The 111,342-nt window shown below is 39.0% G+C and carries 79 protein-coding genes and 7 pseudogenes; 34 read left to right on the top strand and 52 right to left on the bottom strand.

Translation table 11 applies throughout. The annotated features are described in order from the left end of the window. From ACFIM6_RS04110 to ACFIM6_RS04070, 9 genes and pseudogenes are all read right to left on the bottom strand, one after another. Positions 1 to 568, bottom strand: a pseudogene (locus tag ACFIM6_RS04110) (cell envelope biogenesis protein TolA); the annotation flags it as partial. A 107-nt stretch (positions 569 to 675) separates the two neighbouring features. After that, positions 676 to 1,128 (bottom strand): protein TolR, encoded by a 453-nt coding sequence (tolR, locus tag ACFIM6_RS04105; RefSeq protein WP_375611761.1) that lies wholly within the window; start codon positions 1,126 to 1,128, stop codon positions 676 to 678. A 15-nt stretch (positions 1,129 to 1,143) separates the two neighbouring features. Then, on the bottom strand, positions 1,144 to 1,857 hold the full coding sequence (gene tolQ / locus ACFIM6_RS04100) for a protein TolQ (RefSeq protein ID WP_375611760.1): 714 nt from the start codon (positions 1,855 to 1,857) through the stop codon (positions 1,144 to 1,146). A gap of 1,710 nt (positions 1,858 to 3,567) precedes the next feature. Then, entirely contained in the window at positions 3,568 to 4,008 is a 441-nt protein-coding gene (gene ybgC, locus ACFIM6_RS04095; protein ID WP_375611759.1) for a tol-pal system-associated acyl-CoA thioesterase, read from the bottom strand. A 217-nt stretch (positions 4,009 to 4,225) separates the two neighbouring features. After that, complete coding sequence (ruvB, locus tag ACFIM6_RS04090) at positions 4,226 to 5,320, bottom strand: Holliday junction branch migration DNA helicase RuvB (protein ID WP_375611758.1); 1,095 nt, start codon at positions 5,318 to 5,320, stop codon at positions 4,226 to 4,228. Between the two features lie 13 nt (positions 5,321 to 5,333). Next, entirely contained in the window at positions 5,334 to 5,948 is a 615-nt protein-coding gene (gene ruvA / locus ACFIM6_RS04085; protein WP_375611757.1) for a Holliday junction branch migration protein RuvA, read from the bottom strand. Between the two features lie 13 nt (positions 5,949 to 5,961). Then, positions 5,962 to 6,477: a crossover junction endodeoxyribonuclease RuvC gene (gene ruvC / locus ACFIM6_RS04080; RefSeq protein WP_375611756.1), complete on the bottom strand. Its 516-nt coding sequence runs from the start codon at positions 6,475 to 6,477 to the stop codon at positions 5,962 to 5,964. 1,574 nt (positions 6,478 to 8,051) lie between these two features. Beyond that, the gene (locus ACFIM6_RS04075) at positions 8,052 to 8,570 is read right to left on the bottom strand and encodes a DUF1465 family protein (protein ID WP_375611755.1); all 519 of its coding nucleotides are present in this window, start codon (positions 8,568 to 8,570) and stop codon (positions 8,052 to 8,054) included. Positions 8,571 to 8,750: 180 nt separating this feature from the next. Next, the gene (locus ACFIM6_RS04070; protein WP_375611754.1) at positions 8,751 to 9,893 is read right to left on the bottom strand and encodes an OpgC family protein; all 1,143 of its coding nucleotides are present in this window, start codon (positions 9,891 to 9,893) and stop codon (positions 8,751 to 8,753) included. Positions 9,894 to 10,258: 365 nt separating this feature from the next. On the opposite strand from ACFIM6_RS04070, the gene ACFIM6_RS04065 reads away from it, so the two are divergent. Both ACFIM6_RS04065 and ACFIM6_RS04060 read left to right on the top strand, forming a co-directional pair. Further along, the gene (locus ACFIM6_RS04065) at positions 10,259 to 10,921 is read left to right on the top strand and encodes a thiamine phosphate synthase (RefSeq protein WP_375611753.1); all 663 of its coding nucleotides are present in this window, start codon (positions 10,259 to 10,261) and stop codon (positions 10,919 to 10,921) included. 311 nt (positions 10,922 to 11,232) lie between these two features. Further along, positions 11,233 to 11,973, top strand: a complete 741-nt coding sequence (locus tag ACFIM6_RS04060) for a TIR domain-containing protein (protein WP_375611752.1) — start codon at positions 11,233 to 11,235, stop codon at positions 11,971 to 11,973. A gap of 276 nt (positions 11,974 to 12,249) precedes the next feature. On the opposite strand, the gene ACFIM6_RS04055 is transcribed toward ACFIM6_RS04060, so the two are convergent. Both ACFIM6_RS04055 and ACFIM6_RS04050 read right to left on the bottom strand, forming a co-directional pair. Continuing rightward, a complete protein-coding gene (locus ACFIM6_RS04055; RefSeq protein ID WP_375611751.1) occupies positions 12,250 to 12,558 on the bottom strand; it encodes a type II toxin-antitoxin system RelE/ParE family toxin in 309 nt (102 codons plus the stop codon). Next, a complete protein-coding gene (locus ACFIM6_RS04050; protein WP_375611750.1) occupies positions 12,536 to 12,724 on the bottom strand; it encodes an antitoxin in 189 nt (62 codons plus the stop codon). Before ACFIM6_RS04050 ends, ACFIM6_RS04055 begins: the two co-directional genes overlap by 23 nt. A 496-nt stretch (positions 12,725 to 13,220) precedes the next feature. Here ACFIM6_RS04050 and ACFIM6_RS04045 point away from each other — a divergent pair, with 496 nt between their 5' ends. The 8 genes and pseudogenes from ACFIM6_RS04045 to ACFIM6_RS04010 form a co-directional block, all read left to right on the top strand. Continuing rightward, positions 13,221 to 13,586, top strand: a complete 366-nt coding sequence (locus ACFIM6_RS04045) for a helix-turn-helix domain-containing protein (RefSeq protein WP_375611749.1) — start codon at positions 13,221 to 13,223, stop codon at positions 13,584 to 13,586. Between the two features lie 364 nt (positions 13,587 to 13,950). Then, a complete protein-coding gene (locus tag ACFIM6_RS04040) occupies positions 13,951 to 14,994 on the top strand; it encodes a tetratricopeptide repeat protein (protein ID WP_375611748.1) in 1,044 nt (347 codons plus the stop codon). Positions 14,995 to 15,159: 165 nt separating this feature from the next. Next, positions 15,160 to 15,528 (top strand): annotated as a pseudogene (locus ACFIM6_RS04035) (helix-turn-helix domain-containing protein). Between the two features lie 632 nt (positions 15,529 to 16,160). Then, positions 16,161 to 16,559, top strand: coding sequence for a hypothetical protein (locus ACFIM6_RS04030; protein ID WP_375611747.1), 399 nt, complete (start codon positions 16,161 to 16,163; stop codon positions 16,557 to 16,559). 339 nt (positions 16,560 to 16,898) lie between these two features. Beyond that, on the top strand, positions 16,899 to 17,297 hold the full coding sequence (locus ACFIM6_RS04025; protein ID WP_375611779.1) for a helix-turn-helix domain-containing protein: 399 nt from the start codon (positions 16,899 to 16,901) through the stop codon (positions 17,295 to 17,297). Positions 17,298 to 17,727: 430 nt separating this feature from the next. Further along, positions 17,728 to 18,303 (top strand): elongation factor P, encoded by a 576-nt coding sequence (gene efp / locus ACFIM6_RS04020; RefSeq protein WP_375611746.1) that lies wholly within the window; start codon positions 17,728 to 17,730, stop codon positions 18,301 to 18,303. A gap of 11 nt (positions 18,304 to 18,314) precedes the next feature. Further along, positions 18,315 to 19,106, top strand: a complete 792-nt coding sequence (locus tag ACFIM6_RS04015) for an inositol monophosphatase family protein (RefSeq protein ID WP_375611745.1) — start codon at positions 18,315 to 18,317, stop codon at positions 19,104 to 19,106. An 8-nt stretch (positions 19,107 to 19,114) separates the two neighbouring features. Beyond that, positions 19,115 to 19,793: pseudogene (locus ACFIM6_RS04010) on the top strand (inositol monophosphatase family protein); the annotation flags it as partial. A 495-nt stretch (positions 19,794 to 20,288) separates the two neighbouring features. Here ACFIM6_RS04010 and ACFIM6_RS04005 read toward each other — a convergent pair. The 4 genes and pseudogenes from ACFIM6_RS04005 to rpmE form a co-directional block, all read right to left on the bottom strand. Continuing rightward, positions 20,289 to 21,569 (bottom strand): hypothetical protein, encoded by a 1,281-nt coding sequence (locus tag ACFIM6_RS04005; RefSeq protein ID WP_375611744.1) that lies wholly within the window; start codon positions 21,567 to 21,569, stop codon positions 20,289 to 20,291. 855 nt (positions 21,570 to 22,424) lie between these two features. Further along, positions 22,425 to 22,671, bottom strand: a pseudogene (locus ACFIM6_RS04000) (ABC transporter); the annotation flags it as partial. Between the two features lie 273 nt (positions 22,672 to 22,944). Then, positions 22,945 to 23,067 (bottom strand): hypothetical protein, encoded by a 123-nt coding sequence (locus tag ACFIM6_RS03995; RefSeq protein WP_375611743.1) that lies wholly within the window; start codon positions 23,065 to 23,067, stop codon positions 22,945 to 22,947. Between the two features lie 286 nt (positions 23,068 to 23,353). Beyond that, positions 23,354 to 23,575, bottom strand: a complete 222-nt coding sequence (gene rpmE, locus ACFIM6_RS03990) for a 50S ribosomal protein L31 (RefSeq protein WP_005774581.1) — start codon at positions 23,573 to 23,575, stop codon at positions 23,354 to 23,356. A 187-nt stretch (positions 23,576 to 23,762) separates the two neighbouring features. Here rpmE and ACFIM6_RS03985 point away from each other — a divergent pair, with 187 nt between their 5' ends. Next, positions 23,763 to 25,553, top strand: coding sequence for an ABC transporter transmembrane domain-containing protein (locus ACFIM6_RS03985; protein ID WP_375611742.1), 1,791 nt, complete (start codon positions 23,763 to 23,765; stop codon positions 25,551 to 25,553). Between the two features lie 2,000 nt (positions 25,554 to 27,553). Here the strand turns inward: ACFIM6_RS03985 and ACFIM6_RS03980 are convergent. From ACFIM6_RS03980 to tkt, 5 genes are all read right to left on the bottom strand, one after another. Beyond that, positions 27,554 to 27,991, bottom strand: a complete 438-nt coding sequence (locus ACFIM6_RS03980; protein WP_375611741.1) for a hypothetical protein — start codon at positions 27,989 to 27,991, stop codon at positions 27,554 to 27,556. 659 nt (positions 27,992 to 28,650) lie between these two features. Then, on the bottom strand, positions 28,651 to 29,682 hold the full coding sequence (locus tag ACFIM6_RS03975) for a class I fructose-bisphosphate aldolase (protein WP_375611740.1): 1,032 nt from the start codon (positions 29,680 to 29,682) through the stop codon (positions 28,651 to 28,653). A 110-nt stretch (positions 29,683 to 29,792) separates the two neighbouring features. Next, positions 29,793 to 30,986: a phosphoglycerate kinase gene (locus ACFIM6_RS03970; RefSeq protein WP_375611778.1), complete on the bottom strand. Its 1,194-nt coding sequence runs from the start codon at positions 30,984 to 30,986 to the stop codon at positions 29,793 to 29,795. Between the two features lie 514 nt (positions 30,987 to 31,500). Further along, a complete protein-coding gene (gap, locus tag ACFIM6_RS03965; RefSeq protein WP_375611739.1) occupies positions 31,501 to 32,508 on the bottom strand; it encodes a type I glyceraldehyde-3-phosphate dehydrogenase in 1,008 nt (335 codons plus the stop codon). 203 nt (positions 32,509 to 32,711) lie between these two features. Next, positions 32,712 to 34,718 (bottom strand): transketolase, encoded by a 2,007-nt coding sequence (tkt, locus tag ACFIM6_RS03960; protein ID WP_375611738.1) that lies wholly within the window; start codon positions 34,716 to 34,718, stop codon positions 32,712 to 32,714. Positions 34,719 to 35,052: 334 nt separating this feature from the next. On the opposite strand from tkt, the gene ACFIM6_RS03955 reads away from it, so the two are divergent. Together ACFIM6_RS03955 and ACFIM6_RS03950 are read left to right on the top strand one after the other, a co-directional pair. Then, positions 35,053 to 35,328 carry a DUF4164 domain-containing protein gene (locus ACFIM6_RS03955; RefSeq protein WP_005774573.1) on the top strand — a complete coding sequence of 92 codons (276 nt, stop codon included), beginning with the start codon at positions 35,053 to 35,055 and terminating at the stop codon, positions 35,326 to 35,328. A gap of 12 nt (positions 35,329 to 35,340) precedes the next feature. Further along, positions 35,341 to 35,724 carry a cell division protein ZapA gene (locus tag ACFIM6_RS03950; RefSeq protein WP_375611737.1) on the top strand — a complete coding sequence of 128 codons (384 nt, stop codon included), beginning with the start codon at positions 35,341 to 35,343 and terminating at the stop codon, positions 35,722 to 35,724. Between the two features lie 1,482 nt (positions 35,725 to 37,206). Here ACFIM6_RS03950 and pyk read toward each other — a convergent pair. Both pyk and ACFIM6_RS03940 read right to left on the bottom strand, forming a co-directional pair. Next, positions 37,207 to 38,643, bottom strand: coding sequence for a pyruvate kinase (gene pyk / locus ACFIM6_RS03945; protein WP_375611736.1), 1,437 nt, complete (start codon positions 38,641 to 38,643; stop codon positions 37,207 to 37,209). Next, positions 38,640 to 39,128 carry a DUF1036 domain-containing protein gene (locus ACFIM6_RS03940; RefSeq protein ID WP_273790491.1) on the bottom strand — a complete coding sequence of 163 codons (489 nt, stop codon included), beginning with the start codon at positions 39,126 to 39,128 and terminating at the stop codon, positions 38,640 to 38,642. The genes pyk and ACFIM6_RS03940 overlap by 4 nt, the downstream gene beginning before the upstream one ends. Positions 39,129 to 39,390: 262 nt before the next feature. On the opposite strand from ACFIM6_RS03940, the gene ACFIM6_RS03935 reads away from it, so the two are divergent. Beyond that, on the top strand, positions 39,391 to 39,651 hold the full coding sequence (locus ACFIM6_RS03935) for a DUF2312 domain-containing protein (RefSeq protein ID WP_005774567.1): 261 nt from the start codon (positions 39,391 to 39,393) through the stop codon (positions 39,649 to 39,651). 537 nt (positions 39,652 to 40,188) lie between these two features. Here the strand turns inward: ACFIM6_RS03935 and rimJ are convergent. The 4 genes from rimJ to ACFIM6_RS03915 all read right to left on the bottom strand — a co-directional run bounded on the left by rimJ (position 40,189) and on the right by ACFIM6_RS03915 (position 44,299). Further along, a complete protein-coding gene (rimJ, locus tag ACFIM6_RS03930; protein ID WP_375611777.1) occupies positions 40,189 to 40,752 on the bottom strand; it encodes a ribosomal protein S5-alanine N-acetyltransferase in 564 nt (187 codons plus the stop codon). A gap of 562 nt (positions 40,753 to 41,314) precedes the next feature. Next, positions 41,315 to 43,177, bottom strand: a complete 1,863-nt coding sequence (locus ACFIM6_RS03925) for an ABC-F family ATP-binding cassette domain-containing protein (protein ID WP_375611776.1) — start codon at positions 43,175 to 43,177, stop codon at positions 41,315 to 41,317. After that, on the bottom strand, positions 43,177 to 43,563 hold the full coding sequence (locus ACFIM6_RS03920) for a hypothetical protein (RefSeq protein WP_375611735.1): 387 nt from the start codon (positions 43,561 to 43,563) through the stop codon (positions 43,177 to 43,179). Before ACFIM6_RS03920 ends, ACFIM6_RS03925 begins: the two co-directional genes overlap by 1 nt. 100 nt (positions 43,564 to 43,663) lie before the next feature. After that, the gene (locus ACFIM6_RS03915; RefSeq protein ID WP_375611734.1) at positions 43,664 to 44,299 is read right to left on the bottom strand and encodes a thiamine diphosphokinase; all 636 of its coding nucleotides are present in this window, start codon (positions 44,297 to 44,299) and stop codon (positions 43,664 to 43,666) included. A gap of 147 nt (positions 44,300 to 44,446) precedes the next feature. Between ACFIM6_RS03915 and ACFIM6_RS03910 the strand changes: the two genes are divergently transcribed. After that, on the top strand, positions 44,447 to 46,009 hold the full coding sequence (locus tag ACFIM6_RS03910; protein WP_375611733.1) for a M48 family metalloprotease: 1,563 nt from the start codon (positions 44,447 to 44,449) through the stop codon (positions 46,007 to 46,009). Between the two features lie 309 nt (positions 46,010 to 46,318). Here ACFIM6_RS03910 and ACFIM6_RS03905 read toward each other — a convergent pair whose 3' ends face one another. Then, positions 46,319 to 47,230 (bottom strand): RNA polymerase factor sigma-32, encoded by a 912-nt coding sequence (locus tag ACFIM6_RS03905; RefSeq protein ID WP_015856975.1) that lies wholly within the window; start codon positions 47,228 to 47,230, stop codon positions 46,319 to 46,321. A gap of 576 nt (positions 47,231 to 47,806) precedes the next feature. Here ACFIM6_RS03905 and ACFIM6_RS03900 point away from each other — a divergent pair. The 3 genes from ACFIM6_RS03900 (at position 47,807) to ACFIM6_RS03890 (ending at position 50,638) form a co-directional block, all read left to right on the top strand. Continuing rightward, positions 47,807 to 49,387: a hypothetical protein gene (locus ACFIM6_RS03900; RefSeq protein WP_375611732.1), complete on the top strand. Its 1,581-nt coding sequence runs from the start codon at positions 47,807 to 47,809 to the stop codon at positions 49,385 to 49,387. Between the two features lie 21 nt (positions 49,388 to 49,408). Continuing rightward, entirely contained in the window at positions 49,409 to 49,750 is a 342-nt protein-coding gene (fdxA, locus tag ACFIM6_RS03895) for a ferredoxin FdxA (RefSeq protein ID WP_015856977.1), read from the top strand. A gap of 303 nt (positions 49,751 to 50,053) precedes the next feature. Further along, positions 50,054 to 50,638: a CarD family transcriptional regulator gene (locus ACFIM6_RS03890; RefSeq protein WP_273790499.1), complete on the top strand. Its 585-nt coding sequence runs from the start codon at positions 50,054 to 50,056 to the stop codon at positions 50,636 to 50,638. A 907-nt stretch (positions 50,639 to 51,545) separates the two neighbouring features. On the opposite strand, the pseudogene ACFIM6_RS03885 reads toward ACFIM6_RS03890, so the two are convergent. Both ACFIM6_RS03885 and rpmF read right to left on the bottom strand, forming a co-directional pair. Further along, positions 51,546 to 52,264, bottom strand: a pseudogene (locus ACFIM6_RS03885) (tyrosine-type recombinase/integrase); the annotation flags it as partial. A gap of 1,478 nt (positions 52,265 to 53,742) precedes the next feature. After that, positions 53,743 to 53,922 (bottom strand): 50S ribosomal protein L32, encoded by a 180-nt coding sequence (gene rpmF / locus ACFIM6_RS03880; RefSeq protein WP_005774555.1) that lies wholly within the window; start codon positions 53,920 to 53,922, stop codon positions 53,743 to 53,745. Between the two features lie 424 nt (positions 53,923 to 54,346). On the opposite strand from rpmF, the gene ACFIM6_RS03875 reads away from it, so the two are divergent. Then, positions 54,347 to 55,249 (top strand): polyprenyl synthetase family protein, encoded by a 903-nt coding sequence (locus ACFIM6_RS03875; RefSeq protein ID WP_375611731.1) that lies wholly within the window; start codon positions 54,347 to 54,349, stop codon positions 55,247 to 55,249. A 1,731-nt stretch (positions 55,250 to 56,980) separates the two neighbouring features. On the opposite strand, the gene ACFIM6_RS03870 is transcribed toward ACFIM6_RS03875, so the two are convergent. The 3 genes from ACFIM6_RS03870 to ispG form a co-directional block, all read right to left on the bottom strand. Next, the gene (locus ACFIM6_RS03870; protein WP_375611730.1) at positions 56,981 to 57,304 is read right to left on the bottom strand and encodes a hypothetical protein; all 324 of its coding nucleotides are present in this window, start codon (positions 57,302 to 57,304) and stop codon (positions 56,981 to 56,983) included. A gap of 1,077 nt (positions 57,305 to 58,381) precedes the next feature. After that, positions 58,382 to 59,458, bottom strand: a complete 1,077-nt coding sequence (locus tag ACFIM6_RS03865) for an MFS transporter (protein ID WP_375611775.1) — start codon at positions 59,456 to 59,458, stop codon at positions 58,382 to 58,384. 577 nt (positions 59,459 to 60,035) lie between these two features. Further along, positions 60,036 to 61,277 (bottom strand): flavodoxin-dependent (E)-4-hydroxy-3-methylbut-2-enyl-diphosphate synthase, encoded by a 1,242-nt coding sequence (ispG, locus tag ACFIM6_RS03860; protein ID WP_375611729.1) that lies wholly within the window; start codon positions 61,275 to 61,277, stop codon positions 60,036 to 60,038. Positions 61,278 to 62,127: 850 nt separating this feature from the next. Between ispG and ACFIM6_RS03855 the strand changes: the two genes are divergently transcribed. Beyond that, positions 62,128 to 62,412 carry a hypothetical protein gene (locus ACFIM6_RS03855; RefSeq protein ID WP_375611728.1) on the top strand — a complete coding sequence of 95 codons (285 nt, stop codon included), beginning with the start codon at positions 62,128 to 62,130 and terminating at the stop codon, positions 62,410 to 62,412. A gap of 469 nt (positions 62,413 to 62,881) precedes the next feature. On the opposite strand, the gene ACFIM6_RS03850 is transcribed toward ACFIM6_RS03855, so the two are convergent. From ACFIM6_RS03850 to ACFIM6_RS03815, 8 genes are all read right to left on the bottom strand, one after another. Continuing rightward, positions 62,882 to 63,889, bottom strand: a complete 1,008-nt coding sequence (locus tag ACFIM6_RS03850; RefSeq protein WP_375611727.1) for an HlyD family secretion protein — start codon at positions 63,887 to 63,889, stop codon at positions 62,882 to 62,884. Positions 63,890 to 63,919: 30 nt separating this feature from the next. Beyond that, positions 63,920 to 65,548: an MFS transporter gene (locus tag ACFIM6_RS03845; protein WP_375611726.1), complete on the bottom strand. Its 1,629-nt coding sequence runs from the start codon at positions 65,546 to 65,548 to the stop codon at positions 63,920 to 63,922. 23 nt (positions 65,549 to 65,571) lie between these two features. After that, positions 65,572 to 65,988: an ATP synthase F1 subunit epsilon gene (atpC, locus tag ACFIM6_RS03840; protein WP_375611725.1), complete on the bottom strand. Its 417-nt coding sequence runs from the start codon at positions 65,986 to 65,988 to the stop codon at positions 65,572 to 65,574. 108 nt (positions 65,989 to 66,096) lie between these two features. Further along, on the bottom strand, positions 66,097 to 67,722 hold the full coding sequence (gene atpD / locus ACFIM6_RS03835; RefSeq protein WP_375611724.1) for a F0F1 ATP synthase subunit beta: 1,626 nt from the start codon (positions 67,720 to 67,722) through the stop codon (positions 66,097 to 66,099). A 19-nt stretch (positions 67,723 to 67,741) separates the two neighbouring features. Next, positions 67,742 to 68,653, bottom strand: a complete 912-nt coding sequence (locus tag ACFIM6_RS03830; RefSeq protein WP_375611723.1) for a F0F1 ATP synthase subunit gamma — start codon at positions 68,651 to 68,653, stop codon at positions 67,742 to 67,744. Positions 68,654 to 68,673: 20 nt separating this feature from the next. Next, positions 68,674 to 70,209, bottom strand: coding sequence for a F0F1 ATP synthase subunit alpha (gene atpA, locus ACFIM6_RS03825; protein ID WP_375611722.1), 1,536 nt, complete (start codon positions 70,207 to 70,209; stop codon positions 68,674 to 68,676). Continuing rightward, entirely contained in the window at positions 70,209 to 70,790 is a 582-nt protein-coding gene (atpH, locus tag ACFIM6_RS03820; RefSeq protein ID WP_375611721.1) for an ATP synthase F1 subunit delta, read from the bottom strand. Before atpH ends, atpA begins: the two co-directional genes overlap by 1 nt. A gap of 1,018 nt (positions 70,791 to 71,808) precedes the next feature. After that, the gene (locus ACFIM6_RS03815) at positions 71,809 to 74,004 is read right to left on the bottom strand and encodes a primosomal protein N' (RefSeq protein WP_375611720.1); all 2,196 of its coding nucleotides are present in this window, start codon (positions 74,002 to 74,004) and stop codon (positions 71,809 to 71,811) included. Positions 74,005 to 75,155: 1,151 nt separating this feature from the next. Between ACFIM6_RS03815 and fsa the strand changes: the two genes are divergently transcribed. After that, complete coding sequence (fsa, locus tag ACFIM6_RS03810; RefSeq protein WP_375611719.1) at positions 75,156 to 75,809, top strand: fructose-6-phosphate aldolase; 654 nt, start codon at positions 75,156 to 75,158, stop codon at positions 75,807 to 75,809. Here the strand turns inward: fsa and lptE are convergent. Together lptE and leuS are read right to left on the bottom strand one after the other, a co-directional pair. Further along, positions 75,806 to 76,414: an LPS assembly lipoprotein LptE gene (lptE, locus tag ACFIM6_RS03805; protein ID WP_375611718.1), complete on the bottom strand. Its 609-nt coding sequence runs from the start codon at positions 76,412 to 76,414 to the stop codon at positions 75,806 to 75,808. The two genes, fsa and lptE, sit on opposite strands and share 4 nt — an antisense overlap. Beyond that, on the bottom strand, positions 76,401 to 79,043 hold the full coding sequence (gene leuS / locus ACFIM6_RS03800; protein WP_375611774.1) for a leucine--tRNA ligase: 2,643 nt from the start codon (positions 79,041 to 79,043) through the stop codon (positions 76,401 to 76,403). Before leuS ends, lptE begins: the two co-directional genes overlap by 14 nt. Before the next feature lie 165 nt (positions 79,044 to 79,208). Here leuS and ACFIM6_RS03795 point away from each other — a divergent pair, with 165 nt between their 5' ends. From ACFIM6_RS03795 to ACFIM6_RS03775, 5 genes are all read left to right on the top strand, one after another. Continuing rightward, positions 79,209 to 79,898: a YggS family pyridoxal phosphate-dependent enzyme gene (locus ACFIM6_RS03795; protein ID WP_375611717.1), complete on the top strand. Its 690-nt coding sequence runs from the start codon at positions 79,209 to 79,211 to the stop codon at positions 79,896 to 79,898. A gap of 1,780 nt (positions 79,899 to 81,678) precedes the next feature. Beyond that, entirely contained in the window at positions 81,679 to 83,622 is a 1,944-nt protein-coding gene (acs, locus tag ACFIM6_RS03790; RefSeq protein ID WP_375611716.1) for an acetate--CoA ligase, read from the top strand. Positions 83,623 to 84,155: 533 nt separating this feature from the next. Continuing rightward, positions 84,156 to 84,815: a cell division ATP-binding protein FtsE gene (ftsE, locus tag ACFIM6_RS03785; protein WP_273723097.1), complete on the top strand. Its 660-nt coding sequence runs from the start codon at positions 84,156 to 84,158 to the stop codon at positions 84,813 to 84,815. Next, positions 84,808 to 85,761 (top strand): cell division protein FtsX, encoded by a 954-nt coding sequence (locus ACFIM6_RS03780; protein WP_375611715.1) that lies wholly within the window; start codon positions 84,808 to 84,810, stop codon positions 85,759 to 85,761. Before ftsE ends, ACFIM6_RS03780 begins: the two co-directional genes overlap by 8 nt. Before the next feature lie 4 nt (positions 85,762 to 85,765). Beyond that, positions 85,766 to 86,434, top strand: coding sequence for a YdcF family protein (locus tag ACFIM6_RS03775; RefSeq protein WP_375611714.1), 669 nt, complete (start codon positions 85,766 to 85,768; stop codon positions 86,432 to 86,434). 19 nt (positions 86,435 to 86,453) lie between these two features. On the opposite strand, the gene ACFIM6_RS03770 is transcribed toward ACFIM6_RS03775, so the two are convergent. Further along, positions 86,454 to 86,588 carry a hypothetical protein gene (locus tag ACFIM6_RS03770; protein ID WP_375611713.1) on the bottom strand — a complete coding sequence of 45 codons (135 nt, stop codon included), beginning with the start codon at positions 86,586 to 86,588 and terminating at the stop codon, positions 86,454 to 86,456. A gap of 1,188 nt (positions 86,589 to 87,776) precedes the next feature. Then, a complete protein-coding gene (locus ACFIM6_RS03765; protein ID WP_375611712.1) occupies positions 87,777 to 92,729 on the bottom strand; it encodes a DEAD/DEAH box helicase in 4,953 nt (1,650 codons plus the stop codon). 731 nt (positions 92,730 to 93,460) lie between these two features. Between ACFIM6_RS03765 and ACFIM6_RS03760 the strand changes: the two are divergent. Both ACFIM6_RS03760 and ACFIM6_RS03755 read left to right on the top strand, forming a co-directional pair. Further along, positions 93,461 to 93,647 (top strand): annotated as a pseudogene (locus ACFIM6_RS03760) (integrase); the annotation flags it as partial. A gap of 2 nt (positions 93,648 to 93,649) precedes the next feature. Further along, a complete protein-coding gene (locus ACFIM6_RS03755) occupies positions 93,650 to 93,835 on the top strand; it encodes a hypothetical protein (RefSeq protein ID WP_375611711.1) in 186 nt (61 codons plus the stop codon). A 986-nt stretch (positions 93,836 to 94,821) separates the two neighbouring features. Here the strand turns inward: ACFIM6_RS03755 and ACFIM6_RS03750 are convergent. From ACFIM6_RS03750 to ACFIM6_RS03720, 7 genes and pseudogenes are all read right to left on the bottom strand, one after another. After that, complete coding sequence (locus ACFIM6_RS03750; protein WP_375611710.1) at positions 94,822 to 96,810, bottom strand: MacB family efflux pump subunit; 1,989 nt, start codon at positions 96,808 to 96,810, stop codon at positions 94,822 to 94,824. Between the two features lie 3 nt (positions 96,811 to 96,813). Continuing rightward, entirely contained in the window at positions 96,814 to 98,040 is a 1,227-nt protein-coding gene (locus ACFIM6_RS03745) for an efflux RND transporter periplasmic adaptor subunit (RefSeq protein WP_375611709.1), read from the bottom strand. Then, the gene (locus tag ACFIM6_RS03740; RefSeq protein ID WP_375611708.1) at positions 98,037 to 99,518 is read right to left on the bottom strand and encodes an efflux transporter outer membrane subunit; all 1,482 of its coding nucleotides are present in this window, start codon (positions 99,516 to 99,518) and stop codon (positions 98,037 to 98,039) included. Before ACFIM6_RS03740 ends, ACFIM6_RS03745 begins: the two co-directional genes overlap by 4 nt. Positions 99,519 to 99,579: 61 nt before the next feature. Continuing rightward, positions 99,580 to 100,395 carry an exodeoxyribonuclease III gene (locus ACFIM6_RS03735; RefSeq protein WP_375611707.1) on the bottom strand — a complete coding sequence of 272 codons (816 nt, stop codon included), beginning with the start codon at positions 100,393 to 100,395 and terminating at the stop codon, positions 99,580 to 99,582. Positions 100,396 to 100,428: 33 nt separating this feature from the next. Next, positions 100,429 to 101,037, bottom strand: coding sequence for an outer membrane lipoprotein carrier protein LolA (locus ACFIM6_RS03730; RefSeq protein WP_375611706.1), 609 nt, complete (start codon positions 101,035 to 101,037; stop codon positions 100,429 to 100,431). Between the two features lie 121 nt (positions 101,038 to 101,158). Beyond that, positions 101,159 to 101,422, bottom strand: a pseudogene (locus ACFIM6_RS03725) (DNA translocase FtsK); the annotation flags it as partial. 711 nt (positions 101,423 to 102,133) lie between these two features. Continuing rightward, complete coding sequence (locus tag ACFIM6_RS03720; RefSeq protein ID WP_375611705.1) at positions 102,134 to 104,575, bottom strand: DNA translocase FtsK 4TM domain-containing protein; 2,442 nt, start codon at positions 104,573 to 104,575, stop codon at positions 102,134 to 102,136. Positions 104,576 to 105,318: 743 nt separating this feature from the next. Between ACFIM6_RS03720 and ACFIM6_RS03715 the strand changes: the two genes are divergently transcribed. Next, the gene (locus ACFIM6_RS03715; protein WP_375611704.1) at positions 105,319 to 106,596 is read left to right on the top strand and encodes a ubiquinone biosynthesis hydroxylase; all 1,278 of its coding nucleotides are present in this window, start codon (positions 105,319 to 105,321) and stop codon (positions 106,594 to 106,596) included. 1,576 nt (positions 106,597 to 108,172) lie between these two features. Here ACFIM6_RS03715 and ACFIM6_RS03710 read toward each other — a convergent pair. Continuing rightward, positions 108,173 to 108,460 carry an H-NS family nucleoid-associated regulatory protein gene (locus ACFIM6_RS03710; protein ID WP_015857007.1) on the bottom strand — a complete coding sequence of 96 codons (288 nt, stop codon included), beginning with the start codon at positions 108,458 to 108,460 and terminating at the stop codon, positions 108,173 to 108,175. 742 nt (positions 108,461 to 109,202) lie between these two features. Here ACFIM6_RS03710 and ACFIM6_RS03705 point away from each other — a divergent pair. From ACFIM6_RS03705 to ACFIM6_RS03685, 5 genes are all read left to right on the top strand, one after another. Beyond that, entirely contained in the window at positions 109,203 to 109,829 is a 627-nt protein-coding gene (locus ACFIM6_RS03705) for a TrwN protein (protein WP_375611703.1), read from the top strand. 129 nt (positions 109,830 to 109,958) lie between these two features. Then, positions 109,959 to 110,258: a KorA family transcriptional regulator gene (gene korA, locus ACFIM6_RS03700; RefSeq protein WP_015857010.1), complete on the top strand. Its 300-nt coding sequence runs from the start codon at positions 109,959 to 109,961 to the stop codon at positions 110,256 to 110,258. After that, entirely contained in the window at positions 110,221 to 110,538 is a 318-nt protein-coding gene (trwL, locus tag ACFIM6_RS03695) for a VirB2 family type IV secretion system major pilin TrwL (protein ID WP_375611702.1), read from the top strand. Before korA ends, trwL (ACFIM6_RS03695) begins: the two co-directional genes overlap by 38 nt. 144 nt (positions 110,539 to 110,682) lie before the next feature. Beyond that, positions 110,683 to 111,000 (top strand): VirB2 family type IV secretion system major pilin TrwL, encoded by a 318-nt coding sequence (gene trwL, locus ACFIM6_RS03690; RefSeq protein WP_375611701.1) that lies wholly within the window; start codon positions 110,683 to 110,685, stop codon positions 110,998 to 111,000. Positions 111,001 to 111,136: 136 nt separating this feature from the next. Beyond that, on the top strand, positions 111,137 to 111,342 hold a 206-nt coding region (locus ACFIM6_RS03685; RefSeq protein WP_375611700.1), incomplete at its 3' end, for a TrbC/VirB2 family protein.

The following is a 111,342-nucleotide window of genomic DNA, read 5'->3' as shown; positions in this document are numbered from 1 at the left end:
CCTTGGGCGCATCCTCCGGTGGTGCCTCCAAAGGCATCTCAGGTGCAGCCTTGGGCGCATCCTCCGGTGGTGCCTCCAAAGGCATCTCAGGTGCAGCCTTGGGCGCATCCTCCGGTGGTGCCTCCAAAGGCATCTCAGGCGCAACCTTGGGTGCATCCTCTGTTTTTGCTTCTAATAATTCTGGTTTTGTAAGTTCGGGTGCAAATGTTTCTGACGTGTTCTCGCTTGATGGTGGCGATGCTGTTTCAACGGGACGCGGCTTTTCCTTTGGTTGAAATGGTGCAAGACTATCTATTTGTCCCTCTCCAATATGGCGTGCATCTTCTTTCTCTTGTGGCTGCATAGTTGGTTTGACGGCAGGGATTGCACGGATAGGAGCCCTCACGGCTCCTTGTTGAGAGGAAAACTCGTCCACCAAAGGAGCAAGAGTGATGGGAATTGCTTCCAACGGTTGTGGTAAAGAGACAGAGTTTGTAAACTGAACGGCTCCCCAACTGAGAAAAATGACATGGACCACAAGGGATAAAGCCAAGCCTCGTTTCATACTATGATAGGAGTCTTTGTTCATTCTTTATGCCTTACTTATGCCTTACATTTTTTCATTTTTAATCACTCTATGCTCTTTTAAAAACATCTTAAAAACAACCGGTTATGCACAATTTTATTACTTATTATTTATTGTGCTAAACTTGCTAACGCGACTTGAGAAAACCCCGCTTTTTGAATATCTGCCAGCAGTTTTAATACTTGCTGATATTCAACAGTTTTAGCAACCCGTACAAAAACCCGTTGATCTTTTTGTGTAGCATCTGCTTCCAGAAGAGTTTTCAGGTGTGCAATCAGGGACTGTGACGTTTCATAATAATCTTGATTAATGGCAAAGCGCCCTTGCGCGTCAAGTGAAACCGTAAGAGGTGTTTTTTGAGCTCGTACGGGACCCGCTTGACTACGAGGCAAATCTAGAGGAACACCGTTCACTAAAAGGGGGGCAGAAACCATAAAAATAATCAACAAGACCAGCATGACATCCACAAAAGGAGTGACATTGATCTCACTCATCAGTTGGCTTCGTGAATGATGCCGCCTACGTGTATTTTTGCGAGAAGAAGAAGCAACAGAAAAGCCCATGGGATAAGATCCTTTTTATAAAGAGGAAGGTGCTGTGCGTGTTTCATCAATACGCCGCGATACAATTGTTGAAAATTCATCGGCAAAATTTTCTATTTGTGCAATGATGCGCGCACTTTCATGAGTCAACTTGTTATAAGCAATAACAGCTGGAATTGCTGCAAACAAACCAATAGCGGTTGCCAAAAGCGCTTCTGCAATCCCTGGCGCGACAATGGCAAGTGATGTATTTTGAGAAGCTGAAATAGAAAGAAAAGACTCCATAATACCAATAACTGTTCCAAAAAGTCCGATAAAAGGTCCCGCAGATCCCAGTGTCGCAAGAAAACTTAATTTTGATTCTATTTTTTCACTTTCACGTCCCAGCGTCAAATCCATAGCCTTATCAATTCTGCTCTGCAAACTTTTCGATGTATGGGTCCCTTTTTCAAGAGATTTTTTCCATTCAACCATTGCTGCCATAAAAACTGCGGATATACTATTGGTACGTTGACTTTTGCATGATGCATAAAGATCTTCTAGCGCTTTGCCAGACCAAAATGTGCGTTCAAACTGCTTTATTTCACGCCGTATTCTCCGATACGTAAAAATTTTATCAAAAATAATTGCCCAACTCCAGATAGAAGCGAGCAGCAACCCGATCATAACACCTTTCACGATCCAACTCGCTTGCATAAACAAATGCAACATTCCAATTGTTTCTGGATTCGTTAGTTCTAAATGCGGCATAATTTTTGTCCCTCTAAATGAAAGATGCATTTTTAAAATTTATAAAACAGATTATTTTATAGTTTCTAAATTTAAGTAAAGACTCTAGTCTCACATAAATCCATGCGCTAAAACAAGACTTGTTTCTTAAATTTCCTTAAAAAGTGATGACGAGAGACATCCCTCAATGCACGCCCCTCTCATTTCACAACAGCATTTATGAAAAATATAACGATCAGGATTTCTCCATAAATGCTATAAAAATAAAAGATATAAAAATGCATGATATAAAATCTATTATGCACCACCATCTTTACGCTTATGAAAAGAACGCTAAATCATCATACGCGTTTCTAGCTTAAAATGCTGCAATAAGTCTTAGCACTTGAAAAGATTCATAAGAGGCATTTATTCCTTTCTTAAGTGTTTTTGTACCCACTCACCAACTCCGCTTGTGACATGTAAGAAAATGTTTTTGATTAATTCGCGGCAATAGAGCTTGAAAAGAAAAAGTTTTACAAGTTTCAGAATTATCTGAAAGTGACAACGCAATGAATTATCATTGTAAATAAATATGTTATCATCATAAAAGATGACGCTTTGCCTCAGGCTATTGTTTCTCTCATTCTTTAATAAGATCACACCATCGGGCACAAAAAACGACACTAAACCACCCTAAAACGCCTCACAACAATGCACCTCACCCAGGCCCCCTATAAGTCCTATATAATCTAGTGTAAGTCTCATGTAATCTCATTGTGTTGTGAATTAGCCCCTTTCAATGCCTATCATCTCTCTGGTACCATGGTATAACGTACAAGCTTCTGTGACATGAAAAAAGCCTTTTCATATCTTTACTTCATGAAAACCGGCTTCTTCGCTCTCTTTGCTCACTTGCGATATTTGATCATTATTGCATTGAGAATGATCCATAAGGAACATTTTTACAATTTTTTCAATGGCTTATATTGTTCTCTTATGATGTATAAGCAAATGATTTTAATTGTTTCAACATGAACAGATTTGAAATGAAAGTATTTTATTCTATTCCTCTATTGGGGTTTGTGCCCGTGAGAAGTGATAATATATCTTTTTAAGTCAATATATTATATAGAATAATATGCTTTTGAAACTTTAAATGCAAGAATGCATTTCTGCTTTGTATACATTGATCTCTCACTCATTCACTACGTTTAGAAGCGCACATAAATCGCGCATTATAGCACATAAAGTGATGCATGATGGATAGAAATGGATGAGAGACGCGCTCTTGTGAGACCAAATGACAATCCAGTAAAAAAACAAATCAAATTGCTTAAAAACACCCTTTGGGTGTTTTGAGACAATTTTCGACCTAATAGCTTATTATCACTTTATTGCAATATGTTGCTGGGTATATACATTTTTATTTCTTTTTATATTTTGTACTTTTTCGCTGCTTTCCGATGCCAACAAACCTTTCTTCAAAAGAAAGAAAATATCTTGAGTTTATAGAAGAAAATGGATGATATGACATTGTTTTTGAATCATAACATGGATAGGGCGTGTTTAATTTTGTGGGATATCATCTTCAATTTATTGTAGTTATTGTAGCAGAGGTGCTTTCTTTTGCTGTATCGTGTAACCTTGTTAGAAAACATCTAGGCTATGATAAATGTATAGTCTTAGATTATAGATTACTTTATATCTGCTGATCTCTCCTGAAACTCGCTAATTCAATGAATCACACTTTTAACCAAGCATTTTTGCAAAAAGTTCTTTGGGTAAACGTCGCGGTTTTGCCTCCTCATTAATCAGAGCAATTTCAACTTTGGCTGTTACCAACGTGGTCATCTCATGCAAAATAGATTGCTCCATAAAAAAGCGGGCCCCTTGGATATGAGTAACACGTGTTTTAACGACTAAAAGATGATCAATTTTAGCGGGTCTTGAAAAATTAATTTCCATATGACGAACAACAAAAAACAGTTTTTCCCCCTCACCCCCTGCTGCTAACATCTTATTATTAAAACCGGTATCGCGTAAAAACTCTGAACGTCCTCGTTCAAAAAACTCAAGATAACGCGCATGATAAACTACACCGGAAAAATCTGTATCCGCAACATAAACGCGGACCTGAAAATTATGAAAAGCGTTTGTATGATTGCTCTTAAAAGGTGTTATTTCTGTCATCGACTTCATATCCCATAAAATCATCTAATATAGCAAATTATCTATCAATCAAAAGATTGAACACATTTTTGTGTTGAAGTTGTGAAAAGCAAAAGCAAAAAATCTTTAATAGTGCCAAACCTTTTTAGCCAGAATATGCTAAAAGAAGGCACGTCTCTTGTATTTTATGACCTTGCTATAAAATATTCACATAGTTTCTTTTAACAAAGAGAATGCCTTAGTCATCTTCCCCATCCCATAAAGATGTCTGAAGTGATGAATTGTCTTGAGCATCAGAAAGTTGAGAACGCCTTTGTATAGACGTTGTAGAGGCTGGAGCAGAAAGCCCTAAATGGCTCCAAGCCTTTTCAGTTAGAATGCGTCCACGAGCGGTTCTTTGAATAAAACCTTGTTGAAGCAAATACGGTTCAACAATATCTTCAATGGCATCGCGTGGTTCTGATAAAGCAGCAGCAATTGTTTCAATCCCCACCGGCCCCCCTAAAAAAGTTTCCGCAATCAGGAGCAAGTAGCGGCGGTCAAGCGGATCAAGCCCAAGATGATCAACCTCAAGGCGCGAAAGGGCTTCATCGGCGATTTTTTGGTCAATTTGTTTTGCTTGTTTAACCAAAGCAAAATCACAAACGCGCCGTAAAAGCCGTCCGGCAATACGAGGGGTTCCCCGTGCTCGGCGTGCAATTTCATGAGCACCATCATCACTGATCTTGACGGAAAAAAGTCGTGCATTACGCTGCACAATATATTCCAATTCTTCTATCGTATAAAAATTGAGACGAATTGGGATGCCAAAACGGTCTCGTAGAGGTGTGGTTAAAAGCCCCAAACGTGTGGTTGCCGCTACCAAAGTAAATTTAGCCAGATCAATTTTCACCGAGCGTGCGGCCGGCCCCTCCCCAATGATCAAATCAAGTTGATAATCTTCCATTGCTGGGTACAGAATTTCTTCAATCGCCGGATTTAAGCGATGAATTTCATCAATAAACAAGACATCACGTTCTTCGAGATTGGTCAAGAGAGCGGCTAAATCTCCTGCTTTAGCGATGACCGGCCCTGAAGTAGAGCGAAAATTAACGCCTAATTCTTTTGCCATAATCTGTGAAAGCGTTGTTTTTCCCAACCCCGGTGGCCCTACAAACAAAACGTGATCCAGCGCTTCTTGCCGCGTTTTTGCTGCTTCAATAAATATTTTTAAATTAGCCCGCGCCGCTTCTTGACCAATAAAGTCATCGAGAACTTGTGGCCTCAAGGAACGATCTGGATCGTTAGGAAGGGGGGCGGAACCCAGAAGGCGTTTATCTTCATCTTTATGCATTGTTACCTTGATTTTAAGTAGGAGAAGAAAGCAATTTGAGACTATGGCGGATCAGCAGGGCAGAAGAAACAGTTTCCCCCTCAAGAGCGTTCATCGCAAGAGCAAGAGCACGAGATGCATGCTCCCGTTCAAACCCTAGCTTCATCAACGCGGAAAGCGCATCATGCGCAGGTTGATTGGTCATCTCACGCTGAGAAACCGAAACAGTCTTGACAGCTTGTTCAAAGGGGAGTGTTTTACTTTTCAGTTCACCCACAATTCTTTCACTGACTTTTTTACCAACGCCCGGCGCTCGACTAATCATCGCAACATCGTTTAAAGCAATAGCCTGTGCAAGTTCATCTGGCGATAAAGTACCCAAGATTGCCAAAGCAACCTTTGCCCCTACTCCAGGAACATTTTGTAGAAGACAAAACCACTCCTGTTCAGCTCTTGTAGCAAAACCAAAAAGGCGGATTGCGTCTTCCCGAACATGCGTTTCAATAAAAAGGCTTAACGCCTCCCCAACAGAGGGTAAAGAAGGACGCAGCCGATTTGACACAAAAACAACATACCCCACACCGTGAACATCAAGAAGGATATGATCATCAAAGATATGTTCAAGAGTGCCCTTTAATTTGCCAATCATGTTGCCACCCCACTCATATCGCTATCCTTGCCTGATAAGATCGGTCAATACTGTTACGGTGCATACTATGACAAAGAGCAAGAGCAAGAGCATCAGCCGCATCACTGCTATCAAATTCAGCCCGTGGGAGGAGAACTTTGACCATCATATGGATTTGTTCTTTAGCCCCATGTCCAACCCCAATAACTGATTTTTTCACTTTGTTGGGCGCATATTCAAAAACAGGAAGATTTGCTTGCGCAGGAACCAGTAGTGCAATTGCACGCGCTTGGCCAAGTTTTAAAGTTGCTGTAGCATCTTTGTTGACAAATACATGTTCTACAGCGGCTTCATGGGGCATAAATTGATGCACAACCTCTGAAAGACCTTTGTGGATCTGACATAGTCTGGAAGCCAGCTCACACTGTACATCAGAAGAAACCGTCCCTGCTGCAATAAACTGAAGACGATTACCCGCAACATCGATAACGCCCCACCCTGTACGCCGTAATCCGGGATCAATGCCTATAATACGAATCGTCTCTGCCATAAACTACAGTCTATACACTTTTCCCCCCTGTGAATAAAGATGTGAATAAAGACAAGACCACAAAGAAACCAGCAACCCAAGACAAAACCAGTAAAAAGATAATCATATCCCCCAAATTTATACAATTATAACACACAACGAACAGCATCTTTATGGAATACACTTTATGAAGCATAACTGAAATCAATCAAAACCATTCACACATCACAAGCAAGCACCTTATCAAGCACCCTCTAAAGCATAAAAATTCCCTTTCTGTATCATTTCCAATGCCATAATGGTTAAACATCGCAAACGAGAAAATAGATCAGTGCTGGATTGCACATTCATAAGTATAAAGAGGCTATGCAATGAATAGTATACACTTTACGGAAACTTTTTACATTATAGCATGACGCTACCACAATAACTCAACACATTGATTTACAAAGATAATTAATTATTTTGTATGTTGCATAAGAATCCCGAACATCCTAAGATTTTCTCATTACAAATCTGTTTATATTGAAGCAATCAAAACCATTCTCTTACATATGAAACGTGGGATTGCCGTATAGAGTGAAACTGTACAAGACAGGACTAAAAATGCCTCTAATGAATTGTCTCAAGTTCCAAAAGCTGTTGCAACATTGGGGACTGGCAAAGATGATGATAGTGCCGGCTTTCTCCTTTGCAAACGTAAAGATGAGGAGAGCTCAACGGATATGAATAAGAACTGAGAGGTGTTTTTGAATATACCCATCACACCACAATGACATTGCATATAGAGGGACATTGCATGGGGGCACAGGGAACCCATGGGGCATTCATTATATGGCACTTTATTTTGGATATTTTACTTTACGCGAGGAAAAATAACTTCCATTCAAAACAAAAGAAGCCCCAAAACTGCAACAATGTGTATCATCCTCATTAACACACACTTTACAGCAGCTTTATAGGCATAAATTATAGAGCATAAATAAATTGATGTACAAGCCCCTGCTCTATCTCAGAGCCAAAACAAAATCACACGATAGATCAACAGAAAGTGTTCCAGCTGCAATCAACCAAAGTCGATTTCCATAAGACCAACCATACTCCATCCCATGCCATATTCGAAATCAATACTTATACACCCCCTCTAAGCTATAAGCTCAAGATATTTCTACGCCAAATAGAAATTAGGCAGAAAAAAACACTCTAGATTAGTTTTAATTGTGAAATTTCGGTTGTAAAAAAAATGGGTATACTGCTCTAAATATCGCAAGAAAGAAGCAAGGAGCTATTATTCTCAGCACGCCCAAAGACTGTTTTGAGCAATTCGATTTGTTTTCCCACTAGATTATCATCGTTCAAGATAAAGCCGCCCCTTATTGACCAAAGCGCTTAAACTACAGCAGCATCTCTAAATGAAAAAAATGCGCGCTTCTAAACGTAATGAACGAGAACAAATTGACGGAAAGTTTCTGGCAATTCATGCCAATGAGGGGTTTCAAGTTCCAATGTCGGTGTATGAAGTGACACTTTTACAATTTCTTTTTTTTATTTGTTCTGATGATATTTCTCCTTCGCACAAAGCAAGGGGAGTCCCTCTAAGAACGCCCAAAGACTGTTTTGAGCAATTCGATTTGTTTTCCTACTGGATTATCATCTTCTAGAGCAGAGGAGGCCGCAGTTTCCCACCCAGCACGCATATAGGTTATGCGCGCTTCTAAACGCAATGAATGAGAAACAAATTGGCGAAAAGTTTCTGGCAGTTCTTGCCAATGAGGGGTTTCAAGTTCCAATGTCGGTGTATGAAGAGATACTTTTACAATTTCTTTTTTTATTTGTTCTGATGACATTTCCCCTTCACGCTCTGCGCGAAGAAGAAGGAGTTGAGAAGCGATTTGCATAAGTCGTGTACTTAAATACATAGCCTCTTTCGCATAAACTGCAGAAACCTCTGCCGAAAGAGAGCGTGCTACTAATTTCCCTTCTGAGTCAATATACGCTGCGGTTTTTTCAATCAGCGCCATTGTTTCTTCATAGAGACGATTAAAAGCATTTTCAAAAGCATTATGCTCAATCATGATAATAGGTTCATCATATGGACGTTTATGTACACTCACGCTTTTATACTCCAAGTATCAGCACAAAATCATACCCCTTAACGAATAGAGTATTAAAAAGTTTCTTTTGTTGCTGTATAGAACGCTTTTTTTTAAAACTGCTACCTCTTTTAATTTTTTTGCGCAACGCACTTTTTATACTAAGGTTAACGTGCCCAACAAACACTACAGGAATATTTTTTATAAACGGATCATTTTCCTTGAAAAGGACCACTGCCAAGATTGCCGTTTTTCACAATAATAAGCGACTCCAAATTGCAAAGCAATACCCGTTATTATTAAGAGGGTATCGGAAAAAAACGTTTCTGTCATCACTGTTTTTATAATTTGTCCAAACATCGCAAAAATGGTTCCCGTTACAAAGACCGGTAAACTATGTTTTCCTAAAATTGCTAAAGGATGTTTTGGAGAGACATAAAACCATTTATTGATGCGCGGCAAAGAAAGAATGAGAAAGGCTAATGCAAGAACATGGAGTAAACGTGGCAAGCTTAAAAAGGTTTTATTAAAGTTCAACAATGGGGAAGACCAGCCAAGCCACCCCAAAATGCCCCACCAGTTTAAGCGAACCCATAACAGCGCCAACAAGAGATACGCTGCCGCACAAACAATCCAAAAAGACTGAAAAGCGATTTTTTTTCCTTGTTTAAGCGCTAAAGTACTGGTCAATCCTATGACAAATAAGAATTGCCAAGACAAAGGATTTAAAAACCACTTTCCCTTTAAAGGATAAGAAGGAGGAGCAATTTTATAAAATCCGCAGATAAGATACAGTGTAAAGGAGCCCAAAAGCAGCCATTTTGTCTGCTTACAACTCAAATAAAGGATAAAAGGCGCAAAAAACATCAAAACGATATAAAGAGGAAGAATATTATTATATCCCAATTGATGCCCAAAGCTTAAGGTACTCAAAAATGCGATACTAGGCTCTTTAAAAAAGAGTCCCACATTGTTCATCGATAAAAGTTTTTCTGTTCGCCATAATAAAAAGGCAGCAAAAAAAAGACTTAACGTGACAAAAGTAGTAAAAAGATATGCACCATAGAGCTGCAGAGCTCTGTACCAAAGTTTTCGGATAATAAAAGCAAAGGATTTTTGCTGTAATCGTCCATGAAAGCTTAACCCAAGAGCAATCCCTGAAAGCAAAACAAACACTTCTGCACAATCAGAAAAACCGAAGTTTCTATGAGTAAAAGACTCATAGATCGTTCTGGGAATATGGTTGATGAAAATCGTCAATAAGGCCAAAGAACGAAAAACATCAATGCGTGTATCACGATGAGAAGGTTGAGTATTATGCTCAAGAATACCTTGGTATTTCATCAGTGGACTCCCACACGTTGCACCCCCCTTGAAGTCCCATAAAAATGGTGCTTACCCTTATTGCCAACAAGCATGAACAGGATGAAATTTTAATTTTTAAGAGTCAAGTTTCATTTTAAGCGTTTATTTTTTTAAAAGCAAAAGTTTTTTAAAGGCAAAAGAACGAAAAGCGTCCATACGTGTATCACAGCGAAAAGGTAACATATTATGCTTAAAAACACTCTCATTTCTCATAAACAGGCTTCCACACACCCACAAATCCTTTAAATTACGTGAAAATGGTGGTCACTTTCATTGCAAATAAGCATAATAGAATGAAACTTTAATTTTTAAGCGTTATTTTTTCTAAGAAACAGGGATTTGACATGACACAACAAAAAAATAAACCAATTGATCCACCTCTTTTCCCTCAGTTGATTTTAACACTTGATGTTCGGCGCAACACCCCACACACATTTTTGCAGCAAATTTTACAAACAAAGTCTTTTGCATGCGTCATCCTCTATGATTCTGAAAAATTGAAAGATGATAGCTCTTTTTTACAACAACAAGCGCAAACTTACGCAGAAGATATTCAACATCATGACGCAGCCCTTCTCATTGCTGATGACAGCCGCATTGCTGGGCGCATAAAGGCTGATGGATTGCACATAGAAAATGATCTTAACGCTCTTGAAAGCTTCAAAAATCAGCAAAAGGAACAAAAAATTATAGGCTTTGGCAATTTACGCAATCGCCATAGTGCTATGCTTGCAGCAGAAACAGGTGTTGATTACCTTCTGTTTGGAAAACTCGGTGCTGATAAAAAACCCCAAGCGCACCCCCGCAATCTCCAGTTAGCAACATGGTGGGCAGAAATTATGCAAACCCCCGCCATTATCCAAGCAGGAAGCGATTTTTCAACCTTTGATGAAGTCTTAAAGACTGGATGTGAATTCATTGCTGTAGAAGAAGTGATTTTTGGGAACAACAACCCCTTAATACTGCTTAAAACAATGCAAGAAAAATGTGAGAAAACCCCCTTGTAATATAGGAGGAGAATTTATAAATAAAGCGTTAACTTTCGTGTTTCTTATATAGAGAACATAATGGAATATATAAATAGGAGAAAAATTCGTTTCGTTCATTCACAATTCAATCAGATCGCTTCATCACGCAGTAAAATTTCCCATCATTTAGTCAAGTTTTCCCACGTTTCAATCAATTGAATGGAAGGTGACCGTCTCTTTTTGTGCATTGTATAAGAAAATGAAATCATAAAGCTATTTAAATTCAAATAGTTATAAAAATAAATCAACATTTTATATTAATAACCAGCGATATTGAAAGAATATAAACAGTGAAATATAGCGGCACCTTCGAAGACCTTAAAGATATAGTTAAAACAGCTGGATATAAAATCATAGAAACTAAGTTTCTATCACTTAATTCTTCTAAAGGATATCAGATCAAAACCTCCGAAGGAGGCGTTATTAATTGGTATGAAAGCACAGGAACAATCAACGTTCAAGGCAAAGAAAACATAAAACAAAAGTTAATAGAAGATTTAGCAAAGCATATAGAAGAAACATCAACGATTCCTTCCTCAAAAACTGCCTCCAATCCTTCAAATAAAAAAATTTTTATCGTTCATGGTCATGATTGTTATGCCTTAACGGAGCTTGAAAATGTTCTTCTCAAGCTTGGTCTCGAACCATATATCTTACAAAACACGAGTGGTAATGGTTTACCCATCATTCAAACTTTGAAAAAAGAAATTTGTGACAGTTCTATAAGTTTTGGTATTGTACTCCTCACGCATGATGACATGGGTTATGCTATATCTCAAGGTGCAGAAAAAATTCAACCCCGTGCACGACAAAACGTTATTTTCGAAATGGGCATGTTAATCGCTGCACTTTCTCGCAAAAATGTCGCTATTCTAAAAAAACAAGACCTTGAACTCCCTTCAGATATTAATGGAATTATATACCTTCCTTTTAAAGAACACGTAAAAGAAACACTTAAAGATCTTTCTCATCGACTATGTGAAGCCGGCTTCAATTTAGATGCGAAGAAAGTTACTACAGCATCACGTTAAATTTGAATAATGCTTATGTTTATTTTTTTAAGTGCACGCCCAAAAACACGTAGCACCCCACCACATGCCACAGACACACCCATTCTATAGGCTCAAAGAAACGATTCCCCTCACCCTTTTTCAAACAGCAAGCAATTGTGCAAATTTAAATGAAGGGACAGCAATTCACTACCGTGGAAGAAATCATTTTAATCCCTTTGATAAACACGGAGGCTGTTGTCATGATTTTGACAATCATTCCAGAGAGATTTAAGAAGCAGATAACCTCTCATTAGATTAAAGAAAAATAGGAAATTCACGTCGGGCATGTACTACAGCTACAATTTCGATTTTATGTGCAGCTACTCGATACAATATAAGGTAATTTGGATGCGCTACAATTTCTCGTAATCCTAATACCTTCTCACTCTGTCTGTATAAATATGGATGTTCAGCCAATGGCAATACAGATGCTTCCAAAAACCTTTTCATTCGGCGCGCAGCAGATGGTTTCTCGCGAGCAATATAGGTAACATCTGACGCAAATTGTCGCGCGCCGAAGACAACCAAACAACCGGAAGCATCACTTGTCCTGTTCAGCTTCAAGCTGACTGATTATAACTTCCATTTCAGCCATAACCTCATCATGCGGAATAGGAGGATATGGATTTGCAAGACTGCTCGCTACCTTATCGCGCAGCCATGCAGTGTAGCTGCTTTCCTGTTCAACGGTTTCGAACTCTGAAATTAGCGGAGAAAGGGTGGTCTTCATAATATATGTCCTTTCTATTCCTGAATATTGGAGATAATTACTCTTGTCTATGTTGTCAATATTAGCGAATTGAAAATGTTTAACTTTTAAGCGTCCAAAGTTCTTTTGATCTTAAAACTTAAGGCTTTTTAACCCTCTCAAAAAACACGGGGGCTAATGTCATGATTTTGACAATCATTCCAGAGAGATTTAAGAAGCGGATAGCCTCTCATAAAAAACAAATTTTGTAAGTAAAAAACTATTTTTATTGTAAATTTCCTGAAATTACTTTATGAATTAAAAGATGTTTTGGTCGCATACGCAACGACCAAAAGGGAACTGAAAACCCTAGATCCGAGCGTAAAAATAAACCCACTCCTGTGGGTATCCCGGAATTCCGGGAGATTTTGCTATGTCCAGGTGCTTCTCAGCACTAAAAGCAAAATGCTGACTCGGATTCAGTGTTTTCAGACTCCCGGAATACTCATGCGAGGGCGCTCGCAACCGGCGGGGAAACATGCAATCTCAAAATCTTAATATTGATCTTTTTATTGGCAAAAAAATTCGTTTGAGACGAAAAATGCTAAAAATGTCTCAAACAACTTTAGGGCACGCTTTAGGCGTAAGCTTCCAACAAATTCAAAAATATGAAAACGGCTTAAATCGTGTCAGCGCAGGGCGTTTAATGGAAATTTCTGATATTTTGAATGTTCCCATTGCCTTTTTTTACGCGGATATCATTACAAAACACCAGCCCCCGTATCATCATGATGAAATCGCATCAAGCACAGAGGAATACCTGCTGCTCAAAAGATTTAGAGTTCTAACAACGGTAAAAAAGAAAGCCTTTTTACAGCTGATCTCTGATGAGAATGCAAGCTAACATCACACGGATAGCGTGCGCTATTCATAAGCATTCATACGTATTTTAAAAAGCAACCTCCATTGTAAGCATTTTTTCATTTTATGGGGATAAGCCATTGATATAATAGAAGATAAGCATCTTTACATACGATAACCCCTCATCATTATTATTTTTAACAGGACTGTATTATTTTTAACAGAACTGTTTTAAACAGTCTGTCTCTCGTCGACATTTATGCTACTTTTTTAACTTACCCAACCCTACCTTGAACCAAGACGAAAAACTGAGAGATAAAAAGTAATATAGAAATGAAATTCTTATACGGCTTGTAATGATGAAAAAAAAATGTGAAAATTCTGATCGGTAATGAGGAGAAAACACCATGATCAAGAGAAGCGTGAAGCTGCTCATCTTAGGCGTGATTGGGCTTGCAAGTTCTGCTGTAAGTTCAGCGGGAAACACTGAAGAAATCTCAAATTCTGAAAGCTCTTTCAATACGATTCAAGAAGCTTCAAACACTCAAGAACCCTTTCAGCCCTTAAAAGCTGGAGACTATGACCAAGCCTATGACTATTACATCCAAGGTTATTATTTAAAAGCTTTTCGTGAAGCACTCCGACGTGCTGAAAAAAATGATCCTTTTGCACAAACTCTTCTTGCCCGAATTTATATGGAAGGATGTGCTGTTCCTATTGACGGTGCGCGTGCTGCTTTATGGTTTGAACGCGCTGCAAAACAGGGGGAACCCCAAGCACAACTACGCTATGGACTTATGTTGTTTGATGGTAACTTTATAAAACAAAATCAAGAACTTGGTGCGCAATTCATTCAAAAAGCTGTCAAAGCAGGCGTCAAGGAAGCCTATTTTTATTATGGACAACTGCTTCTTTATAAGGCCTCACAGGAAAAACAAGCTCTCCCTGGTGTTTCTTCCCAAAGTCGTGAAAATGAAGCAATAGAGCAAGCCTTAAAATGGTACTTAAAAGGTGCTGCTCTTGGGGATGCTGAAGCGGCTTTTTCTGCTGCAAAAATTCTTTCCTTAGGCACATTAAAGCGACCAAAGGATGATCGCAATGCCCGCAAGCTCATGGAGGTAGCGGCTCAAAACAACCACTTAAAAGCTCAACTTCATTTAGCACAATGGCTTGTACAGGGGCGTGGAGGAGAAACAGATTTTCAGCGTGCTTTTCATTTACTTCAAAGAAATGCTATCAACATGGTAGCACCAGCACAGATTTCCCTTGCAAGGCTTTATCGAGATGGCACAGGAACAAAAGGCGATATAATAATGGCAGCGGCATGGTATATGCTCGCAAAGGAGGCAAAAATGCAAGCTCCTGATCTTGAAATAATGCTCCAAGGCATGGATAAGGCACAACTAGAAAAAGCGCACAAAGAAGCAATAAAGCTCCTTCCTGTTTTTTAAAATACTCCTCTCTGCATCAAAAAGATAAAATTTATAGAAATTCCGGGAGATTTTGCTATGTCCAGGTGCTTTAAGCACTAAAAGCAAAATGCTGATTCGAGGTCAGTGTTTTTAGACTCCCGGAATACCAACGCGAGGGCGCTCGCAACCGGCGGGGGCTTTAAAATGCGAGCCAAAAATCTTGATAACGACATTTTCATTGGCAAAAAAATTCGTTTGAGACGAAAAATGCTAAAAATGTCTCAAAAAACATTAGGTTAACATTTAGGTGTTACTTTCCAACAAATCCAGAAATATGAAAACGGCTTAAATCGTGTCAGCGCAGGGCGTTTAAAAGAAATTGCCGATATCTTAAATGTTCCACTTGTCTTTTTCTATGCGGACACCTCAGCAAAACAACAGCCCCCATACCCTCATGATGAAATCGCATCAAGTACAGAAGAATACCTACTGCTCAAAAGATTTAGAGTTCTAACCTCGATAAAACAAAGAGCCATTTTACAATTACTCTCTGATCAAAATGAAAGCTTTTAACATCATAATATAGGGCGCTACACTCTCTGTTCTTGACTTGCCTCCCACCCCTCAAAGGACAGAAGCCCCTTCCCTATCCGGTTGGGAAACAATCCGTCTTCTCAGAACAGAACTCTTTTAGCTTCCCATTTTATGTGGTTCATTTCACAAAATTATCCGGACAAGCTCTCCCTCAAATATTCACCACACACTCTCATAAAAACATCACATGTGCAAAGTTTTATGTCTTATAGCACCACACCTCAAACGACAGTATTTTACAGCAAACAGAATAAGCATTCATACGTATTTAAAAAAAGACAGCCCTCAAAAAGCAATGCTTGAAAATTTTTTTGGTCGATCTGGAACAGAACCTAACGCATCATTTTATAATGGTGATAGAGGACATGATCTTAACATGCAAACGCAAAAAATTGCTTTTTTATCATAATCACTAAAAGCAGCTGTTTATTAAAATATACGCCACCAGAAGCACTTCAAGCAGCCTTTACAGCTGAAACCATTATTCATTGATTAATTAACCGATTGATTAGATACCGATATGTTGTTAATGTGCTATAAGTAAAGTTGCTCTTATTTCTGGAAGAGGAGCTTCGCAAATAAAGAGCAACAATAAGTAAGGGGAATTAAAGATGTTAAAATATTTATTGCTGTCACCGGTTGTGTTGGTGGCTGGTTGCGCATCTGTAGGCAATTATTCATCAAATTATGTTGATCAAAGTCTTACAAAGCGTCAGGCACAATTAGTTGCTAACAAATTTATTAGCGGTAACAAAGGGTTTTTACCACCAGCTACAACCACACTTCTTATAAAGAAAAATAATACAGCAGACAGCTTTACTCCTTTATTTATCAATCTGTTGCGACGGAATGGATATAATGTGATCTATACAGATCAACCTCAAAAGCAACAAAACATGGGTGTGAATTTGAGTTATAGAATAAGATTAAATAGTAGCACTATAGTGTCTCTTTTTCAGTATAACGTGAACGGAGAGCCGCGTTCTTATATAAATACTCAGCCCAGATGAACCCGCTATTTAATGTAAACATACTCTATATTTTACACGTAAAGACTTAAAAGCTCTTGCGAAAGGCAAAGAGATTTGCACCTCAATAAAAAACCTCATTTTTAGCCAGAGTGGATAAATTTTATTATAGATTGTGACAATACAAAATAGTGTAAATTATAGCTTTGAGATTTAAGAAAAGAAGAATACTAAAAATAATGAAAATGCCCCACACCCTAGTGAATTGTTACACGAAGATGTAAATGCAAAACTTGGACTATCTGTGATTGAAGCAGCTGAAGAGTTTTCTATATCCCGTGTAGCATTTTCTAGGGTTTTGGTAAAAATCCTTATAACGACATTTTCAGCGGCAAATTCATTGGCAAAAAAATTCGTTTGAGACGAAAAATGTTGAAGATGTCTCAAAAAACATTAGGTCAACATTTAGGTGTTACTTTCCAACAAATCCAGAAATATGAAAACGGCTTAAATCGTGTCAGCGCAGAGCGTTTAAAAGAAATAGCCGATATCCTAAATGCTCCACTTGTCTTTTTCTATGCTGATATCTTAACAAAACAACAGCCCCCGTACTCTCATGATGAAATCGCATCAAGTACAGAAAAATACCTGCTTTTAAAAAAATTTAGAGTCCTGACCTCGATAAAACAGAAAGCCTTTTTACAGCTGATCTCTGATAAGAATACAAACGAACACCCCGCGATAACACACACCACGCTCTATCCCATGAGACACTCATAATAAACTCCGTATTCACATATTCTTAATTAAAAACACCTCATGGTTTTAGGGAACTTATATCATTACCATCAATTATATCATTGCCATCAATGATGATATTTTACGACACAACGGGATAAATTTCCCCAAAAATTCTAAAAAATTTTTGTGCAAATTTTTAAAAAGCTTGCGTCTGAGCGCTTTTTATGGTCTTGCAAAGAACTGAAAAGCAAAAATACATAAAGGTCCTTTTTTACTTAAGCTTTTCTCTTTGCAAAAAGCAGGAGAAAGCCCATAAAGAGCACACAGGACCATGAGAGAGCCGCAAGGTTAATCAAAGGGATTTTAGCCCGAAAATAACAAAAGAGCTTGACTGTTAAAGGCAGCAAAGAAAAGCGCCATAAAAACAACAAGAGAGTTCTTTTTGCAAGAATAGAATTGGATAGAAACGATGAAAATTAATGGCAATGAAATTCGCCCTGGTAATGTGATCGAACATCAAGGAAGCTTATGGGTTGCTGTTAAATGTAACGCTGTAAAACCAGGAAAAGGTGGTGCATTTAACCAAGTTGAAATGAAAAATTTGATTGATGGTACAAAACTTAATGAACGCTTTCGTGCTGCTGAGACAGTTGAACGCGTGCGCCTTGAACAAAAGGATTTCACATTTCTTTATCAACAAGGGGATGCTTTGGTCTTTATGGATTCAGAATCTTATGAACAACTTGAACTTCAAAAGGATTTTGTTGGTGAACGTGCTGCGTTTCTCCAAGATGGGATGACTGTTACAGTTGAACTTTATCAAGAAAAGCCTATCGGCATCTCACTTCCTGATCAGGTTGCTGTCACGATTGCTGAAGCCGATCCTGCACTTAAAGGACAAACAGTTACCTCCTCTTATAAACCCGCCATTCTTGAAAACGGGATTCGTATTCTTGTTCCCCCCTTTATGAATGCTGGTGAACGTATCATTGTAGACACCAATGAGTTGATTTATTTGCGTCGCGCAAATGAAAAAGATAAATAAAGGAATAAAAAATGGCCCATTCTGCAGTCATGAATGTCATGGTGCAAGCTGCAATGAAAGCAGGACGCTCGTTGGTACGTGATTACGGTGAAGTGCAAAATTTGCAAGTGTCTTTGAAAGGACCAGCAGATTATGTCAGCCAAGCAGATCGCAAAGCGGAAAAAATTATTTTCAATGAACTAAGCAAGGCGCGCCCCAAATTTGGTTTTCTGATGGAAGAGTCAGAAGAAATCATTGGAGAAGATTCACAACACCGTTTTATTGTTGACCCTTTAGATGGCACCACAAATTTTCTCCATGGCATTCCTTTTTTTGCTGTTTCCATTGCTTTAGAAAGCCAAGGAAAAATCGTTGCTGGTGTCATTTACAATCCCGTGAATGATGAACTCTTCACAGCAGAACGTGGGTGTGGTGCTTTTTTTAACGACCGGCGCTGTCGCGTTTCTGCTCGACGCAGACTAGAAGATTGTGTCATTGCCACAGGCATGCCTCATTTTGGTCGCCCAAATCATGGAACCTACCTTATTGAATTACGTAATGTGATGGCAGAGGTTGCCGGACTTCGCCGTTTTGGTGCAGCTTCTCTTGATTTAGCTTATGTTGCTTCTGGCCGAACCGATGGCTTTTGGGAAGATAACTTGCAAATTTGGGATATGGCTGCTGGAATACTGATGGTTCGTGAAGCCGGTGGTTTTGTCACCGATAAAGAAGGCGGCAACAATATATTTCGCAAAAAAAATATCATTGCCGGCAATGAACACATTCGCCTAAAATTAGAAAAAACCCTCAAAAAAGGCATTTAAACCTCAGAAAAGATCTAGCAGATTACGTCAGCCAAGCAGATCGCAAAGCGGAAAAAATTATTTTCAATGAATTAAGCAAAGCGCGCCTCAAATTTGGTTTTCTGATGGAAGAGTCAGAAGAAATCATTGGCGAAGATTCACAACACCGTTTTATTGTTGACCCTTTGAGATGGCACCACAAATTTTCTCCATGGCATTCCCTTTTTTGCTGTTTCCATTGCCTTAGAAAGCCAAGGGAAAATCGTTGCTGGTGTCATTTACAATCCCGTGAATGATGAACTCTTCACCGCAGAACGCGGGTATGGTGCTTTTTTCAATAACCGACGCTGTCGCGTTTCTGCTCGACGCAGACTGGAAGATTGTGTCATTGCCACGGGAATGCCTCATTTTGGTCGCCCAAATCATGGAACCTATCTTATTGAATTACGCAATATAATGATGGAAGTTACTGGATTGCGCCGTTTTGGCGCTGCTCTTGAGTTTATCTTATGTCGCCGCAGAAAAAACCGATGGTTTTTGGGGAGATAACCTGCACATTTTTGATAAAACTACCAGCATACTGATGCTTCGCGAAGCCGGTGGTTTTGTCACCGATAAAGAAGGCGGTAGCGATATATTCCGCAAAAAAAATATCATTGCCGGCAATGAACACATTCGCATCAAACTATAAAAAAAACTTCAAAAAAGCATTTAATTCTTACAGTTTTTTACAAAACCCTTAGAACCTTAAACAAACACATGAAGAAAGAGTTTTTAATTTTCTTTCAAATAACGATAGGAAATAACTGATTAGATAGTGACAAAAAACATCACCACGAACAAAAAATGTACTTGCTATAAGCCCCCACAAAAGCAATCCCCAATAGCTTACCTTATTGACGTTTCTGTTATTCAAATTCCCCTGCAAACAAGCTGCAAAAGGCAATAAACACAAATCCCATCATAACCAAACGCCACAAGAAACAATTATCGCACCTGAGGCAAAAACCTCTCCTACTTCTCTTGAGAGATCACTCTTACACTGCGCGCAAAAACTTGACTCTAGAAGAGCCCACTCTCTCCTTTTTGGTAAGAGCTGCGGCATATACCTCTATTCTCTTTTCACAAAAATACGCAATTATGCCAATTTCCATTAATATATTAATTCATACAATTGTTATCAGCTTCTCCTTCTTTTCAGCATTATTCTAAAGTATGTATCAAATAGGCATGGGATTTATAAAAATGCACATTTTTGTTCTCGAGAATTGCTTCTTGAAATTCGCTCACGAACTGTTCTTGATCTTTTTTGATAGCCTCTTCCAGTGCATTTACCTTTTCATCACCAAAAATGATTTTTAATTTTTCTTTTGAATTTCCTATTTTGACAAGCATTTTCCAAAAGATCCATTGATTATCACATTTCTTACTTGACCACTTCATCCATTCTATGACTCCTAATTTATAGGCTTTTTCATATGTTGGAGTCTCTTTAGCAATACGCAACCCCTTTTTCTTTTCTTTATCTTTCTCTCTACAAACATCAATGTCATTTCTAACCGTGGAGTAACGACAATCCTTATCAAAGGCCATATATCCTTCTTTTACCGTATCAATAAGCTGCTTATAGTAAATAAAAGTTTTTCTTGCCGCTTTATAAGCACTGGAAATATCATACAATAATGCTAGAAGCTCTCTTTTACAAATGCATAGTAATTCAGCATCTCTAGGCAGACTAAGATACCAACAAGACAGTATCTCTTCTAGCGTTTCATATTCTGTATATTTAGGTATATCTTCATAATAAATTTCCAAAGACTTTAACTCTTCATAGTATCCTGAAGCCTTGTCTTGTAGTTGCTGTTCATATTCAGCCGTAATCATATCATCAATCATATATAACCACCAATGAAACAACAGCATTGTAGGCTTATAGCGCTTTTTTTTCGTCAAAGGGTCCACAAACTTTCGTAATGTGACACCATTCTGTCTCATGAATCGCACAACTTTAGGATAAGTTTCTTTAAAAATTGGACGCATCATTAATTCATTTATTTTTTTGATATGTTCATCAGTCAGTTCTTTTGTCAGCGCCTTTTCATACAAAAACCACGCTTCTCCATATCCTTGCATACAAATATCTTTTACCATCAAAGGCCATTGTCCGCTCGATTCAGAAGATAGCCAATGTTCAGGATTTTTTATCTCCAGTAAATCTCTTTCCCAATGCTTTGCTTCTTCATCCCATTGTTTAATCCATTTTGGCGATATTTTTTGAGTTTTTTTAACAAGCCTTTGTTCCCATTGTGCAATAATATCGTGGTATATCGCGCACTCTCGATCTTTTAGCTGCAGTAATTTCTCATATTGCTCAAGTTGTTCACTTAATTGCTTTTTCTGATAATTTGCTAACCAAAGACTATAGATTATGCTCCCTATTATAACTATTCCTACTATAACTATGAAAGTATCGTGATCACTCATTCTTGCTTTCTTCTATCCTCACCAACATTTAACGCAGCTCTTTTATCGACTTCTCGATATTGCATCATTATGTGTATATCTGATTTGAAAATCACTACATATTCTATTTTAATAAAAACAATACACAAAATATAGATGTTTTTATTGGTAAAATAAAACAATTTGTATTTAATTGTACTGCTCTAATGATTTATGCACTTTTAAGAAGAGCTTTATAATTCTTAAAATGCACTCCCACAATATTGGTTCAAAGTACTCAAAAGCCTAACACAGCAAAACATGGCTGCGTGCTCACCTTGTTTTATAAAATTGATAAAAAGCGTCTTTTTACTCATTTATCGGCTCTTTTTTAGTAAAGCGACATCATCATACACTTTCCTAATCCCCTCAATATTACTACAGCCCCTAAAACTTGAGACGATTCATAAAGAGGACTTATTCTTTCTAAAGTGTTTTATTCACGCGAGCTCTCTCTGCTTGCCACATACAAGAGACATGGTTTTGATTGATTTAATATAACTACATTTGGCATGAGAAAATCCTATGTTTTTCATGATCTTTCATGAAAAACAATGAATTATCCTTATAAATCAACGTGACAGTGCTGTTATGAAGAGAACTCCTTGCTCATCTTAATAGTCCATAGCGATTTAACTGGGTATTATTTTATATTCTGTACACAGAAGTGTCTTTATAAAAATACTTCATCTCAGGCAAAAAAAGAACAGCCCGTTAAAAAAGAAAAACACCTCAATGCTTGCCTTTCTTTTTTCCATGAGAGTTTCAAATTGATAAGCCTGTCTGAAAAGAGTGCTGTTTATGCCCTTAAAAATACTGCTTTTGTATCAAGATCACTTACTCAGATGAAAATTGCAGTTGAGCCAAATGCGCATAAACATTATTTTTTATAATGAGTTGTGTGTTCCTTCTTCCACAAGGGCGCCTTTATCCATCACAAGAATGCGATCTGCTTTTAAAATTGTTGCCAAACGATGTGCAATGACTAGGATTTAGGATTTTGCATCAATCCTTCTAAGGTATCTTGCACTAACTTTTCACTGTTTGCATCTAAAGAAAATGTTGCTTCATCAAGCAGCAACATTTTGATTTATAATAATAATTCATTATTTTATAGGTTGAATGAGAATCCCGAATACCGTAAGATTCTCTCATTTCAAACCTGTTCCATGGTGAACCAACCAAAACCATGTCTTTTGCACGTACCAAGCGGAGAGAGCCCGCGTGAATAAAAAACTATTAAGAAAGAACTTAAAATGCCTATAATAAATTATCTCAAGTGCCAAGGGCTGTAGCAACATCCACGAGTTGGCAAATATAATGACGGTGCCAGCTTGCAACAAGAGGGCTGCATTTCTTAAAAAATGCGTTGTTTTTGCCCCCCAGAAAGCATAGTACCACGTTCTTCTACTTGCGTATCCAAGCCATCTGGTAAAGCTTGAATAAATTCAAATGCATTGGCAGCTTTAGAAGTGGCCAAAATTTCCTCTCCATGGGTATGTTCAGTTCCAAAAAAAGAAGAAAAGTTTACAATTATTTTATTTCAAGTCTTTATACTCTAGGGAAGAAAGGATTTATGCATATATTCAAAATGATTTTTGAATTTAAAAACGCAACCACAATGATTTATAAGTGTTTAAGACCCATCTGTTTATGTCGGATGCGTTTTTGAATTAATATTTAAAGTGCACTCTTTGATAGGATAAAAAACTCATCGTTTGCAATCGATTTGTTTAAAACCCTTGTTCCCCATAAAAAGGAGGCTTTTACATGCCAATATTACCAAAACGATTTTTGAATTTAGAAAGACGACCACCACGATCTACGAGTGTTTGGGAGCCACCTGTCCATGCCGGATGCGTTCTTGGATCAATATCTAGATTAAGAGTATCGCCTTCTTTTCCCCAAGTAGAGCGCGTCGTATATTGGGTTCCATCCGTCATAACAACGGTAATTTTATGATAGTTGGGGTGAATATTCGCTTTCATGCGTCAAACCTTTTGCGTTTATAGAATGAAATAGCACTTGCTTGTTTTTTTAAGTGCACTTCCTTTGTCTTTTTGATACATTGATTTAAAGTATTTATTCCTATAACTGAGCACGCATCAAAAAACAAGTGTTCAAGATACATCATTGTATCAAGTGTTACAAATCCAATACAGTGAGCAAAATTTTATGACATTACGTTCTCGTTCAGAAAAATCGACAAAGTCTTCCCCTAAAAAATCTTCATTCTCTTCGCTTGCAATTTTTGTTCCTTATCTTTTGCGCTATCGTTGGTTGTTTATCTTTGCTTTTCTAGCGTTATCTGTTGCTGCTCTAGTCACATTAGCTTTGCCTGTGGCTATCCGCCAAATGTTTGATCATGGGTTTTCTACTTCAAGCCATGGACATATCAATTTTTACTTTGGAATTTTGTTTATCTTAGCCTTGTTTCTCGCATTTGCTTCAGCAGCCCGTTATTACTGTGTTATCACCTTAGGAGAACGGATTGTTGCCGATTTACGGCGTGATGTGTTTGTCCATATTATGAAACTTTCTCCTGCTTTTTTTGATCGATCACATTCAGGAGAGATTGTTTCAAGGCTTCTAACAGATACCACACAAATAAAATTAGCTGTGGGCTCTACCGCCTCTACCGCATTGCGTCAGCTGATTATCGTGATCGGAGCCGTCGTAATGATGGTGATCACCAATGCTAAATTGTCTTTGTTGGTTTTAGCAGCTATTCCTGTTGTGGCCATTCCCTTGGTAGTCTTTGGACGTAAAGTTCGCTCTCGTACCCGCGCGGCGCAAGATCGTCTCGCAGATGCCAATGCTGTTGCTACAGAGCAGGTAAGTGCTATTCGCACTGTGCAAGCTTTTACCGCTGAAAAACGCGTTACAATACGTTTTTCACAATTGATAGAACGTGCTTTTCAAACAGCACGTGCTTCTGTAATCTTGCGCTCCTTTTTTACGGGGTTTGCAATTTTTTTGGTTTTTAGCAGTGTGGTTGCTGTTTTATGGATCGGATCGCGCGATGTTTTGAATGGAACGATGACAGGAGGGACATTAGGGCAATTTGTCCTTTATGCGGTTTTTGGAGCTTCTACTTTTGCGCAATTATCGGAATTGGGAGCAGAATTAATCCAAGCAGCAGGTGCTGCTGAGCGGCTTGCCGAATTGTTACAAGAACAACCTACTATTGTAGCACCTAAAAATCCTTTATCATTGGCGCAACCTGTTCGAGGTGAACTTGTTTTTGATCAAGTTGATTTTACCTATCCTTCTAGACCACAAGAGAAGGTTTTACGCTCGCTTTCATTTTCTGTAAAAGCAGGCGAAACGGTTGCTTTTGTTGGGGCTTCTGGAGCAGGAAAAAGCAGCATTTTTTCTTTGATCCTTCGTTTTTATGATCCGACAAATGGAACAATTCGGTTGGATGGCATGGAAATTAATCGCCTTTCTTTACAAGATTTACGCAGTGCAATTTCCTATGTTCCACAAGATGTTGCCATTTTTGATGGAACATTGCGTGATAATATTATTTTTGGAACTGAAAATACCCATGAAGAGGAAATCCTTGCTGCCGCTAAAGCGGCTAATGCACTTGAATTTATTCAAGCTTTACCAGATGGCTTGGATACGCAAGTAGGAGAACGCGGTACCATGCTTTCTGGGGGACAAAAACAACGCATTGGTATTGCGCGGGCAATTTTAAGAAATGCACCCCTGTTGCTGCTTGATGAAGCAACATCTGCTTTAGATGCAAACAGTGAAAAGTTGGTGCAAGACGCCTTAGAAGGGTTGATGCAAAACCGCACAACCTTGGTCATTGCACATCGTTTGGCAACAATTTTAAAAGCAGATCGCATTCTTGTGATGGATAAAGGCGCCCTTGTGGAAGAAGGAACCCATGCCGAACTTGTGGCAAAAAATGGCGTTTATGCTTACCTCGCAAAATTGCAATTTTCACCCGAATAAGTAATCTTGATACAAGAGCAATATCTTTAAGGGCATAAACAGCACTTTTTTCAGACAGGCTTATCAATTTAAATCTCTCATGGAAAAAAGAAAAGCAAGCATTGAGATGTTTTTCTTTTTTAACGGGCTGTTCTTTTTTCTGCGCAAGATGGAGTATTTTTATAAAGACACTTCTGTGTACAGAATATAAAATAATACCCAGTTAAATCTCTATGGGCTATTAAGATGTGCAAGGAGTTCTCTTCATAACAGCACTGTCACGTTGGTTTATAAGGACAATTCATTGTTTTTCATGAAAGATCATGAATACCATAGGATTTTCTCATGTCAAACCCTCATAGTGAGTCAAACAAAATCTCTTGGCTTGCTCATCACAAGCAGAGTTGGCGTGTGGAGTGAAACGGTACAAGAAAGGAATAAAATACCTCTCTTGCCCCTTTACGTTCTAAGGGCTGTCAAAACATTGGGGCGCTGACAAAAGAGTATACGCTGGCAAAGAGTATAATGGTGCTCGCTTGCTGAAACCCTTATGCGGCTCACTTGATAGGCTCTAGGGACACAAGCACTACCCTAAAGACTGACCACACTCTTTAAAAAAACTGAATATGAAAATTTTTTCATGCCCTCTCTCACCGCTCTAAACAATAGTGCTTACCGAAAATCATGACAAATTGTAATTCACAAATACGCTTCTCTCTATTGCAAGAATATCCTTTTATTCTCTTTCAAACACACGAACACTTTTTGAATATTGTTTGCAGATTCATATTATTGAAAAAGAGCAAAGACTTTTTTAGCACTTTTGGGCTTCTTATAACTTTGTGAGAGCACATGAGCAACAGCTTTTATAATAAACCGGCTTTTGGCAAAATTGTAAAATTTTATCAAATTTATTGTTTGTAAATATCACCACGATCACTGTTCTGCTCTTGCAGACACCGCAACCTCAAAACACCGTTCTCTTTGCTCATAAATTGTCTCTCCAGCCCTCTCTTTCAGGCATAGCCCATAAAAATAAGGATAGAGTACTTCGATTGAACACCGTCTTCTTACCCCCTCCAAGCCCCATATATTTTACAGCCCTCAACTTTATAGCACCCCCTATCATGCTTTAAGAAGGCACATTAACGATGATAAGAACATATACAAAGAGGATATATCTTTAGGGTCTTTATGTTTTAAAGCTTGCACGAAATCATAATTTTTTGTATAGCGAGCTAAGCGTATGCAGAACGGACACCCTAACCATTTCAAACCATTCAGCTGTTTCAGGAACAGATAAGCCAAGTTTTACGATTATATCTTCAACCACGAATTCACCGAAGTACGGAGGATTTTCATCATTTTTTAGCGCTCCCTCTTCAGTGATCCTCTCGATAATTAACTCATTCAGCATCTATACCAGCAAAGCGAAATATTACGTGCTAATTTTCCTTTACATTCATTAGCCAAGCCCCCTCAAAATGACCTTTTAGTGAATAGAGCTAAAAGGATAAGTCTTCAAAACCATTTGGTGAGATAGCTATATCAAGAGCACCTAAAATACGCCTTAGTTTCTAAGATAGGCAACTTCCCCCCTTTATCGTATCAGTCTTGTAGAACTTTAAACCCTTTATCTTCAAATCAAAAAATCATAATTGGATTATATTGCATAAAGATGCTTTTTCTCATTTTTCCATTTAACACACGATAAGTTACCATTTAGGCACGATGAGAAGCTTTCCCCTTATATCATGATTTCAGAACCGCATGAGAAGAATAAAAGATGATGTGGCTTAATAAGAGAGTTTGTTCATAAGCCGTTTTGCTGTCTTAAGGTTAAGGATGCCGTTAGGCGCACCGCCCTTGTAAAGGGTTGCCTTGAGGCTTAAGGACCCAAGGCTTGTTAGTCCCTTCATTAAAAGCGGGTTTGATGTTATGATTTTGGAGAGCGATTATTAAGAATTTGAGAGGCAGACAGCCTCTCATTTTTATTTGTATGCAAACGAATTGCACTCTATTTATTCAGGGAGAATAAGAACATACCCAGGAGGTGCTAAACGGAACAAGAGAGCGTCGTAACCCCACATAGCATACATGCAGCAAATAGAAAAAACGCCTTCACCAATTGCTAAGATTAATGTGAGCGATATACCGGCTTCATCTGCTGTTGCTTCGCGGCGTTGTAAGTAGTATCCGACAAAAAAGAAAAAGCACGCTAATCCACTCGCACCCGAAAAGAAGCTTAGTATGGCATGAACCGGTCCACGTATGTTGAACAGGATAAGAAAAATTGTGAAAGTAAATACTGCAAAGATCCCTTCGAATACCCCACGCACCATATTGCACAATTTTCGCATCATAATTGCAGAAAAGCTCTGTTCTGCGTATCGATTTTTTCTTTTGATGCTTGTATTCTTAGAAGATATACTGTTATTTTTAGAAGATATACCGTCCACAACTCCCCCGTTTTAAGCCAAGATGCTATGAAGTTAGACATTTGTAATTATATCATCAAAAAATACAAGAAAAATTTATCCATTTTAACGAAAAAATAGGTGTTTTATTGAGGTGCAAATCTATTTTCTTTCGCAAGAGTTATTCAATTCGTTCGCCAATAGAAAAACTACCCCCATTGAAGAGGAAGCTATCCTGACGCAGAAAAGCTTCATAAGCTGTATTCCAATCCGCTCAGAAATCGCAACTCTCTAATCTACCCGCTTAATCCACCTTTGAAACTGCAATCAAATAAATTCTGCTGATGACAAGTAATGATAACATGAAAAAGAAAAAATATCATAATATCAAACTCTTCAATACAGTATGAGCTTTATGATTTTCACTCAAAAAGCAAGTGCCCACCCATGAACGACACCATACTAAAGTGCTGTGCACTCACAAATTTCCTAGCATTATCTCCCCTTCTCGAAATTGCACCTCTCCCGCAATCTTATCTCTCGATAGCACCCATTAAAGACTTTTAAAAGGTCCAAGGAAAAAACTCTCTGAGAAAGCTTTCAAGCCTAAAATGCCCCCGCCATTCTTATCATGATGAGGGCACCTAAAATCACGCAGAAATATGAAAAATCTCTCCGCATTTAAGAACAGAGCTTGTGCTTCAATCGCACGCTTTTTCTTGTTCTTTTGTCCATTGTCCCAAAGCCGCAAGATGGTTCATCCGAGCGCGATGACGAAATGCCTTCTGTGCAACAGCAATATTTTCATCTTTTCCTGCCCATGCTTTTAAGGCAGCTGCTTGCAATGCGCGTCCATAGGAAAAGGTCAATTTCCAAGGCAATACGCCCAAAGAATTCATAGCAGATAAATGCGCCGTTGCTTCCTGATCAGACTGCCCTCCAGAAAGAAAAGCAATTCCGGGAACAGCGGCAGGAACAGTCTGTTTAAGCACTTGGACGGTCTTTTCAGCAACTTCTTCAACAGAAGCCTTGCGAGCATCCTTTCCATCAATCACCATATTGGGCTTTAAAATCATCCCCTCCAAAAGAACACGAGCTTCAAACAATTCTTTAAAGACAGCTTGCAAAACAGTGCGTGTCACCTCAAAGCAGCGTGTGATTGAATGCCCACACGATGATCCATCCATCAACACTTCCGGCTCAACAATGGGCACAATATTGAACTCCTGACATAAGGCAGCATAGCGTGCAAGAGCTTGTGCATTTTGTCTTATGGCGCCTCTTGTTGGCAAAGTGTGTTCATCAATAGCAATTACCGCACGCCATTTAGCAAAACGTGCTCCCAAAGCATAATAATCTTTTAGCCGCTCACGAAGACCATCCAACCCTTCGGTAATTGTCTCTTGGGGAAAAGCCGCCAAGGGTTTTGCACCGGTATCAACTTTAATGCCTGGCAAAGCGCCTGAATCCCGAATAAGATCCGTCAACATTTTCCCAGTTGATGCTTTTTGCCGAATGGTTTCATCAAATAAAATAACCCCAGAGATGGCGTTTTCCATCGCTTCTTTTGTACTAAAAAGCATTTCACGATAAGCACGGCGCTTATCTTCATTGGATTCAACACCAATGCTTTCAAAACGCTTTCCAATGGTCGCCGTACTTTCATCTGCCGCCAAAATACCTTTACCCGCATGCACCAAAGCAAGTGCAATATCTTCAAGCCGTTCATTCATAAAAAAATTCCTCTTTATTTTGTCTTAATTTCTAAAAATGCGCAACACTATCAAAAACACTCTACACGACTGTATAATTTTTCTTTAACCTTCCCCTCCAAAGAAGCCCTTTAAGCCTGCATGAGGGCAAGAATACCAGGAAGAGTCTTTCCTTCCATCCATTCCAAAAAAGCTCCTCCAGCAGTTGAGAGATAAGTAAAATCATTGGCAACACCGGCATGATTAAGGGCAAAAACCGTATCGCCCCCTCCGGCAATTGAAACCAATTTTCCTTTTTGACTACGTTCTGCTGCATGGCGTGCCACGGCAATCGTTCCTTTATCAAAGGGAGGCATCTCAAAAACACCAAGGGGTCCATTCCACACGAGGGTAGCAGCTTCATCAATTGCAGTATTGATATGCGCAATAGAGCGCGTCCCAATATCCAATATCATGCCATCTTGTGGAATATCTTCAATGTCATAAAGACGATGCGGTGCATCTTTTTCAAAACGAAATCCAACGACAGCATCCTGAGGGAGCAGAAGCGTACAGTGACACTCTTGCGCTTTTTTAATAATTTTTTTTATCGTTTCCATCAATGCATGTTCACACAGAGACTTTCCTACATGGATACCTTGCGCAGCTAAAAAACTGTTAGCCATCCCCCCACCAATAATTAAGGAGTCAACTTTTTCCACCAAATGATTGAGCACAAAAAGCTTACTAGAAACCTTTGCTCCTCCCACAAGGGCAACCACAGGACGTGCTGGATTGCCAAGTCCTTTTTCTAATGCCTGCAATTCACCTTGCAAAGAGCGTCCTGCATAAGAAGGCAACAAATGCGTTATTCCCTCCACCGAAGCATGGGCACGATGAGAAACTGAAAAAGCATCATTAACATAGAGATCTCCATTATGAGCCAAAGCTTCTGCAAAAGAACAATCATTCTTTTCTTCACCAGCATAAAAACGAACATTTTCAAGCAGTAAAACACCACCATTTTGTAATGACTCAACTGCAACCTGCACCGCCGAACCGATACAGTCAGGAGCAAAAGCAACCGGCTGATTAATGATCTTTTCCAGCACTTGCACAACAGGACGGAGTGAAAACTCTTGCTCTACCTTTCCTTTGGGGCGACCACAATGAGAAAGCAGAATAAGTTTAGCACCACGCTTTTGCAGCTCAACGAGTGTCTCTTTATGTCGTACAAGACGCGTCTCATCGCATACCTTACCTTGCGCCATAGGAACATTAAAATCTACGCGCACCAGAACACGTTTACCCAAAACATCAACATCATCAAGTGTACGAAACCCCATCACTGCTTCCTCTTCACTTTCCATTGTTTCAAATAAAAACGCATCCAACAACCCTGCCCACTTTTCTTTCCACTTATCCCCCCCTCTTTGCTTTTACAAGAGATCCACGACAGCCCATCTCTCACCCTCTGTTTGAAAAGCCAAAGCTTTTATCGTCAAATGTACAAAAGCCCACCATTGCTCTTAATCTTCATATTCCATTGTGGCAAACAAATGCATTGGCTCAACTTGATCTCTATTAAAGCTTCCTTTTACTTCTAGGAAAAAGAGTTTACATCTCCTGTTTTCTAACGTTTTCTCAAAGGGTATCTCGTTCAGATCTTACTTTTTAAAGTTTACTCTTTCATTCATCTTTTAAAAGCACGTATTGACACAGTATTAAAACAAAATACATCATCAATGTTTCAATAGCCTCTTCTCTCTAGCCGCATGAGAACAACAGCCTCTATCTGTTTTTCTCAAAATTGCACAAAAATGAGACTTTTCCCTATAAAAAGAGGACCCTGAGGTCCTCTTATATTGTCTTAGCAAAAGCCACAGCCGTATCACTCATACGGTTAGAAAAGCCCCATTCATTATCATACCAAACCAGAACGCGACAGAGCTTACCATCAATCACTTTGGTTTGATCATTGTGGAAAATAGCTGAATGAGGATTATGATTAAAATCACAACTCACGAGTTTCTCTTCTGTAGTGTCCAAAACACCCTTCAAAGAACCTTGTGCAGCAGTAGCAATAGCTGTATTAATTTCTTCGATTGTTGTGGAACGCTTAGCGATAAATGTCAAATCAACCACAGAAACATTAGGGGTCGGAACACGAATCGATACACCATCAAGCAATCCCTTTAATTCTGGCAAGACCAATCCCACAGCTTTTGCCGCTCCTGTTGAGGTAGGAATCATAGAAAGAGCTGCCGCACGTGCACGATAAAGGTCCCGATGCATTGTATCCAACACAGGTTGATCACCCGTATAAGAATGGATTGTTGTCATAAAGCCCTTTTCAATGCCCACCGTGTTGTGTAAAACTTGTGCAACAGGCGCCAAACAATTGGTTGTACAAGAAGCATTTGAAACAACGCGATGCTCGCTGCTTAAAGATTGATGATTAACCCCATAGACGACCGTAAGATCTGCTCCTTCAGAAGGCGCAGAAATAAGAACACGCTTTGCCCCCGCATCTAAATGAGCACTTGCTTTATCACGCGCAGTAAAAATACCCGTACATTCCAAAGCAATATCGATATCCAAATCTTTCCAAGGCAATTGAGCAGGATCACGCTCTGCGCATACCTTTATTAAACCACCTCCCACATCAATAGCATCCCCTACCACCTTAACGATCCCAGGAAAACGCCCATGAACTGAATCATAGCGTAATAAATGGGCATTTGTTTCCACCGATCCCAAATCATTAATTGCAACCACTTCAACATCTTGTCGTCCACTTTCCACAAGTGCACGTAAAATATTGCGACCAATACGACCAAACCCATTAATTGCAACACGAACTGTCATTTCACATGTTTCCTCATCAATTTTTAAAAGCACAACATTTAAAACACAATAAATGGGTATTTCACCAATCCAAAATCATTAATTCCCACAATGTCAATATCTTGATCACTCACTCACTTATCCACAATAATGCACAAGATCATCCACAACACTGCACAGAATATGATGCCCTAAAACCACCCCATTCATGACAACACAAGCTGTCACTTTGTCTTTTCCTCTTTGATCTTTTCAAGCTCTTTTTCAACGGTGGCAACAACATTTTCCCAAGTAATACCAAAATGCGCATAAAGGGCATCAATTGTTCCACTTGCCCCAAAGCCCTCCATACCAATAAACACACCATCACAGCCAATAAAACGATCCCATCCTTGGGCGACAGCAGCTTCAATGGCAATTTTAATCGGTGCATCTCCAATGAGAGCACGCTGATAGGAGAGAGATTGTTGAGAAAAAAGTTCAAAACAAGGCACAGAAACCACACGCGTTGGGATGCCTTTTTCTTCTAACACCGCATGTGCCTCCACTGCAATTTGCAATTCTGAACCAGAAGCAAACAGCGTCACTTGTGCATCATCGCTAGCTGTTAGGAATTCATAAGCACCAAGCATACAGAGATTTTCTTCTTCATACTCTTGACGCAAAAGCGGTAGATTTTGTCGACTTAAAGCCAAGGTAGAAGGCGTCCCGCATGCTTTCAAAGCCAATTGCCAACACTCAACTGTCTCCATAGCATCGGCAGGACGGAACACAAAATGATTAGGCATTGCACGCAGGCAAGCCAAATGCTCTACGGGTTGATGGGTCGGACCATCTTCACCAAGACCAATAGAATCATGAGTCATGACATAAATCACCCGCAACCCCATGAGAGAAGACAAACGCATAGCAGGACGCATATAGTCAGAAAAGCATAAAAAGGTTCCCCCATAAGGAATAAAGCCGCCATAAAGGGCAAGACCATTCATCACAGCTCCCATTGCATGTTCGCGAATTCCATAATGCAGATAGCGCCCTGAAAAATCTTCAGCAGAGATACTTTTCATCTGGCTGCTTTTTGTATTATTAGATCCGGTTAAATCAGCCGAACCACCAATAGTCTCAACAACGACTTCATTGATCACTTCAAGAGCCATTTCCGAAGCTTTACGCGTAGCAACAACGGGGCGCTCTTCAACCAATTTCTGTTTATAAGTATCAATAGCGCCATCAAATCCGCCCACGAGATCGCCCCGCATCAATCTTTCAAACTCCACACGCTCTGAGACAGGAAGATCAGCAAATTTTTCTTCCCATTTTTGGCGTTTTTTAGCAGCATTGAGACTAGCCAAGCGCCAATTATCGAGAATATCGGCTGGAATAACGAAAGGCTCAGCATCCCACCCTAACGCGATACGGGTTTCAGTGATTTCTCGTGCGCCCAAAGGGGCTCCGTGAACTTTATTGGTACCCGCTTTATTGGGTGCTCCAAAGCCAATTGTTGTTTTACAAGCGATCAAAGTTGGTTTATCGGAATTTTGTGCCGCCTCAATAGCCCGCGCAATTGCTGCTTGATCATGCCCATTGACTTTATGTGTCTCCCAACCAGATGCCTTAAAACGCGCAATCTGATCTGTACTGTCAGCAAGGGAAATCTCTCCATCGATAGAAATATTATTATCGTCCCACAACACAATAAGCTTATTGAGTTTCAAATGACCGGCAAGGGAAAGTGCTTCTTGAGATATCCCTTCCATAAGGCATCCATCGCCTACCAACGCATAAGTGTAATGGTTGATAAGATCACCAAAACGGGCATTTTGCAAACGCTCTCCAAGAGCCATCCCCACAGCATTAGCCAACCCTTGTCCGAGAGGACCAGTCGTTGTTTCGATTCCTGCCACATGCCCATATTCTGGATGCCCAGCAAGCTTTGCTCCTAATTGGCGAAAATTTTTGAGATCTTCAATGCCAATATCTTCATAACCAGAAAGATACAAGAGAGCATAAAGCAACATAGACCCATGTCCTGCTGATAACACAAAACGATCACGGTTAGGCCAGCGAGGTTTTTTGGGGTCATGAGCAAGGAATCTTGTATAAAGAACCGTAGCAATATCGGCGGCTCCCATTGGCAAGCCTGGATGACCAGAATTTGCTTTTTCAATCGCATCAATAGCAAGAAAACGGATAGCATTGGCCATCTGATTCTGTTGGTGGGTGTTTGTCATGAATAATCGACCATTTCGTTAAATACGTTATTCTGTTGCTTTTTCCGTATTCTCTTAAAGTTCTCAAGAAATACTATTTTCTAATCCTTAGCGTGAGACTTTTTGCCACCACTTCAATAATATTAATAACATTCCCCTCACGCGTTCTGTATATCCATGTCATTTATGCCAATACGCGCAAAAAATCCAGCTTTTAATTTATATCTATCCCCTGCTTTGCTTGCTAAAATATCCTATATCCTTAAAAATAAAATGCACACAATACAAGAGTGAAAGTGATTCGTTTTTGCATAACACATTGATAAAGGATACAATTACCCAAAGGATAAAGGCAATGAACCAAGAGACTACAGTTCTACAAGATGCTTTAGAGCACCTAGAAAAGGCACTTAGAACTTTAGAGATCACCATAATAAACCGCAATGCCGTTATTGATAAAAATAACGAATGGGAAGAAGAAATCCAACGAATGAATGCTGACCGCAGCCATCTTGCCCAAGCGCTTGACAAAGCTGAAGCCCAAATTGAACGCTTAGAGTCCGTAAACAAAGAAGTTTCCAAACGTCTTATTAAAGCAATGGAAACAATTCGTGTTGTCATTGATAGATAAAGGTTTGAATGTATGGAAACTGTTTCCGTTACCATTGATGGTAAAGTTTATCGCATGGCTTGTGACAAAGGACAAGAACGTCGTCTTATTGCGCTTGCTGCTCAATTGGATCAATATATCACACATTTAAAGAACAATTTTGGTGAAATTGGCGACCATCGTTTATCGGTTATGGCTGGCATAATGATTATTGATGAAATGGAAGAAATAAAACGAGAAAATAAAAAATTACAAGAAGACTACAATACTCTTTTACGACTCCACAACGAAAGAGACCGCACCATGGGGAAAATTATGCGTGACACCACACAACGCATTGAAAATCTCACCAACCAATTGCTCAAAGATGATCAAAACTGCACAAACCTTCAAGAACAAGAACAGGAAGATTTCTAAAAATTACATCAGCGCGTAATAAACCAGAGATTTGACTTGTCCGCCACATCTCACAGGATAAAAATTCTTAAACCCACGCCAGTCTGTAAACAGTCTGGTTTCTTATAGGAAGGATTCCAGCTACTCACGACTTATAGGATTAACTTAAACCTCAACAAGAAAGCCCTACCCTGAATATTTCACCTCCGCACAAACGCTTCCTATATCAAGGAGACTGCCTTATATCACCACATTTCAAATGAGATGTCTTTTAACCGCGCAATAAGATAACAAAATCAACATCATTGTAAAAAAATCATATAAATGACAACAGCAACAAACAAATAAAGCACCCTTCGAAAAAAAGAGCTATATTCATGTTCCCTATGAATGCATGCCCAAAAATCCTTGCCCCTTAGATAATATCAAGCAGATTCAATATATATTAAAAAATAACCTTATCTATTATACCGTAAAACACCGCTATTTGATACTATAAGCACCATGGAGTCTTTGCACCTGAGATGTCCATCCGATGAAACCCACCGAAAAGAACCGTATCATTTATAAACCAGCGTGAATTAAGTATTTTCATCCTTTAGAGCAAGAAAAAAGTCAAAACCGAAGAGTATGTTAATCTCATACAACCTCAAACATCATAAACAACAATAATAGCTCTTGAAAACATCCTCTACCGCTATTTTTATCCTTATAACAAATAATCCATATTTCTCTCCCCACCCCTCAAAATCTCCAAGCTTAATAAAAGAAAGAGCAAGTCGGCATCATCATTATAGTCAGCCCTCAATATTGCGATAGCCCCCTTGGCTCGTAAAACGATTCATAAGAGGGACGCCTTTCTTGTACAGCTTTTTCCCATAAAACCCACCGGCTTGTGATGTACAAACAAAGAGTTATGATTAACAAAACATAAATAAATTGAAGAGAATTTTACGGAATTCGGGGTTCTAATTCAAGTTTAATAACGATAAATTATCATTATAAATCAATATGTTGCAAATGCTTCGACAAAGCATATTTTAAAAACACATTCACCCATCACTTTTTCTCATAACATACCAGTACGATTTTTTAGGCACATAATTTTAATTTTATTCAATTCTGTTTGCAAAAGTTTAAAATGGGAAAAATTTCAAGGCTCTCATTCAAAAAGAAAAAGAATAAATTCTCATTATCAATGAACATCTGGCTCGTATAAACATCAATAAAGCAATCCCCAATATGCCTTAATGAAATAAAAGGGGGGCTCCCATTAAATGCCCTACCGTAAAAGCAGCTTCCTCAAAACTAAAACAAAATCAACAGACAACATCACCGCATCTGCTCCCATCCCCAAACTGGACAACCTAACGCAATACCTTGCTATCTTACGATAAGAGATAAAAGAATAATGGGTTCTATGGAGGCATTCACAAGAAGCGCACACCCGTTGTTTTTAAAGCCTGTTCAAAGGCGCATGAAAAAACACCATACGTAAACGGCTCAAATCCCTTTCGTTCCATCTTGAGAGACAGAAGCAATACGCAAGAGATTTGTCGCACCGGGCGTTCCAAGAGGAACACCGGCTGTTACAAGGAAACGATCCCCTCCTTGGCAAAAGCCTTCCTGAAATGCAATGGCTGCTGCTCGATCAACCATATCTTCTAAATTGCGAGCATCTTGCGTGACCACACAATGAAGCCCCCAAACGAGAGCCAAACGCCTTGCTGTTTCCACAATGGGCGATAAAGCAATAATCGGTCTATTAGGGCGTTCACGAGAGGCGCGCACCCCCGTTGTTCCTGAAGCCGTATAGGCAACGATAGCGGATAGAGCAAGTGTTTCAGCAATCTGACGCGCAGCAAGAGAAATCGCATCCGTTCCTGTTGATTCTGGTGCTGGATGTTGTGCTCCAACCTGAGCGGCATAAGTGTGATCCTGTTCGATTTGTCGCGCGATTCGGTCCATCATAAGCACAGCTTCTTCAGGATAGCGACCAGAAGCAGATTCAGCAGACAACATCACCGCATCTGTTCCTGCATAAACTGCTGTAGCAACATCCGACACTTCTGCGCGTGTCGGAACAGGAGATGTAATCATTGATTCAAGCATCTGTGTTGCCACCACAACAGGCTTTCCTGCTAAACGACAAGCTTTTATGAGCTCCATCTGAAGTGCAGGGACCTTTTCCAAAGGCATTTCCACTCCGAGATCACCCCGTGCAATCATAATACCATCGGATACCTCAATAATTTTCTCTATATGCTCCAAGGCTTGAGGCTTTTCGATTTTAGCCATCAAAGACACTTTACTTTTCGTCAACTGACGCACCGCCATAATATCTTCTGGACGTTGAATAAAAGAAAGAGCAACCCAATCAACAGGCTGCTGTAAAAGAGCCTGAAGATCCTCCTTATCTTTTGACGTCATCGAATCAAAAGGCAAAATTGTATCGGGAAAACTGACACCCTTTCGATCAGAAATACGGGTACCAGCAACCACGCGACACTGTACAAAGTGATCATCACAAACTTGCGCACGCAGTTCCACCCTTCCATCATCAATCAACAACCGGTCCCCTGGTTTAACAGCCGAAAATACATCCTCATGAGGGAAAAAAACACGCTGTGCATCACCAAGAACATCGCGATTATCTAACGTAAAGCTTTGCCCAACACGCAAATCTTCTTGCCCCTTAGCAAAACGCCCCACACGCAGTTTTGGCCCCTGAAGATCCACCAAAATACCAATGGGGCGTCGAACTGTTTTTTCAACTTCTCGTATAGATTTGACCAAATCACACAGCATATCACGATCAGTATGGCTCATATTAAGACGAAAAACGTCTGCCCCTGCCCTAAAAAGCTTTTCAATCATCAAACGAGAAAAAGAAGAAGGACCAAGAGTCGCAATAATTTTTACTTTACGTGCACGTTTCACGGTGGAGAATTTCCTGAAAGAGAAGGTATAACTGAATTGTTTAACAAAGACTCATCCGTCAACTGTACCATCCAACTGGTTTGATTTCCGGTATCGATCTCTTTAAATTCAGCCTTTTGATATCCTCGAGGGAAACAATCATGAACCCCTTGAATGGTAAATTGGCTATCTTGTACACACATGGTCACAGAGCCTGCCCAGTTCCCTTTTTTTTGTGCCCCTTCCGCATAAAAATAATAAAACCGTGAAGCAAGAGGCCCCTCAATTAAAGTTTTACATTCCGTCACTGGTACCGTCCACCAGCCTTCGCTCACCCACCCTGAAAATGTACGATATCCAAGAGCAACCCCTACAGACTGTTGGGTTGTATTACAAACTCTAAAGTCAGCTTTTGCAAAAACAACAAGGGGAAACAAGAGCAAAATGCTCAAGAGAAAAACTTTTAATCCTTTCTGAAACACCCAATATCGCTTTTTTAAAATCACAAAACTTCCTCTATAATGCCAAATTCTCAAAACAAATTACACATTTCTTTTTTTAAAGCTTTTCAAATCTAAAACGTATATTTTTATATTTTTCTTTTTATAGCCCTTTTATCAATGCATATATCTTAAAAATTTTACAAAATATTTAAAGTCAATTTGTAAAAAAGCTGTGTAGCTTGATTTACTTTTTGTTTTCAAGCTTTTTTAACATAAATTCGTCGTCGAAAAACAACTTAAAATATATAACTTGGAGAAAAATACAATGAACGATACAGTAACCGATCAAACACACGCTATATCCGTAAACCAATTACGCTCTTTTATCGAACGTATTGAACGACTAGAAGAAGAGAAAAAAACCATTTCTGATGATATTAAAGACGTTTACACTGAACTTAAAGGCTCTGGTTTTGATAGTAAAGCTGTTCGAAGCATTATACGGCTGCGTAAAAAAGAAGAGCATGAAAGAATGGAAGAAGAAGCAATCATTGAACTTTATAAAAATGCGCTTGGTATGAATTAAAACCATTGATAACATTGGAAATTTTCTTAAGAAAAGAAAATACAAAAAACAAATGGCAAAAAATAAATGAATGTATAAAAATTTCACCCAACAATAAGCCGTTTGTGTAACTTGTAACGAGACTATCGGTCACAGAATACACAATATTGCAACAGCCCTCACATTTAAAAGGATTTATACAGAGAATTTTTATTCTTATTCTTCAATCATTGTTTATCCACATAAACCCTCACTTGTATGCCAACCCAGTTTGTGATGTGCAAGAGAGGTGTTTTTTATGATTAAACATCTATAAATTTGAAGTGAGAAAGTCTTCCGATATTGAGGACTCTCTTCAAATTGAAAAAAATGAATTATGATGATAAATCAATTTATTATCTACGAAAAGAAACATATGAAAGCGGTCAGCAGTTGAAACCCGCTAAACGAGAGTCTGAACCGTTTACAAAAGAAGAGGTGGTTAAGGATCTTCGTCTTTTAGGATAGGGAAAAGTGCAGCATATTTACACATTTGATAAAAAGACCCTTAACAAAACTTTATTGGAATCTATTAACGGACTCATAAAGATCATTGATTCGAGAGGTTAGAATGTGATCTCTCCATTTTCCAGAAATCATCAAATAGTCTTTGGCATAGCCCTCTTTTTCAAAATGAAGGCGTTTTAATAAACGTTCGCTTTTTATGTTCTCAGGTCTATAATTTGCCATCACTCTATGCAGATGATAAACATGAAAGATATGGCGTATTAGAGCCGATAAACTCTCAAACATGAGACCTTTGCCTTGTTGTTTTTCATCAAGAGAAAAACCAAGATGACAGGCTTGAAAAACACCCCGAACCACATTTGTAAAATTCACAACACCGATGACTGTGTTTTCATTTTTTAATCGTACAGCATATCGGTATGCTTGTCCCTGTGCGCTTTCATAAGCAAATGCATTGGCTCGTGTTTCCCAAGCTGTTAGGCTGTGGTAACCATCAGATCTAACAGGTTCAAAAGGACGCAGATGATTCGCATTACGGAGGAAATAAGAAGACAGTTCAGCTGCATCTTCTAAACCGATCAATGTGGAAATTGTTCGCTTTGTTTTAATTGCCATCATTTTCTCCTCCTAGACAATGTCACAATAACACGTTGATTTATCTTAACAAATCATCATTTTTAAACTCAAATCATAATGTCGAATACAGTAAGCTTTTCTCATCACAACACTTCTTACGTTAGAATCAATGAGGATCTTTTGCTTTTCCGTCATAAGTGGGGGTGGTATGTTTAAAGCATAAGGTAAAGACAGGGGAATATTTCTTATGAATGCTCTCAAGTTCTAAGGGGCGCTGTAGCAACATTGGGGACTGGCAAAGTATGCAAGGGAATTGGCGTACTTCCATATACGAAATTTTGAAAAAACTTACGGCAAAGATAGTTTTGTTTCTTTGCCTTGTAAGCTCAGAGCATGCTTGTTTTGCGCTACCATATCACTGCTCCCCCGTATACAAATCCCAATGACCATCGCCTTGAGATGCTATATGTTACAGTGCAATCTAAAAAGTCTCTGCCATAACTCGTCAACAACACTGTTCCCGCTAAATCAGCGACAAACTCTTGTAACAAATTAAAGAAAAGCGATGATGCAATACAAATCTTTTAAAGTTTTTTAGATATTATCGTGAACACGATTCCATTTCTTCGCGTAAAATTTCAAGTTCTAACCATTCTTCTTCTTTTTGTGTGCAAGTATTTTTCTTTTTTTCCAACGTTGTTGATAAACGCTCAAAACGCTCTTTATCACTGCGATAAAGGGCTGGATCAGAGAGTTCTTGCTCAATTTTTTTGATTTCGTCCTGTAAAACAGCAATTTCTTCAGGCAATTTTTCCAATGCATAAACCTGCTTATAAGACAATTTACTTCGTGTTTTTTTCTCTCGCCCTATCAAGCTATGATCTATTGATGTATCCTGTTTTGAAAGCTCTCCCACATGAGATTTTGAAGGTGTTTTACGTTGCGATAATTCTGTTTTTTTGCGTTGTAAACGAAGAGCATGCTGGTTTTGCGCCATCATATCACTATAGCCGCCCGCATACAAAATCCAATGACCATCACCTTGAGGTGCCAACATATGCGTTACAGTACGATCTAAAAAGTCTCTGTCATGGCTGACCAACAATACTGTCCCCGCAAAATCAGCAATAAATTCTTGCAACAAATCCAAAGTTTCCATATCCAAATCATTGGTCGGTTCATCAAGAATCAAAAAGTTTGCAGGACGAGAAAGAAGTCGTGCAAGCATGAGGCGTGCTCTTTCTCCCCCTGAAAATTCTTTAAGGGGAGTGCGAGCTTGTTCCGGTAAAAATAAAAAGTCTTTCATATAAGAAACGACATGCCGCTCCAGCCCATTGATCACAAGAGTATCACCTCTTCCTCCCGTTAAATAATGCGCTAAAGTTTCTTCTTCATTTAAAATACGTTGCTGATCAAGCAATGCCATAGAGAGGTTATAGCCATGCCTCACCGTTCCACTATCCACGGCTTCTTGCCCAATTAATGCAGAAAGGAGCGTTGTCTTTCCGATTCCATTGGGTCCTACCAAACCGATTCGATCACCCCGCTGAATGCGCAAAGAGAAATCTTTCACGATAATGCGATCACCATAGGATTTTGAAATTTTCTTTGCTTCAAGCACCAATTGCCCAGAATCATGACTTTTTGCTGCTGTCAAAAGTGCATTTCCTGGCTGCCCTTTATAGGTTTGATGACGCTGTCTTAAGTCTTTTAATTCGCCTAAGCGCCGTACATTACGCTTACGCCGTGCGCTCACGCCATAACGCAACCATTGCTCTTCACGAGCAATTTGGCGCCCCAATTTATGCTGTTCGATGGCTTCTTCTTCCAGTGCTTTATCACGCCAATTTTCAAACTCGGAAAAACGCTTTTCCAGTCTTTTGGTTGTGCCACGATCAAGCCATACCGTTGACCGTGTAACATTTTCTAAAAATCGTCGATCATGGGAAATCACCACAATCGCTGAACGCAAAGAAGCCAAAACAGCTTCCAGCCATTCAATAGTTGGTAAATCAAGATGATTGGTTGGTTCATCTAAGAACAAAATATCGGGTTTTGCAGCAATGGCCCGTAACAATGAAACACGCCGCTTTTCGCCTCCCGAAAGCGTTTCCAATTTTTCCGTCCCAGAAAACCCTAAATTTGTGCGAAGCGTATTAATCCACTGAACATCAGATATATCATCCAGCCCCGCTTCCATATAAGCGTTAATATCTTCAAATCCTGAACAATCCGGATTTTGTGAGACATAACGGAGCGTTACTCGCGGGTGGCGAAAAATTTCGCCACCATGAGGTTCTAATATTCCTGCGGCAATTTTTAATAAGGTCGACTTTCCACAACCATTACGGCCAACCAACGCAATACGCGCCCCCTGCTCAACCGATAAAGAAGCTTGATTGAGCAAAGGCGTTTTTCCAAAATTTAAGAAAATGCGGTCAAGCCGCAAAAGCGGCACCGCCATTAACGAACGCGGCGCGGACAAGGTGCTTTATACATCACCCCTCTTGCATCACGGTAAGCACACAATTGCCGTACAGGAACTCTCTGTCCACAAGGTGCTTGGTAAACATGCCCTCTACGACCACGATACGTGCACAATTGTGATACCTGTCTTTGTTGTTTTCTTTGATTTGCAGCTGCACCTGTTACTGTTCCAGCCAAAGCACCAAATGCTGCACCGGTAAGTGCTGCTCCAGGCGTACTTCCACCAATAGCAGTTCCAGCCAAAGCACCGATCGCCGCTCCTCCTACGCCGTAACGTGCAACGCGTTCATCGTTTGTAGTACAAGCGACTGAACTGAAACCAATGGCTGAAACAACGGCCACTTTAAAAATTGATTTTAACATATCAAAACCTTTCCTTCTCAAGATCAATACATATATCGTTTATGTCGGCACTTCATCACTAGGCCCCCCCCTGCCTTATTCAAAATATATTGGAAGAGCTTTATGGAATAGGTACAGACGCTAACAATATAGCTTTTCCAGAACCTAAATAGCAAGAAAAGGTTCCACAAATACGGTTAGAAAGTGTTAAAGAAGAGCCAAATGACACATTTTTGTCACAAATTGGCCATTTTACCCCTTTAAGAGTCAAGCCTTTTAAATCAGAAAAGCCGATAATACTAAACAAACATCCCTTAGGCAAATCATACGAACAAGGTTTTGACAAAACCGGCCAACCTTCTTCCGAACCGCTTGTCAACAACACTGAAATACCCCTTTCAGCCATCATCAACGCTTGCGTCATATGAGAAAGGCTATGATCACTTCGCTCCCCTCCCAAAGCACCGCACAAAATAAGCTTTTTAGCGCCATTTTGCAGCGCTCTTTCACATGCCAGAGCACTATCTGTCATATCTTTATCAGAGGGAAAAACTTCACGCGGAACATGACTATATTGACGTATTAAGTTCTCATCTGATGAATCAAAGTCCCCTAACCACAACTCAGGCGTCACATTAAGCGCTGCCGCATGACGCATACCACCATCAGCAGCAATTACCCGACTGTTTTGAATTTTATTAAGCAAACGATCAGTGATATGAACATCCCCATTTAATAATATCGTAAATGTTGTCATGCCATACTTTGCCTTTCACAAAATCTTCTTTACAGTGCATCTTTTTATAAGTGAGAGTCATTTTTTATAAACAAAAAGCGTGATATAGCCAAACGAATCCTTATTCTTAATGCCTTTCTTAAAGAAACATACGATACAAAGATACAAATGCAATTTGCCAAATTACTCCGCAGAAATAATGTGCACCATGGTCCAACGCACCCCATTTTTCACCGCAATTTTCTTTTTCGCTCTTGCCTGTATAAAGCCACTCTCATAAGTTTAACGTTTCTCCTTTCAGCTTGTCATACACCCTTTTCTCAAAATGATAGGCTTTCTTCCACTTCTTCTAAAACGATCAAACGTACCAACAACCACAATATCTATGTCACATTAAGCGCTCTGCAACACCCACGTATTTTGCAAATGTATGGTGGCGCTTATCATGATGCAAAACTTGAACACCTTTTAGCAAAGATTGTCCGTAAACTAGCAGTTGCATCCCATAGTTCTCATCAAAACTATTCTGTAACAATTTTAAACTCAGAAACTATCAATGCTTTTGCGCTCCCCAACGGCTCGATCTACATCACTCGTGGTATGCTGGCATTAGCCAATGATTCTTCAGAAGTTGCAGCCATTTTAGCCCATGAGATAGCACATATCAGAGCCAATCATGGCATTTTACGCCTGCAAAAAGAAGCCCAATTAAAGATGACCAATCACATGTCTTCACGTCTTCTTTCTTCTATTGGCAAAAAACTTCATAACCCTATGCAAAACAAGCAACAACTCGCGCAATTTTCCCGCAATCAAGAGCTGGAAGCTGACTCCCTTGCGCTCGAAATGCTCCAACAATCAGGATATGATCCTTTTGCTTCACCGCGCTTTCTTCAAACAATGGAAGCCTATAGTGCTTTTCGTAATATTTCTGGCACCCAAAATGCCTCTCTAGATTTTTTAGCCTCCCACCCAACTACCCCTCAACGCATTCGGCTTGCGATAGAAAAAGCGCGTAAAATCAGTAAAGGGAATAGTAAAATATCCGATCATGATTCTTTTCTCAAAAGCATTGATGGCATAATTTTTGGAGGAGGCTTTTATACAGGTTTTGTACGAGGCAACCAATTTATTCACCCACAATTGCGCATAGCTTTTTCTGTTCCAAACAATTTTACAATAGAACATTCAGCACACACTGTTTGGGCCAGTGGACCAGATAAAATTGCGATTCGTTTTGACGCCATCCCACATCCTGCTGAAATATCTGCGAGTGATTATTTGAAAAGCGGCTGGATTATCGGTCTAGACCAATCATCTATCCGCCCCATCACAATTCAAGGACTTACAAGTCAAGGTTTTCAAAGCCAAAGTTTACTTGGAGCGCGGGCCCATGCTACCAATGATCAATGGCAATTTGATGTGGTTGTCATTCCATTCAACAACCACATCTTTCGTTTTTTGACGGCCGCTCCACATAATTCTCGAAATTTTGCAGAGGTTGCCCAAAAAACGCTACAAAGCTTTCATTCTCTTTCATCTTCACAGTTAAAAAAATTGCAGCCCTTAAAAATCCGTGTTGTCCGTGTTAAACAAGGAGAAACCGTTGCCAATCTTGCAGATAAAATGCAATACACACCCTATAAAGAAAAACTCTTTCGCATCCTCAACGCCCTCTCACCAACGCAAACTTTACCTGCAGGTACAAAAGTGAAAATTATTACAGAATAAGCCTTTCTTCTCATCCGTTACAGTTTTGATTCTTTTCTGTCTGTATCACGCCCTCCCCCTTAAAGCATATTCGAAAATAAAGAGGAACACTTTAAAATCCAACTTCATCATGCTTTTATAGGCCTCCGTTTGATATATATATTTCCTCCAACTAACAGCCCCCTATCTTCCTCTGTTTATCAGTAGCGCCCCCAAGGAGGCATATTCCTAAACAAATATGAACACCCCCTAAAACTGACTTTATCATATTCTCATATGCCCCCACTTAATACATTCTCTTTCCTCCCCCCCCCCAAAGCCTTTCACTGCTTATATATCGTAAGCGTCTTCTGAATGAACCGTAAGGAGAGCAGAACGCAATTTTTGCAAAGCCCTAGCTTCAATTTGACGCACGCGCTCTTTCGAGATTCCTAACTTTTCACCTAAAACTTCGAGAGTCGCCCCCTCTTCATTTAAGCGACGAAAGCGAATAATTTCCAACTCCCGTTCGTTGAGAATTTGCAACGCATCGTAAAGCCATTGTGTACGCCGTTGACCATCAATGACTTGCTCAATTAAAGCATCAGGAAGAGGACTATCATCCACCAAAACATCCATCTTAGCAATGGGATTATCACTGTTCTCAGAAACAGAAACACTCAAGGAATTATCAGAACTGGAAAAACGAAAATCCATCGTTTCAACATCGCGCACGGAAACACCGAGTTTTTCAGCGATTGTGCGAAAAATATCCTGTTTTGACAAAGCACTATCATCTTGTATCAGTTTTGCACGCAAACGCCGAAGATTAAAGAAAAGTGCTTTTTGCGAAGAACTCGTTCCCCCTCGAACGATTGACCAATTTCGCAAAATATAATCTTGAATAGAAGCGCGTATCCACCACGTTGCATATGTTGAAAAACGCACTTCCCGATCAGGTTCAAAACGTGCAGCTGCTTCCAATAGTCCCACATACCCTTCTTGTACCAAATCCCCCAATGGCATTTTGAAACGTTTAAACCGATTAGCAATAGCAATCACTAAACGCATATGAGCCGCTGCAATTTGATGCATGGCATCATCATCACGTTTGTCTTTCCACCGCAGAGCCAAATCATGCTCTTTTTGTCGTTCAAGATAAGGTGCTTGCATAGCAGAACGCATCATATTACGTCCTAAGCTTTTGTCTGCATCGCTATAATTTTTGCTGCTTTTATAAACAGCATTTGAAAGATTACCCATAATAACCCCTTGCGATTAAAATTATCAAAATTGATTTGGCAACGACATCATTGTTCTTCGCTTAAAAAGAACGCAAAAGTTGTTAACTTCTGTGACCACTACTTTAACGTGTAATTTTATAATCGCAATTGTTTTTTTTACTGTCATGGTAAAACTTCTTGTCATAAGACACAATTTCACCTGCAAAATGCCTTTACAATATGCCTTTTAGCCTATGAAATATTTGAAAAAACTTTCTCTTCACTTTTCATGACAAAACAGCAAAAAAATAAAGTGATCATGCAAAAGAAATGCCGTTTTTTGATAACCGGTTCCGTTTCCTTTTAAATTGAAGAATTTATTTATGCTTTTAGCTTTACAATACAACTAATAAGTGTAATTTGCAAATATAAAGCATCCAAACTGAATGAAAACTGAATGAAAAAAGAATCATTCAAGTTTTAAAGGCGCAAAGAAACAGCAAAAAATGACAAGAGTGATTGAAGCAAACGCAACAAACGTGTTAAAGAAAGAGCACCATTATGAAATTGTCGCAAAAAGCTTTTGACCAGTGTCACACTGAGAAAGAAAATGATCATGGATAGCAAGATTGTTCAACAGAATGAGATTCTTCAAGATGATATTCTCATTGAAAAACACGGAAGGGGTAAATTTGAAGGTTTTCGTTTTTATGCCAACAAAAACAGTACCGATCAAATAGCTGAGAAGCAAATTTCAACAGAGAATGAGAGTTTGATTCTTGCTTTTTCCAAACGCGCGACACGTTTTTGTGCTTCTGCAAATGGAGATTTTACCCTCAGTTCTGATGGAATTGTGCGCTGGATTGGTCAACCCGTAGGACAACTTGTAGCAACAGAAGATTTTTTCAAACCAAAACTGATTGTTTTAGCAGATGAACAACTCACGGGAGAATCCCGCAATAACGTTGTGAAACGATTAGAACGCTTTGTCACCTTTCATTTTGAAACGACTTTAAAACCCCTGTTTGATTTGCGTAATGCTGATAATTTAACGGATTCAACAAACAGTCTTGCTTTACAACTTTTTAACTCTTTAGGGATTTTACCACGCCGCGAAGTCTTAGACATTGTCAAAAACCTTGCGCAAGAATCACGTGCCGTTCTTCGGCGTCTAGGCGTGCGTTTTGGCGCTTTTCATATCTATGTTGCCGGAATGCTTAAACCTGCTCCGGTTCAAGCCATTACTCTCCTGTGGAATCTTCAAAATGCGGGACAAGATCAAACTGGTTTGGGTGAAGTTTTTTCAGCATTATCTGCTGGTCGAACCTCTTTAATTGTTGACCCTAACTATAACCGCCAATTTTATCAATTAGCCGGCTACCGAATCTTAGGACAACGTGCTGTACGGATTGATATTTTAGAACGTCTTGCCAATCTCATCCGTCCCGCACTTCATTGGAAACAAGGAAGTGATCCCAGACCCGATGGAGCCTATGATGGCAAAAGTTTTTTTGTTACACCAGCCATGATGTCCATTCTTGGGGCCAACGGAAACGATATGGAAGAAATCCTCAAAGGACTTGGTTATCAATCGTACAGCATAAGCAATACTGTTTTTGAACAAAATCTCTTTGCACACCAAGCCTCTTCCCCTGTCAATAGGGCAATGCAAGATGTTCCTGCAGCAGAATGCGTTGGAAGTCAATGGCAAACAATAAGCGATTTAGAAACAACACGAGAAGAAAAAAATACCTCATTCCCAAACACTTCATCCTCTGGTATTGAAAAACATCTCCATAAAACCAATCGTTTACCAGCAGCTGAACCTGTTGGGAATTTCGCCAAATCCCCTCGCTCTACAGAAGAAGATAAAGTTATTTTGTTATGGCATTATAAGCATCAATTTCCCCACCATGCACAAAAAAAACGTGATAAATTAGGAAATAAGTGGCAAAATAAATCGAAGAACGCTGTAAAAAAAGCGGAATACAAAAATGAAAATTCCCCTCAAGAAGCACCATCACAAGCAAAACGCTCTCATAAGTTCCACAAATCCCAAGGAAAACATGCAAATCATAAGCCCTTTCAAAAAGAAAAGCGCCTTAATCCTGATTCACCTTTTGCGAAACTAGCTGTACTACGCGATCAACTCACCAATCATAAAAACACGCACACACTTTCCTCTAAAGAGAATTAAAGTAACAAATGGAGTTTGATCTTGACCCACGTAGTAACCGACAACTGCATTCACTGCAAATATACGGATTGCGTTGAAGTCTGCCCAGTTGATTGTTTTTATGAAGGGGAAAATATGCTTGTTATTCACCCCGATGAATGCATCGATTGTGGTGTTTGCGTGCCAGAATGCCCAGCAGAAGCGATTTTACCTGATACAGAACCAGGATTAGAAAAGTGGTTAGAACTCAATCTTCATTATGCAAACAAATGGCCTAATCTAACCACCAAAAAAGATCCTCTTCCTCAAGCAAAAGAAATGGATGGTGTTCCAAATAAATTAGAAAAGTATTTTTCAGAAAATCCAGGAAGTGGCGAAGAGTAATGATAAAGTGTACACTCTCCTCCTTCAACGATTGAAAGACTTCTCTTGTAAAAATAAAAAATCCTTAAGCGAAATGATTGATTCTTTTAAATTTTGATGTTAGTGTTATTTTAACATGATCATCTTTCTAAGTATTTTTCTTTGCTTGTTATAGTAAAGCGGTGTATTTTTTTTTGATTTAAAAGTACTCGGCTTTTATGCTCACTTAATTGGTACAATATACTTGGTTAAAGAAAACTCAACCCTCAGGTTTATAACCTGTTTTCCGATACATTTGTTGATCATAAGGGAGTAAACTAAAATATGGCATCCCAACATGGAACGTCTTCCAAGACCAAAGAATTTGCAACCTCTGAATATATCGTCTACCCTACGCATGGAGTAGGACAAATTATAGCGATTGAAGATCAAGAAGTTGCAGGACATAAATTAAAACTTTTTGTCATTCATTTCGCGAAAGATAAGATGGATGTCAAAGTCCCCATTGCAAAAGCCCTTTCCGTTGGAATGCGTAAATTATCTGCTAGTGATTCTGTCGAACGTGCCTTAAAAGTTTTACGTGGAAAAGCACGCGTTAAACGGACCATGTGGTCACGTCGTGCACAAGAATATGATGCTAAAATCAACTCAGGAGATCTTATTTGTATCGCCGAAGTGGTCCGTGATCTTTTCCGCTCTAATCTACAGCCTGAACAATCTTACTCTGAGCGCCAACTTTATACAGCTGCTCTTGAAAGAATGGCCCGCGAAATTGCGGTTATTAATAGTCTTTCTGAAACAGAAGCTATCAATCTCATAGAGATGCATCTCTCCAACAAGCCGGAACGCGAGTTTAAAACTGAGAGAGAAGAAACAGATGAAAACAGTAAAGCTGTCTACGCTGCATAATACACTCTTTCATCATAATGATGATATTTCGATAAAACCAGCGAAAAGCTGGTTTTATTTTTTAACATCCTCTCTGCCCTTAAGGACAAAGTTTCTTAACCAGCGCCAATCTATAAACAATCTAACTTTTCGACAAATTCCTCTTCCTCATTTTCTTTCTTCATAGATAACAAACTGATTAATCATCATAATCTAGCATTATTCATATTAAATTAGAATCTTGAATATGGTAAGATTACTCATTTCAAATTTCTCTCATGTTGAAGCAATCAAATCACTTGCTTGTCAATCACAAGTGGAGCTGATCTGTGGGTAAAAACTGTACAAAAAGAGCGAGACACTGTCTCAAGCACCAAAGGATATACCAACATTGGAATCTGGCAAGATGTGTAAGGCTGCAGGCTTGCTTTTTTATTAAGCGTAAAGATCATAGTGCCGTTTATACACTACACCGAAACTTTACCATTTACCCCCTTCTACAAAACCATTGGAACATTCAAAAACACCGTCATAAAATGGATGCCACAAATATTGAAAAATATTCCTTTTAAAAAAAGCGTGACAGTACAACATAAGCATATTTTGTCTTGGGCACTCTATTTTGCATGAGAAGCATTCCCCCCATTAAAAAACGCGATAAAAAAAGCATGAACTAAAACCATCATCTCCATTCTGTAAAAGGCATTCCAAATACTTTTGAAAGCTGTAAAATTAACTTAAAAAATAACAATAAAAATGAACGTTAGCATTGCCCCTTTCAATTTCATATTTTTCCAAAATGAGGTTTCTTATTTCAGAGATTACGAAATATATGCAATATTCTTACTCCAATCGGACACAAAAAATCTAGAACGATTCATAGAACTCTTAAAAGTCTCAATCTCTATTTTAAACAGACCGCTAAAGATTGGATATTCTCAGCAGGAATTGTCCAGTTATCATCTTCAATCTGATCTTCACGAATATGACGCAAAGGATTAGTACGAACGCCTGTCAGGATAAGCAAACGCAAAGCCAGTCGTGTTATGTTTTGTGTTTTACAGAGTAACTGATAAAAGGCAGGAACATCTTTCCAATCCATGGCTAGTCTATTAATAGTTTTATAGCGTTGCTTACCTTAAGAGTGCGCGTGCTTTTTTTTGCTTGTAAATCAACATCCAAACCCAAAGCAACCGCATGCTTAAGACAACGATTAAGACGCTTCAGTGCTTTATCTGCTGTTGCAGCTTTTGCATGCCAAATAGAGGCAAGGGTATTGCGTATCTCTGTTTGCGTAATCTCTGAAACGGGTAGACAGCCTAATTTGGGGAGAATATGGAGGCGTAAATGTAAAAACCAATTACAAGCTTCACCATCATTTTTTAATTCAGCTTTACGGCTTTCAAAAGCATCTAGAGCAATGTTTTTTAAATAATGGAGATTACGCATTGCCTCACACTTTTGTTTATCGCGTTCTTTAATGGGGTCACGCCCCTCACGTAAAACAGCACCCCACCCAATTGCCAATTCACGGACTTGTTTAAAGAAACATCTCGCAACGCTCCCAAGCCCATTTCGCGGCCCCCGTGAAAGGTATAACGGTAAATCCATTGACCACCCCCATCTCTTACGTTTGTGAAGAAGCAAGCCGGTACCATCATTATATTTTCCAGCTCGTGGGTGTTACGACAGCCCTTGGCTCTTAAGACGATTCATAAGAACCATTTCTAGTCCTTTCTTATACAAATTTTATCCACACACTCATCCCACTTGTGACGTGCAAACGAGTGGTTTTGATTGATTCTAGATAGAGAGATTTGAAATGAGTGAATCTTACGTTATTCGGGGTTCTAATTCAATATGAAAAACAATGAATTATATATATAAATCAATATGTTGTCTAGTGATGAACAGATAACAAAAAAATCATAAACTTAGGTAAGAAACACTATAAAATCATTCATAAACCAGCTATGAACTGGAGAATCGTACCGGCTTTGATAAAATACTTTGCTCACCCCCACACATAACATATCTGGTTTTAAGTTTACTTATTTTTACAAGCTGTTCGCAACAAATCCCTTATATTCACAAAAATACGAAAAATATATGGACAATTCTTAGTTCAAAAATATGAAAAGACAGCGTGATATTCATAGAAAAGTCTCATATACCTTTATCATAAAAAGCACTAAAGGTTATTGAATGTGTACACCTTCTGTCTTGTAACGGTTTTCTCTTTTCTGCTCATAAGAAAGCACGCTGGCATCAGCATACACTTAACCCCAATGTTACAACAATTCTTACATTTGAAAATATTCATTATAAACATTTTTCCTTTTTATAGAGTTTTCACCCACATGCCAGCCCCACTTGTGACCGAAAAGCAAGTGATTGTCATTGATTCAACATAGGGAAAAATTTGAAATGAGAAAATCCTACGATAGACCTTCCATTCAAGGCGCAAAACAACAAATGATCTTTATAAATCAATGTGATGTCGATCTCTATTTTTTTAAGGAGAATCACATGTCACAATATAAGCCTATAGACAAACCATTGCCTTAAATATTCTCATAAAAAATACCGGTATGCTTAAAGCCTTACATAGATCAACCGCCTTAAACGATGATATTTTACGGTCTAATAGGATTCTCTCTATAGTCAATAAAGATTAAGTGCGATACAAAATGATTCTATTACTGAGCTAACTTATATCAATACCCAAGCTCTTAACGAAGTCATCATAAAAGAAGTTCACCACTGGAAAAGAAAGAAAACGCTAAAGTTTTATAACCTCTAAAACAGAACGCCCACGATACATTCCCTGTTTCACATCGATAGAAGACGATGCAAGGGAACCTCAACATTCATCTTAAAGCGAAAATGCACGCCCCAAGCGTGCATTGATCGATGAAATAAAAGAAGTTGACCTCTGGAAAAGAAAGAAAACGCTAAAGTTTTAACCACTAAAACAGAACGCCCACGATATATTCCTTGTTCCACATCGATAGAAGACGATGCAAGGGAACCTCAACATTCATCTTAAAGCGAAAATGCACGCCCCAAGCGTGTATTGATCGATGCAATAAAAGAAGTTCACCTCTGGAAAAGAAAGAAAACGCTCAGTCTTTAACCACTAAAACGGAACGCCCACGATACATTCCCGTTTTCAAATCAATGTGATGAGGACGACGTAATTCACCAGAATTTTTATCTTCGATATAAGTCGGCGCCTTCAGAGCATCAGCCGAACGGCGCATGCCCCTCTTCGCTGGAGAGGTTTTTCGTTTAGGTACAGCCATAAAAAGACACTCCAAATCCATTAAAACAGAAAAAGCAATGTCAAAAATGACAATGCTTCATTTAAAACACCATAAAATTCGAGGATATTATACACTGATAAAAAAGAAGAGGCAATGTCAAAATGATCCTCCTCTTACCAAAAATGACCTTCCTGTTATCAAAAATGGTGTCACAATAATCAAATGAATATCAAAAACACTGCAAAATTTAAGAATTTTATACACCAATGAAAGCTTTTTTATAAGCCCTTCATTCAATTTTTATTTGGTTTAAAAAGGGATTTGCGCATACAGTAGAGATACGGATAAAAAGAGAAGTTGATTTTTAATAAAAAACGACGCCAATTTATGAAAACAAGAAAAAGCGACAACCTTTCTCTTTAAACTTCATAATTTCATTTTTGTAAAAACAAAGGAAGCAAGAATGCACGAATTTACCACCCTTCTTGCAAAACATAGAGACACCGTTGAAAAACGGCTTGATACCCTGTTAAGTGATCAAATCCAAAATGGTGAAATTTCACGCCCTAAAAACTTAATCAAAGCCATGCGCTATGGTGTGCTGAACGGTGGAAAACGCTTGCGTCCTTTTCTTGTAATTCAAAGTGCTGCACTTTTTGACGTCCCTGTAGAACATTCTCTTGATGTTGCATGTGCCTTAGAATGTATCCATTGTTATTCGCTCATTCATGATGATCTTCCCGCTATGGATAACGATATACTCCGGCGTGGAAAACCCACCGTCCATATAGCATTTGATGAAGCAACAGCAATTCTAGCAGGCAATGCCCTCTTAACATTTGCCTTTGAAATTATTGCTCATAAAGCTAGTATTTTATCTACAGATATTAGAATCAAGCTGATCACGTCTCTTGCACAATCGGCAGGACTTGGCGGTATGTTAGGTGGACAAATGCTGGACCTTGAAGCTGAAAAAAGACCGCAAGAAAGTACTGACATCATCACTCTACAACACATGAAAACAGCAGCCCTGATAAGCTTTGCTTGCCAAGCAGGTGCCATCATTGGCAATGCATCTAAAGAATTAACTGAAAAACTTACTGATTTTGGTACCTATCTTGGTTTAGCTTTTCAATTAACCGATGACCTTCTTGATGTCACCGCCAACACGCAAACCCTAGGAAAAACGGCTGGGAAAGATGAAACGGCACAAAAAGCCACTTTTGTTCATCTTTACGGCATTAAAGAAACCCAAAAAAAGCGAGATACACTCATCAGTAAAGCAGAAGCATTCTTACATCCTTTTGGCGCTAAAGCACTCCCCCTCCAACAAGCAGCACACTTTAGTGCAATACGCCAAAATTAAACTTCATCCACCTATTGTACATAGTGTACACCGTCATATTTATTGAATGCATAATAGACTTTTCCAAGAAACATTACCATTAATCTCCATTATAGTCCTTATCATGAAATGGGTGCGACAAATCTTAAGAGGAATTTCATTAAAACAAGCCGCGTAAATTTATAACACAAATGCATTCTAGGTATCCTATTTTGCATGAAAAATGCCTTTCATTAAAGACTAAAAGAAACAAAATGTAAAACAATGCGTAATCACCATGTTTTAAAAGATATTACAGTGGGTAGTGGGTGCTTTAAAGCCGAATAAAAAACAACCGGAAAGAGAAAAACTCGTTTTCTCCTTTATGTCTTTAATCTTCTAACGATAAGGCAAAAAATAAACAGAATAAGTAATAAAACAAGGCATTTTATAAACCCGCAAAAAACAATAAAAATGCCGATTGGCTTTGTAGCCTTATCAAAGTCATCTGTTGTTTATTGCCAACCCTAGGAGTACACTGCCCTCAGTAAAGAGTCGTAATTTTTATGCCTTTCCACGCTATCTTGTTGTAAAAGATCAAATATGGTCACATTCTGTAAATTCACTCGTGTATTACTTGCTCTCTAAAAACACTTTTACAAAAGTGCTCGTTGTTTAGTTTAGGCATCATTTTTTTGAAGCTCGTATTTAAAATATCAGAAAAAAATGAATATAATGGCTATTTTGATTTTTATGCCACCCTCAAAGAACAAAGTCTTTTAATCCAATCTGCTCTGTAAACAGTCTAGTGTCCTACCGAGTAGGTTTCTCTCGTTTTCCACGCATGCGATTCACTTAAACTAAAGACGCAATAAACAAGACTTAAGAATATTCACCATACACTTCTTAAAATACTTAATGTATCAAACAAGATACCTTCACCACCCCTCAAATGACAGTATGTTACGGCATAACAGGATAAATAAAGCCATTAATTTCAATAGAACGAAAGACCAAAAAAATATTATTACCGATCTCTCTTTTCTTAGCAAGAAATATATAATACATTGATTTATAATGATAATTTGCGGTTTTTAACTTGAATAAGAACCCTGAATACCGTAAGATTCTCTCATTTCAAATCTGTGTATGTTAAATCAATCAAAATCACTTGCTTGCACGTCACAAGCGGGAAAAGCCGTGTGGGGCAAAACATCAAAGAAAAGACTAAAAACTGCCTCTTATGAACGTCTTAAAAGCCAAGGGCTGTCCGCAACATTAGGGGCTAGCAAAGTGAATAATTGTGTCGGCATGCTCCTTCAAAAGAAGAAACATTTTTATTTACAAAAGTGTGTAATAACTTCAATTGAATAATAATCATGATCACTGTACAACTTTAATTCATCACGCTCTTTATCTCGTTTATTCAATTCATCACATAAAAAGAGAATTGATAAGATAAACAGAGAATGATCATTGCAACAGAAAGATAAAAAAGTCCTTATTATTATATATAATAGCGCAATCTAATTTGTGATAAGTAGTTTTTTCAATCCAAGTGCAAATTTCCTCCTTTAAGTGCAATTTTCTTATTAAGATGAAAAGCATCATTGTAAGTGAACCTATGCCTGTTGTAAAAGCTGGAAAATATGTCCACCTTTTGAAGCCATAATAAAAAAACATGCAACATGGCCAAGAAAATGCCGCAATTATCAAGAGTATTATAGCCATTGAATATCCTTCGAGAGAATTTTTCTCATTATCCATTCAATGTCATTTGTAAATTCTTCTTGGTTTCATCATGTCATATATCGTGTTTAGCTCTATGCAAAAACGCGCTATTTGTTTAACATTTTCATCATCACCGGTCCTCATACTCGACACGAGATCAATCATTTGTGTTTTGAAACTCATGCCATTTTCACTTGAAGAATTAAGAAACTTTTTCGCGTAATCAATCATGGGGTCGGTAGAATTCATAGACATATTATAAGCCCAGATAAAATCGCTTTCTCTCCAATTATAGTCATAACGCAAACTGCTTATGACATTGAGTAACATATCTGCTGATATCCATTCATTATAATCACCACGCAATAAATTAACAAAACGTCCACATAAAACAATCAGTATGTGACGATGCCGTATAATGTCAAACTTTGGTACGATATTCTGATAGCCACGGCTATAGACGAAATTTCTTGCTTGTTCTTGCTTTTGAAAATGTTCAAAAGCCTCGTATTTTTCACTTATATATTCTTCGTAAAGTTTATTATACTACTCTAGACTATCTACGCGCGTACATCCCAACAACACAGATACAAAAAAAGAGTTATAAATGTTACAACACGCGTTATGGATAACGATTTCATCGCTTTACCTTTTAATGACCATAATTTGTACGGCTTAACAGATTCCTATCAAATATATCAATATATGCTGTTTTCTTGTGGCTTATTTATAGCAAATTGTACTCAACAATATTTCTGTACTTGGTTTTATTCCCTCTCAACGAGGGGAGATATCATTCAAAGTTTCCATAGATAAGTTTATTATCTGGATAAGAGTATTTTCTAACATCAGAAAATACAGAGCTAACGCCACAATCAAAGAGAAAATACTCAAAAATGAGAATGTACAACGTAAAAAAATTATCTCAACAAGATGATTGATATTTTAAAGGAGGCAATGGTAAAATCCGCTAAATATACCAACAATAAAATAGATCATCAAAATATCAAAATCGATCATACGGGAATTCTTATGAGGACAGGCTATAAATTGTCCGACTGCTTAAATTAGCTCTAATGAGATAAAGGGTTACCAGCAAGGAACCAATGAAAATGGGAAAACTGCTCTATCACCATTCCTTAATAAGCATATAATCTGGCACAATCATTTTCTTTATCAGCGTCCACTCTTGTCAGCAACTCTTTGTGCAATATTCATGAGCAGCATTTTCATTTCTTTTGTAATGATTGTTATGCCACGCCCACTTATAACGTACAAGCAGGTGACTTTGATTGCTTCAACATACATAGATTTTAAATAAGAATAACTGAGACTATTCAGCTTTCTCATTCAACATGCAAAAACAACGATGCGCCTTAATAAATAAAAGCCTTGCCCCACTATGAAACCCTATAAAATACGTATCGTAATAAGTTAATATTTTCACTGAACTTTTTTGAGAGTTCCTTCTAAAAAAAATACCGCCAACAAGTAAATCAATAAATAAATAGCAAAAATATAAACGAGTGAGAAAAAGCCAAATATATTGACCATATACGCACTCATGTAAAAAAATACCAATAAGCTAAATCTCCCAACGGTTGACAAGAAAGATTCATATGTAGCCCTGAAATGATCACTAATACTATCGTGCAAGATAACTTCTACACGAAGATATGTATACTTAATGAGATAAAAAATCATACAGACTAAAATGACAGCCATTTCTTTTCTTGGTTCAAAGAAAGCGACTGTAGAAATCAGTAAAGCCGAAAGAAACAACAGTAAAATAAAATTCACTCTTTCACTTAGTTTTGTAAAGAGAAAACTAGCCAAGAGCTGAGAGAGCAATATCAATGAAAATGTCACACCAAGATCAAAATAAGTGATATTAATATTATGATCTTTAAATATCCACTGCCAATACTGCGAGAATATATTGAAAAAAATCAATGAAAAATAAAAGCATAAAGAGATATAAGGAACTTTAATAAAAATAGATAACATCTCCTTAGCTTCACAAATGAGAGAATTCGCTTTATTTGGTTTTTTCTCCCCCTTCAAGTCATCAAGAAAAAACAAACCAAATAGTGTCGTCATCAACATTAAAAACGCCGCGATATACCATATATATTGGCTAGAATAATCAGCAAAATATGCCCCGATTAAACTGAATATAAACATGCCGATGTAATTATATTGAGAGCTGGAACCAAGCACTTTTTTAGTGGATGTCAATTTTTCTTTTGCATATTGAACAAGTAAAGCATTATAGGCTCCAGCAATTAATGTCAGCGATAAGGCATTAAAAGTTTCTGCCAAAAGAAAACCATAAAAGCTTGTAGAAAATCCCATGAGAAAGAGCCATGTGGCAGCAAAAGCCGCTGCCAAAACGATCGATATTTTATAACTTTTTCGATCAGCAAAATATCCCAGAGGAATATCGGTAACCATCATAATAAAAGCCTGAAACGACTTAATGACACCTATATCAATAAGCGTTAAGCCTTTTTCAAGCATATAAAAGACAATAAAGGCGCCAGTTAAAATCCTTATACCGTTAAATAAAAAGCCAAACGCTAATATACTTGTCATGCACTCCCCCAATAACGCCAAAAAAGGCACCCGTATACATCATTTTATATCAATATAAAAGCTTACATTTTACGACAAATAGGACTATAATCGCTATAAGGATTTCCAATCCTATCAATTTGATACCCCAAAAAATGCTGGGAAAATGCCTGAAAAATCAATAAACAATGTTCTTTCTATAATTTGATATTTGAAGAATCCGTTAAATATTTTACTGTCTCAAGAGCAGCCAAAAAACCAGCAACAACATTTACGGATCCATTTAAAGTATTCATATCGTTTTGCTTAATAGTCTTAACACACTCAAACTCATTAATATCCTTCATAAGCTTCTGATTCTAAAACAGGCATATCATCTGGTTTTACCTAAAATAATAAGCAACCAACAACAGTATTGACCATAGCTAAAGCAGCATACAACAGCACCCTCTTCACATTGAAGACAGCTTGTTTTAAAAAAAACGACACACCCTTTTTACTTCAACCTTATGCGATTTTTACCTCAACCTTGCCCAAAGCGTGTATGAATATAATCACTCAAAAGCGCTTCAAATTCTTCAGCAATGTGATCACCCCGTAAAATTTTTACCTTTTGTCCCTCAATAAAAACAGGTGCCGCAGGACTTTCCCCCACTCCAGGCAAAGAGATTCCAATATCCGCATGCTTTGACTCCCCCGGTCCATTGACGATACATCCCATCACAGCAACCTTCAAGCTTTCAACGCCAGGGTATTTTTCACGCCAAACAGGCATATTTTTGTATAAATCTGCTTCAATTTTTTGTGCCAATTGTTGAAAGACCGTTGAGGTTGTGCGCCCACAACCAGGACAAGCCGCAACAACAGGCAAAAATTGCCGAAACCCCATCACTTGCAAAAGTTCTTGCCCCACCTTTACTTCTCGTGTCCGATCACCACCAGGTTTTGGTGTTAAGGAAATTCGTATCGTATCACCAATCCCTTGCTGTAATAAAATACCCAAAGCCACCGAAGAAGCAACAATGCCCTTTGTTCCCATCCCAGCTTCCGTTAATCCCAAATGAAGAGCATAATCACAACGCGCCGCCAAGGTGGTATAAACAGCAATAAGATCTTGGACATCACTCACTTTAGCAGAAAGAATAATTTTATCACGCCCCAATCCTAACTCTTCTGCTAAAGCAGCCGAAAGCAAAGCCGACTGAACAACAGTTTCCCGCATCACTTCAGCAACCGATAAAGGATTTTCTTGCTGTGCATTTTCATTCATAAGCCGTGTTAACAACGCATTATCAAGAGAGCCCCAATTCACGCCAATGCGAATAGGTTTATGATACCGACAAGCAATCTCTATAATTTCTGCAAATTGACGATCTTTTTTTGCGCCAAAACCAACATTTCCAGGATTGATGCGATATTTTGCAAGCGCCTCAGCACACGCAGGATGCTCAGATAAAAGCTTATGACCAATATAATGAAAATCCCCCACCAATGGGATAAAAAATCCTAACCTCTCCAATCGCTCCCGTATTTTTGGTACAGCCGCCGCCGCTTCATCGCGATCAACAGTAATTCGAACCAATTGTGAACCAGCTTGCCAAAGAGCAGCTACTTGAGAAACAGTTGCATCAACATCAGCGGTATCTGTATTAGTCATTGACTGTACAACTATCGGGCTCTGCCCCCCAATAATCACATCACCAACAACAACACCAACAGATCGACGACGCTCAAGTGGTTTAGATAAAAAATAGGTCGTACTCATCAAGTCCTCAAATTTTTAAAACCTGCGCTATCAATCATTATTTACATTGACTTCCTCCGCGCTTCAAAGGACGAAAATTACACCGCCCACCAATCTTAACAGATTGCTCTCAAAAGGTTCTACCTACTAACACTGATGCAATACAATTCATAGGTAGATTCATTCTATAGACGCACCGGATAAGTTCTACTACTTCTGTTCAAGTTTATACTTCTACACTTGGTTGCTTCAAAAAGAAACTGAAACAAAACAGAGACAATACTGTATTTTTAAGTTGCATGCCGATACCTTAATCAACGTCACCACAAAACAATGTTTTACAACACAACAGATAACGCCTATCAAAGCGCAATTTTTAAAAATGCATGAAAGACATCGCCAAATTAATCCAACATATTGATTTATAATAATCTATTTTTTACAAATTTGAATAGCAACCCCAAATATCGTAAGATTTCCTCATTTTAAATCTTCTTAATTGAATCAATCAATACCACTCCCTACAGCCACAAGAGAATAGATAGATAAAAACTCCTTATAAACTATTTCAAGTGCCAAAAGCTATCCCAACACTTTAAACAAACAAAAAAATGAAGACATCGCCCACCATCTTTATGAATGAATCTTACACCATTTTGTAAAAATTTTTACCTTACATCCTTAACAAACACCATCACGAAATGAACTCAAGTACATTAAGAAATGCCTCATTAAACCCAAACTTTTAATTCTCATCTCACCCACGCGCGGCATTATCAATGCAACCTTTCAATGTTCAAGCCGTTATAGCAAAACCCCAAACACCATCCCAACTGTCACACAACAATTTAACACATGAAGGAGTCAATAAATGTGTCTATTTTCACCCCATAGAAAAAATGCTAAAATTAAAAAACGTATAGCACAATTAAAAAGAGAGCTGGTCCCCGTAAATCATTGGAGTTTTCAAAATGATAGCTTTGAAAATATTTCTGAGCTGTTTAACACATGGAAACAAAAAGGCCGTCACGCACTTTATCACCTCAACGAACATGCTACAGAATTAAAGAAAAAAGCGAAAGAAAATCCTAAAAAAACCCTCGCATTAGCAGCAGGAGTCGTTTTAGTAAGCTTCTTACTGATCCGTAAAAATTAATAACACAACCAATAACCTTCCCTTTTAATGCCCGCCTTAAAACGGGCATTTTTATGGTTTACAAAATATAAACTTTACGTCTTCCTCCTAACTTTACGCCCTCACCCAAAAGGATAAGTTTCCCATCCGACCCAGTCTATAATCCAGTTTTTTATCTGGCATCCCCCTACCCCCATCTTCCAAACATGCGGTGACACCACACCTCAAAGGACAGTGTTGTGCAAAACCACAAGCAAAGCTTCCAATACTCCACCCCCCCTACTGAGTTAGTTCAAAAGAAATGGAAGTGAGTAAAGATGCATGCGCTTTAATATTCTAAGGAACATTATTTTACATCATGACATAAAAGTATAAGAAGCCTAAGAGCTTTAAAACATGTAGTATAGCAAACCAAACGAAATCTTCCAATGTAAACAACCACTTGCTATAAGTAAATGACGCAAAAATTAAACTGAAAAAACCCAAAATTTCATCCTCCAGAATCGACTCGCTGCGAAGTATCTACATAGGTAACCACGGACATGCCAGGAATGAGTTTTTCAATCCCTTCCTGCCCAGGATCTAAAGCAATCCGTACTGAAATACGTTGCGCAATTTTGATAAAATTACCAATTGTCGTATCCGTTTTTAACAATGAAAACTCTGAGCCTGTAGCAGGTGCAAAACGAACCACACGCCCTGTTAACTTTTTGTTGTTCAATGCATCAACAGAAAAAACAACCGGTTGTCCCACACGCATCTGAGAAAGTTGCGTTTCCTTATAATTAGCAATAATCCAAATATCATCAGAAATAACAGAGACCAATTGTGTCCCCGGCATAACATATTGCCCTACCCGCGCTCCAACTAATCCAATATAGCCTGTTCGAGGAGATAAAATCTTTGTGTGATCGAGATTAAGTTTTGCCAACTCAACACTCACCTTCGCTCCCGCAATTTCTGACTGTAAACTTTGCCGTTCAAGATCCAATTGTTTTTGCAATTGGCGTTTTGTTTCGAGAGCTGTCAAGAGTTGTGAAAGAGGACGAGAAACAGAACTTGCCGCATCACCAAAACCTAACTTTTTACTATCTGGAACAACATTGGAAAATGCTCGTGAACGCGCCAATTCCACCTCTGCTGTATTAATTTCGCCCTGCAAAAGCTGTGCTTGTAATTCAATACTTGCCAGTTTTGCATTTTTTGAATCGAGAACAGCCTGTGCCCGTGCAAGCTGCTGCCGAAAAAGAGAATCATCGAGCTCAAAAAGCAGCATTCCCTTTTCAACACGTTGATAATCTTGCACATAAATCCGTGCAATCACCCCAGAGATCTGTGAACTAACCAGAGTAACATTGCCCTTAATAGAAGCATTATCCGTTATTTGAATGTTACTCACAAAAGGAGGAAGCCTCCAAGCCCACAAAATCAGCAAAACACCCGTAATGCCCGATAGGAATGCAACAATCGTAGCTTTTGACCGTAATTTTTTTATCATTTTTTGCACCCCTCTTTCTATGACATTACTCTACTTTTCTAATGCACGCAAAGAGCATGACTTAACAATCATTGTGACAAGAAAAATAACGAATACAACCATTGAAATATAAAAATAAAGCCGAAAAACGTCATCATAAGCAAAAATATTTGCTGTTAACTTAAATTTCTCTATCAACATAGAAGTACCCTGCTCACTTCTCAAGCCATTGGGAACAGAAACACCATAAGAAGGCGAAAATAAAGTATTCATCTCACCAGAAATAAGCGGATCAGTAATAATAATATTTTGTGTTAAGGACTCAAAGTTCTTATGGGCAAAATAAAACTGAAGGCTGCCAAAAAAAGCCGACCCCATCAATCCCCCTGTCACTTGCGTTAGCAAAAAAACAGCAATAAAACTTAAAACGTAACGCGGTCCTCGCTCACCAGCGATCACAAACCCTTTGAAAAGAGCAGGAGGCAAAAAAAGTGCATAACTAAAACTCACCAACCCTTGGCTCAACATCATATCTTGTGGGCGCGTTAAATGGTTTACATGACTATCTAAATAAGCTCCTAACGCCAAACAACCCAAAGACAACAAATAAAAATAATCCTCACGCCCCGCCCGTAAAAAAAAGACACAAATAGCCCCCCCTAACAGAATCCCTAATGTCACCGCAAGATACATGGGCGCCATCTCACGATTGAGCAAACCAAAAAGATTAAAAAACCCCACGGGCAAATTTGACCGCTCCAATAAAAAAACATGAAAAATAAATAAAATAAAAACAGATTGGACCATTTCTTTACTGAAAATCCAACGGAGATCAATCAACGGTTTTTCTCTATTAAGCTCAATAATAATAGCAATAGCCAACGAGAAAATAGCAAGTGCGAGCCCCCAACCAATCCATGGTGCTTCATACCACCAATACAATATGCCAACAGACATGATCACAGCATTTAATCCAAGACCAAGAGCAATCAAACCATAGCTTATCCAATCTAATTTTTGAATAACCTTACTACGCACAACAGGAGTAAGAGGCAAAGTATAGATACAGACCAAGCTGATAAGAACCAACCCCATTTCCAGAGCGGAAAGACTGGAAAAACCACCATTTTCCAGCAAATCAGGAGAAATCAAACGTGATAAAGGTGCCGCTAAAGCCGCATTCATATAATTCAAACTAAGACCAACAGTAAACTTCTTTGCTGGAGCAAAAGCCTCCATCATATAAAGCAGCGCAAGCGAAGCCAAAGGAGCAGCAGCAATCCCAGCAAAAAAGCGAATAATCAATGCAGAACGCAAATCCGTAACAAAGAGCTGCAACACGCAAACCAAAACAAAGCCAAGAATTGATAATTCAGCAAAAGCGCGCAGCCCAAATTGATAGCGGATTTTGATCAACATAATCGCTACACTCACATTTGGCGCCATATAAGCCGCTACCAGCCATGTCGTCTCGGCCAAAGTTGCATGAAAATCACCCGTAAGATGGACAATGTTAGACTGAACAATATTAGCCCCTAAACCATAAGCCCATTGCAAAATAAGAGAAGCAAAAATATAAACAAAGCACTTTGGCAAAGGTCCCGCAAAGACACGACCAGGATGAGGAAAAGGTTTTGCACTCCTTTTAGCAGACACAACCGTACTCTTTTTTCCGCTCATGTCATCTTTTCCTGTATACTCTGCTACGCTTCTATCAACACAGCACCATCAGCTGACAACTGCTGGAAAAAAGCCTCTATTTTATGATTGTCCTCATCACTTGTCCCTCCTTCTAACGTCGCTTGAATCTGCAAAATCTGCTGTTCTAATACATCAAAAGAAAGATTCTCTACAGCCACAACGTGCTCTACCAATAAAGAGCAGCCTGAAAAGGTAATATTTGCAACGCCCCCGCATACAACAAATAATTTTTCACCCACAGAGGTGCGAACACGAACACTGCCCAACACAATACTTGCCACCAATGGCGCATGATGCGCCATAACTGTCAGATAACCTGAGGCTGAAGGAAGAACAACAGACACGACCTGCTCTGAAAACACAATTTTTTCAGGCGATACAAGCTCAAATAAAAAATGCTCTTCTCTATTGTTTTCCACAAAAGTCTCCACAATACCCGATATAAGGACTCTCCGTTTTCTCCAACGACTCGTCCTTTTTAACGAAAAATACCCATGACAGTTTTCTCTTGAATAAGAAGCTTCTTACTAAGAAGCCTCTGCCATGAGACGCTTTCCTTTTTCAAGTGCTTCATCAATCGAACCAACCATATAAAAAGCAGCTTCTGGCAAATCATCATAATCGCCAGCACAAAGCCCCTTAAAGCCTTTGATTGTCTCTTCCAAAGGAACGAGTTTCCCCGGTGAACCAGTAAAGGCTTCCGCAACATGGAAAGGTTGCGAAAGGAAACGTTCAATTTTACGCGCCCGCCCCACCAGCAATTTGTCATCTTCAGAAAGTTCATCCATTCCAAGAATAGCAATAATATCCTGAAGCGCTCTATAACGTTGTAAAATGGTTTGCACTTGACAAGCAACAGTGTAATGCTCTTCCCCCACAATCAATGGATCCAACATACGCGAGAAAGAGTCAAGCGGATCAACCGCTGGATAAATCCCCTTTTCCGCAATAGAGCGCGAAAGAACAGTTGTTGCATCCAAATGAGCAAAAGACGCTGCCGGCGCCGGATCCGTCAAGTCATCTGCCGGAACATAAATTGCCTGAACGGAAGTAATAGAGCCTGTTTTTGTACTAGTAATACGTTCTTGCAACGCCCCCATATCTGTTGCCAAAGTTGGCTGATACCCCACAGCAGAAGGAATACGCCCTAAAAGAGCAGACACCTCAGCTCCTGCTTGCGTGAAACGGAAAATATTATCCACAAAGAAGAGAACATCTTGTCCTTCATCACGGAAACTTTCTGCAATTGTCAATCCTGAAAGAGCCACACGCGCACGCGCTCCTGGTGGTTCATTCATTTGCCCGTAAACAAGGGCACACTTTGACCCTTCCGTTGAACCATTATTCTCTTTTGGATTCACATTCACGCGGCTTTCGATCATTTCATAATAAAGATCATTTCCTTCACGTGTACGTTCTCCCACACCAGCAAATACAGAATAGCCACCATGTGCCTTTGCAATATTGTTTATAAGCTCCATAATGAGAACGGTTTTTCCAACACCAGCACCACCAAACAAGCCAATTTTACCTCCTTTAGAATAAGGGGCTAACAAATCCACGACTTTAATACCGGTGACAAGAATTTCCGAAACAGTCGATTGTTCAACATATTCAGGTGCCTCTTGGTGAATAGAACGTGTTTTGGTTGAAGCGATTGGTCCCACATTATCCACCGGTTCCCCAATCACATTCATAATACGTCCCAACGTTGCTTCTCCTACAGGAACGCTAATTTGTGTGCCTGTATCCACAACCTTTTGGCCCCGCATCAAACCATCAGTCGTATCCATAGCAATCGTACGCACAGTATTTTCACCCAAATGCTGCGCAACTTCTAATACTAAGCGATTACCTAAATTCTCTGTTTCCAAAGCGTTGAGAATATTTGGCAATTCACCTTCAAATTGCACATCAACGACAGCACCAATAATCTGCTTGATTTCACCAACAGCGCCTTTTGCACGCTCTTCTTTTTTTGCGGATGTATCTTTTTTTACAGGTGTATCTTTAGCTGCATCACGCGCAGGTACAGAGGAAGCCTTTACATCCACTTGAGATTTCGAAGCGGCTTTTTTCACGCTGGAACGAGCAGCTGGTTTCTTTTTTTCACCTTTTTCTGTTCCTTTGCTTGAGGTTACTGCTTTTACCATCAATCCTTACCTTCTCCATTTAAAGCGCTTCAGCGCCCGCAATAATTTCGATCAATTCTGTCGTAATCTGTGCTTGACGTTGACGATTATAAGCCACCGTCAATTTACTAATCATTTCACCCGCATTGCGCGATGCATTATCCATAGCTGTCATCTTGGCGCCCATTTCACCAGCAACATTTTCTAGCAAAGCCCGAAAGATTTGCACCGAAAGATTACGTGGTACAAGGGCCTCTAAAAGAGACGCAGCATCAGGTTCATATTCATAAACAATCGATTGTGAACCTTTGTTATGATCGGTTTGCTCCACAATATCTATTGCCCTAACAGTTGCTTTTGGAGCAACCATTGGAATCAAATCCAAAGCTGTTGGACGCTGATTAATTACGGAAACAAATTCAGAATAAAACAGCGTACAAACATCGAAAGCGCCTTCATTGAATAAATCAACAATCCGTTGACTAATCATCACTGCCTCTGCAAAACCAATTCGCTTTACAGCATGCAAATCGATATGGTCAATTATCAAACCTTTGTAATCACGCGATAAAATATCCGCGCCCTTTTTACCCACAGTGATAATTTTTACTATTTTATCAGCCGCCAACAATGCCTTAATCTGTTCACGTGCACGACGAGCAATTTGCACATTAAAAGCACCACACAAACCGCGCTCAGCAGTACACACCACCAAAAGATGCACATCATCGCGCCCCGTACCACGCATAAGAGTAGGCGCATCAACACCATCTACATCAGCAGCAACACTGGTCAAAATATCAGCCATTCTCTTCGCATAAGGGCGTGCAGACTGCGCTGCCTCTTGAGCACGATGCAACCTTGCCGCTGCAACCATTTGCATAGCTTTGGTAATCTTTTGTGTTGCTTTAACCGAAGCGATACGGTCTCTAAGATCTTTTAGTGAAGCCATTCAAGCATTCCATCAATTCATCACGAGAAATTTTTCGCATAAGTATCAAGAACAGTTATCAACTTATCTTTCAGCTCATCTGTTATTTGCTTTTGCTCAGCAATTGCCTTTAAGAGATCTTGATAATCACTACGCAACAGCACTAAAAGTCCCTGCTCAAACCGCGCAACATCAGAAACCGCCAAAGCATCAAGATAGCCATTCACACCCGCAAAAATAACCACCACCTGTTCTTCTGTTTTGAGTGGAGAAAATTGCGGCTGCTTCAACAGCTCTGTCAAACGCGCACCCCGATTTAACAGACGCTGGGTTGACGCATCCAAATCAGAGCCAAACTGCGCAAAAGCTGCCATTTCACGATATTGCGCCAATTCACCTTTAATCGAGCCAGCAACTTGCTTCATTGCCTTAATTTGTGCAGCAGAACCAACACGTGATACAGAAAGACCAACATTTACAGCAGGACGAATTCCTTGATAAAACAAATTAGTCTCTAGAAAAATTTGCCCATCAGTAATCGAAATCACATTTGTAGGAATATAGGCAGAAACATCATTTGCTTGCGTTTCAATAACTGGCAAAGCTGTCAACGACCCAGATCCATTTTCCGCATTCAACTTCGCAGCCCGCTCTAAAAGACGCGAATGCAGATAGAAAACATCTCCCGGATAAGCTTCACGACCTGGAGGACGACGCAATAAAAGAGACATTTGACGATACGCCACCGCCTGTTTTGATAAGTCATCATAACCAATCAAAGCATGTTGCCCATTATCACGGAAATACTCACCCATAGCACACCCAGCAAGAGGTGCAATAAATTGCAGTGGTGCTGGATCAGAAGCGGTCGCTGCAACAATAATAGAATATTCCAGCGCTCCACGTTCTTCTAAAACTTTAACGAATTGTGCCACCGTCGAACGTTTTTGACCGATAGCCACATAAATACAATAAACTTTGTCTTGCTCTCGTCCAGCCCCTGTCTCATGAAAAGGTTTTTGGTTTAAAAATGTATCGAGCAAAATTGCTGTTTTTCCTGTTTGGCGATCACCAATCACCAATTCACGCTGCCCCCGTCCAATAGGGATGAGTGCGTCAATCGCTTTCAATCCGGTCGACATCGGTTCATGGACAGACTGACGCGGAATAATTCCAGGAGCCTTAACATCGACACGACGACGCTCTGTTGCTTTAATGGGCCCCTTCCCATCGATAGGGTTTCCCAACGCATCAACCACACGCCCAAGCAAAGCGGGACCCACAGGAACATCGACGATAGCGCCTAGCCGCTTTACACAATCACCTTCACGAATATCACGATCTGAGCCAAAAATGACCACACCAACATTATCAACTTCCAAATTGAGTGCCATACCACGCACACCGTTTGGAAAGGCGACCATTTCCCCTGCTTGGACATTATCCAAACCATAAACGCGAGCAATACCATCCCCTACAGAGAGAACCCAACCAATTTCTGAAACCTCAGCCTTTTGGTCAAAGTTTTTGATTTGCTCTTTTAGAATTTTTGAAATTTCAGATGGTCTAATATCCATCAGCTGACCTCTTTTTTCAATGCAAGCTTAAGTGAAGACAATTTTGTGAGAAGAGACGTATCAATTTGAGACGATCCCACACGAACGATTAATCCACCAAGAATTGTTGGATCCACAATGATGTGCAGCAAGACTTTTCCTCCAACAACACCTTGCAAAGCCTCACACAACTCTTGTCTTTGTTGAGAACTTAAAGGGCATGCAGAAACAATTTGCGCAGTAACCTGCCTACGAGCGCGTGCAACACAATGCTGGAAAGCACGTAAAATACCAAATACGGCACTAAGCCTACGGTTTGTTGCAATAACGCGTAAAAAATTACCAATGACCTGCCCTGCGTTTTTATCAGCAAATTTGATGTTTGCACAAACAGATTGCATCACCTTAATTTGCTCTTTAACTGAAAAGAATGGACTAAGCACAAAGCGTTTTAAATCCTTATGCTCCAAAACAAGTAAAAGATCCTCTACTGCCTTTTCAACCTTTTCAACGTTTCCGGCTTCTTGAACGCAATCAAAAAGCGCTTGCGCATAGCGTTGATCTACCAACGGCAGCGGTATGAGAGAAAATGAATCCGACACGAAATACCGCCTCTTTCCCTTGAGCGACTCTCTGATAGTTATCAGATGAAATGAAACAGACATTCTCAATCTTAAGAATCTTTTTCTTAAAACCTAGAACAAAAATCACTTGGTTTCTAGCATAGACATAGCCGACTCGCAACACCACAAATCGCTGCTTTTTAAAAATTTTAATAAAATATTCAAAATATTTTTGAAAAGCATTTTTTTTAGATATACAGGATGGCATCACAGTTTTTTTATGCCTCTTTTTGACATTCTCTGAGCGATTTTTTCACTCTCTTTGATTTTTCTTCAAATGCCCTTGCCACCAAACGCTCTTGTCACCATAAAAAAACACTCCCTTTATCACCACAAGACCTTTAATGAGATGCAGCTGCGATTGAAAAAGTCTATTATTTCAAACTGATAAGAAAGAAAAAACAATGAATATCCTCCTAAAAATTAAAGAAAACATTGATCTTTTTTCTTCAAATACCCACTCCTTTTAAAAAATTTCACCAAGTAATATTTTCTTGTAAGCACACTCTTTAAATATACAAAACATTGATTTATAATGATAATATATCATTTTTCATACCGGATAAGCTTCAAATATCGACAAATTCTCTCTTTTCAAATTTTTTTATCAAAATCACGCCCTTCATTAAGCCCGCGTAGCTTCACTTTATATGGCACTATATTGCACTGATTTTAGAAGAAACATAGATCAATATCAATTTGAACGCGAATAGAATTGGGTATTTTGGGTGTACAACTAAGCATTTTCAGCCCTTATAATCCGCCTATCAAAAGAATACTGTCCCTCATACAAAAAAGAAGTAAAAGCCGAAATGATAGTGCCCTCGAAGAAGAGAGGCGCTTCTGCTGGTTCTATAACAAAGATATTTTTTCCCGTGGCTCTACTTAATGCAATACATGTATCATATTTTGCTGCTTGGATGCTTATTCTGAATAATATAAGAGTTCAAGTAAAGCACCTTAAGCAAAGAGACCTTCACTTTATGCGATACTGGTTTTAGAAAAAACTTTGCGGATCAATATCAATTTGAACCCGAACGGAACTGGGCATTTTGGGTGTACCGCTAAGCATTGCACGTATAAACCCTTGTATATCAAAAGAACGCTGTCCTTGCAGCAAAAGCCGAAAACGATAACGCCCCCGAACCAAAGCCAAAGGCGCTTCTGCTGGTCCCATAACCAAGATATTTTTTTCCCGTGGCGCTGCCTGACGCAATGCGCGCGCATAATGTTCTGCTGCTTGGCGCTGTTGTGCAGACACGATCAAAGAGGCAAGCCGCCCATAGGGAGGCAAATGATAATGCTGACGTGCTGCAATCTCACGTGTGTAAAAATCTTCTGGCTGGCATGCAAGTAAGGCTTTGATGACCGGATGATCTGGTTGATAAGTTTGCAATAATCCTAAACTTTTCAATCCCACACGCCCTGCTCTTCCGGTAACTTGAGAAAGCAGCTGATAGGTACGTTCACTTGCGCGTAAATCGCCATTGGCAAGACCAAGATCAGCATCAATAACGCCAACCAGAGAGAGCTTGGGAAAATGATGTCCTTTAGCGACCAACTGTGTTCCAATAATAATGTCCACATCGCCATTTGCAATGGCTTGTAATTCGCTTCGCAACTTCCCAATCCCTCCTTTGAGATCTGTTGAAAGGATCAATGATCGCGCTTGAGGAAAAAGCATTTGTGTTTCTTCGGCAATTCTTTCCACACCCGGTCCACAAGCCACGAGATGATCTAAGGTTCCGCATTCAGGACAGGCTTCAGGAAGTGGTTCATGATATCCACAATGATGACATTTCAGTTGCCCTTGCGCACGATGTTCTACCAACCAACTTGAACAATCGGTACAATGAAAACGATGTCCGCAAATTCGGCATAAAGTCAAAGGTGCATAACCACGACGATTAAGAAAAAGAAGAGCTTGTTCGCCCTTATCAAGCGTTTGTTTTAAAGCCCTTTCAAGAGCAAAGGAAATAAAGCGCCCCTTTTGCACCCCTCCTTGGCGCATATCAACCACCCGCAACTGTGGAAGTGCAGCTTCTTTAAAACGGGAAGGTAAATGCACCTTTTGATAACGCCCTTTTAAAACATTGGCTTGGCTTTCAATCGACGGTGTGGCTGAAGATAAAATAACAGGAAAATGCTCAAAAGAGCCCCGTGCAACAGCCATATCACGCGCATGATAAAAAATGCGCTCTTCTTGTTTATAAGCGCTATCGTGCTCTTCATCGACAACAATCAAGCCAAGCTCATGAAAGGGAAGAAAAAGTGCTGAACGAGCCCCCGCAACGACACGCACCCGCCCTTCTGCAACTTGCCGCCAGACGCGTTCTCTACGACGTGGCGTCAGATCAGAATGCCATTCTGCTGCCGCAGCGCCAAAGCGTGCATAAAAACGATCTAAAAACTGCTGCGTTAAAGCAATTTCCGGCAATAAAATTAAAACCTGCTTACCTCCTCTGAAGGCTTGAGCGACCGCTTCAAAATAAACTTCCGTCTTTCCTGATCCGGTAACACCATCAAGCAAAAAAACTTGAAACTGAGAAGATAAAACACCTTCCCGCAATAATGTTGCTGCTTCATTTTGCGCTCCCTGCAACTGAGGGGGACAAAAATCAGGATCAGGCATTGCCACAAGATCAGGAGCAGGAACCTTAACATCTTCAAAAATTCCTAGCGCTTTTAAACCTTCAACAACAGAAACCGAAGTTCCAGCCGCATGTGCCAGACCAGAACGTGTCCATATCTTCTCATTACGCACCAATTCCAAAATCCGTGATCGCGCTGGTGTGAGACGTTCTACATTTCCACCACAATATCGCAAACCCAGCATCTGCGCTTCCGGCTCTAAAGCAGCCGGTACCGACAAAACCAATCGTGCTACAAGACCAAAAGGTGCCATTGTATAGCGACTAACAAAACGCAAAAATGTGATCATTTCTGCCTTTAATGGGGGACAATCAAAAACATGAAGCAGAGAGCGTAATTTTTCACGCGCCACAGGAGCAGACTTTTGCCCATCGGCTGTCTGCTCTCCAACGTCCACAACAAAACCGCAAAGCTCACGCCCCATCAACGGAACCCGAACAAAGGAACCAACGTTCACCTCCATAGAAGATGGAACTTTATAACTATAAGCGTGAGCAACAGGAAGAGGAACCAATACGGATACAATCTTTTCCTCTATCATGTTTGAATTCATCTTTTAAACCAATCTACGACCTATTGAACACCAACAGGCCTAAACCTTAATCTTTAAACACTCTTATAAAATTCATTGCAGGATTCAATCCCCCCGATTACAACACTTTTCTAACAAAAATTCTTTTTAATACTCATTTCATCACCAAAGTGCCAATAAAAGAACCAATCTCATCGTCTATAATAAAAAACTCTATAGCAAAAAAAAAACAGCGCCATTCTTCTGTGCAAATAAAGCGCATCACTATTAAGCATTCAACATGCTATCGGTTAAGTGCATCCTTCAACAAAGCGATCCCATAATATGACTTCTTCCCAACGCACACTTTTATTTTTTTACCGCCTCATATCTCAATTTATCTTCAACAAACTGATTTATAAAGATATAATCATCATTTTACCTATTGTAATAAAACCCTCAATACGATGAATTTTTCTCATTTCAACCCCATCGAGGAACATTTGTAAATCCTTATTGATGAAAGAGTATCCCATGATTTTAATTATAGGGAGAATAATATTGCAAATGGAGCCGTTACAATATTCACCTTGGCTTTGTGCCAAAACGTGAAAACACATGTATACATCTTTCAGCTTGATTGAGAATCAAGCAACAATACAAGCAGCACAAAAGCGTATTGTTGAAGAATGGAGAACACAGAATAAATCAATGTAATTGACCATAAAAAACCCTTCATGCGTAAAATTTTACAGGCGTTCTTCAACAGTGTTTTACGACAAAATAAATCCATCCGCTTTCATCAAAAACAAAGTTAAACATACCCCCTAAAAAAGGAAGGTATCTTATGATGCACTCTCAAATATCAAGAGCAATCGCAAATAGGAAATGAGCAAAGTGTTTGATAATGCTAGCTTATTTCCATAAATATAAAAACACCGCTACGCAAAGATGCCAATACGCAAAAATATTGGTACGCAATGAATTCTATGCCTTATCACGAGTAACACTATGAAATGGGTGTGGAAACGATAAATCATATTTCTTTACCGAAAACGGGTACATGATTAACACCATAGCATTCTTGTTCTTTACACAGATATTAATTCTTTCTCTTGCTTTTGCAGTCAACAATAGCGCATAACAAAAAATAGGATAAAGCTAAAAAGAAGAGGTTAGAGATGAAATTTTTTGTGGATAGCGCCGATATTGAAGAAATTCAAGAGTTACAGAATTTAAGCCTTGTTGATGGTGTTACCACCAATCCCTCTCTTATCCTAAAATCAGGACGCAATATTCTTGATGTTACAAAAGAAATTTGTGCTCTCGTTAGCGGACCTGTTTCTGCTGAAGTTGCAGCAACGGAATTTGAAAGCATCATGAAAGAAGCAGCTGTTTTAGCAAAGATTGCCGACAATATTTGTATCAAGCTTCCTTTAACACTCGATGGATTAAAAGCCTGTAAAGCCCTCACAGCAGCAGGACTAAAAACAAATCTCACACTTTGTTTTTCTGCCAATCAAGCCTTACTTGCCGCCAAAGCAGGCGCAACATTCGTTTCACCTTTTATTGGTAGACTTGATGATTGTGGAAATAATGGAAGTGAACTGCTTCATGAAATTCGCACAATTTATGATAACTATAACTTTGAAACACAAATCTTGGCCGCTTCAATCCGCACCGTTAATCATGTCAAAGAAGCAGCACTCAGTGGTGCTGACATTGCAACAGTTCCACCAGCAATCTTAAAAGCACTGGTCAAACACCCTCTCACCGACAAAGGGTTGCAAATATTCCTCGACGACTGGAAAAAAACAGGACAAAATATTGCTTAATATCTAGAATTTTTATTGGAAAGATCTTTTGAAAGTAACAAAAAGATCTGTTCAGCCAACTCTTCCGCAACACGTTTTTTTGCATCTTCTTCTGCTTGCAGCGTTGCATATTCTTGACGAAGTCGCTCAAAAGATGCATTCATCATTGCTGTTCCTTTTGCAACAAGAGTATTTTTCATATCCTGCAAAGTGTAAGAAGCTCTGCTCATAACAGTTCCAACAGAAGGTCGTCCCTTTCTCTTTTTCTCGAAATCAACCTCTATCTGCATAGATTCTCTTGTAAAGACGGATATCTGTAATGCCAATTGATAAGCAGGTAGAGAAGGTTTAGCACCATTTCCATACAAAAGAAAAAGCAGATGGTTGCGCACCATTTGTCCAAAACGATCCGAAGGTTCTTCCACAACAATAGAAGCAAGCTTTTGCGCTAATCCCAAAGAAGCTTGTCCAGAAGGGTATCCAGAAGCAGGATTCCCATAAGAAGCAGAATCCATTGTCATTGCACTCTGCAACTCTTGACGGTAAAGCGGTTCAACTTTGCATCCACACAACAGTGTGAATACACCAGCTAAAATGACAAGAATAAAACTTTTAAAAAACGACATTCACAATCCTTTGTGGAACAACAATGATTTTTTTCACAGGCTTTTCAATTAGCTGCGCCTTTACAAAATCCAACGCCAAAACCGCTTCTTTAATCATCACCTCATCAGCAGTTGCTGCAACGCTCACCTCACCACGTTTTTTACCATTAATTTGTACTGGCAAAGTATAGCATTCCGCAACGGTTAACGTGGGATCATAAATAGGCCAAGCAAGCGCAGATATTAAATTTTTTCCCCCTAAAGCAGCATGACATTCTTCTGCTAAATGGGGCATCATGGGTGCAATCATAGCAAGAAAAAAATCCATAGCTTGACGTAAAGAAGCTTTCATTTCATCGTCAACACTTTCTATCCTATTTAACAACGGCGCCATAATATTCAAGAATTCATAAAGGCGTGCAATAGCCCGATTAAAAGCGAATTTTTCCAAATCATCTTCTACAGCGTGGAGCGTGCGATGTGCGACCTTTGAGAGTTCCAAAGCCGCTCCCTGATGCCCTGCACAAGGCGCCACATCCTTTAAAATAGAAGCACTCACAGCCACATGGCGCCAAACACGCTGTACAAAGCGATGTGCACCTTCAACACCAGATTCTGTCCAAATGACATCTCGCTCGGGAGGAGAATCTGACAACACAAACCAACGCACAGTATCAGCGCCATAAGATGCAATAATATCATCAGGATCAACGACATTCTTTTTTGATTTTGACATTTTCTCAATCAAACCAATCGTCACTTCACTTTGATCGGTTAATTTATAAGCACACCGCTTTCCATCTTTTTCAACAATCGAAATTTCTGCTGGAGAAACCCACCCTTGATCATCTCGATAGGTTTCATGCACCACCATCCCTTGGGTAAAAAGCCCCTTAAAAGGCTCATCTACCGTCACATGACCGACCAATTTCATGGCACGCATAAAAAAGCGCGCATAAAGAAGATGCAAAATGGCATGCTCAATTCCACCAATATATTGTTGCACAGGCAACCATTCAGCTGTTGCTTGTTTGTCAACAGGTTCCTGCGCAAAAGGAGCCGTAAAGCGTGCATAATACCAAGAAGAGTCAACAAATGTGTCCATGGTATCGGTTTCGCGTTTGGCAGGTTGACCACAGGAAGGACAAGTAACATTCTGCCATGTTTCATGTCGTGCAAGAGGATTTCCTGGTTGATCAAAAGTAACATCATCAGGCAACACAACCGGTAAATTGGCACGTGGAACAGGAACAACCCCACAAGTTGTACAATGGATCATCGGAATGGGGCACCCCCAATAACGTTGACGCGAAATCCCCCAATCACGCAAACGAAATTGCACTGTTTTCTTCCCTTGCGGTTGCCCATTGAGCATTTGTTTTTCAAGCTTTTTAGCAGCTTCTTCAAAAGCTTGTCGGGGTGTCAAACCATCCAAAAAACTGGAATTGATCATCACCCCATCACCCGTATAAGGTGTTTCAGTAATAACAAAATCTTCTGCTTGCTCTCCTTTTGGTAAAACCACCGGTTTTATTGGAAGATCATATTTACGCGCAAAATCGAAATCTCTCTGATCATGAGCTGGACAACCAAAAACAACCCCTGTTCCATAGTCCATAAGCACAAAATTCGCGATATAAACGGGAATATGTACTGTTGAATCGAAAGGATGAACAGCCAAAAGGGGCGTGAGAAACCCTTGTTTTTCAGCTGTTTCAAGTGCTGCCGTTGTCGTTCCACCACACCGACAATTTTCAATAAAAGCACTCAACGCTTTGTCTTTTTTTGCCAAAGCTTGTGCAATAGGATGATCAACAGACAGAGCCAAAAAGGAAGCACCAAAAAGTGTATCAGGGCGCGTTGAATAACAAACAACCTCATCAAATTTTTCACAAACATCATCAGCATCACCTGTCGACTTTAAAGCCCAACGAATCAGCAAACCTTGTGATTTTCCAATCCAATTTTTTTGCATGGTGCGAACTTTTTCAGGCCATTGGTTCAGCTCTTCAAGCCCAGCCAAGAGATCTTCACTAAAGTCGCTAATTTTGAAAAACCACTGGGTCAACTCACGTTGTTCCACCAACGCACCAGAACGCCATCCCCGCCCATCAACAACCTGCTCATTTGCCAAAACGGTGTGGTCAACAGGATCCCAATTCACCTTAGCCACTTTACGCGCAACCAAACCCTTTTGATAGAAATCAAGGAACAACATTTGTTGACGATGGTAATATTCCACATCACAAGTCGCAAATTCACGCGCCCAATCGAGTGAGAGCCCTAATTGTTTTAATTGCCCGCGCATGACCGCAATATTTTGATAGGTCCAAGTTTTAGGATGCACTTTATTTTGCATAGCGGCATTTTCAGCCGGCATCCCAAAAGCATCCCACCCCATGGGATGAAGCACATTAAACCCCTTGGCGCGTTTATAGCGTGCAACCACATCCCCCATGGCATAATTGCGCACATGCCCCATGTGAATGCGCCCAGAAGGATAAGGAAACATTTCTAAAACATAATATTTTTCACGAGCATCTTCTTGAAGAGTCTGAAAAATTTTCTTTTCATCCCAAATTTCTTGCCATTTTTTTTCTCTCGCACGTGGATTATAGCGTTCGCCTATATTATAATGTCCAATTGTCATTCCCATTATACTCTTTTAATAAAACAGAACCAAAAACTTGTTTTATTATGCTTGACCATGGATTAACCTCATCGTCAACATTTTCGTGAAATATTTCCCTAAGTATTTTATAAAACTTTAAAAAAAACGACCAACTCTTGAACAAAAAAGGTAAAGCACAAAAACATGAATACACAAACGCCCCTCGATGCCCCTTCCGTTGAAGCATGGCAAAACCTTCAAAAAGACATTGCTGAAACATGCCAAGAGTTACAACGCCCTGTAGAAGAAATTGAACTTATCGCTGTTTCAAAAACTGTTTCTGCTATTGATATACGACCCCTTTTGCAAGCAGGCCAATCTTTGTTTGCAGAAAACCGCGTACAAGAAGCAGCACAAAAATGGCCTGCTTTACGTCAACAATTTGAAAATATTAAACTTCATCTCATTGGTCCCCTACAATCAAATAAAACAGCAGAGGCGATCAAACTTTTTGATGTTATTCAAACGGTTGACCGTGAAAAAATAGCCAAAAGCTTAGCTGAAGAAATGGAAAAACAAAAAAAGCATCTCCCCTGCTATGTTCAAGTTAACATTGGCTTAGAACCGCAAAAAAGTGGTATAGCACCACAAGAAGCTACATCTTTTGTCAACCAATGCAAAAACAATTATGGACTTGATATCATCGGACTTATGGGCATCCCCCCTGTCGACGAAAACCCCGGTCCCTATTTCGCTCTTCTAGCAAAATTAGCAAAACAAGCAGGTCTTCCAAAGCTTTCCATGGGTATGTCCAGTGATTTCAAAACCGCTCTACAGTTTGGCTCTAATGTCCTTCGCATTGGCTCCGCTTTATTTGGAAAACGCGCTGTGTAAAGCAATTTCCCCTCATATAAATCTATTCCCCCTTCAATAAATTCCCATTGAAGATTCTACGAACAAGCCAAAAACAGCAGAAATGAGAAAAATATTTCCTTCAATCTCAATAAAGGAGCAATTCTAGCAAAAAAGATTCCAGTCCCTCTTTCATCCTGTTAGCAAAATAAGCAAAAAAGCTGGTCTTCTCAAATTTCTCACCGGCACATCCACAACACGTACAATAGCTTCAAAATAGCATTACAATTTGGCTCTCATATTCTCGCATATTGGCTCTACTTTACTCCCCTCTGAACGCCTCTCCAGCAAAAGCAACATAAAAAATAAATCCTTATATAAAAGCAAAATGATAAGAGGGGCGTTGAGCATGAATGAAAAAACTGTCGCAAAATCACTAATAGCAAAAGAATATTGAATACGATTATCGCAATGATTTTCATTGAAAATTACGCATTCTCTTAACTTCTCCAACATGCGTAAACAATTTCCCCGCATGCCAATGGCGTAAAGCAGGCAAAAGAGGCTTATGGCTGCATAATACAATAACAAAACTCTTTCATGTAAGTCACTTGAGCAAAATAAACATCTCAAATACCCAATAGAGCACCAAGAGCCGCGCTAAACAACATGCTAGCAATCTATAAGATCAACGATAGCATAGAGGCTTTCTATGCTCTACAAAGCGTAAATACAGTCAATATCCGCCTGAAAAATAAAAGAACTAATCCCAAGCATATGCGCATAATACATGCAGGCAAAACAATGGCAATGAGACCGATTTCAATAACGATATTTCTTTATCTTTCTCGTAAACAAAGAGAAAAACTTCAACTTTTCATATGCGCAATTTTTCTGATTTTAAACTTTAATTAAGAAAAACCATGGGGTATTTCTTATATTTTAAAATATTGTAAATAATATTATTATCTTTTTAAGAAAAATATTAATATATACATAACATATATATGATTTATATAGTATTTTTATTTCCATTTTTAAAATTTATCTTTGACAATGATCTAAAATACGTAATAACCATTTGAAATGTATCATTGTGATACTACTTTTAATGTGGATAATTAAGGAGAATTAATATTTTTGGTTCATTCAACACATTCGGTCATATGGCGACAAAGATATCTCTGAAGTTAAATAATTTTGTAAGTATATTTGTAAGAATATACCAAAATTAAATATCTACATCTGTGCATAAAATAATTTTCAGAGATATCTATTGTGGATCACATCTTATAATCAGGATTTTTTTATAATGAATATTTGTTATGAAATTGTAAGAATGTTTTGTATTCTCATTGTCTTTATCCCTATATATGCTATTGGTTTTTAAAAGTGGTAGTTACAGTTGGAAAGTAACTATAAAATAAACTTTATATACAGTAATTCTTTTCATTATTTTTGATATTTTGGTTTAATTAATTATTAATAAACTTATTCTTTTTTTAATAAGGGAATACAAAATAAAAAACATTTAAAGCGATAATCAATAAAGCACCTTCATCTCCCTTTTTATATGATATTTTTTAGTGCCTTTGTGCGTTTATAAAAAGCTCTATACCGCAATAGTCTTTGCCATATTTGAATATCCTAAAAGCATAAAATACCTTTTTAAGAAAAACGTATCAGATTTAAAAATTGACTATTCTAATCTTTGTCATTTAGTCTAACCTCACAATGAAAAGCTTTTGGGAAAACTCTGCCACAAATATCACCATACAAAAATACAGAGGCAGATTTTTCCAAACAATAAAAAGAGGGAAACATGACTGAAAAAATTTATCCAATATCAGAAGAGATCAAAAAAAATACTTTACTCGATGAGGAAACTTATCAACAGTGGTATCGAGAAAGCATCGATGATCCAGAAAGCTTCTGGGCAAAACATGGTCAACGCATTGAATGGTTTAAACCTTTTACAAAAGTAAAAAACACTTCTTTTAACGGAGATGTCTCCATTCAATGGTACGAAGATGGGATAACAAATGTTACCTATAATTGCATTGATCGCCACCTGAAAACCCATGGAGACAAAATCGCGCTCATTTGGGAAGGAGATAATCCTTATCATGATAAAAAAATAACCTATAACGAGCTTTATGAACATGTTTGTCGTTTTGCTAATCTTTTGAAAAGTCGTGGCATTAAGAAAGGCGATAAAGTAACCATTTATCTTCCTATGATTCCCGAAGCAGCCTATGCCATGCTTGCTTGTGCTCGCATTGGAGCTATTCATTCGGTTATTTTTGCTGGCTTTTCTGCTGAAGCAATAGCAGGACGCCTTGTCGATTGTGAATCAACCTTCATTATTACCGCTGATCAAGGCTTGCGTGGCAGCAAACGGATCAACTTAAAAGACAATGTTGATCATGCTATTGAGATAGCAGCGCGCCAAAACGTGCAGGTGGACCAAGTCATGGTTATACGGCGGACTTGTGGACCCATTCAATGGATAAAGGGGCGTGATTTTTGGTACCACGAAGAGATAGCTCATACCAAAACAGCTTGTCCACCAGAACCAATGAATGCTGAAGATCCACTTTTTATTCTTTATACTTCAGGCTCAACAGGCAAACCCAAAGGTGTTTTGCATACCACAGCAGGCTATCTTGTTTTTGCCTCGATGACTCACCAATATGTTTTTGATTACCACCCCAATGAAGTTTACTGGTGCACAGCTGATATTGGGTGGATAACCGGCCATTCTTACTTGGTTTATGGACCTTTATGTAATGGTGCGACCACTTTAATGTTTGAAGGCACACCAACCTTTCCTGACAAAGGAAGATTTTGGGAAATTGTCGACAAGCATCAAGTCAATACACTCTACACCGCACCAACAGCTATCCGCGCCTTAATGGGAGCAGGAAATTCGTTTGTTGAACACTCAGACAGAACATCGTTGCGTCTTTTAGGCACAGTAGGAGAACCTATTAACCCAGAAGCATGGGAATGGTTTTATCATATAATTGGAAATGACCGTTGTCCGATTCTCGATACATGGTGGCAAACGGAAACAGGAGGGCATATGATCACACCCTTGCCCGGTGCAACCCCCCTCAAAGCAGGATCGGCCACACGTCCTTTCTTTGGTGTTCAACCCCAAATTGTTGATGCCCAAGGCAATGTTTTAGAAGGTGAAGCAGAAGGCACTCTTTGTATCAGTGATTCATGGCCCGGACAAATGCGCACACTTTATAAGGATCATGAACGCTTTATTCAAACTTATTTTTCCTCCTATAAAGGAAAATATTTTTCAGGCGATAGCTGTAGGCGCGATAGCGACGGTTATTATTGGATCACAGGACGAGTTGATGACATTCTCAATGTCTCGGGGCACAGATTAGGAACCGCTGAAATTGAATCAGCTCTTGTTTCTCATCCCTCTGTATCAGAAGCAGCTATTGTGGGTTACCCGCATCCCATTAAAGGACAAGGAATTTATAGTTTTGTGACCCTCATGGAAGGAACAGCGCCAAGTGAAGAATTGCAAAAAGACCTTATCAAGCATGTGAGACAAGAAATAGGCTCTATTGCCATATTGGATAAAATTCAGTTTGCTCCGCAGCTTCCCAAAACGCGATCAGGGAAAATTATGAGACGTATTTTACGAAAAATCGCTGAAAACGATTTTGATACTCTCGGAGATATTTCAACTCTTGCCGAACCACAAGTTGTTGAAGATCTGATTGCCAACCGACAAAACTAAAAAACACGACGAAATACAACATACGGTGGTTTTTGTTTTTTGCTAAAATTATCTCAGCATTATTACGAAAACCACCGAGGAGAATAAAAAATAAAACAATTCACGAGAAGCTCAATCATTCTAACAACAAACGCTTTTTTTCATAACAGGTAAGAAATAATTTAAGCAAAAACCTCAGGATTGGGATGCGAACAAGAATAAGAAAGTAAGATAAAAAGAGCAACATAGCTTTTTAAAATCACCCAATGTCCACTCAGTGCAAAAAAAGCCTCTGAGTAAGAAGGAAAAATAGTTCTGATGTTTATGCTAGAATCCCTTTGAAATTCCTGCTAAAATCATAAATAAGGCTAAAAAAAGAAAGTATAAGTGATAATATTCTTGAGCAAAAATATTTATCTATAACGAGGGTGTATAAAAAATATTGAAAACCATGAAATCTAAAATAAACAAGCTTACAACAAAAATCTAAAGCAATGAAAGTAAGAGTTTTTAGAATAAATGATGCAATATAAAATCAGGAGTAATAATAAAAAGTGATTCATTTTGAAAATGTCGGCCTACGCTATGGAATGGGCCCTGAGGTCCTTCGTGATATTAGCTTTCATATTCCTCCTGGATCATTTCAATTTCTCACAGGTGCCTCTGGAGCAGGGAAAACGTCGCTGATGCGTCTTATGTTTTTGGCACTCAAACCCACCCGCGGTCATATTGATCTCTTTGGAACAGACACAGCATTACTCAAACGACAAGAGCTCCCTGCGCTGCGACAACGTATTGGGGTGGTTTTTCAAGATTTTCGTTTACTCGACCACATGACCACTTATGAAAATGTCTCCTTACCTTTACGCATTAAAGGACAAGAAGAAGCAACCTATCGCAGTGAAGTGGAAGATCTTCTCTGTTGGGTAGGTCTTGGAGATCATATTCATGTTTTACCACCGGTTCTTTCCGGTGGGGAAAAACAAAGGGTAGCCATTGCACGCGCACTCATTGATCAACCTGAAATTCTACTTGCCGATGAACCCACCGGAAATGTCGATCCGCCCTTGGCAAAACGCCTCCTCCGTTTGTTTATTGAATTAAACCGTTTTGGAACGGCTGTTATCATTGCCACCCATGATATTGCCTTAATGGAACAAGTTGCAGCACGGCGTATGCTTCTCCATAACGGACGGATGACGATTCATGAATAAGTCTTTCCCCATTTTTACAAGCAATAAAAAAAATACAACAGCGATTATTCCCAGTGGTAATATTTCTGGAAAAGCATTAGTTGCCGTGATTGCTATTATGACATTTCTTTCAAGCCTCACCTTAATCGGTGTTGATTTGGTCCAACGTGCCGCCCAAAATTGGAGTAATCAGATTAGCTATGAAGCAACAATACAAATACGCCCCATTGACAATGTTGATATCAACAAAGCACTCCGTGATGCCGTACAATTGGTTAAAACATTTTCTGGTGTACAAGATGCAAAAATTGTTGACCAAAAAGCTACAGAAAAGTTACTGGAGCCATGGCTTGGAACAGGCTTCAATGTCAATGAACTACCCCTTCCCCGCCTCATCATTGTGACCCTGAAGAGAGATGAAAAAATCAATTTTGCAGCCATTAATCACGCCATTAAAACCCAAATTCCAGGAGGTCAATTTGATGATCACCGTGTTTGGGTTCATCGTTTTGCGACCATGGCACACACCACTGTTTTCATTGGTTTTTCAATTTTAGCATTGGTTTTAGGCTCTCTTATCCTCACCATCATTTTTGCCACCCGCAATGCATTGGCAGAAAATACACATATTATCAATGTCTTATATTTCCTTGGTACTGAAACTCTTTTCATTGCGCGCCAATTTGACTGGCATTTTTTTAAAACTGCGCTGCGTGGTGCTTTATATGGTGGTCTCACAAGCATATTTCTATTTTCAGCCTTTTGTCTCTGGACGAATTATAACTTGGGAAGAGTAGAAGCTAGCCAAGTAACAGCTTTGTTTGGACATCTTTCCATAAGTTCCATCCCCTACGGAAAAATCATTTTTCTTATTATTTTCGTTTCTTTTCTTACCACCCTTACAAACCGCATGACTATTTTAGCGCAACTGAAAAAAATCGATCAATGTGAAAACGGTTTATTTTAATTTTATGACTCACAACACTTTCAACTCATTGACGCAAAACAATTTAGAACGTCCTCTTCCAAAACGGCCCCACTATAATAGTTGGTCTCCCTGCTTTTTATTTCGCTATTTTCCACCGACAACCCTTACTCTTGCAATCACTGTTTTCATTTTCTGGGGCGGTTTTATTATTTTTTCTGAAAAAACCGAACGACTTTCTCCCCCAACACCTCTCCCCAAAGCGGATGCCATTATCGTGCTTACAGGCGGAGAAAACCGAATAGAGACAGGACTTAATCTCTTACAAAGGGGGTTTGGTTCACGTCTCCTCATCAGTGGCGTAAACACCACAACCAATCTGAAAAGTCTCATGCACAACATGCATATTACCCCACGGCTTATCTCCTGTTGTATTGACATTGGGCATCAAGCGATTAACACCAGAGGAAACGCCGAAGAAAGCGCCGCTTGGATCAAAAAACACCACTATAGAACTCTTTATATCGTCACCCATGATTACCATGTGTGGCGCTCAATGCGAGAACTTAAATATTTAATGCCTGATATCCATTTCATTGCCTATCCTGTTAAAAAGAACAATGCTGAAAGCGCAATACAACAGATCAATCAAATCCGCATTCTTATATTCCAATATATTAAAACGCTCCAAGTCTATATCAGAACCGCATTCTAATCTTTATCCTTCTGACTTTTTAAAAACCTTGCCACCCACGAACCGCTTCATACCCTTCCACACGAGTTGCCTCTATAAAAGCTCGACAGAGCTTACCCTCATACAACGCAGAACATCCCAATGCACGTGTCACTGTATTTGCACGTTCACCCAAAACATCTCTTACATCCCAAACATATCTCACAGCGCGGATCTGTACATACCATCCCAATATATAAGCTCTTGTAAATAGAGCCCCCAGACAGCCATAAGATCTCCAGACTTGTCATAAAAATCTATTTATACCACTGTCTTACCCTTCATAAAAAATGCAAACCGCCTCACCCTATATTTTGCCACCCCCCAAGTATTACGATAGCTCTTAAATCTCTTGGGATGATTGGTAAGAGGCATGCATTACCCCTTTCTTAAACACGAACATACCAACCTTGTATGACATGCAACGAAGTAATTTTAATAGATTTAAAATGAGAAAATTTATAATACTTAGATTTCTCATTCAACAGAGAGAAGGTTAAACTATCATTATAAATCAATATATTAGAAACAATCTCTTCATTATACAAAGCGTCTTCATAAGAGCATTTTAGATCACAGATAGGAATAAGCTCAAAACGCACACCGCGACAAATACCCTACGTTTTTTATCGCAATCTTTTTTGAAATCATTTCGCTCTCTAAGATCACCTTTTGTCTGGTTTCATCCCCAAAAAGAACGAAAATTTTTAAACTCTATTGATCTGTAAACAATAATAACTCAGCTTCTTGTCTAACGCGTTCCACCTGCTCACTTCAATATCAGAACACCTCAAAAGACAGATTTCATGAGAATTTTCATTTCCTCTCAACATCTCAAAAGGCGACGATTCTTATTAGCAACGATTTGTAAACAATCCACTTTCTCTGGACAGGTTCCACTCAGCTTCCCCATTTATATGGTTTACTCACATAAAGCTAGACAAGAAAACCCTGCCTGAGAATATTCATCACTACCGCTAAAGCTCATGCGTCATAATTTTAGCGACCTCACTGCCTAAGGTGCTGTATCACATACAATATATTGATTTATAATGAAAATTTATTACGCTACAACTTGAATGAGAGCTCTCAATATCATCAGATTCTCTCATTTCAAATCTGCTCTCTATTGAATCAATCAAAACCATTTTCTTGCACATCACATAGGACTTGCACATCACAAAGGAAGAGAGCCTGCGCAGCGTAAAACTGTACAAGAAAGACATGCCTCTTATGGACTTGTCTCAAGTGCCAAGGGCTGTCGCAATACCCACGAGCTGGCAAGGTGTATGATAGTGCCAGTTTGTTACGACTCAACACTTTTTTACCGCACAATGGATAATTTAACCTTTTCAGTTTCTCTCACTTCCAATTTTGGCAGGTTGCGCACAATTTTCATTGTTTCCAAGCTTACAGTAATAACCCGCTGAAACAATTCCAATGGATAAGCTGGATTACCCACCGTTTCAACAGCATAGCGATTGGCATCATTCACAATCCCACTCGCTTTATCCGTTTTGACAACCTGCCGCTCCATAACCCATTCAAGAGCAGGCCTGCCATTGATCACATACTCATAAGCTTCAAGAGGAATATTCTGCATCGTGATATTCGCATTATAAACCACGGTGCTTTTGTCAATAGCACCACGCTTACCAGCAAATTTCATTGCTTCAACACGATAAAAACTCTTCTCATCAGAAATCACCCAAGTTCTTGGATCACCCTGTTTATAGGTAACGGGATAGGGTTCAACCTCTTCATAATTCATATGCAAATCACCAAGCTTTCGCCCCGCTGTAACAAAAGCCCAAAAATCCTCTACCTTTTTAACTGTTGGAATACGCGGCAATTGTTTAGACAGATTATGCGCATAACGAGCACGATAATCTTCAGAATGCAAAATCCCATAAACATAATAAAACAAATCATCCTTTGTTATCATTTCGCCAGGATAAGCTGCCTTAAAATAAGCCAACCCTTCGTCCGTAAGAGCATCACGCCGCTCTAAACCAGTTTCTTTGCTTTCCTCTGCAAAATTTGCAAACAAATGAACCTGATCCCCCTCCTTATTTTTCAAGGACACAGTATCTTCATAAACATACCGTGGAAAACATTGACCAGTATCCATTGCATGAAGATTAGATAAATTCTTAGTCATCAGAACAGAAAATCCACTGCTTGCTCCAATTCCCGTAACTTGTATCACCTTATTTTCAGCCGCTTGTTCCAGAGGAAAAATACGTGGCATTTGTAAAACTCTATGGTTAAAAACACGATTGTAATAGAGCCACTGTTGTGTAAAAGGACGATAAAGGCTCTGGGTAATATACGTATCTTTAAATTTAAAAGCTTTCCCCCTTATTAATTCTTCTTTAAGGCTACTACTCCAACTAATCTTTCTAGAATCTGTATTGACAAAATCGTTCACAGCATTTGCACGTGCTTTGCGATCAGAATGTAGATACGCAGCATTAAAACGCTCTACTTCACTGTTATAAAAAGCAATCATATTGCTCATATTCTTTGCTAAAGCTTCACGACTTGAGTTATATGTCCAAGCATCACGACTAGTTTGTATACCGCCAGAAAAATTTTCAAAGAGCCTTTTATCACTGCCTTTCTTGTCACCTAAGGCTAGAAATTTTTCAAAATCATTATTGCGCTGATTCAGCCAATCGCCATGCTCATCAGGTGTAATCATCTGCCAGCTGTGTTCACGTGTGATACCACCAATACTCCCCAACCTCTGAAGTTCACGGAGCTTTTCTTTTGCTGTGAGATAATCTCCAATATCACGAAAATATATTTTCCCATGCTGTTGTGCATCCGGATTTTTAACCAAAATGGAAATCGCAATAGGTGCGCGAGACCCAGAACCAAAAATCTTTCCCCCCTCCTTTCGAGAGAGTTCTCCAGAAGTTCGTTGATTCCCCCGCAAATGGAAAATATAAAGGCTGCTAAATTCCTCGATTAAACATTTTCGTAAACCATCCGTAGAGTAACTACTAATAAAACCTGCATTTGTCACAAAACCAATAACACCACAGTCTTTTATACGGTCACTTGCCCAACGAATGGCACGAATATAACTGTCATAAAGTCCATTAACATTGCTTGCTTTAGATTGAGCGGCATAGGTTTCACGAATGCGACGATCCAATTTAGGATAGCCAATATTCTGCGCATTGTCGTTTTCACTTTTTTGTCCAGAAGAATAAGGGGGGTTGCCAACAATAACACGAATATCCAGTTCCTTCTGGTGCGCCCGACGTGTACTGTTATCCACCAGCAAATCACTGATCAGGTCTTTTTCTTGCTCATAAAGCTGGAATGTATCGGTCAAACAAATTCCCTCAAACGGAACATAACCTCCCCCCATCAGACCATGATAGGTCGTCTCAATATTAATGGCTGCAATATAATAGGCTAAAAGCACGATTTCATTGGCATGAATTTCACGACAAAATTTGTGTTTCATCTCCTCTGGTTTTATCAGACCCGATTGTAAAAGCCGCGTGATAAAAGTACCCGTTCCAGTAAAAGGATCCATGATGTGCACACCCGATGAGCCAAGCGTTTGCCCAAATTCTTGCTCTAAGACATCATTGACAGAGTGCAAAATAAAATCCACAACCTCGACGGGGGTATAAACAATGCCTAGTTTTTCTACAGTGCGTGGAAAAGCATAACGAAAAAACTTATCATAAAGCTCTACAATCAACCTCTGTTTTGCTTTTGGATCCGTAATGCCACTGGCTCGTAATTTTACACTTGCGTAAAATTTTTCCAGATCTTTGGATTCCTTATCAAGATTTGCCTCATCAAGCACATCAAGCATACGCTGCATAGCACGCGAGACAGGATTCTCACGTGTGAACTGATAGCCTTCAAACAACACCTGAAAAACAGGACGCGTGATAATATGCTGTGCCAACATCTCAATCGCATCAGCTTCTGTAACAGCATCATTTAAATCATCACGCAGTTCTGCCACAAACCTGTCAAAGGCTTGACGCGCCTCAGTATCTGGCTTTGCCAGAATACCTGTTAAGCGTGCAATATGATTCTTAGCAATTTCCGCAATATTGCTCGCCCAATCCTCCCAATAATCTCGTGTCCCACACTTTTTGACAATCTTTGCCATGATGGCACGCGAAATCTCATCCACAGGGAAAGCAAGCTCCCCTTGTTCATCTGTAAAAAGGACATCACGCTCCGCTGTACCAATACCCAATCGTGCTGGTTGTGCGCGTAGTGGAAGATTGTCTACAATAGCCGTAATAGCCTTTAATTCAGTGCTCTGTGTGACACCAATAATCTCAATCACATTGCTAATATCTTGCCCGAGGGATGCCTTATTAATCGTTGCATCAAAACGATCATCATGTGCACGCAAAGCATTTAAAATTTGCCAGATAACCCGATATTTATCATTGTTGTTCAAAGCCTGTTCCGCTGGAGTATCAAGAGGAATACCAATTGGCAAAATGACATATCCCATCTTTTTACCCTCAGAGCGACGCATCACCCGCCCAACCGCTTGCACAACATCAATCTGGCTCTTGCGTGGATTTAAAAACATGATCGCATCAAGAGCCGGAACATCCACCCCCTCAGACAAACACCTTGCATTGGTTAAAATACGACAAACATCATCCCCACTATCAGCTTTCAGCCAATCAAGTAATGCACCACGATCCTTTGCATTGAAAGCGCCATCAACATGCTCAATTTCACACTTCAGAAAATGTTCATTTTCTGTATCCTCTTTCGTATAATCAAGATATTCTCTAACAACCGCAGAAAACTCATCACGAACGAGTTTAGAACTTTGAATAGTTTTACAAAACGCTAAAGCACGATGCATAGGATATGAATCCGTACCAACATCAGCCTTCATATTTTGTTTTGTCAAAGCCTTATAACAGCCAATAATCTTCGTTGCATCATCAAGAATAAGCTCAGAATCGCTATCACTAAGGCGCTTCTGAACAGCGGAACTGACCAATTTTTCGTCCATTGCTAAGACAATAACCTTATAATCTGTTAAAAGATCATTTTGTACTGCCCATGAAAAACCCCGATAAAAAAGTGTTTTACCAAAAAGCTTTTCATCATCCATCGAAGCAAGAACAGCATTAACTTCATTCGCGCGACTTTTTGCGTTATCACCAAAAATACGTGGTGTCGCTGTCATATAAAGGCGCTTCTTGGCGCGAATAACATCATTGGAATGCACCTTAACAAAATTGGATTCATCCTCTCCCACCAGCGTTGCCCCTGTTGTACGGTGCGCTTCATCACAAATGATAAGATCAAATGTTGGCAAACCATAGTTTTTCTGAGCATCAGCAATCACCTGAATGGATTGATAGGTTGCAAACACAACGGTCATCTTATCTGCAACACTCTTCCCCACCTGATCTGCAAGTTTAGCCGCATTAGTTGTCGCCGGAAAAGCAAGATCAAACACATCAATTTCAGCAACATCATCACTATTTTTACGACGCTTTCCCACTTGTGTATCAGAACAGACAGCAAAGGATCTCAATCCAATTCCTGCATCCGTTGTCCATTCACGCACCGTCTGTGACATCAGCGCCAAAGAAGGAACAAGAAACAAAACAAACTTGCCTTCACCTGCCAAATCCTCAGCAATTTTAAGACTGGTAAATGTCTTACCAGTCCCACAAGCCATAATGAGCTTACCCCGATCTGCTTGAGCAAGCCCAGCACGCACATCACGCAATGCCTCCAGCTGATGTGGACGCAGCTTCTTTTTATCCTCCAAAACAACTTTGCCCTGGGCTGCAAAAATTTCCCAACGGATCGGACTTTGTTGTATATCGGAAAGATTAATCCGTATAACAGGAATATCTTGCCCCCGTATCATTATTTCAGCGTTATCACTCCAAGCACGTTCAGTACTATCTATAATAACACGCCGCTTGAATGGAGCTTTCCCTGATGCCGAAATAAAACTATCAATATCTGCTTTTCTAATCCGATAGGCTGCATCATAAAATTTACATTGGATTGCCGCAAAACCCCCTCCATCACGAAGCTTTGCCACAAGATCGATACCAGTATCATGACCATCCCAATCATTTTCATGAGCCCAATCTTTAAAGGTTTGAATCTTCTCATAACACCCAGACTGAAGAGGATCATGTATCAGATAAGCAAGAGCAAAACGCTCAAAATATGTACCTTTATCTCGTTCGGTACGCGCTTCATCACGATAGCTCTGTAAAAGCGATTGCAGCGTCGTCATGCTTTTCTCTCTATTAAAAACATTTTCAATTATCGAATCTAGACCTATTCATTAATGCCTCTTGTTCTACCCAAAAAACTTAAAAAAAGCTTAAAATTGCTTGATTTTAAGATATTTCGTCTATGCTTAATTAAATCAACAAGAGAGAATCTTTTGATCCTTTTGAGTATCCCCCAAATCATATGATGCATTTACTGATGTCTATATCCCTATGGAAATAAACGGTAAGGCGTGATGATTTTGAAAATATTTTTTGCCTTTTGTAAGAATACAAAATAAAGTGCACAATAATTTTAGGATTTAGCTTAAGAATGAGAGGGGGGAAATGGATACGACACCTGCGAACACACAAGACACCAAGGAAGAAACTCCACACACAAAACAGCGCATTTTACGAACGATCATGCATATAATTTCACTATAATACGCAAAATATTAGTCGTGATATTCAAAATATTGATTTTTGAAATATTTCTTTGTCTTTTGTTCTTTCGTAGACTAATTATTTGCTTCTTATACTTTATAGCGGGTGGTTTTAGAATTCTTTTTTATCTGTACAATATATTGATTTATAATGATAATATAGCGTCATTCATATTAAATTAGAACTCTGAATAACGTAAGATTTTCTCATTTCAAATCTGTTTATCTTGAATCAATCAAAACCACCTGCTTGCACATCACAAGCGGGATGAGTGTGTGGAGAAAAACTGTACAAGAAATGACTAAAAATGGCTCTTATGAACCGCCGCCTTAATGCAAGGTCTATCGCAACACCCACGAGCTGGCAAATATAATGATGGTGCCGGCTTATTACTTCATAAGCGTAAAGATGGAGGTGCTCAATAGATTTACCATGAACAGCGTCGCAAAATAGGCTTGGATACCTTGAGAAATGTTTCTTTAAAACAAGAGTGTTAATGTGCAACACAATGGCGCTCTGTATCGAACTTGTAGCAGGAGGAAGAATACCATACCAACTAGACATACCAGTGCTCATCACTAGCGCCATTATGTTCTTTAGCAGCATAACTGCAGCTTGGTATTACGATGTTCTCTTACTTCATCTCACATCTGCTGAATATGAGCTTATTCTTTTTCAATAAATGAAAGCCCCTTTCATTCATACATCATTCAAAATAAGAAGTTATCCGCCTCTCAAACTTTTTGTCTTCCTCACCAAACTCATGAAATCAAACCCGCATCTCACGGTATTAGTTCCTAAGATCACGCCCCCTACCGAGTATCTGACGGCATCCTTACCCTAGAAACTCAAATGGTTTGTTTATCCTTCAGCTCCAAAATCATGAGATAAGGCAGAAAAAAGCGATGCCTTAAACAAAATATTCTAAAGAAAGCTAAGTTACTCGCATAAAGGAACAGAAAATGGCTGTGTCTTAGGTCACATTTTAAAACTTGAGCACGATCATAATTTATTTGCATAAACCTAAACACCTATAATTTGCACCACCTTCTGCAAAACTAAAAGTGAGAAATCCTCATAACCTCTTTTCCGAAAATCTTAAAAAGACTAAACGAAACCTCTTAAACTGCTCAACTATCTCGATACCAGTTCATTTTTTTGGAAGAACGCAGGTTTAAGCTGTTTTTGGCATCAACCTTCTTTTTTGTTCTTTTGTTTGTTAGCAGATATACTATTCCCTCGCCTCTTTTTAGGTTAAATCTTAAGAATCGCCGCGCAGTATATTTCATTTGTCCTCCTCTTCACATCTCAGAAGACGAGAATTTTTAACAAAATTCAGTCTGCAAGCAATCTCATTCTAACGGGTTCTATTTAATTTCTCCTTAATAGGATTTACTTCCATAAGACTCGACAAGAAAGATTTAAAATATTCATCATGCATTCTCAAAACATTTAATGCCTCAAGAAGGCTTATATGCCTACCATATCTCACATGATGGGGTGTCCTATAAAACGCTTACCTCTAGTGATACGTTCCACTTAATGAACAAAGCGTTTTCTAAAATAGAGCAGCAAATAATGCTAAACTTTTTCCATTCATGTTTCGCTTCATAAATGCTTCATCCAAGTGGAAAGCATCACGAACAAACATGCCCCAATTGATAAAGCTTAATCGCGTGAAAGAGCGACAACAGGGTCAAGCCGTGAAGCTTGCCGCGCTGGAGAAAAGCCAAAACATATTCCTATGAGGGTTGAAAAAGTAAGAGACATAATGATCGATTCAATAGTATAAACCAAATGAATAGGTGCCTTAAACAGAAGAAACAAGCCACCTATAGAAAGTCCAAGCAAGATTCCCAAACCACCACCAATCACACAAACCAAAATCGCTTCAATGAGAAATTGCTGTAAAATATCACTTTGCCGTGCACCAACTGCCATACGCACGCCGATTTCATTGATCCGCTCAGAAACAGTGACCAACATAATATTCATCACCCCAATACCCCCCACAACCAGGGAAATAGCTGCAATTGAAGAAATTAAAAGTGTTAAAATATTTGTACTCTCCATAACACGTTCACGGAAAAATTCAGAATTTCTAATGAAAAAATCCTCCCCGCCATGCCGCATAATGAGAAAACGTTTTATCATGGTCTCCGCTAAATATGAATCAATATCATCAGCAATCCTAACGGTAATCGCACGAACTTCTGTTGTACCAAGAAAACGCGTCTGCACTGTTGTATAGGGTAAATAAAGCTGTAAAGTATTTGATGTATCTCCACTTGCATTATTTTGCGAATCAACAACACCAATAATACGCGCAGGAACATTACCCACATTCACCACCTTTCCAAGGGGGCTTTCATGGCTATGGGGGAAAAGAACAGACAATGCTTCTTTCTCGATCACGAGATCAACCGCCCGATCATGGACACTTTTTTGATCAAAAAACTGTCCTTTGAAAACTTTGAGCCCCTGTGTCTGAAAAAATTGTTCTCCCACCCCCGCAATAATGGCATTGACTTCAATTGCACCAAAACGCACTTTCGAGCTTGCTGAAATCTGTGGTGTTACACCAGAAACATAAGGTAATCCAGACAAGGCTTCTGCATCAGCTTCAACCAAACTGGTTATTTTTTCTGCTTGTGGATCAGAAAAACTTTTACCAGGAAAAATGGTTAATGTATTAGTACCCAAACTTTTAAAATTTTCCAGAATTTTCTCTCGTGTACCATTCCCTAAAGCCACCATAGCAATAATCGCCCCAATACCGATAATCACCCCAAGCATTGTTAGAAAAGTCCGCATGCGATGTGCATTCATTGCCAACAGAGCCATCACAAACGCCTCACGGAATCGCTCAACAAAAGAACGAAAAAAGCCCAGTTTTTGTTGGCCTTTTAGATTTTGTTGTTCCTGAAGAGATTTTCCACCAACTTTTGTTTTTGCAACCCTTGACTGCTTATCAGCAATAATTTCCCCATCACTGATTTCGATAATACGCTCTGCTCTTTCAGCCACCTGCATATCATGGGTTACAATGATAATGGTACGCCCCTCTTGATGAAGTTCATCCAAAATATGCAATACTTCTTGCCCACTCTTTTTGTCCAATGCACCAGTTGGTTCATCTGCAAGAATGACCTCCGCATTATTCATGAGCGCCCGAGCAATAGAAACACGTTGTTGCTGACCACCAGAAAGCTGATTTGGACGATGATTTATCCGATCACCCATGCCCAAACGCGTTAAAAGATCCTGTGCCCGCTGTTTCCTTGCTTCCACGGCACATCCCGCATAAATAGCCGGAATTTCAACATTACCAAGAGCTGTCAATTCATTCAACAAATGGTAACGCTGAAAAATAAAACCAAAATGATTACGTCGCAAAGCCGACAATTCATCCGCAGAAAGGGAAGCTGTTTCTTTACCAGAGATCCAATAACGACCAGAAGTTGGACGATCAAGACAGCCTAAAATATTCATCAAGGTTGATTTACCTGAACCGGAAGCACCTACAATTGCCACCATTTCACCACGTTTAATGGTAAGATTGATGTCTTTCAAAATGGTAACAAACGCTTCGCCCGCAGGAAATTTGCGCACAATATTTTCCAAGACGAAGACAGCATCTGCTTGATTTGTGCTCATGCTTTAACTCTCGTCTTCGCTGTGCATGTGAGAAGACTCTGGCATCACTCCATCAGACGAACTAGTGACGACGACATCACCCTCGTTAAGTCCTGAAACAATCTCTGCCATAACCTTATTATTCAACCCAACGCTCACCTGTTTAGTAACCACCTTATTTTCCCCCACCAAAACAGAAACCCATGCTTTACGCTCTCTTGTCTCATCGCGTAAAGCATCACTTGGAACCAACAAGACATTCTGCGCGCGCCCTAAGATAATATGAACTTGAGCAGTCATATAGGTTCGCAAAAAATTGTCCGCATTATCAACATGTAGAATTCCATTGTAATAGATAGCCGATGATATTAAAGCACTAGAACCACTCACCATACCAGGATTAATACTCACATCAGCACGAATTGCTTCAGGAGCCGGCTCTACTTTTTCTAAAACGCCTTCATAACGACGCTGTGAATTACCTAGAACTGTAAAATAAAGTGGTTGTCCAGCTCGGACTTTAAGAACATCTGCTTCTGAGATTTGCGCCTTGATCGTCATCTTTGATAAATCACCCAAAATAACAATTGTTGGCGCCGACTGAACCGCATTCACATTCTGCCCTTCTTCCACAACTGTTGCCAAAACCGTTCCCGCTGAAGGGGCAGTGATGCGTGTATAACCTAAATTAACCTCTGCACTCTCCACATCAATTTGTGCTTGCACAATCTGCTGACGAAGTTGTTCAATTTGCGCCTCGCGTATTTTCACCTGTGTCGCAGCCTCATCGAGGTTCGCACGTGAAACCGCACGTGTTTCAATCATTTTTTTCTGACGCTCTAAATTTTTCTGTGCAAGAGAAAGATAGGCTTCTTGTTCTACCAAACTCGCATAATAATGCGATAATGCTGCTTTTTTTCTTTTTAAATCATTTTCCTGATCTGTAGGATCAATTTCTGCCAAGAGATCGCCTTCTTTCACAACACTCCCAGGGGAAACATGCATTGACACCACACGCCCTGTTGCTCGCGCACCAACAGCCACCAACCGGTAAGGACGTACAAGACCAGAAGCTAAAACACTTTCCTCAATATCCCCACGTTTCACCACAGCGGTTATATAAGTTGGAGTAGATGTTCCAAAAAAAACAGAACGTAACCATAACAACAAGAGAATGAGAAATATAGCAGTTAAAAAGAAGGAAAGTTTTTTGTGTTTTGTAATGAAATTTTTGAGTAAGTTTTTTTTCATTTCCCTACCTTTGCACGCGAACGAGGTGCATTATCAACGACTTCTGGACGCGATACATCAACAACGCCATCCCAGCCCCCCCCCAATGCTTTCATCAACGTGATATATTGCGTAACCAAAGAAACACGGCTATCTTTAAGTGCCATTTGTGCAGAATAATAAGAGCGATCAGCATTTAACAATTCAAGAAAACTAGTATTTCCATTCTCAAAAAGGTTCCGTGAAAGTTTTAAGGAATGAAGAGAAGCTTTATTCGCAACGATTAGCTTTTCTAAGCGTTGATGTTCCTTCGTTAATCTTACAAGCGCATTTTCTACATCTTCTAAAGCTTCCAACACAGCAGCTCGATAAGTAATAAAAGCTTGATCACGCTGCGCGCGCGCTACCGCAATAGAAGCCTCGACCTGACCTCCATTAAAAAGAGGAAAACGAAGACTAGGTCCAAAAGACCAGCCAATCGTTGAATTTTTCCATAATTGATCAATTGCCGTTGCTGCTGTCGAAATATTACCTGTTAAAGTAAGTGATGGATAACGATCTGCTTCACGTTGACCAATCCGTGCTGTCGCTTGCGCATATTGACGCTCTGCCCGTCGCAAATCTGGACGTGTTAACAAAATATCGGCTGGAATTCCTGCTGGTATCGGCCAGCGTGGTTGTGGAATCTTTGCATGCTTAGCATTTTTTTGTAAAAGATCCTTCAATGCCGTAGGCACACGACCAGTTAAGACAGAAAGGCGATGAACGCTCATTGCTAAATTCGCTTCCATCTGTGATATATCTGCTTCTGTATTTGCCATTTGTGCTTGCGCATTTGAAACATCAAGCTCAGAAACATCACCAGCTGTTAATCTAGCGCGCATCAGTTCATAAGTTTTACGTTGTGATACAGCAATTTGCCGCACAATAAACAACTTTTGTTGCCAGCCACGCATTTGCACATAATTTGTTGCCACATCTCCTAGTAATGTCACCATGGTAGCGCGCATATCTTCCACAGCCGCATCAAGGCCATAACGCGCTGCTTCAACCGCACGTTTATGCCCACCAAAAAAATCAAGCTCCCAGCTTGCATCAAAACCACTACTATACTGGTTGAACAATGCATCAGACTGTCCAGAACGACTACGGGTTCCTGAAATTGAATTGGACACATTTGGCAAAAGAGTTCCCACAACCTGTCCTAAACCCGCACGCGCCTCACGTACCCGAGCTTTGGCAACAGCAACATTATTATTTCCAGAAATCGCGTAATCCATTAACGCATCTAGAACAGGATCATTCAAATGCCGCCACCATCCGGCAAGCGCAACGGGCTGCCCAGCAGTCTGTGCAGATTTTTCTCCCCAAACTGCTGGAACACGAAAAGATGTTTTCTGGTAATTAGGACCAACCATACATCCTGACAAAAGCAAACACAACAAGACACTAAAAAATAATCCACGAGAAGCGCCCCATTTGAGATTTCTGATATACATCCAGTCTCCCGCATTCTTTCAGAATCATTATTTAATATTAATACTTTATTTACCTCTTATTTCAAACTTGACGTGAAAAATCAAATACAGTTTGCACAGGAATATGATCTGAAGGACGTTCCCATCCGCGCGCATCACGAAAAATCGAAAGATCTACAACAAAAGGGGCTAAATCTTGAGAAGACCAAACATGGTCAAGCCGCCGCCCATAATCAGTAAATGCCCAATCGCGAGCACGATAACTCCACCATGTGTAAAGCTTGGTAGGAACAGGAATATGCAACCGCATCAGATCAACCCATCCACCTTGACAACACAAATCCTGTAAACGCTCGGTTTCAATGGGAGTATGGCTTACAACCTTCAACAATTGCTGATGAGACCAAACATCCTCTGCCAAAGGAGCAATATTTAAATCTCCCACCAAAAGAGAAGAAAGACCATCGCCTTGATCCGCACGAATGGAGGACATTTCTTCTAAAAAATCAAGCTTATGACGAAACTTTTCATTCACATCAGCATCAGGGATATCTCCCCCAGCAGGAACATAAAAATTATGAATCCGCAAGCTTCTCCCATGGGCTTCCACAATAACTGAGATATAACGGCAATCTTGGTTTTGGCAAAAAAAACGTTTTTCTACCTTTTTAAAAGGCAAACGAGAAACAATAGCCACCCCGTTATAAGATTTTTGTCCACTCAATGCGATATGCTTATAACCCGCTGCTTCAAAAGCCTCCACTGGAAATAAAGCATCTGGACATTTTGTTTCCTGTAGACACAAAACATCTGCGGAAAAGAGTTCCAAATACTGAAAAACCTGTGCAAGACGCAAACGAATAGAATTAATATTCCAAGTCGCAATACGAAAGAACATTTGTTTTAATCCCAATGACGTAACACTCTTTCTTCATTTCTTCGAAGGAAGTGTGAACATCCCATTAGCGAACCGGACGTCTGTCCGCACATTCATAATCTGCACAGTAGTTTCCAAATTTTGTTGGTCAACAATTGTCCACTGTCGCAAAGCAGAGCCTTTAGAATCAAAAACCATCCTTATTTGCCCTGCCCCAATCGTTTTATCACGCAGAACAATCGTCACGGCCCCTGGATCTTCGCGAAATGCGAACAAGCGCCCAGAAGATACATCAATTTTATCATCCAACAGAAATTTCATTGGCGTTTGCGAAAGTTGTGAAAAGTTCCAAGTATTCAAAGCCCGATTGTTAATGCCCACAAATTGACCATCTGCAATAATCTGTAAAGGCATTTTCTTGTAAATAAAACGAATTTTCCCTGGACGCTCTAGATAAAACGTTCCTTGAGACATCTTTCCCTTTGGACTAAATTGAATAAAATCACCTGTCATTGTTTTGATTGCCGCAAAATGGTTCACAACATTTTGCGCCTTTATCACTTTATTAGAGGCTTGCGAAAAAGCAGGAACAGTTAAACACCAAAAGATAATAATTCCCACCAACCCAAAGACTCTTCTTTGCAGTAAAAAAGACGTTTTCATAAAAAATGCTCCCAAGCAATACTTAATTGACTTTATAATTCATAACTTAAGTGATCAACGACGAATAAATACCCTTCTTTATAAGATAAAGATATTGTTTGAAAAAAATATCAAAAGATTTTTAAAAGTATTTTTCTTCGACAGTCTCCAAAATTTTTCGCTTACCCATATCATTAGCTGGACTAATGATGCCTTCTTCTTCTATCCTTTCGATCAATGTGGCGGCACAGTTATAACCAATGCCTAAACGACATTGAATATAAGAAGTTGAAGCCTTACGATCACGAAGCACAATAGCAACAGCTTGACAATAGGAATCATCTGCTAAAGAAAAAGCTAAAGAAACATCCTTTTTTATTTCTTGCGGTATCGTTTCCAAATAATCAGTCTGCGTTTAAGTTTCCGAAATCATCAAATTTTCCTGCTTTTCTGCTGATTTTCTAAACGCATAATATATTCTTTCCCACCCCTAATCTATGAAGCAACATAAATTATAGTCAATACATAATGGATTAAGGACTAAACATATTACTCGCGAACCTGAAAGCTCTTTTAAGTGTCAAAAATGCTTTTTTGACTTCCTTCCCACCCAAAAGAATAAAAATCTTCATCCGAACCACTCTGTAAACAATTTGGAGTTTAGCAAATTTCACTTAGCTTCCCACCCCATATAATTCATTTATATTAAGACTCGACAGATCAGCCTTGCCCTAAATATTTAGAGCGCACTTAAAAAGACACTTAAATACCAAGTCTTACATGCTTTTACACCTCTACACTCGCAATGACATTATTTTATACCAAGATATTGATTTATAATAATTTATCTTTTTAACTTAAATCATAACGCCAAAGACAATAAGATTCTCTCATCACATACTCTCTCATATTGAATCAATTCAAATCATTTGCTTGCACGTTACAAGCAAGGTTGGTGTATGGATAAAAGTTATAAAAGAATCCCCTTATAAGGAGTCTCAAGTACCAAGGAGCTATCGCAAATTGAGAGCTGGTATATGAAAATGCAGACTTTCTACGATACAATAGGATAAACACTTGTTATACAAGGTATTATAAAAACAACTATAAAGATTTTTCAAAAGCGCTCTTCTTCAGCAGGCACTAAAATTTCTCGTTTCCCTGCGTGATTTGCTGGACTAATAATACCTTCTTCTTCCATCCTCTCAATCAATGTCGCAGCGCGGTTATAACCAATGCCTAAACGGCGTTGAATATAAGAGGTCGAAGCCTTACGATCACGAAGCACAATAGCAACAGCTTGACTATAGGGATCATCTTCTGAAGGAGAAGACAAAGAAACATCAGCACCATCCTCTTCAACTTCTTGCGTAATTGTTTCTAAATAATCCGGTCGTGCTTGCGCTTTGAGATGCGCAACAACCTGCTCCACTTCATCATCCGCAACAAAAGGCCCATGCACACGCTGAATACGTCCTCCTCCCATCATAAAGAGCATATCTCCTTGTCCCAATAATTGCTCGGCCCCCTGTTCGCCTAAAATTGTTCGGCTATCAATTTTTGAACTCACAGAAAAAGAAATACGTGTAGGAAAATTGGCTTTGATCGTCCCAGTAATAACATCGACAGAAGGACGCTGTGTCGCCATAATTACATGGATACCGGCAGCACGTGCCATTTGTGCTAAACGTTGAACCGCTCCTTCAATATCTTTACCAGCAACCATCATCAAATCAGCCATTTCATCAATAATGACAACAATATAGGGCATAGGACTAAAATCAAGTGTTTCCGTTTCATAAAGAGGCTCACCAGTCTCGCGATCAAATCCAACTTGAATTGTCCGCACCATTGTCTCTCCCTGACTTGCAGCTTCCCTAAGACGTGCATTAAACCCATCAATATTACGAACGCCTAGTTTTGACATTTTACTATAGCGTTCTTCCATTTCACGAACAGCCCACTTTAAAGCAATCACGGCTTTTTTAGGATCTGTCACCACGGGTGTTAATAAATGGGGAATGCCATCATAAACCGAAAGCTCAAGCATTTTCGGGTCCACCATAATGAGACGACATTGTTCAGGTGTCATACGATAAAGCAATGATAAAATCATTGTATTGATAGCAACAGACTTTCCCGATCCTGTTGTACCAGCAACCAAAAGATGGGGCATTTTTGCTAAATCTGCAACAACAGCTTCCCCCCCGATTGTCTTACCCAAAGCAAGTCCTAGCTTGGCTTTGCTGTCAATAAATTCTTGCGCCTGCAACATTTCTCGTAAATAAACCATCTCACGCTTTGCATTAGGCAATTCTATTCCAATAACATTACGTCCTGGAACCACCGCAACACGCGCCGAAATCGCACGCATCGAGCGTGCAATATCATCTGCCAAACCAATGATACGGGAAGACTTAATGCCTGCAGCCGGTTCAAATTCGTACAAAGTTACCACCGGTCCAGGACAAGCATCTATAATTTTTCCTTTGACTCCAAAATCTAACAAAACCCCTTCAAGCTCCTGAGAATTTGCTCTTAAAACAGCAGGAGAAAGTTTTGCATCCTTAACAGACGGTGGTGGAACCGAAAGATAATCTACAAGAGGAAGAACAAAACCACCCTTTGAAGAAGCTGTTAAAGACTTTCGATTTTTAACAGGAGAAACATAGGCTTTATTTTGATTTTCCTCACACTTTACTTTTTCACCTAAAAAAGTTGGCTCAATCCGATCAAATGGCTTTCCTTGCCCTTTACTCTGAAAACGCCTTTTGAAACAGAATAAACGAAAAAAACGCGCTTGTAAAAAATAAAAAAGATGCAAAAGAGCGCCACAAGTTGTCGCAAAAAAACCATGATTTTCACGATCCTCCTCTGTGGCATATTCCGCATCTTCTTCCAACTCAAAGACTGGATTAACGATTTCGTCTTTTGGAATGCTTTTTTCTTTTCTTTTCTTTGTTCGACGCCGCCATATCACATTACCAGCAAAAGCAGCGGTGAAAAAACCTAAAAGAATAAAAACAACACTGAAAAACACCGTGTAAGGAGGAGAAAGAAAAAGAGGAAAGACTGAAGAAGCAACACTTAAAACTTTATCTCCTAAAACCCCTCCCAATCCCATTGGCAATGGCCAATAAGTAAAAGAAGCAATAGGTGACATAAGAGCAAAAGCAATTAAAAAACAAATCGTTGATAGCACCCATAAAAAAAAGCGTAAAGTCAAATTGTAGATATTCTTTTGCGCCAACAAGAGAAAAGACCAAAATAACGGTGGCAACAAAACAGAAAGACTTGCCAAGCCAAAAAACTGCATAATAAAATCTGAAAAAATTGCCCCCATCCACCCCATAAGGTTTGTAACCTCATTTGTACTTGCATGAGTTAAAGATGGGTCCGCAACATTCCACGTCGCCAAAGCAAACACACAAAAAATAATAAAGCCCAAAAGCCCGAGCCCAATAAATACTCCTATCTGACGTAAAAACATCTCAATAAGACGCGAACCTTGAGAATTTCGCACTTCTAATGAATCATAAGGAGAAGAACTTCGGTGCATCTATCAATTCCAAATACAAAAATTTTATATTTTAAAGAGTTATAACTCCCTCTCTCTCTTAAAAAAGGATGAAGCTTAAACTCTGTACCAATTTGTAAACAAATAGCCTGTAAACAATCCGACTTCTTATCTAGCGCGTTCTACCTTCTAACCACTTCATATCATTCATATACCACCACCCTAAGAGATAATCCTTCATAAGGCGCACAAAAAGCTCTCCCTGAATATTTATCACACGATCAACCAAAAAACACCTTATGTGTAAAGTGTTACATGGGTGCTATAGGCACCTTCTTAAACAAATAATATTTTTTACGCTACATCATGATAACGGCGAAATATGAATACTGTTTTAACCATCACGAATGACCACAATTTTTTATCTATTTTTATCTATCATACTAACGAAATGTCCCCCTTCAGGACAAGCATACTGAAGTAACTCACACAACTTAAAAAATACACGACCATCTTTGTTTATTTTTAGTTTTCTTTTTTATCAACCAAGTGTAAAAAGAATTGAAGAAGATATTAAAAAAAGCTTATCCGATAAATCTGTAAGATGAATCACATAAATGATTAAGCAGAAAAACTCTGAAAAACCAATCTGTCATCAGATTGGCGCTAAAAAGAAACCTCGTTTTTGTAAAGCAGAGAGAAAAGTAAAAGTTAAGATATTTTAGGCAATGTAAAAAGATATTCTTTTTAAAAGAAAGCAAACTATAAACAATGGAAGAAGTATTGTGTGTTCTAATCGCAATAAAGACGTACAACCCAATAAAAAAATTAAATCTCATAAAACTAAACAATGTGATCTGCTCATTGCAGGAGGAGCGGCTGTCGGTTTAGCCCTAGCGATAGCACTCAAGCAAACAGCCCCTAATCTGAAAATAAAAATCGTTGATGCTGCTCCACAAGGAGATACCCCTGCTTCTAACATACGAACCATTGCCCTTGCTGCTGCTTCTATTCGTATGTTAAAACAATTACAATGTTGGGAATCTATAAAACCCTATGCGCAACCCATTCATTCAATGATCATCACAGATACAAGCACAAATGATCCTGTCAAACCCACTCTTTTAACCTTTGAAGGCGACATTAATCCCGGCGAGCCCTTTGCTGCTATGGTAGAGCATAGAGAACTCATCAACACTTTAAAAAAACGTGTCAAAGATCTCAATATCCCTGTTATTACAAACACCCGTGTCATTGATTTTCATCAAGAAGACCAACATACAACCGTCACTTTAAATAATGAAGAGGTTTGGCAAACAAAATTGCTTATTGCAGCTGACGGAGCCCATTCGAAATTACGCCAAAAAGCAGATCTTAAAAACTTTTCTCATCCCTATAAACAAACAGCAATCATCTGCACAGTTGAACATGAAAAACCCCATAATGGTCAAGCAATTCAACATTTTTTACCTGCCGGTCCTTTTGCTCTTCTCCCTCTTAAAGGCAACCGATCCGCCATTGTGTGGAATGAAGATCATAAAACTGCGCAATATTATCTCAAAGCTGATGCACTTATTTTTGAAACAGAACTCGAAAGACGCATTGGCCATCGATTAGGCAAACTCTCTTGGGATGGCGAACGTCAAGCTTTTCCTTTGAGTCTTTCTTTAACACGTCAATGCGTTAAACCACGTTTTGCTCTCGTTGGCGATGCCGCCCATACCATCCACCCCATTGCAGGACAAGGACTCAATTTAGGATTACGCGATAGCGCTGCGCTGGCTGAAGTGATTATTGAAACAGCACGACTAGGTCTTGACATTGGCTCCCTCACGGCTTTAGAGCGCTATCAAAGCTGGAGACGTTTTGAAATTGTCCGTATGGCTTTAAGCAATGATTGGCTTAATAAACTCTTTTCTAATGATAGCCTTCTTTTACGGATGCTCCGCGATACCGGCCTTGGAATCATTAATCAAGCACCAAAAATAAAAAAATACTTCATTCAAGAAGCTGCCGGACTCTCTCCAAATGCCCCACGTCTTCTACGCGGCTTCCCACTTTAAGAAAAAATTCATACTATTTTACAACCTTTCCCTTCCTCCTTCAAAGAACAAAAAATTCCTATCTCATCCAATCTGTTTACAAACCGGATTCCTGTCGAGTAATTTTTTCTTGACTTCCTCCTCCCATATTTCACTTAACATAAAACTCGACAAGCAAGCTACATTATGAGAGTATTCACTACGCACTGAAAAAAACGTTTAATATCTCAAAGAGGTTGTTGCTTTATATCACCACACCTTAAAAGAAGCCATTTCACGGCATAATAAAATAAACAAGACTTTTTAGCACACAACACTTTTATTTATAATAATAAGTTCATTGTTCTCATATTGAGTGAGAAATCTAAAGATCATAAAATACCCTTATTTCAAATCTCTCTCATGTTGAAGCAATCAAAATCATTCGCTTGCACATCACAAGCGAAAGTATCGTATAAATAAAACAATTAAACAAAGCGACAAAAGCCTCCCTCTCTCAAGAACTAAGGACTTTAGCAATATTGGAGGCGAGTAAAGTATATAATGGCACCGGCTTATACTTTTTATTGAAGTAAAAATGGTGGTGTACAATGGATTTTATATGCTCATAGAGACTTTTACGTTATACTATTCACGAGAAGCGCTATAAAATAAGCTTAGTTGCATTGAAAAATTTTTCTTTTAAAAAAGCGCGTAAATTGGAAACATAAATGTATTCCGTTTGGGGCATTCTGCTTCTCAGACAAACTCTTTAACTTATTGTGGAATACCACACAATTTTAGAAAAAATATTCCGATATATAACAAAGTGTTCCGCACTCTATACCATCACACACAATTGTAAAACCGCATATCATTCCCTTATTTCACACCATAAAAGAAGATAAACTGCAATAGAAATAATCCAATCCTTTTATTTTCAAATAAGCTCTTTATTCATTATTCATAAACGCTCAGAAATGAATTTTAATCACAAACGCTCAGAAATATGTCATAAATTCTATAAAACCCATAACAGCCATAGAAATTTTCCATTTTTCTACACACTCACTCATCTCAACTAAACGAACGATAAATAAAGTAAATGCCTCATATATAATCTTACAGAAAAAAGACCAAACAAAATCTATAACATCAGGCTTGTTCTACAGAACAGTATTTCAAAAATATAAGTATGCTAATTTATTAACATATTAATTGATAAAATTATCATTTTACATATTGAGTTAAAATCCCTATGCAATAAATTATTCTCATTTCGACCATTTTTGTAAATAATCAATAAAACTCTTTATTTACATAGACTAAAAAGAGCAACGTTAATGAAACGATAAAAAGAAGTAAAATACCCCCCTCTCTCAAATGCCAAAAGCAATTACAATATTTCAACCTGGCATCATCATTATGCTTGCCAGATTATGACAACAAGACCTTTTGCATTTAAATAAATTGTTCACGCTCCCTATTGTTGTATTTGGTAACTCAATACTTTAATATATTTGTTCAGTATGTTTATACAATCAAATTACCCAAAAGAGCATACTTCTTGCATTTACATTCCTTAGTATTCCCTTATCTTGTAAATATCGCACACGTGTTACGTTACTTCGAGTTCATCAAGTGTATACCCATTCTCCAACCACTCTTTAATCCACTTAGGTCTACGTCCACGCCCATTCCATAATTCCCATTGGTTATTGGGATTTCTATAATGGCGCTCTTTGCTCACAAGATCAGCGATATCAATTCCATGGGCATTAGCAATTTCAAGAATTTTTCGTCGCGCATTTTGCTTTTCCTTTGCTTGCCGTTTTTTTAATTCCACATCGATTTGTGTACGCATCTCTTGTAGCTCATCAAAATTCATATTCTTGAGATCATTCACCTTAATTACTCCCCTTGCAAAAAAGAATTTCTTTTTGCCATATTTTAAACACAATTATAGACAATTTCTGTCCATTTATTATCGAAATTAAAATTACGATACATATATCACTTTGACGGAGATGTGCTTTGAGCCACAAAGAACTGTTTATTGGTATATCAACTACCACCACTGCATCTTTTTTCAGTTCAATTACTGGAACTACTAAATGCAGTGCTCAAACACCATCACACCTCTCTGACTCTCATGAATCAGTAGTCAAAAGTAAATATAAATCGTCACTCTATAAATTATGGCAATACGCAACAAAGAACAAGCCCTCTCTGTATAATGATAGTGTAGTTCATTATAACAGTAAAACCTCCCCTTACACACAACGGCTTTTTACTTCGTATAAATTTTTTTTGAAAAGATTTTTGCAACTAGAGAATTATATAAAACAAGCAGCTTCAATACAGTATCAAAGATTATTATTTTTTAAAAGCAGCGCCTTTTTTCGTGATTCCAATAATATTGGTTGGCGTAATGTGCTCTGTTTTATTCAACACTTTTATCTCGTTGGTTGGATATTCGCATATATTAGAAATCTTCTTAGAAGAAAACAAAGCAATAATCACAAGGAATATTCTAAGCTAAACAATCTCATTCTGCAAATTTATAAAATCAAAAGACAACGAGAAAAAGCACCACAAAGAATTAGCATTTTTATTAATAAAATTCTTCGTAATAAGGTGTATTGCTAATGATTGTTCCAGATTTCACATTTTTTGCTGCTGCATACATATCCAATACGCCCCCCATAGCATTTTCAGTTATCGCCAAACAAGAAGCGCGGGACAATGTCTATGTAACAGATGATAAAGATAACTTGTTCTATCAATCATCTCAGCTTAAGGAAACAATCGCAACAGCTGAACAGTTTAAACAGAATAAACATAATTTTAACATAATTTTAGGGCAAATTGATGTTGGAAATGTGAAATTGTTTTCTCTTTTTGATGCATTTGATTTTTGCAGAAATCTTACAGCTGCACAAAGCGCTTTAACTTACTGCTATGAACAAACAACATCAAAGTGCGTCTTTGAAAAAGCGACTTTGCAGTCTGTGCTGAATTTTTACAATACAGAAAACTCAAGCCACACCCGTATGCAAAAAATTACTTCATATGTTGGAGTAAAAGCTTCTGTACGAGGAAATGAAGACTTGCAGGAGCCTGTAAAGCTTAAAAAAGAAGAACCAGAACAGACAACTAAAGTAGATTCTCTTTCTCTCTCTTCAAAAGGAGAAGAAGATGCATTTACACATAAAGAAAGTAGCGCCAGAGATGCTTTTTCAGCTGAAGATTTTCTTCATCGAGAAGATCACTAGAGTAACGACTGATATTTTCACGAAACCCCAGAAATTTGATAGGATATTATAATGAAAGGTAGATAAGAAAATGTTAAAGCTCTAATTAGTAAGATTGAACAAAATCTCTTCTAATTGAGGGCAAAGATAATGAAAATGATAGAACAAAACAGCGTTGATATAGCATTTAGTCAAAAAGCAGCACGTGAGATTACAGTCGTGATGCTTTCAGAAAGGGAATGGTATTTCACGTTTATTTCCGATGATCCAATCACCGGAAAGCCAAATAAATATACGTTACTTACACAAAGAGGAAAACTAAGAACTTGGGCTGATCCAAAATATCTCTTTAAGTTTCTTCATGAACGAGGGGTCATTTGTGGGAGTTTTAATCTTAATCAGGATAAAGAACATGAAACAATTAAATATTCTTCACACAACAGCTCGTAATAAAATTGCTGCATTGTCTGCAGCTTTAACTGTATTTTTTATGACCAATTCCACATATGCCCAAGCAGCGGGTTTAGATCCTGCAAAAAAGGCTTTAGAGGGACTCCAAACAGATTTAAAAACGATTATCCCTATCGCTGCTGCAGTTATACTTTTATGCTTAGCAATTGGTTATGCAGGACGCTACATCGGAAAAGACACATTTGTACGGTGGGCAATCGGTGTCGTTATCGCGGGTTCAGCAGCTGAACTAGCAAATTTATTATTTAAGCCTACCTGATAAATCCATTAAACACGAAGTATTTCTTTCATGAAAAAAGAATTTTAGACTTTAATACTTTTATCCCACATCAATTCAATGAAATTATCCCTATTTCATGGAAAAACTACTTGCGCCAAATACAATTTTATAAGGTTGAACGATATGAAAAAATTAATCAATTTTCAATTGAACGATAATAACAAAATTACAGCAACCTCTGCAGCTTTAACTGTATTTTTTATGGCCAATCCTGTGTTAGCCCAAGCAGTAGTTTTAACTCCTGCAGACAACGCTTTAAAAGCGCTCCAAAAAGACTTGAAAGATATTATCCCCATTGCTGCTGCCGTTATACTTTTGTGCTTAGCAATTGGTTATGCAGGGCGCTATATCGGAAAAGATACATTCGTACGGTGGGCAATTGGTGTCGTTATCGCTGGTTCAGCAGCTGAGCTTGCTAATTTGTTATTTAAAAGCACCTGATAAATCCTATTAAACACGAAATGTTTCTGTTATAAAAAGAAACTTAGATTTCTGTATTTTTATTTAGTGAAATAACAAACTATATCAAAAAAAGAGATTATTTATACCAACTGTAATCTAAATTGGAATAAGCAATATGAAACAATTAAAAACTCTTCAAACAATAATTTGGAATAAAGCTACTAAAACCTCTGCAGCTTTAACTGTATTTTTTATGGCCAATCCTGTGTTAGCCCAAGCAGTAGTTTTAACTCCTGCAAATAACGCTTTAACTGCACTCCAAACAGACTTAAAAACGATTATCCCCATTGCTGCTGCCGTGATACTTTTGTGCTTAGCAAT

Source organism: Bartonella sp. AA9NXGY (assembly GCF_042196845.1).
GTDB lineage: Bacteria > Pseudomonadota > Alphaproteobacteria > Rhizobiales > Rhizobiaceae > Bartonella.
This window is presented reverse-complemented; position numbering and strand designations above follow the sequence as displayed.

What these genes read in the sequence shown, in the direction of transcription:
- ACFIM6_RS03915 (WP_375611734.1), bottom strand. Translation starts at nt 44,299, where the DNA reads ATGACAACATTTACGATATTATTAAATGGGGATGTTCATATCACTGAT.
- rimJ (WP_375611777.1), bottom strand. Translation starts at nt 40,752, where the DNA reads ATGGCAATTAAAACAAAGCGAACAATTTCCACATTGATCGGTTTAGAA.
- ACFIM6_RS03975 (WP_375611740.1), bottom strand. Translation starts at nt 29,682, where the DNA reads ATGAATGAACGGCTTGAAGATATTGCACTTGCTTTGGTGCATGCGGGT.
- korA (WP_015857010.1), top strand. Translation starts at nt 109,959, where the DNA reads ATGAAAATGATAGAACAAAACAGCGTTGATATAGCATTTAGTCAAAAA.
- ACFIM6_RS03910 (WP_375611733.1), top strand. Translation starts at nt 44,447, where the DNA reads ATGCAATTTGCCAAATTACTCCGCAGAAATAATGTGCACCATGGTCCA.
- ACFIM6_RS03900 (WP_375611732.1), top strand. Translation starts at nt 47,807, where the DNA reads ATGGATAGCAAGATTGTTCAACAGAATGAGATTCTTCAAGATGATATT.
- ACFIM6_RS03850 (WP_375611727.1), bottom strand. Translation starts at nt 63,889, where the DNA reads ATGATAAAAAAATTACGGTCAAAAGCTACGATTGTTGCATTCCTATCG.
- ACFIM6_RS03705 (WP_375611703.1), top strand. Translation starts at nt 109,203, where the DNA reads ATGATTGTTCCAGATTTCACATTTTTTGCTGCTGCATACATATCCAAT.
- tkt (WP_375611738.1), bottom strand. Translation starts at nt 34,718, where the DNA reads ATGACAAACACCCACCAACAGAATCAGATGGCCAATGCTATCCGTTTT.
- ACFIM6_RS03905 (WP_015856975.1), bottom strand. Translation starts at nt 47,230, where the DNA reads ATGGGTAATCTTTCAAATGCTGTTTATAAAAGCAGCAAAAATTATAGC.
- ACFIM6_RS03765 (WP_375611712.1), bottom strand. Translation starts at nt 92,729, where the DNA reads ATGACGACGCTGCAATCGCTTTTACAGAGCTATCGTGATGAAGCGCGT.
- ACFIM6_RS03955 (WP_005774573.1), top strand. Translation starts at nt 35,053, where the DNA reads ATGAACCAAGAGACTACAGTTCTACAAGATGCTTTAGAGCACCTAGAA.
- ybgC (WP_375611759.1), bottom strand. Translation starts at nt 4,008, where the DNA reads ATGACAGAAATAACACCTTTTAAGAGCAATCATACAAACGCTTTTCAT.
- ACFIM6_RS04005 (WP_375611744.1), bottom strand. Translation starts at nt 21,569, where the DNA reads ATGAGTGATCACGATACTTTCATAGTTATAGTAGGAATAGTTATAATA.
- ACFIM6_RS03985 (WP_375611742.1), top strand. Translation starts at nt 23,763, where the DNA reads ATGACATTACGTTCTCGTTCAGAAAAATCGACAAAGTCTTCCCCTAAA.
- trwL (WP_375611702.1), top strand. Translation starts at nt 110,221, where the DNA reads ATGAAACAATTAAATATTCTTCACACAACAGCTCGTAATAAAATTGCT.
- tolQ (WP_375611760.1), bottom strand. Translation starts at nt 1,857, where the DNA reads ATGCCGCATTTAGAACTAACGAATCCAGAAACAATTGGAATGTTGCAT.
- ACFIM6_RS03745 (WP_375611709.1), bottom strand. Translation starts at nt 98,040, where the DNA reads ATGAAAAAAAACTTACTCAAAAATTTCATTACAAAACACAAAAAACTT.
- ACFIM6_RS03795 (WP_375611717.1), top strand. Translation starts at nt 79,209, where the DNA reads ATGAATACACAAACGCCCCTCGATGCCCCTTCCGTTGAAGCATGGCAA.
- ACFIM6_RS03750 (WP_375611710.1), bottom strand. Translation starts at nt 96,810, where the DNA reads ATGAGCACAAATCAAGCAGATGCTGTCTTCGTCTTGGAAAATATTGTG.
- ACFIM6_RS03935 (WP_005774567.1), top strand. Translation starts at nt 39,391, where the DNA reads ATGAACGATACAGTAACCGATCAAACACACGCTATATCCGTAAACCAA.
- ACFIM6_RS03780 (WP_375611715.1), top strand. Translation starts at nt 84,808, where the DNA reads ATGAATAAGTCTTTCCCCATTTTTACAAGCAATAAAAAAAATACAACA.
- ACFIM6_RS03735 (WP_375611707.1), bottom strand. Translation starts at nt 100,395, where the DNA reads ATGTTCTTTCGTATTGCGACTTGGAATATTAATTCTATTCGTTTGCGT.
- tolR (WP_375611761.1), bottom strand. Translation starts at nt 1,128, where the DNA reads ATGGGCTTTTCTGTTGCTTCTTCTTCTCGCAAAAATACACGTAGGCGG.
- ruvA (WP_375611757.1), bottom strand. Translation starts at nt 5,948, where the DNA reads ATGATTGGCAAATTAAAGGGCACTCTTGAACATATCTTTGATGATCAT.
- ACFIM6_RS03755 (WP_375611711.1), top strand. Translation starts at nt 93,650, where the DNA reads ATGTGCAACACAATGGCGCTCTGTATCGAACTTGTAGCAGGAGGAAGA.
- ruvB (WP_375611758.1), bottom strand. Translation starts at nt 5,320, where the DNA reads ATGCATAAAGATGAAGATAAACGCCTTCTGGGTTCCGCCCCCCTTCCT.
- efp (WP_375611746.1), top strand. Translation starts at nt 17,728, where the DNA reads ATGAAAATTAATGGCAATGAAATTCGCCCTGGTAATGTGATCGAACAT.
- ACFIM6_RS03775 (WP_375611714.1), top strand. Translation starts at nt 85,766, where the DNA reads ATGACTCACAACACTTTCAACTCATTGACGCAAAACAATTTAGAACGT.
- trwL (WP_375611701.1), top strand. Translation starts at nt 110,683, where the DNA reads ATGAAAAAATTAATCAATTTTCAATTGAACGATAATAACAAAATTACA.
- ACFIM6_RS03875 (WP_375611731.1), top strand. Translation starts at nt 54,347, where the DNA reads ATGCACGAATTTACCACCCTTCTTGCAAAACATAGAGACACCGTTGAA.
- ACFIM6_RS03920 (WP_375611735.1), bottom strand. Translation starts at nt 43,563, where the DNA reads ATGTTAAAATCAATTTTTAAAGTGGCCGTTGTTTCAGCCATTGGTTTC.
- ACFIM6_RS03890 (WP_273790499.1), top strand. Translation starts at nt 50,054, where the DNA reads ATGGCATCCCAACATGGAACGTCTTCCAAGACCAAAGAATTTGCAACC.
- ACFIM6_RS03845 (WP_375611726.1), bottom strand. Translation starts at nt 65,548, where the DNA reads ATGAGCGGAAAAAAGAGTACGGTTGTGTCTGCTAAAAGGAGTGCAAAA.
- ispG (WP_375611729.1), bottom strand. Translation starts at nt 61,277, where the DNA reads ATGAGTACGACCTATTTTTTATCTAAACCACTTGAGCGTCGTCGATCT.
- fsa (WP_375611719.1), top strand. Translation starts at nt 75,156, where the DNA reads ATGAAATTTTTTGTGGATAGCGCCGATATTGAAGAAATTCAAGAGTTA.
- gap (WP_375611739.1), bottom strand. Translation starts at nt 32,508, where the DNA reads ATGACAGTTCGTGTTGCAATTAATGGGTTTGGTCGTATTGGTCGCAAT.
- ACFIM6_RS03855 (WP_375611728.1), top strand. Translation starts at nt 62,128, where the DNA reads ATGTGTCTATTTTCACCCCATAGAAAAAATGCTAAAATTAAAAAACGT.
- rpmE (WP_005774581.1), bottom strand. Translation starts at nt 23,575, where the DNA reads ATGAAAGCGAATATTCACCCCAACTATCATAAAATTACCGTTGTTATG.
- ACFIM6_RS03830 (WP_375611723.1), bottom strand. Translation starts at nt 68,653, where the DNA reads ATGGCTTCACTAAAAGATCTTAGAGACCGTATCGCTTCGGTTAAAGCA.
- ACFIM6_RS04045 (WP_375611749.1), top strand. Translation starts at nt 13,221, where the DNA reads ATGCAATCTCAAAATCTTAATATTGATCTTTTTATTGGCAAAAAAATT.
- ACFIM6_RS03740 (WP_375611708.1), bottom strand. Translation starts at nt 99,518, where the DNA reads ATGTATATCAGAAATCTCAAATGGGGCGCTTCTCGTGGATTATTTTTT.
- ruvC (WP_375611756.1), bottom strand. Translation starts at nt 6,477, where the DNA reads ATGGCAGAGACGATTCGTATTATAGGCATTGATCCCGGATTACGGCGT.
- ACFIM6_RS04030 (WP_375611747.1), top strand. Translation starts at nt 16,161, where the DNA reads ATGTTAAAATATTTATTGCTGTCACCGGTTGTGTTGGTGGCTGGTTGC.
- atpD (WP_375611724.1), bottom strand. Translation starts at nt 67,722, where the DNA reads ATGGTAAAAGCAGTAACCTCAAGCAAAGGAACAGAAAAAGGTGAAAAA.
- ACFIM6_RS04050 (WP_375611750.1), bottom strand. Translation starts at nt 12,724, where the DNA reads ATGAAGACCACCCTTTCTCCGCTAATTTCAGAGTTCGAAACCGTTGAA.
- ACFIM6_RS04015 (WP_375611745.1), top strand. Translation starts at nt 18,315, where the DNA reads ATGGCCCATTCTGCAGTCATGAATGTCATGGTGCAAGCTGCAATGAAA.
- ACFIM6_RS04040 (WP_375611748.1), top strand. Translation starts at nt 13,951, where the DNA reads ATGATCAAGAGAAGCGTGAAGCTGCTCATCTTAGGCGTGATTGGGCTT.
- acs (WP_375611716.1), top strand. Translation starts at nt 81,679, where the DNA reads ATGACTGAAAAAATTTATCCAATATCAGAAGAGATCAAAAAAAATACT.
- ACFIM6_RS03970 (WP_375611778.1), bottom strand. Translation starts at nt 30,986, where the DNA reads ATGGGGTTTCGTACACTTGATGATGTTGATGTTTTGGGTAAACGTGTT.
- ACFIM6_RS03865 (WP_375611775.1), bottom strand. Translation starts at nt 59,458, where the DNA reads ATGCTTGAAAAAGGCTTAACGCTTATTGATATAGGTGTCATTAAGTCG.
- ACFIM6_RS03950 (WP_375611737.1), top strand. Translation starts at nt 35,341, where the DNA reads ATGGAAACTGTTTCCGTTACCATTGATGGTAAAGTTTATCGCATGGCT.
- ACFIM6_RS03730 (WP_375611706.1), bottom strand. Translation starts at nt 101,037, where the DNA reads ATGAAAACGTCTTTTTTACTGCAAAGAAGAGTCTTTGGGTTGGTGGGA.
- atpA (WP_375611722.1), bottom strand. Translation starts at nt 70,209, where the DNA reads ATGGATATTAGACCATCTGAAATTTCAAAAATTCTAAAAGAGCAAATC.
- ACFIM6_RS03925 (WP_375611776.1), bottom strand. Translation starts at nt 43,177, where the DNA reads ATGGCGGTGCCGCTTTTGCGGCTTGACCGCATTTTCTTAAATTTTGGA.
- ACFIM6_RS03815 (WP_375611720.1), bottom strand. Translation starts at nt 74,004, where the DNA reads ATGATAGAGGAAAAGATTGTATCCGTATTGGTTCCTCTTCCTGTTGCT.
- rpmF (WP_005774555.1), bottom strand. Translation starts at nt 53,922, where the DNA reads ATGGCTGTACCTAAACGAAAAACCTCTCCAGCGAAGAGGGGCATGCGC.
- leuS (WP_375611774.1), bottom strand. Translation starts at nt 79,043, where the DNA reads ATGACAATTGGACATTATAATATAGGCGAACGCTATAATCCACGTGCG.
- lptE (WP_375611718.1), bottom strand. Translation starts at nt 76,414, where the DNA reads ATGTCGTTTTTTAAAAGTTTTATTCTTGTCATTTTAGCTGGTGTATTC.
- ACFIM6_RS04065 (WP_375611753.1), top strand. Translation starts at nt 10,259, where the DNA reads ATGACACAACAAAAAAATAAACCAATTGATCCACCTCTTTTCCCTCAG.
- ACFIM6_RS04070 (WP_375611754.1), bottom strand. Translation starts at nt 9,893, where the DNA reads ATGAAATACCAAGGTATTCTTGAGCATAATACTCAACCTTCTCATCGT.
- ACFIM6_RS03720 (WP_375611705.1), bottom strand. Translation starts at nt 104,575, where the DNA reads ATGCACCGAAGTTCTTCTCCTTATGATTCATTAGAAGTGCGAAATTCT.